The sequence below is a fragment of the Mesorhizobium sp. GW821-FHT07A06 genome (genome assembly GCF_059419085.1).
In genome coordinates, this window is the sequence record NZ_JBWKRC010000001.1 from 310,037 (window position 1) to 420,801 (window position 110,765).

Sequence of the window (110,765 nt, forward strand, 5' to 3'; positions counted from 1 at the left end):
TAGGCGCTGGTGATGTAGCCAAGCTCGGTCGTCCACATGCCGGACACTTCGTCGAGGGTGATCACGTCCGGATTGGTGCGGCCGATCAGGGAGAGCACTTTCTTCGGTGTCGGGTTATTGAAGCGCAGATTCATCTGCAGCAGGCTGTAGACGGCCTGATCGGCGGGCTTGGCAACCGCGGGCAGCGGCCAAAGCCTCGGCAGGGCGCTTGCCGTCGTGGCCAGGCAGGCGATGGCAAAGAGCAACCCCGCTGCCGCTTGCAGCCGAAATGAGCTGGCGAGCAGCGGCAATGCCAGAAGCGCCATAAGCACGCTGAGATGCGTGCGGAAATGCGAGAAGGAATCGAAAGCGGGGTGCAGCGTGCCGAAGAACCCGGCCAACAGCGCGGCCGACAGTGCCGTCATCGCCAGGAATGCCAACCCAGCCGTCATTTTCAAGCGCGCGCCTGTTGTCATTGAGGTCGTGTCTGCTGAATGCCGCCTGACGATCCGTTCGATCTGCTTAGCGGCCAAATTGCGGCCTGAGCAAGACGACCAATTGCCTCGCCGAGGCGTTGCGGCCACCTACTGGAACGCTGTCTCCGAAAAGCTGCGGAGCTTGCGCGAATGCAGCCGCTCCATCGGCATCTCTGCCAGCTTCTCCATCGCCCTGATGCCGATGGTCAGGTGTTGCGCCACCTGCCGCTTGTAGAACTCGGTCGCCATGCCTGGCAGTTTCAATTCGCCATGCAGTGGCTTGTCGGACACGCACAAAAGCGTGCCGTAGGGCACGCGGAAGCGGAAGCCATTGGCGGCGATCGTCGCCGATTCCATGTCGAGCGCGATGGCACGCGACTGCGACAGGCGCTGCACAGGTCCGCGCTGGTCGCGCAGTTCCCAGTTGCGGTTGTCGATGGTGGCGACCGTGCCGGTGCGCATGATGCGCTTCAGGTCGTAGCCGGACAGGCCGGTGACTTCGGCAACCGCCTCCTGCAGAGCCACCTGGATCTCGGCCAGCGGCGGGATCGGCACCCAGACCGGAAGATCGTCGTCCAGCACGTGGTCCTCGCGCACATAGGCATGCGCCAGCACATAGTCGCCGAGCGCCTGGGTATTGCGCAGCCCGGCGCAATGGCCGAGCATCACCCAGGCATGCGGCCGCAGCACGGCAATATGGTCGGTGATCGTCTTGGCGTTCGAAGGGCCAACACCGATGTTGACCATGGTGATGCCGCCATGGTTCGCCTTTTTCAGGTGATAGGCCGGCATCTGCGGCAGACGCTGTGGTCCAACGCCTTCGCTCGGCGCGCTTTGTCCGGCCTTGGTCACGACATTGCCCGGTTCGACGAATTCCACATAACCGCCGCCGCCCTTCTCCATCAGGTCGCGGGCGCGGGCGCCGAACTCGTCGATGTAGAACTGGTAGTTGGTGAACAGCACGAAATTCTGGAAATGTTGCGGGCTGGTCGCCGTGTAGTGCGTCATGCGGTGCAGCGAGTAGTCGATACGCTGTGCCGTGAATGGGGCTAGAGGTCTTGGTTCGCCGAAGGCCACTTCGAACGTGCCGTTGGCGATCTGATCGTCGGTGCCGTCGAGATCCGGCACGTCGAACAGGTCGCGGATCGGCCGCTTGATGCGCTCCGCGGCGGCGCCGTCGACGTAAGTCCCCTCCAGGAAGGCGAAATGCAGTGGAATGGGAGTGGTCGATTCCGAAACCGTGACCGCCACGCCGTGGTTGCGCATGATCAGGCGAAGCTGTTCGATCAGGTAGTTCTCGAACAAGTGCGGCTGCGTGATCGTGGTGGCGAAATGGCCGGGCGTCGGCATGTGGCCATAGGCTTGGCGCGAGTCGACCTGGGTGAACGAACTCGTGGTGACGCCGATCTCGGGATAGAAGGCGCGGTAGCGCTTGCTGCTGTCACCGCCGGCTGCCAGGGCGGCGAAGGAATCGCGCAGGAACTTGGTGTTGCGGTCATAAAGCAGTTGCAGTGCCGCGACCGCTTTGGCCGCATTGTCGAAGCTTTGCCGGCCAAAAGGCTCCGGCATGACGACCGATTCGATGGCTTGAGGGTAGATTCGCTTTTCCATGGCTCAATATAGAGACTCGGACGAGCGGTTGGGAGGGGTGTCGCTGTCGAAGGCGCACAAAGCGCCATTTTTCTTTATCCCCGCTGCAGACTGACCAGCAGCACGAAGCCGACGCCGGACTTCTTCAGGGCCGGAGCCTCGATCGTCGAGCCGGCGTCGGCGCGCATCATCGGCACGGCCAGGACCGGAGCGGCCAGGACCATCAGGATAAGCGCCGCCCGCGGCAGAAGCCGAAGGGTCTTGAGAGCGTTGGCGGCGATGCGGTTCATGATGTCTGAGCTTTTCTTTTCGAGGTCTGGTTTCTTTGGTTCAGTTGCGAAGGTGGGTGGGGCAGGCGAGGCGGCATGTCCTGGAACTGGCTTCGTCCCAGGCGCGGGGGGAACGGCCCGCTTCGGCGACGAGGATGGCGAAGAACATTCCAAACAGGCTCATCAGCAGGCAGACGATGGTGAAGCGGCGAGCAAGCATCGGGTGGTGTCTCCTTCAACACGCGGGAGAATGCGCCAACGCCTCTGAACCGGCTCTGATGCCGACGTTCATCTGCGGTTCAAAATGATTGACGGGATCCGATCCGGTCGCCGCCGGCCTGATATGGCCATCGGCGGCAGGGCAATAGCATCAGTGCTTGGCTGCCGATGAAACGAAAACGGGGCCCGCCAGGCCCCGTCATCATGTCGCAAGGATATGGTCGATCAGAGCTTGTGCCAGACTTAACTTTTATTGTACGGAATGCGTTGAGTGCATAGCTGGAACGCGGCTTCGAGCCTGTGATTTTGATACGGACAAGGGACTTTCCGGGAGCGCTGGAGGCCTTGTGTTGCAAGGCGTTGCGCCTGCCTTGGTGTGCCCGAGAGCGCAAGCATTTGTACCAATCATGGTACCGGCTCGGGGGGAAATCGCCTGTGCCACTATACGAAAAAGCCAAACAGATTTTTCACAAAATAGGTCCAGTGGCTTTGGTCGATGCACCGCCGATCAACGCTGAACCTTGCTTGTCTCGGCAATGATTTTAGGGTTGGCACCAATCGCTATCGTGTAGCTGAAGTTTGCCACGCCTTTTGCCTGCTTGTGTCTCGGAAGGCTGCGCACAATCCAGTCGTAGGTGCCCGACACCATGCAGCGATCATTGGCGCAACTGACCATCAGGCTGTTGTCCCGCACGTTGTAGCCCCGCTCGGGCCATCGCTGGAAGTAGGTTCGCTTGTCCTGGATGATCGCGTTCAGGTCCGTCAGTTTGCCGTAGTAGTCCACGGTTGGCGCGTAGGAGGTCTGAACTTCAGCCAGCGCCATTTCGGCGTTGTCGCCGTGGTGTTCTATCAGTCCCTTGATGAAGGCGACCGCAGCGCTCTCAAGCTGTTGCTTGGCGTTGGCGTCGAGTGCGGGCTGGGGGTCGGGCCTAGTCGGTACCTGGGAGGTGTCCACTGATGACTGCGTTACTGCGACATTGGTCACCCGCAACTCTACCATTTCGCTGGCCGAGAGGTACCTCATGTCAGACTTGTCATAGCTTAAGGCCAATTCCATGAGCTTGGGGTCCACTCCCATCTCGCTCATGTAGGACATGATCTGTGCCGTTCCGGCCTGAACGCGTGCCACTGCCTCATCGGTGGACATTCCGCTATCGGGTGTGAAAGATGACCGATGAACGCCAATGGAGCCCGGGTCGGCAACGCGACGAACCCCACCGATAAAGGCCAGTGAACAGGCCGAAACGCACTGCAATTGGCGAACCTGGAGTGTATCCAATCCGGCTGCGCGGATCATGCGCCCCAACTGAATTGCGCTGCCAACGTTGCCGCCAGGGGAGTTGAATACAATTACCTTGGCTCCGCTGCTTACTAAGGCGGCGGTGAAGGCGCTCAGAGGCTCACTGTCGCCGAATTCACCGGAGACAATTAGAAATGGCAGCTGCCCAGGGGACGAAATAGGCGTGTACTCTAGGGCCTCGACGTTACACGTCGCGGCAGCGACAATTGATCCAATTGCTAAAACTAGAGAAACTACACGCACAACCTGATAGAGCCCCAACCTGCCTAACAGCAAGTAAGAACCTGTTGACGGGCTATTTCAAGGGTCAACTGTAAAAGATCGATTCGTGGTCAAGAAAGCTCGGCCATGTCATTCGCGCTATCTCAAAACGTGAATAGAAGCAACTGCGTCAGATCAGGGAGTAGCTGACGGGGACAATAGGCGTGGCAGGGATTGTATGACGTTGGCCACGTTTTCCGGTTGATGCTGAGCCTTTGTGTATCCGGTCTCCTGCGGCGAGAAGATGCAGGCAGCCGCGTGGGTCAACACAATGTCACGACTCTCGGGCCCCTTGGCCGCATCACCTAACGCAGTGAAGGTGAGCAGGGCGTTGTAACGGTGGCGATTAACAATGGCATTGTGCTTATGAGCCAGAAAATTTCGGGCGCAGAGAAAGAGCATGTAGGCTATCACGCCAAAAATAAGGACTTTGCTGAGGCCGAGTTGAAAGGCGTCATAGGGACCCGTGGGGGCCAACCATGTCCATTTGTGAATGGTTGCTGAGATCACCGCGTACGCGCCAAGACCGACAGCTACCTTTACGGTGAGGGCTTGCCATTTCTTAGCTTCGTCCTCGTGAAGGGTTCCTTCGGTTTGGAAGTAGATTGCCTGTTGCGAAACGCCTTGTTCCAGCGCCACTCGACGCACCTCATCAAGAATGCGCTTCGCTTCCTCCTGTTGGGTCACTAACTGGCTGGTGGCTTCGTCGGCCCGGTCTTTTGCCGCCTGAACGGCAGCACGCGCCTCCCGCTCTAGCGCCCCAAAATCGCGCAGTCGGGACGACGTATAAGCAATGATCGGCGAAAGGCCCGTGAAGAAAGGTTCAAACTGCGTTTTCAGATTGCTGATTAAGTTTGTGCGCTGTGCGTAGCTATCAGATTTCTTTGGGTCGAAATTCAGTATCTGTTCAAAAAGGCTGTAGGCCGTGTCGGCTTGTGACTTTATTTCGCCAATCTTCCCTGGAGGAAGCTCTTTTAGATACTGAATTGGGATCTGCCTGAAAAGGCTTATGATACGCTCTGCAGGATCCACGGCGTCCAGAAAGTTAAGTTCCGAGCCTAGCGCATCGACGCGGGAAAGAGCTGCACTATCGAAGTTCTGTATTCTGCTGAGCGACTGCTCGGCTTCCTGTAGTTCTGATTCTGCCATTTTATCCTCCCCGATTGGCAGAAAGCGTATCACTGGATGCATCGGCGTCCAAGCTGGGTATGGTCTTCCAATGGCGGTTCGATCTAGATGCAAGAATCTGACTTTGCTGCGGCAGACAGGCATTCGCCTCAACGCTAGCTTATTCCGTAAATCCATCGCACATTTCCTCCATGTGCAATCTTTACAACATAACCACATCGCAAGAGGCCATCCGACAGTGGACCGGCACCTTGCGGGACATCTCGGGCAACCTTGAGCCGTCCATTGACATTTACCCCAATCAACTCGGCCCGGTGGTCCGCAATGCGGCAGACGGGCAACGTGAGGTCGCCAACCTCCTGTGGGGAATGCCGTCACCGCCAGAGCGAGTGAAAGGCAAAGCCGACTACGGGACCACCAACATTCGCAAGACCAACTACTTTCACTGGCAGCCGTACCTCGGTGTTGAGCATCGTTGTGTGGTGCCGGTGACCAGCTTCGCGGAGCCGAGCCCGACGCCGAACGACAAGGACCCCGAGACCGGCATTCAGAGGAACTACTGGTTCGCCTTGAACGAGGAGCGCCCGCTGTTCTTCTTCGCTGGTCTATGGACCCCCTGGCATGGGGTGCGAAAGGTAAAAGACGGTCCCGGCGATCATGAGGTCTATGGGTTCCTGACGACCGAACCTAACGCCCTGATCAAGCCGATCCACGAGAAGGCGATGCCGGTGATCCTAAGAACGCAAGAGGAGACGGAGGTGTGGCTGACCGCGCCATGGTCCGAGGCGAAAAGGTTACAGCATCCAGCGCCTGACGACGCCCTCGCGATCGTGGAGAAACCCGCCACACAGATTAAATTCCCGCCACAGGGTCCGGTACAGGGCTCACTATTCTAGTAATACGGCCACTACCAAAGCGGCTGGACGTCACTGCATCCGGTCTACTCTGTCGATTGGACGTCTCCTGAAGGGGGCCGATCATTGCGCGGCTCCACCAGCACCAAGCGCCACATGACGTGGTTCACCTCTTCGCACCCGGGACCGTCGCAAATGAAATAGCCTGCTTTGTTGCGAGCCAAATCAAATACGGGGCGCTCTGCGAGATTTGCCGGATAGGCACATCGTTTGCAGTTGATTGTAATCGACCGGCGTTTGAAGTTTATTGCATCGCCTTCGAAAACGGCGTCCCAACGTTCTGTGCATTCGGGATTGATGCAGTTTACCGTTTGCCCATCTCTAAGGAGGCCCGAACGGCGCTTGTTCGAAGTCCCACAATGGCACTCGAAATGAACAATCTCGCCAACACCGCTAGAAATGAGTGTGCCCGAGGCTAACCGTTCAAGCTCGGTGACCGCCTCTGAAACCTTGCGCTTCAAGGCGTCTGTCTCCCCATAAGCCACAACCCTGTCCGACGCAGATCGCGGAATCCTGACGTGCAAGAACGACGAAAGGGCGTTCCACAGCTTTCCAAGTTTGTTGGCATCAAATCCTATCTGGGTTCCAACGGGAATGTATTCGTATTTCTCGTAGTCTTCGCGCGTTTGCTCGCCAATAGTCTCATCGGTTGGAGTTGTTGAAATGGAAAGAGTGAACGTAGTGGCTACGTTTGCGTCCACGTCCTGAATAAGACGCTTTACGACGTCTCTCGGCTGCCATTTTGTCACGTCATCATGAGAAATGTAATCATGGGAAATCTTCAATCGATCATAGCAAACCATCTCTATCGCCAGACGACACTCAAGGGCGGCGTAAGTTAGACTCTCGGCCGTATCTACCCTAACAAGGCGCTGAATAGTTTCGATGTGAGGTCGGAGCCAGATCATTCTTCAACGATACCTATCAGAAGCCGATCCCTTTTTAGGGGGGACACGAGATTTAGCACGGCATTGCCGTAGTCGACAGCTTAGGACGGTGGCGAAAGCCTTAGGTCGGCGAGAACAACTCGGGGAAATCTCTATCGTGCTGTCCCCCGATGTAGCAGCAATACCGACCTTTAAACCCGATCTCGCTGAGGAGGATGCGGGTGATAAGCTCGCGAACAAGAATGATGCTATCCCAAATGTCGATGCCGTCCGGCAACACGCCGGTATGCACGATCGTGTTTCTCAACTTCACGAGCGCGGCTGTCGTCGTAAGAGGGAAGTCGCGCCGTGAAATCTGGTAGTGATCGAATAGAGCGTCGATCTTCTCGGGCAGGGTCTTCTTGTTGTTGCCCTCAATCCGCTTCTTGAAGATGTCCTGCTGAACGGGGGTAAGGTCCGGGTGCTGATCGACGACTTCCATGAGCTTTTGCCGGAGTATCTTGAAGTTTGCCTTGGGGATAACCGTTCCCTTTTTCTCCGGCAGTTCGCTTTCTATGATCGTTTCCAGCGCAGTCATCGCGGTGAGAAAGCGCACCTCATCGACCGTTGTGCCGCTTTGCATCCATCGAAGCGCGATCCAAACTACCTCTGACACTGGTCCTCGTTCAAAAAAACGGGTCACCAAGGCGGCTATGATCGGGTCGTGATTCAGGAAGTGCTGGACAGAGAACTCCTGCCGGTATCCCGAACCGGCGTAGAAAGTGGCAGTGAAGGTGTCTCCCTCGACATGGTCCAGCCTTGGCGTCTGGAGGCGAGCGCCATGAGCGAACGCGAGACCTTGGTGCATGTGGCGAAGAAACTGATCTGCCTGGGTGACCCAATGGGCGTTAGGCGCCTCGATCGGTGCCCTGATTGTCACGCAACCGGACATCTCATCTGTTGGGAAACCCTTTGAGGCACCCCAAACAGCCAAGGTTCCTAATGGGGTCTCGATAGGTGAGTTCCGAAAGGAGGAAAAACCGCGAAACCATAATCTAAGGATCGGTTTCGGCGTCTTTGCTTTCATAACTTGCGTGATCTTGGCGGACAGATAACTCACCTCGACAAAGTGGCCCTCGTCGCTGACTTGATACCCCGCCATCGACAACGTATCTGAGCTGATGCGGTCTCCGCCTTTGCTGCGTGCGTCGAGCGCGAAGCGTTCGCTTGGTTGACCCGTCTTGCCCATGGTCTTCGCTAGGATCATGAAGCTGCGTCCGTCCAAAGCATCGAACTTGAAGCGCAGCCGGCAGTCGGCTTTCGCAGAGAGCGTGAAGCGGACATCCACAGCCTGGTCCCCGACCGTCAACTTTCCGCGATAGCGCTTCTTCTTCAGCACTATGGATTGGTCGGCGTTTCGTTGACGCTGCCGGGCTGGTTGCGAGTCTTTGGCCATGCTTGTCCCTCGACCTGTACTACACGACCCTTCCCCGCGATCCAAACTTGCCTCGATGTGCTTAGTCGGTCTCCGTCCTCCAGATCACCCGCCGCACCGTCCTGATTTCTGCAAGCCGCGTAATCCTAATGCCCTGCCGTTCCCGTGCGGAAGGGTTTAGTGTCTCCGCATGCATGTACTCGTTCTTGCCGCATCGGTTGCAACTCATTTTGTTGCCGACCAACTCGGCCTCGGTATCCCCGAAAATTTCCTTGAGGTCACTCGGCAGATACCAACGCTTGACGTTGCAAAGCCCGCAGCGGACCAGCACAAGCTGCCCAATCTCGTGGGCATTGCTGAGCTTCCATGCGCCTCCGCGCTTTCGTCTTCCACCAGTATCGGGCATGGCCCAAAATAGGAACAAATTCCTCCATCCGTCAATCCGCCCTTGACATTTGTGTTCTCCTTTTGTTCACTGGAGGAATGAAGCGTTTGGAGTGATCGCCATTGACCACATTGTGACACTGGACAGCCGGCAAGAGGCTGCTCTTCAAGCCGTCGCTGACAAGTTCGTTGCCGTACACAAGGGCAACGTCATGAAGGCACTTAAGGAAATGATCGTCCTCAACGGCCGCCTTCAGGACCAGTTGGACGAGCGTTCAGCACCGCGCCGACGGCAGGGATGACAGCCGTGAGTGACGAAATCAGGCTTCCAAGGCCCGAACACGTCACGGTCTCTGGTATTCAGCATCATTGGTGCGAACGTCCTGGCTGCGCCAAGAATGCTGGCTGGGGCTTCGCGAAGCCTAAGCAGGCGTCGCATTGGTTCTGCTTCGAGCATCGCGATGACGGCGAAAGATACCTGTGAGGCAGAGCAATGCCACCCGAGCAACAGCAGGTTGATCCCTCCACCACGGAGTTGGAGGCTGCGGCTGATCAGGCCATAGCGACCTGTGGCGGGGATGCCAGAGAGGCAGTGAAGGCGCTACTCGTCGTCAACGCGTCTTTGGAGCGCGAGGTGGCTTTGTGGGCTCCTGCGGTGAGCTTTGGGTTCAGCCGAGGGTGGCACAGACGAAGGCGCAGCGGGACCGATTAACGATTGGCCCAATGAAAGGCATCAACATGTCAGAGAGTATCGTTCCGCAGCAAAAAGCGCCCAAGCTGATCGTCGTCACGGCCTTTGACCGCGATGAGACCGGCGACCTCCAGCCAGTCTACGGGCCAGCCGAGCAGCAGACCGAGGACAGGGCCATAAGGACCGCGAAGGGATTGGCGGGGAAACATGCCGGTGTCATTGCGTGGTCGCGAGAAGCCAACCCGGCGCTTGGCGAATACGGCGAACCGACGACGCTCTTTGTTGGCGGCGAGGTGCCGGACATGGAGTGACAGAGCGATCTGGCCCTTCCCAGGCAAATTCGCTTAGGATTGATAGTTTTGGGGGAGGGGGCTGATGGACACTGTCTTTTGGAACAACGCAATCACAATGGGTGTGGCACTTCTGGGCGCTGGGCTCGGGATTATGAACACCTGGCAGGCGATCAGTGCGGGTCGCGTCCGACTACGTGTCAAGCCCGCGTACGCGATGGGAGTTCCAGGTGGTGAAATAATGTTCTCGATTGAGGTGGTGAACTTGAGCAATTTCGCCGTGACGGTCGACGAAGTTGGTTTCACACTGGACGGCAACACCATAAAGGACAGGACCCGAGCAGCGGTCTCTATGCCCATCCTTATAGACCGCAAACCGTGGCCTCGCCGCTTGGAAGCTCGCGAATCTGTCTCCGCCTACTTCGATCCACGAGAAATGGCTGGCGGCCGAAATCTCGGCCAAGCCTACGCCAGAACTGCGTGCGGTGAAGTTCGATACGGCTCTAGCCCTGCTGCCAAACAGTTGCGTGACATCGCTACATGATCCCCTGCATTTGCCTCCACTAGCGGAAATTTTCCGACACCGGAACGTCTCCGTAGGAGCCTATTTTTTTTATTTTCGATCTGTGAAAAATGGGCATCGGCAATCAAGCCTAGCTTTGGAAAGCCGAGACCATGACTAGCTACAAGATCGTATTTTTTGGAAAGCACGGACAAGCTGTCGAACAGCGTGTTGTGAACTGCGAAAGCCACTGGGAGGCATGTAAGTGGGGGTGGAAGCACATGCCATCGAGGGCGCATGACTTCCACGCCGAGGAAGCATCCTTTGAAGAGAAAGTTCAAACGTCTGAAGCAGAGGAAGACGAGATCATCCTGAAGGCATTTCACGTCCTCAGGAAGCGGGCAGGGCTGACGCGGCCACTACCCCGCAGAGATTGATCGACGCCCATGCATTCGGCGTAACGAAAACGCATGGGCACCCAGACGGACCCGCGCTCCCTCCCACCTCCTCAAACCGAATTTGAGATACGAAAGAAGGGCAGGAAGGAGCGCGGGAAACTTGATTGTCTGTTATTCGGCGGTGGCAATCTCCAACGCACTCTTGTGTTCCGTCAGATCGGCATCGAGCAGGGCATCGGCGGTGTCCGTCACGTCGATCTCAAGGCCGCTGAGTGACGGAAAGAACGAGTCCAGTTCTGTCTGAGTTACCTTTGGTGCCCCGGCGATCAAACTGCGCTGCGGCTTTGTCTCAGCGGTATAGGGCAGGCCTGTCTCTGGATCATGGGTGCCCTTCTGGACACCCAGCTGCACTACTGCCCATTCCATACGGCCTGCGCGGTCGGCAGCTGCGGCAAGCTCGGCATGGCCGGGCCTGTCCACGCCATGAGAGCGTGTCCGAACGTCAACCTTACGGATGGCCTCGCGGACCAACTGCAGGGCCTCGCGTTCGTGCTTAAGTTGGCGCTCAAGTTCCTGGCGCTGGGCGACCAGCGAGGCGTTCTCCTCGGTCAGCCGGGAGACCTCGGCATTGAGCCTGCTGGTCTCGGTGGAGTTGTCGAGGGTTTCGAGTTGGGCGAGGAGTTCCTCGCGGGTGATTGGTTTCTTTGCCATTGTGTTGGTTCCTTTCAAAAATCAGAATTGGAGTAGGGCGAGCAAGGTCGCGGATAGGGTTGCGAAAGCATAGGCGGTGCTGATGTAGCCGAGCATTGAGGGGCCTACTCAGTCGGCATCGGGTAGCGACTGCCACCAAAGGTCATAGGCATTCGCCAATCGGGCGGGGTCCAGCCGACCGGTCACCACATCCGAGACGATGCGGCGCGCCATGCTGTCGTCGGTACGGGTAGCCGCGTAGAGCATGGAACTCCAGCGTTCGCCCCCGATCTGCTCGGCTGCAATTGGAGTTGCCTCCATCACGGTTGTCTCGACAAGCGTCGATGCTGTTGCCGCGTCCAATCCGGTGGCCTCAGAGACACGGGCCAACGTGTCGTTGAAGTCACCCGTTTCAACCATGGCATCGACGCCAGCTTCAAAGGCCTCAGGCGTGAAACACTCGGCAATCTGGTCGAGGGTTTCGGACAGTGATGGTTCGAGGTCAGCGGTCTCGATCTCAAGCTCTTGCTGGAGGGCCTCAAGGTCTTCGTCGGAAAGTTGATCGATGTTGATGAGTTCACGGGGATCGTCGCCAGCCGGGATTGCGCGATGGTCAAGCGCGGCCTCGTTGGTCTGGTAGGAACCGGGAGCGCCGTGCGGTCCACCCAAGCCAAGCTGTTCGGCAATGTCAGCATCGACATAGGTGTTCAGGCCAGCAACAAACACCTTGCCCTCGGGGGCGGGACCGGCAGCGGAGCCACTGGCGTAGTTGGGGTTACTCGTGGGGTACCAACCGGACCTGTCGTCCATAGGATTGGGCATACGCATGGTTTCGGCAGCGGTGTGGTCGTAGTAGTTGGACATAGTGGGGTTTTCCTAAAGGAGTTTCGCGGCCTTGAGGGCCATTCGGGTGTAGTCGAGGAGGGTCATTGACTGACCGTCATTGGTGGAGACGGAGACGGACCAGAAGGCCTTGCCGTGTGTCTGCTGGGCGTGACGTACGAAGTCGCGGCCGAGGTGGCGATGGGTTGCCCCTGAGGCCTTCCTGACCAGCGTGGTTGTGCCGATGGTCTTGCGGAAGTCCCCCAAGAGGGCACCCGCGCGAGTCTCAAGGAACCGACTCCGGTTCTCCCATAGGCCCCCGGCCTGACCGGAATGGAAATAGACATGCATCCATCCCATGAGAGCCAACGCGTGAATGACCGCTTCGGTATAGGTGCGGCGATCTTTGTGTTGCCAGTTGGCTAACAGCCCCTTGGCCTTTGCGATCTGAGGCAACTTTGAATGCAGGTCAGACACGCTGAGGCAGAACGACGGCGGGAGAACCATGCGGTTCTCAAGGCCCTTGAGGTCCACCCCCACACGCGCGGCGAACCTGGGGTCGGTGTGCACGTAAAGGTCAATCGCCTTTTTGAAGATGGCCAGTTCGTTGCGGGATGGAAGGCGGGCCAAGGGATCACCCCGCTTGCTGGCGGCATCCCTGTGAGGACCACAGTAGCGGGAGACCCCGGAGCGTTTGCGGGTGCAGCCGGGGCAGTCGCAAGGTTTGGTCTCGTTGGTGATTTGGCGGCAGCGAAGTTGCCGAGCGTTGAAGACAGATTGGGCACCCACGCGCCAATCGCGGGGGCGTCCCGAAGTGACGGGAGATGCCATGGGTTCCTTGGGGTTACTGGAATGCGCCGTAGTTCTTGAGACCGGACGTGGCGACGTCCAAGAACGTGGTCATGGGGTTCATTTGCTGCTTGTTCAGTGCGTCCTGCGCCCCTAGCTGGTCAGCCTTGCCCTGCATGATGTAGTTGGCTTGAGCGCCCTCGCGCTGGTCCTTGGCGTTGGCAATTGACAAGGCGGATTGGCGGGACTGTTCGGCCAGCCTGAGACCCACCGTTCTGCCGTTCATGCCAGCGCCCGAGGCGATAGCGGTTGACTTGGCGCGGTCACCCTCAAGGGTAGCTTGATAGCCTTCCTTGTTGGCAGCATTGGCCTTGATAACGAACTCGTGTTCGTTGGTGGCCTGGGCTAGGTTGTAGCGCTGTTGGATGTTTTTGGAGTTGGCAGCGGCGGCGGATGCCTGACCGGCAGCGTTAGCGATCCCGGCAGCAATGCCGAGAGTGAGACCCAGATCGCAGATAGCGACCTCCTATGTGGTTGGTACGGGAAGCTGGCATCGAGATTGAACTTCGAGCCGAGCTTGTGGGGAACGCGAGTTCAACCCGAGTTCACATTAGCTGAACTCAGGGGTACTTGAGAGATAACTCTACTGGTAAAACCTCAAGGGAGAGGCCTTAAGGCAACTCAAGTTCCTTGAGGGTATCCAGAGGTATCTTAAGTTCCCCCCTATAGTCCCCCCAAAATGGGCGACATCGGAGGGAGGATTTCTGTCTTCGGCCTGGGGTTACGCGGCGATCCTTTCGGCCCCTACGCTGGCGAAGCCGTCAAAGGGACGGAACTTGATCCGTACCGCTGAGCGGTCCTGAGTGTCGACGACATCGTAGTCGGCCCAGTATGCCAGGGTTAGGTCTCGCTTGAAGACCGGGGCTCCTGCCCGTTGAACGCGGATGCGGGTCTCGGGCGGGTAGCCGAGGGTGTCTTTCAGGATGCGGCAGAGGGGACCGAGCGGGTCCTTGTAGGTCCGACGACCGAAAGCCTTGTCGGACGTGTCGATGAGTGTGCCTGAGGCCGGGTGACGGGCGCCATAGGAACCATCGAGTTCGATGGTGGTGGTGTGAAGGGACATGGAATGGCTTTCTTCCTGTGTGCGGTGGTGGCCACAACAGGGATTGGGTTGGTGCGGGTGGTGTAGGACAGCGGGCGAGGGTCGATGGCCTCTGAAACAGGGCCACCGCACACAGGGACGAGACGGGCACACAAAGGCGTCCGTGAATGAACCTGTCCCGCATGGGAACCAGTGGCGGGTAGTGGGTCAGTTTGAAATTTTAACCGTGTCCCAACCGGTCATTCAGCCAAGTCACGTAATGTGCTATGATTCGGCTAATGGGGAAGAAGGCGAAGCATAAGGCCAAGCAGGCGATCAATGCGCCGTTAGAGGACGGGCTTGAAGCGGAGGCCTCATACTATGCCCGCAAGGTCGGCATAACCAGAGACGAAGCCGCCAAGATTATCCGGGAAGCTCACGGGCCTAATCTCTCGATAGTCTGCAAGGAAAAGGCCAGATAGCCGCCTAGGCGAGCTGACCCACTACCCAGTGGCGAGCAGCCTTGCTTCCTGTGTGCGGTGGTGCCTTAGACGGGTCCCCGTGGGGTTGACTGGTGCAGGACAGCGCACAACTGGGTCAGCGCCCTTTGAGTCGAGGCACCGCACACAGGTTGCGAGCTAATTAGACGGGCTTGCCGTCCCGGAAGGCCCTGAGTTCATCGACCGAGTGGCGGCGGGTGAACCAATCGGGCATTAGGTCTTGGGTGTCCTTGGGGCGTCGGGTGCCAGCGGCTACGATGTCGGTGATCTGGTCGTAGTCCAGATAGACGGTGTCAGAGGGGAGCCACCCGAGGAGCCGGAAGGACCAGAGGGTCCCAAGGATTTCCTTGATAGCATCGACATGGATGCGGTGGTTGCATCGGACCCTTTCCATGTCCTTCTGGCTGCACCCTTCTGGCACCATTCCGCCCACATGAGCGAGGCGACGGGTGGCGCGGGTGATGCGAACGGGCAGGGGCGACGCGCGGCCCCAGTGACGACCGTGGGTTGGGAATGTGGCTGCAAGGGACGGCGTGGTGGGAGCGGCGCGCATGGCGTTAATGATCGCGGCGGTTTCCGCAGCGGGGGTATAGGTCATGGCTTCCTAGATGTTGTGGGTGGATGGCGTTAGTGCGCCAGATGTAGAAGGGCTACCCGGTGATCGCAGAAGGAACCACCAAGGTAAAAACAGGGAAGACAAGGGATAAAACAGGCGGCGAGCCCAGCGCGGAGTTTTGCTCGTATCTCTACGAGGCCTTAATTGGCGGGGGCGGGAGCTTGCCTGTTCTAGTATGGCAACTATTTAAGCCATGGCTTATGGAACTGTTCTTATCTCCGTATGGGCCCCTAATTAGCCCGGTTCCCCGGTGCTGTCGAAAACAAGGGAGTGGCTGTAGCCGCTTCGCATTGTGACAACCGCCCGCCTGAGGGTCTTGCTGTCGCTCTCAAGGTCGATGCGCTGTACGAGGCTGGAGATAAGCCCTTGGGCTCCCTTCCGGTCCTCCTGAGCCAGCCGTCTTATCTCTTCCTGATCCATTTCAAAGTCCACGACAGCCGCCGCGCTCTCACGGTATCTCGCGTCATTCTCACGGATCGCTACTATTTCTCTCCGCTTCGCTTCTATCTGGCGAGCGAGTTCATCGGCCTTCCCCAACAGAACCTTACGGACATCGGCTGTCTCGGCTTCAGCAATACCGGCAAGGACGTTGGACTGCTTGGCCTCAAGGGCACCTATGGTTTCTTCAAGTTCCCGAGAGTGATCGGGACCCGTCTGGTCCTGCGGTATAGGAACAGCCAGGAACCCAATGCGGCCAATCAACTCCCGCTCGAATTGGTCATAGCGCCAGTTGGGCGCGGTGCATCCCGTGCTTTTGAACGACTTCCCCGTGCAGATAAAATAACCCCATACCGCACCGCCCTTCTTGGAGGACGTGAGGACCATCGGGGAGCCGCAATGTCCGCAGTGGACCATGCGAGAAAACAGATTGGATGTGCGACCCACCTGTCTGCTGTGGCGGCGGGCCTTGGTGCGCTGTCGGGTGGCCAGCCATTCCGTCTCACTGATAAGCGCGGGGAAATAGCCGGGCACCTCCTCGCCCTTGAGAACAAGGCAACCATACGCGGCTGGAGAACGGAGGACTTCGCCAACAACGGCTTGAGCCCATGTTTTCCCTGAGGGAGAAGGAATGCCGCGCGTGTTCAGCATCTGTGTGATGGATTGCTGGCCGTGCCCTTCGTTGGCAAGCTCAAAGAGAAGCCGAGCGTCTTCGGCCCGTGCATTCAACTCGTTGGTCTCCCGGTCAATCCAGAAGGGAACCTTTGCGACCTTGATCCTTGCCCCGCCACTTGCGACAGCTGCCCGGGCCTTCTCGGCCTTCCGCTTCCATGCTTCGCCCACACGATAGGACAGCTTGGCGCTGTACTCATGGGCCGCTTGCATGGCCATGAGGGACATCATGAGGTTTGAGAAATTGTCGTCGTAGCCCTCGGACGTGTGGACCCGCTGGTCCGTCAAGGTCACAAGGGTTAGCCCGGTGTCCAAGAGATCAAGGAAGTAGCGAATAGCTCGCGTGGGCTTCACACGGGTGATGCGGTCAATGTTCTCAACAATGAGCACAACTTCATTGGGAATCTTGCCAGACCGCACGTCCCCAACGAACTTGCCCAAGCTGGCCTCTAGGTTCGCGCCCTTGAATGCGCTCACACCATCGTCGAGTAATTCACTGTCGAGGGTAATGCCGTAGATTGCACAGAAGTCCTTGGCATTCTTGGTCTGCCGGTCAAGGCTGTCGCCGTTAGCCTGCTTGCCGGAACTCCAGCGAGCATAGGAGATCGCACGGCGTCCCTTTAGGTCTCGTGGCTGTAGCATGGTTAGGCGGTCTCCCTTGTTGCCGTGGAAGACCGCCCCATACCAGTATGCAGAATTAAAGTCTATGCCAGGTCTGGCTCTTGCAGATCAGGCCGCCGAGCACGCAACCGCTCATCTTGAGCGAGGTGCCCGACAACGTCGCCTTGCCCGAATAGGTCTTGTCGTTTGCCGGGTCGGTGATGCTGCCGGCATACTTGTTGTCCCCGGCCGCCTTGAGCGAGCCGATGGTCTTGCCGGCATATTTGCCTGACTTGAGCGTGATCGAAAACGAGCCACTGCCTGAAATGGCCGCGGTGTCGCCGGCTTGCGTCTTCCAGTTGCCCTCGATCGGATCGGCCCACGCCGTTCCCACCATGATCACTGTGGCTGCAAGGGCCAGGCTCACTTTTCGAAACATCTCTTCCTCCCTTTGGATGGCCGGCCGGATGCTCCGCCTCGCCGGTGTGCCGCTTACGCAAACGTAAGCTAATCCAGCTCCCGCCAAAACAAAAGCGGTGCCGCAGCGGAAGACTTTGGGATTCTGAAGGCGCCTGAATTCGCCTCGTCGCGGAGGAAATGAAAACGACCTGCGCATCGTGTTTGTTTCCCGTGGTTAGCGGAGTGTTGATTCAAGCCTGGAAAATTTTCGTCAAATTTAGCGAAAATCGGCTGAAACACTGGCTTCGTATCCTTAACGAATTTCCGCGTTTACCTCTTGTTTTAGCTTTGTTTTCCTCAAATTAAGCACGCCATTTAACGACGGATTCAAGCCTGACCGGCATTCTCGAAAGCATCGAAAGAGCGGCCCGGACAAGACAAACGGAGGCAGCTCTCGGGAGCCAGACAGGGGACTAAAATGGCACGTTTTGAAATGCTTGAAGCAGGTTTCGGCGCCATGGGGGCAACTGCCCAGGCCGACATCCTTTTCGAACTGGGCATGATGTATGCGACCGGCCGCGACTGCGAGACCGACGTCGTTGCCGCCCACAAATGGTTCAACATCGCTGCCATCAAGGGTTCGGCCCGCGCCGCGGAACTGCGCTCGGAACTGTCGGCGGCGATGTCGAAGGTCGAGATTGCCAAGGCGCTGCGCGAAGCCCGCGAATGGATGACCATGCACTAGGTTTCCGACAGACGGAAAGCTCGGGTCCAGATCGCTCAAAGACGGTCGGGCCACAACAGGGACAAGGCTGCGCAGACGGCCAGGCCACAGGCCAACAACAAGAATGCGGCAGGCGAATAGGTCAAGCCGTACGACTGACCATGATCCCGGAAAGCGGAATCCGGTTTTCGGACAAGATCATGGTCAACAGGAAAGACAGGGACGGCCAAGTTGGGGTTCGCGGCGTGGGGGCGCTGGGGAAACAGCCCGACAGGCAAAAAAGCCATGACCGGCCGGAACAAGGCTGGCGTGGCTTTTTTGCGTGGATGAGGCCTCCCAGGCCCAATCGAGCGGCGTCAATGCGCCTAGACAGGCCCGATGAAGGATGAAATTGTCCCGCCTCTCTGGAAGAAGCGCGGCCGGGGCGGCCGCGCGTGAGTGGAGGAGTTCTATTGCAATGAAAAAAATGAGTATTTTGAGCGCGGCCATTTTCGGCCTGATGATGAGTGCGCCGGTCGCATTCGCCGACGACATCACCGTTTCGGTGGTCGGCCCGATGACGGGACAGCTCGCAACCATTGGCGATCAGTTCAAGCAGGGCGCAAAGGCCGCCGCCGATGCCATCAATGCGGCGGGCGGCGTCAACGGTTCGATGATCAAGCTCGACATCGAGGATGACCAGTGCGATCCCAAACAGGCAGTGTCGGTCGCCAACCGCATCGTCGCCAACGGCGTCAAGTTCATCGATGGGCATGCCTGCTCGGGCTCGAGCATTCCGGCTTCGGCCGTCTATGCCGAAGCCGGCGCGCTGATGATGAGCCCGGCTTCCTCGAACCCGGTGCTGACCGACGCGGCCGCCAAGGCCGGCTGGCCGACGATCATGCGCCTCTATACGCGTGACGATGCACAGGGCGCCTTCATCGGCCCGTGGATCGCCAAGAAGTATGCCGGCAAGAACGTCGTCATCCTGCACGACAAGAGCGCCTATGGCCAGGGCGTGGCTGACGCTGTCAGGGCAACCATGAACACCGGTGGCCTGAAGGAAGTCTACTACGACGCCATCAATCCCGGCGAGAAGGACTATTCCGCGCTTGTCACCAAGCTCAAGGATCTCAAGGCCGACGTCGTCTATTTCGGCGGCTACCATCCTGAAGCCGGCCTGATCCTGCGCCAGTCGGCCGAACAGAACCTTAAGTTCCAGCTGATCATGCCGGATTCGATCGCCTCGCCGGAATTCTGGCAGGTTGCTGGCCCGGCTGGCGAAGGCACCATGTTCGTCTTCCCGTCGGATCCGCAGGCAAAGCCGGAGGCCAAGGCGGCCGTCGAGAAGATCAAGGCCGGCGGCTTCGTGCCGGAAGGCTTCACGCTGTTCTCCTACGCCGTGGTCCAGGCTTTCGCCGAAGGCATCAAGCGTGCCGGCAGCGACGATCCGGCCAAGGTTGCCGAAGCGTTGAAGAACGGCACGCCGATCAGCACCGTTGTCGGCGACGTGACCTTCGACGAGAAGGGCGACCTCAAGAACGCCAGCTACGACATCAACCAGTGGCATGACGGCAAGTACGCGCCGATCGCGCAGTAATCCAAGGCGATAATCCAGAGAAATGGCCGGGTTCGCCCCGGCCATTTTGTTTTTGTGGTCGGCGATGCGCGCCGTCTATCAGCCTGCGGCAGCGGTCGAGGCGGTCTGCTCCTCGACGAACCGCACCAGCACCGTCCCGTCGGTGACCTGCGCACCTTCCGTGGCGATTTCGGCGACCACTCCGTCATGCGGGGCCGCGATGGTGTGCTCCATCTTCATCGCCTCGAGAATCAGGAGAGCTTGTCCCTTGATCACCGTATCGCCCTTTGCCGCGCGCACCAGCTTGACCAGACCCGGCATCGGCGCGCGCAAGCTGCCCGAGGCGGCGGCCGCGTCATCGCTTCTGGCCAAGGGATCCGGCACCGCGAAAGTGTAGCCGATGGCGCCTTCGAAAACAGTGATGTGGCCTGGCCAGCGGGCGAGGCGTGGGGCGACGCGAAAATCATGCGAATTGGCGCTGTCATAGGGCGCGCCGAGCGCCACCTGGAAACGCCCGTCCGGCCGCACGGAAAGCTTTGCCAGAATATCGTCCTCACCGAACTTCAGCCGCGTGCGCCGCGCCACGCCGTGGAAATGCGCATAGCCGGAAAGCGACGACCATGGATCGTTCGATGGCCGCAATAGTCCTGCGCCGGACGCGGCAAGGGCTGCTGCCGAGATGATTTCGCCGGTCGGCGGCGCAACCTCGGTCAGTGCCGATTGATGTCTGCCGATCAGGCCGGTGTCGACATCGCCAGCGCAAAAATCCGGATCGGCGGCGAGAGCGGCAAGAAAGGCGGTGTTGACGGTGGAGCCGGCGATTTCGGTCTGCGACAGCGCTGTGCCGAGTGCTTCCAGCGCGGCTTGCCTGTCCTTTGCATGGACGACCAGCTTCGCGATCATCGGGTCGTAGTAGGGTGAGATGGCATCGCCGGCCCGCACACCGGTCTCGATGCGCATCGTGGCCGCGTCGGGCGCTGTTTCGGGAAATTTCAGATGATGCAGCGTACCCGTAGCCGGCAGGAACCCCTTTGCCGCGTCTTCCGCATAGATGCGCGCCTCGAAGGCATGGCCGGCAAGCGCGATCTCGCTCTGCGACCTAGGCAGCTTTTCGCCGCTGGCGACCCGCAACTGCCACTCGACCAGATCGGTGCCGGTGACCATTTCGGTGACGGGATGCTCGACCTGCAGGCGGGTGTTCATTTCCATGAACCAGAAGCGGTCGGCCTTGAGGCCCTGCGAGGCATCGACGATGAATTCGATGGTGCCGGCGCCGGAATAGTTGATCGCCTTCGCGGCCTTCACTGCCGCCTCTGTCATCGCCTTGCGCAAAGCCGGCGTCATGCCGGGGGCGGGTGCTTCCTCTATCACCTTCTGGTGGCGGCGTTGTGCCGAACAGTCGCGTTCATAGAGGTGCACGGCATTGCCGAAATTGTCGCCGAAGACCTGCACTTCGATATGCCGGGGTTTGTCGACATATTTCTCGACCAGTACGCGGTCGTCGCCAAAAGCAGCCTTTGCTTCACGCCGGGCGCTTGACAGCGCCTCGGAAAAATCATCGGGATGCTCGACCCGCCGCATGCCCTTGCCGCCGCCGCCGGCACGCGCCTTGATCAGCACGGGATAACCGATCTCGCGCGCCTTGGACGCAAGCAGCACGATCTCCTGCGCCTCGCCGTGATACCCCGGAACGACGGGAACGCCGGCTTTCTCCATCAGCCGCTTGGCGGCGTCCTTCAGTCCCATGGCGCGGATCGAGGCCGCCGACGGGCCGATGAAGGTGAGCCCCGCCGCCACCACCTGGTCGACGAAATCGGGATTTTCCGAGAGGAAGCCGTAACCGGGATGGATGGCCTGCGCCCCGGTCGAAAGAGCCGCCGCGACAATCCTGTCGCCGCGCAGATAGCTCTCGCCGACAGGCGAGGGGCCGATATGAACAGCCTCGTCGGCCATCTCGACATGCAGGGATTTCGCGTCGGCGTCCGAATAGACGGCGACGGAGTGCACGCCGAGCTTGCGGGCGGTGCGGATCACACGGCATGCGATCTCGCCCCGATTGGCGATCAGGATCTTGCTAAACATGGAGCCTCCCGGGTTAGTGGCGGGCGGCGCCATTCTGGCAGGCGCCGGCCTATTTCGAAGCGGCGAGACTGCAGGCGCCGGCGACGGTCACCTTGTATTTGCTCTTGCTGGCCTGACAGGATTTCAGTGCCAGTTCCTCGGCCGCCTTCTGTGACGGTGCATTTAGCTTCACGCCACAAATGAAGTACTCGCTCGCCGGAACGATTGGCGTCGCCGCGAAGGCCGAATGGCCCGCGGCTGCGAGATACGCTCCATAGATCTTGCCGCAGCCTCCGGTGGTCCCGACGGGAATGTTTATCGGGTAACGCACGTCGCCCCTGCTGCCTGCCAGCGATCCGGCCGGGTTGGCGGCAGTCGTTGTGAATATTAGTAGACTTGCAAGTATAGAGGCAACCGTACCCCGGTGATATTTCAGCATCATCTTCGCCCTGTCCCCATTGCATTACGCAGAACAAGCAGTAGCGAACATCTTGCCTCGCCGCCAGTACGTTGTCGGGGATTCGAGTTTGCCTATGCTGATGAATCGATTGGTCCATACAGATCAGGCCTCCCGAAGTGCAGCAACGGCGCGCTGGTATAGTTGCGCCGTTTGTTCATCGAAGCAGCAGAAGATGACAGTCGCGGGCATGTTTTTTTCGTCGATGAACGTGCCGATCGTCCCGACAGCGATGTCGGTCGCCTCATCTCTCGGGTAGCGGTAGACACCGGTCGAAATCGCCGGGAATGCCACGGTGCGGCAATCATTGGCGGCCGCGAGTTCCAGCGACTTGCGGTAGCAGGAGGCCAGCAACTCGGCTTCGCCTCTGCCGCCGCCTTGCCAGACTGGCCCGACCGTGTGGATGACATATCGAGCCGGCAGTTTGTAACCCTTGGTGATCTTGGCGTCGCCGACCTTGCACCCGTTCAGCATCCGGCATTCGGACTCAAGCTCGCGGCCCGCCGCGCGATGGATGGCGCCATCGACACCGCCGCCGCCGAGCAGCGACGAATTGGCGGCATTGACGATGACGTCGACATCCAGCTTCGTGATGTCGCCGACGTGGATGCGGATCCTGTCCGGCGCCTTGCTCATTTCACATCCTGAACACGCCGAAGCGCGTGTCCTCGATTTCGGCGTTGAGCGCCGCCGAAAGGCTGAGCGCCAGCACCTCGCGCGTCTTTGCCGGATCGATGATGCCATCGTCCCAAAGACGAGCGGACGAGTAGAGCGGATGGCCCTCGTGCTCGTATTTCATCAGGATCGGCTTCTTGAATTTTGCTTCCTCCTCGGCGCTCCATTCGCCCCCTTTGCGCTCGATGCCCTCGCGCTTGACCATGGCAAGAACGGTCGCCGCCTGCTCGCCGCCCATCACCGAGATGCGGGCATTCGGCCACATCCACAGGAAGCGCGGCGAGTAGGCGCGGCCGCACATGCCGTAATTGCCGGCGCCGAACGAGCCGCCGATGATGACGGTCACCTTCGGAACCCTGGCGGTGGCAACCGCCATCACCAGCTTGGCGCCGTCCTTGGCGATGCCGCCTGCTTCGTATTTCCGGCCGACCATGAAGCCGGTGATGTTCTGAAGGAAGACAAGCGGGATCTTGCGCTGGCAGCACAGTTCGATGAAGTGCGCGCCCTTCAGCGCGCTTTCGGAGAACAAGACACCATTGTTGGCGATGATGCCGACCGGCATGCCGTGGAGATGAGCAAAACCGGTGATCAGCGTCGTGCCGTAGTTCTGCTTGAACTCGTCGAATTCGGAGCCGTCGACGATACGCGCGATCACCTCACGCACATCATAGGGCTGACGCAGATCGGTCGGGACGACGCCATAGAGTTCATCCGCCGAATGAAGTGGCGGAATCGACTTCTGTAAGTTCAGGCTTACAGTCTTGTTCCGATTCAGGTTTTTGACGATGCGACGGCAGATGGCGAGGGCATGTTCGTCATCCATAGCGTAGTGATCGGCGACGCCGGAAAGCCTGGTATGCACGTCCGCGCCGCCGAGATCCTCGGCACTGACATCCTCGCCGGTGGCCGCCTTCACCAGCGGCGGACCGCCGAGGAAAATGGTCGCCTGGTTGCGCACCATGATCGTCTCATCCGACATCGCCGGCACATAGGCGCCGCCGGCCGTACAGGAACCCATGACGCAGGCGATCTGCGGGATGCCGGCCGCGGACATATTGGCCTGATTGTAGAAGATGCGGCCGAAATGTTCGCGGTCCGGAAACACTTCGTCCTGGTTGGGCAGATTGGCGCCGCCGCTGTCGACCAGGTAGATGCAGGGCAGATTGTTCTGCAGCGCGATCTCCTGCGCGCGCAGATGCTTCTTCACCGTCAGCGGATAATAGGTGCCGCCCTTCACCGTGGCATCGTTGACGACGACCATCACCTCGGTGCCTTCGACGCGGCCGATGCCGGCGATCATGCCGGCCGAGGAGATTTCCTCGCCATACATCGACCACGCCGCGAACTGGCCGATCTCGAGGAAAGGCGAGCCGGTGTCGAGCAATTGCGCGAGGCGTTCGCGCGGCAACAGCTTGCCGCGCGAGATGTGGCGCTCGCGCGCCTCCTCCGAACCGCCGCGCTCGACGATGGCGGCTTTTTGGGCGATGTCGGAGACCAGTCCGCGCATGCGTTCGGCATTGGCACGAAAGGTGTCGGAGGAAGGGGAGATCTGGGTCTGGAGGACGGCCATGTTAGACCCCCTCCGCCATGATCTCGCGGCCGATCAGCCAGCGCCGGATTTCGCTGGTGCCGGCGCCGATCTCGTAGAGCTTGGCGTCGCGCAGCAGCCGGCCGGTCGGATAGTCGTTGATATAGCCATTGCCGCCAAGCAGCTGCAGCGCGTCGAGCGCCATCTGCGTCGCCTTTTCGGCCGCGAACAAAACGCAGCCGGCGGCGTCCTTGCGGGTGGTCTGGCCGCGGTCGCAGGCGGCGGCGACGGCATAGACATAGGCGCGCGCGGCATTCATCACCGTGTACATGTCGGCAAGCTTGCCTTGCACAAGCTGGAACTCGCCGATCGCCTGGCCGAACTGCTTGCGTTCGTGCACGTAGGGGATCGCCACGTCGAGGCAGGCGGCCATCAGGCCGATCGGGCCACCGGCAAGCACGGTGCGCTCATAATCGAGCCCCGACATCAGCACCTCGACGCCGCGCCCTTCCTCATGCAGCACATTGTCGAATGGCACCTCGACATCCTCGAACACCAGTTCGCCGGTGTTGGAGCCGCGCATGCCGAGCTTGTCGAGTTTTTGCGCCACGGAAAACCCTGTCATCGCCTTCTCTACGATGAAAGCGGTGATGCCGCGCGATTTCCGCTCCGGATCGGTCTTGGCATAGACGACCAGCGTTTCGGCATCCGGGCCGTTGGTGATCCACATCTTGGTGCCGTTAAGCACATAGCGGTCATTGCGCTTTTCGGCGCGCAACTTGAGCGAGACAACGTCGGAGCCGGCGCCGGATTCCGACATCGCCAGCGCGCCGACACGCTCGCCCGAGCACAGCGGCGGCAGGAATTTCTCCTTCTGCGCCGGCGTTGCCCAGCGGTTGATCTGGTTGACGCAGAGATTGGAATGAGCGCCGTAGGAGAGGCCGACCGACGCGGAGGCACGTGAGATCTCCTCGACGGCAATGACATGGGCAAGGTAACCCATGCCGCTGCCACCGAAATCGGGATCGGCGGTGATGCCGAGTAGGCCGAGCGTGCCGAGTTCGCGCCACAGATGCGCCGGAAATTCGTTGTCGCGGTCGATGTCGCCGGCGATCGGCGCTATCCGGTCCTGGGCGAAGCGCCGCACCATGTCGCGCAGCGCCTCGATATCCTCGTCATGCCCGAAGCCGAGCGTGTTCGTGTACATGTTTTTCCTCCGTGGCGCATGACCCCGAAAATCGACTTCGATTTTCGGAAGGGATCATGCGCGAAAATCAAAGTGGGACAGCGTCCTTTGCGCGTCCGATGGACGCGCGGCGCTGTCTGCGATCTTCGCGCCGACGAGACGCATTGTCATTGAAAGATATGTCGCCGTTACTTCAGGGACCGAAAGCCGCTCGCCGGGCCGGAACCAGACAATGACGCCGGTCATCATCTGGATCAGAGCCATGGCTGTCAGGCCGGTGTCCTCGATGCTGAACACGCCGGCTTCGGCGCCATCACGCAGGATGGCGCGCAGTTCCTTTTCGTAGGCCGTGCGCATGCGCAGGATCTGTGTCAGCCTGTCGGGCGACAGACTGCGCAATTCCATGTTCGACACATGCGTGGCGTGCCGGCGCTCGATATGAAAAGCGATGTGGTTGCGGACATAGGCCGCGAGCTGCTCCGCCGGCTCGGCGCCGGCTGGCCGGGCGTTTTCCCAGGCTTCGCGAAGCCCTTCCATGTGCTCGCGCATCAGCGTGAACAGGAGATCTTCCTTGGTCGGGAAATAGCGGTAGAGCGCGGCCGCCTGCACACCTACTTCGGCGGCCAGTTGGCGCATGGACATCGCCTCGTAGCCATAGCGTGCAATCAGGTTGACCGCCGCCTCGCGGACCGCCGCCTCCGTTCGCTCGCCATCGGATCCTGTGGTGCGTGCCATGATCGCCTCTTTAGGCAGCTATAATAAAACGAACGTTCAATTAATTCAAGAGAGCTATCGAGGCCCGCCTATGCGACAACCCTGAAGTCTCCAGGCGCAATCCAACTCTTGAGTTCCTCTATGTCGATCTGGTGGACCGCGGCACCCGGCGGGCCTTGCCAAAGCAACTCGATCATGGTCGAAACCGCCGCATCCGTGCCGGTCAGCCATGCCGTTACCGATCCATCTCTTTCGTTGCGCACCCAGCCCATCAGGCCAAGCCCTGTCGCTTCGCCTCGCGTCCAGATCCTGTAGCCGACGCCTTGCACCTTGCCGTGGACACGCGCCCGCACCGCCCTTTTCCGGTCTTTCATGGCTCGCTCCCTTGCATGGAATCTGGCGCAGGATCGACCGAAGGCAACTGGCTTGAGGGAGGAGTCTCTTGAATTGTCGGGCGTGTTCGTCCGGAAGATAGATGACTTCCTCCAATAAATAATTGACTTGGTCAACTTTTTTGCGATGATCCGGCGATGAGGAAATCTTCTGGGGCGCCAGACATGCCAACCGATCGGAATGCCTTGGTCAGCGACCTCAGGCGCTTCAACCGTTTCTATACCGGCCTGATCGGGTTGCTCGACGAAACCTTGACCCACAGTGCCCATACGCTGGCCGAGGCGCGAGTACTGTTCGAGCTGGGGCATCGGACCAGGGTTATTGCCACCTACCCTGGCGGCAAGGCAGGCTTCCTGGCGCGGGCGTTTCAACTCGATTTCGCACCAGCGGCATCCGAAATAGCTCGGGATCTAGAGCTGGATCCTGCCTATGTTACGAGAATTCTTCGAAAACTCTCCGCCGCCGGCTTGATCGAAACGCGCGCCGATCCCGACACCCTGCCTCGGCGCGTCCTCTCGCTCACCGCACACGGCCGCGACGCGCTTGCAGCACTTCAGTCGGCCGCGGATCGCGACCTTATCCGCTTGACCGAGGGGCTGGGCGACGAGGAGGCCGCCGAGTTGTCGGACGTGCTGGCACGCGTCAGGAGGCTGCTCGGTGGCGCGACGGATTCCGGGCGCGGCGAAATCGCCTAGCGCAATTCCAGGAAAAGTGTGAGCGGTTCTCGGGACAAGCGCGTAGCGCTTGCCCTTGGGAATTGCGTCAAAACAAAGAGTCAGAGCGGTTCGCCGTTTCCGCGAAACGGTGAAATGCTCTAGTTCCCTCGCGCCGCGGCCAGCGCGCCGGGCAATTCCTCGGCGAAAATATCCAGTTCGTGATCGAGGCCGACGCTGACGCGAATGCAGCGGTCGAGCCCTGGCGCCATCGGCTTGCGGATGAATACATCGCGCGACAACAGCCCCTGCAGCACTTTCAGCGCGAAGGCGCCATCATGGCCGCAGTCGATGGTGACGAAATTGGTCGCCGAGGCCAAAGGCTTCAATCCGTTCTGCTCGGCGATATCAGCGATGCGGCGGCGGCCGGCGGCCACGCGCGCAACCACGGTCTCTAGATAGGCCTGGTCGGCGAGCGCCTCGACGCCGGCGATCTGCGCCATGCGGCTGACGCCGTAGTGATTGCGGATTTTTTCGAAGTCGCGGATTACCTGCGCCTCCGCCACCGCATAGCCGCAGCGTATACCGGCAAGCCCGTAAGCCTTCGAAAACGTTCGCATGCGGACAACGTTTGGCCGCGAGATATCGATCGGTGGCAGGGCCGAGGCTGGCCCCAGTTCGCCATAGGCCTCGTCGAGCACCAGCATGGTGGTTTCAGGCAACGCCTCGATGAAACGGATGATCTCGTGCGCCTCCCACCAACTGCCCATCGGATTGTCTGGGTTGGACAGGTAGACCAGTGGCGCCTTTTCCCTGATGGCCGCCGCGAGCAAACCCTCCAGGCTTTCCTTGTCGTTTTCATAGGCAACCGTGATCAGCCGCCCGCCGACGCCGGCAACATGAAAGTTGAAGGTCGGATAAGCACCGAGCGAGGTGACCACCGCGTCGCCTGGCGCCACATACATGCGTGCCACAAGGCTGAGCAGGCCGTCTATGCCTTCGCCGACGACGACGTTCCCGACCGCCACGTGGTGATGCGCGGCAGCCGCGACCTTCAGGTCGAAATTGTCGGGATCGCAATACATCCATTGGTCGCGCGCGACACTCTCCATGCGGGCGATGACGCGCGGCGAAGGACCAAAACTGCTCTCGTTGGCGCCGATGCGGGCTCGGAAGGCGCGCCCGCGCTCACGCTCCTGTGCTTCCGGGCCGACGAACGGCACGGTGGACGGAAGCGCGGCGATGAGCGGCGTTAGGGGAGGGCGCAGACGCATGACGGAAGCTCGCATGGACAGGGAGACTTCTTGCTAGCGTGACCGGATGGCTGGCGCAAGCACCCCGCGGCCTCGGCCGCAACGCTGGATTCCTTCGCCTCTTTTTGCTAGCGAGGCACCATGAACAATCGTCTGCCGCCCGCATGGTCCAAACACATCAAACCTGGCCCCACGCCGAAACCAAATCTGCCGACGGCAAATTCGCTTTCACGTCGGCAGGCTGACGAAGCGCTGCTGCAACAGGCTTACGCCTTCCAGCAGGCCAAGCGCCTCAACGAAGCTCAGGACCTGTGCCTGCGAGTTCTGTCGCGTACACCAAATCACCCCCTCGCTCTGTATATTCTGGGGACCATTTGCCTGGGCTATGAGGATGAGGCGGCTTTGCGATATTTCGCGCGAGCGGTCGATGCGGAACCCAAGAACCCCTATTACCATCTTGGTCTGGCCTCGGCCTATGTGAAGGTAAGCGAGTATTCGCCAGCAATAAAGCATATGCAGCATGCCTTGGAGTTGCAGCCAAACCTTATCGAGGCGCTTTGTGCATTGGCGGATGCTTATGTTGAGTTTGACAAGCCCGAGATGGCTTTGCCGCTGTATGAGAAGGCTCTGAAAATCAACCCGGATCATCCCAAGGTTAGGATCGGACTGGCTAGTGCGCTTACCAGTGTGGGACGGATGGAGGAAGCCGCTGGTTACCTCCATCAGTCAATCGAACGTCGCATCGCTGTGCCGACAGCCTACAACGAACTTGTCCAGACGCAAAAGTTCACGGAAGAGCCCAAAGAGCTCAAATCCATCCTCGGTGAACTCGGAAATCCCAAGCTCGACCCGGACGGAGCGGAAAAGCTCCATCTGGCGGCCGGTAAGGTGCTGAACGACCTCAAGCGCTACAAAGATGCGTTCGAGCATTTCAACAAGTCGAAACAGGTCTCCGGCCGTAACTTCGATATCGATCTTTATCGTCGCTGGGTTGATGCGCTGATCGAGACTTTCACGCCTGAGATGCTGGCTGCCAGGACTGGTTTTGGAAATCCATCCGAAGTTCCTGTGTTCGTGGTCGGCATGCCTCGCTCGGGAACGACGCTTACGGAGCAGATTTGCGCAAGTCATCCCGATGTCCATGGCGCTGGCGAACTTATGAAGCTCAGGCGGGTCGCCAATGCGATCGGACTTAGAAAGTCGTCGGCCAGGGATTTGAACCAGGCGATCGCGTCGATCACAAAAAACCTGTCCGGAACATTGGCTGAAGAGCACTTGGCTTATCTGAGCGAGCGGGCACCTGCCGCCCGTCGGATCGTGGATAAGATGCCGCATAATTTTGAACTGATCGGTTTGATCGGCCTTCTCTTCCCCAACGCGCGCATCATTCATTGCCGTCGTGATGCGATCGACAATTGCGTCTCTTGCTTTGTCTTGAGATTCGGCGAGGGACACGCCTACAACACCGACCTGAGAATGCTTGGCCTGTACTACCGCGAGTATGATCGGCTGATGCAGCATTGGAACAAGGTTTTTCCGGGCCTGATCTTCGAAAACAGTTACGAGACACTGGTCGAGGATCAGGAAGCGCAGTCCCGCCGTCTGATAGATTATCTTGGGCTGCCTTGGGATGACGCCTGCTTGCGCTTTTTCGACAGGGACAGTTCGGTCAATACGCCCAGCCGCTGGCAGGTTCGTCAGCCGATCTACAAATCTTCCGTCAAGCGTTGGAAAAATTATGAGACGGAGATTCAGCCGCTGATTGAAGCGCTGGGCGACCTTGCGGACATCTAACAACAGCTTGCGGCTCGGAATTGGATGCTGCGGCAAAGAGTGCCGCGTCTGTTGTGATCAACACCCCTGCTCGAGCAAAAAAAGGCCTTGCGGCCAACGCATGGGCTGTCTGCTGTAAGCCGTCGATATGGTCAGACGTTCTGGATTCGATTGGCTTTTTTTGCTAGTTAGGAATGATGAATAATCGTCTTCCGCCTGCGTGGTCCAAACATCTCAAAGCCGCCGCCGCTCCGAAACCTGGATTGCCACGGCCACCTCTGGCAAATCCGCCGAAAACAAATTCGTTTGCACGCGCACAGGCTGACGATTTGTTGCTGAAGCAAGCCTATGACCATCAACAGGCCAAGCGGCTTGATGAGGCTCAGGACCTGTGCCTGCAGGTTTTGGCGCGCACGCCAAACCATCCGCTGGCGCTCTATATCTTGGGCACGGTTTATCTCGGCTATGACGACGAGGCGGCTCTGCGTTATTTCGCACGCGCTGTCGGCGAGGAGCCTAGAAACCCCTTTTATCATCTTAGCCTCGGTGAGGCCTATGGCAAGCTGAGCGAATTTTCAGCCGCGATCAAACACATCCGGTACGCCTTGGAAGTGCAGCCCGATCTTGTAGAGGCCCTGTGTGCCCTCGGTCGCGTTTATACCCAGTTCGACAAACCCGACCTGGCCTTGCCGCTTTATGAGAAGGCGATGAAAATCAACCGCGACCACCCCAAGGCGCGGATCGGAATGGCAGCCTCGCTCACCGGCCTTGGGCGCATGGAGGAGGCCGGCGTCTATCTCAGACAGGCGATCGAACACCGCATTGACGTTGCGGCGGCTTATTACGACCTCGTGCAGAGCCGAAAGTTTATCGAAGAGCCTGCGGAACTTCAATCGATCCTTCGCGAACTAGACGGTCCGCGACTTAAATCGGAGGCCGTGCAGAATCTGCATTACGCGGCCGGCAAGGTGCTGAACGACCTCAAGCGCTACGCCGAGGCGTTCGACCATTTCAACAAGGCGAAACAGGCCGCCGGCTACAAGTTCGACATCGATCAGTATCGTCGTTTCGTGGATCTGACCATTGAAACCTTCACGCCGGATCTGTTTGCCGCAAGGTCCAGTTACGGGAACCCTTCCGAAGCACCTGTGTTCGTGGTCGGGATGCCGCGCTCCGGGACGACACTGACCGAACAAATATGCGCCAGTCATCCCGATGTTCATGGCGCCGGAGAGCTTAGCAAACTGAGGCGGGTAGCGAACGCGATCGGTCTGAACCCCTCGGCTTCTGATTTCAACAAGCCGATCATGACGGTCACCGAAGGCTTGTCCAGAACGTTGGCCGAAGAGCATCTTTCCTATCTGCGGGAGCGCGCTCCGACCGCGCAGCGAATCATCGATAAAATGCCGCACAATTTCGAGTTGATCGGCCTCCTCACCCTGCTCTTTCCCAATGCCCGCATCATTCACTGCCGCCGCGATGCGATCGACAATTGCGTTTCATGCTTTGTCCTGCCTTTCAGCTCGGCACATAGTTACAATTCAGACCTGCGGGCACTCGGCCTCTATTACCGGGAATATGACCGCTTGATGCGTCACTGGAACGAGGTTTTCCCCGGTCGGATCTTTGAAAATCGCTACGAGACGCTTGTAGAGGATCAAGAGGCGCAGTCGCGCCGGCTCATCGATTATCTCGGCCTTCCCTGGGATGACGCATGCCTGCGCTACTTCGATAGGGAAGGGGCGGTCACCACGCCCAGCCGCTGGCAGGTTCGCCAGCCGATCTACAAATCTTCCGTGAAGCGCTGGAAGAATTACGAGGGCGAGATCGCCCCCTTGATCGAAGCCTTGGGTGATTTGGCTGACATCTGATCTTCAGTAAGGCCGCTTTGAGGGCATGGCAATGCGCCAGGAGGCAACGCGTTGAAGGCGCGTCGTTGGTTCTGCTGTGCATGATTTTTTTGGGTGCCGTAATCGTATCAAGCCGATTTCAGCAAAGAGGTATCAGCATCGCCTGACCTAAATCGGTATCTATGTCCTGAAAGATCGTGCTCCAGTCGAGCGCCGCGGCTGGCTTGAGTCCGAATCTGCGCGGTGCGGTGTGGTAAGTTCGCGATTCCTGACATTTCCGGTCGGAACTGCTTCAAGACAATCAGATAGGGCCGCCAGCTGTTCGCGGAAGGGCGATAAGTCGCCACGGCTTGGCGGCAAGCTCGCGCAAGATTTGCATGTCAAACGAAAAACCCGGCGATTGCCCGCCGGGTTCTCCTTTCCTAGAAATATCTGGTCTTAGAAGTCGCGCTGGAAGCGGATGAGGCCGCCGACGCTGTTCTTCTTGGTAGCTCCAGTCCAGTTGGAGTTGTCCAAATCACCGAACCTGCCGTCGTGGAGGTAATCAACTTCGCCGGTGACCGTGAAGCCCGGAACGAGCGTGTAGGCAATGTTCGCCGCGACACCGTAGTTCTTGAACTGATCGCCCGATACCTGCGCGTTGAAGGACGCCTTGTCGGTGAACTTGTAAGTACCGCCAGCCCAGAAAGCCCAGTGACCGCCCCAAGGCTTGTAGAAGGAGCGAGCGAGTCCAACATCGCCAAGTTTGCCGTCGCTGCCGTAACCGACCATTCCGAACAAGGACAGTTCATTGGTCACGTTCACATCGAGGCGAACCTTGCCGGACACATTTTCGTAGTTGCTGTCATAAGCAACGACGCCGACGATGTCGCCCCAGCCCTGCGTGTACTTCACGCCGCCGACAACATGCGGAACATAGCTGTCGATCGTGCCCACGCCATAACCATTGTAGTTGGTAGCGGAAGCAACGGAACCACCCGAACCTTCTTCCAGCGAGACGACTGCCGAGAAACCGTTGCCGGCATCGAAGTAGTACTGGATCTCATTGGTCTGGAACCCGCCGTAAGGAACCAGCGTATCCTGGATGACGTTGCCGGCATAACCGACGAACGTGTCGAAGGCCGATTCGTCGAGACCGACGCGCAGACCGCCGAGCTGGGCCCATGCGAAGTGCAGATCGAAGGCCTTGTTGCCGGCAGCGTTGACTCCAAATCCGTCATAGCCAGCATCAGCGTTATGGTTGCCGAAATTCATGCGCATTTCGGTGTAGGTCTTCAAGGTGCCGAGTTCGGTTTCCTGGCCGGTCCAGGTCTTAAGCGTGAAGCGCTCATTCTTCAGCCAGGTGCCCTGGTCCTTGCCGCTCGTGACATCGCTTGTGCGAGCACCATCAAACGAACCGATATCGCCGCCGGAGGCATCATAACGGATGTAGCCGCCGATGCGCAGGCAGGTCTCGGTGCCCGGGATGTAGAAGTAGCCAGCGCCGTAGACGTCGCAGATCTTGACGTATTCAGCGGGTTCCGGCTCGGCGACGACGACGGCGTCGGCGGCGCGCGCACCGGAAACTGCGATCAGGGCCGCAGCGGAGCCGAGGAGAAGGCTCTTAATGTTCATTTTCTGACCTCCAGTCAGAATCGAAGGCGGAGGTCAGAGAAAAACAGATTCAATGGCTGTTTTTCGTTTTATATCAGACAGATAGCATTCTTTGGTCGTCAGCGGCGCTCGGTTCGCCAGAATCGCTTCTAGCAAAAGCCTTGCCCGATCCGGTCTTGAAATACCGCTCCAACTGCCGTGCACTGGCCTCGGTTTCGACCGCAATATACGTCTTCAAGGCGACAGGCAGATGAGCCTTGGTCGATGCCACATAGCCTGATTGATGTGATTCGAACCGGCGTCGAAGGTCGTTTGTCGACCCGACATAGACGTCACCGTCATGGAGCTGCGGGAAATAAACGTACCACATAGTCCCCCTACGCTACTCCGTAGCTTCGGGCGACACCCTACGCCCTTCGCGCGCTGGGGTGGCCTGCCACCCGAAGCCCAAAGGGCGTAGGGTGGCGGAGAGGATGGGATTCGAACCCACGAGAAGCTTTTGACCTCTACTCCCTTAGCAGGGGAGCGCCTTCGACCACTCGGCCACCTCTCCGTTGCGCCGGTGGATAAAGAAAAGCGCCGGCACAATCAACAAGCCCGCGCCATTATATGGAAAAATAACAGCGGGCCGGAACGGCGGGTTTACCTGGTACGGCCGTTTTGCGGCAACTCCCTGGCTGGTGACTCGCGGCCCTGCCATGATTCCGTCGGCCGATTGCCGGATTCAGCGCGAAATGAGCTGATACGGCAGGCCTGATGGTTAACAAGAGGTTTCTGAGTGAGGCCAAATCGTGTCATTTGTGCAACAACGCCGGGGGATAGCAGCCGAACAGTCCTTTCGCTTGTACGATCGTTGTTGAACGCCGCCGGCTCATGGGTAATGTCGGTTTCGAGGAAGCGGCGCGGTGCGCATCTTTTTCGGTAGTGGGGATGGGGCAGGGAACGCTGTCCTTCAGCAAAGAATACCCAGACCCGTTTTTTAACTTTTGACTGGAGGTCAGAAAATGAACATCAAGAGCCTTCTTCTCGGCTCCGCTGCGGCCCTGATCGCAGTTTCCGGTGCGCGCGCCGCCGACGCCGTCGTCGTCGCCGAGCCGGAACCCGCTGAATACGTCAAGATCTGCGACGTCTACGGCGCTGGCTACTTCTACATCCCGGGCACCGAGACCTGCCTGCGCATCGGCGGCTATGTCCGTTACGACATCGGCGCCGGCGATATCGGCACGTTCGACGGTGCTCGTGCTACCGACGTGCAGAACGGCAAGGACCAGGGCACCTGGAAGAAGAACGCGCGCTTCACGCTGAAGACCTGGACCGGCCAGGAAACCGAACTCGGCACGTTGAAGACCTACACCGAGACCCGCTTCAACTTCGGCAACACCCGCAACAGCGGTCGCGCAAGCTACAATCCGTACACCGAATCGTACAATGCCGGTGCTACCAACTCGGGCATCTCGCTGAACTTCGCCTGGATCCAGCTTGGTGGTCTCCGCGTCGGTAAGGACGAATCGGCTTTCGATACGTTCATCGGCTATGCCGGCAACGTCATCCAGGACACCATCGTTCCCTACGGCGGCTTCGATACCAATGTCGTGCAGTATTACTTCGACGCCGGCAACGGCTTCTCGGCCGTGGTCTCACTCGAAGAAGGTTATGGCAACGTCGGTACGATCGACAGCTATGTCCCGCATGTCGTCGGTGGCGTGAAGTGGACGCAGGGCTGGGGTGCCATCACGGGCGTCGTCGCTTATGACAGCAACTACGAAGAAGTTGCCGGCAAGGTACGCTTGGATGTGAACGTTTCCAACGAACTGTCGCTTTGGGTAATGGGCGGCTATGGCAGCGACAACAACCTCAACGACAATGCCAACAACGCCGTCCCTGCTTTCGGTCGCGGCATGTACAAGATCTGGGGTGGCAACTGGGCAGTGTGGGGCGGTGGCACCTACAAGTTCAACGAGAAGACCTCGTTCAACGCTCAGGTTTCGTATGACGACTGGAAGAATCTCGGCGTTGCCGCGAACATCTCCTATGACATCGTCCCCGGCTTCAACGTTACGGCAGAAGTTGACTACCAGCGCGTCGGTCAGGGCTCTATCGACAACGGATCGGTTTGGGCTCACGCCGAAAAGAAGAGCAACCTCGGCGGCATCATCCGCTTCCAGCGCTCCTTCTAAGGGCTGGTTCCTTACAGGTGAAATCCAGCCCGGGCGCACAAACGCCCGGGCTGTTTTTGTTTCGTGACTGGGTCAACGCAAACGAAGGAAGAGGGGGAATCGGTAGCTGAACAAATCCGCAGAGTGATTTCGTGGGATTCGCCGATGGGCGGATGAGATCACAACCGCGTGATTAAAACTCTTGAAAGGACGCTTCCAAGCGGATAGGGCTGATCTATCCACTCGGGGGTGCGACGGATTATGACCAACGAAGCGATCCAGGAGGCTAGCCCCTCAGATCCGTTTTCGATGTTTTCTTCTCAGAATTCGAAGATCAAGTACACCTATAACAAGATAAGAGAAGTAAAGTCGTACCGAGTCGGAGAGCTTTTTTCAGCCTATCGGGACATACTGTGGGATGACGGGCGGCATAAATACAATGTCAGCTCATTCATCGGCGAAATAGATGAAATTCTCCTTGGGGAGCGTTTCAGCGCCTTTGACCAGAGTACCCTTGATAACCTTATCGGCACCTTGCGCCAGCGCGGCAACAGCAACGCAACCATCAATCGAAAGATGGCTGCTCTCAGCAAACTGCTGCGCAAGGCCTACAAGATGGGAGATATCCACAGCCTGCCCGAGTTCCGCCGTCAGAAAGAGCGGGCGGGACGGATTCGGTTCCTTGAGAGGGACGAAGAGGCAAGGCTGTTCGCCGCGATCAGAAGCCGCAGTGAGGATGCCTACAGGCTTTCCGTCTTCCTGGTCGACACCGGATGCCGTCTCGGCGAAGCGCTCGGGCTGATCTGGAACGACATTCAGGAACATCGCGTCAGTTTCTGGATCACCAAATCCGGCCGCAGCCGCACCATTCCGATGACCGAGCGTGTCAAGGAAGTCATCAAGCTGCCTCCGGCCGAAGGGCGCCGGCCCAAGGGCCCGTTCACCAAGCTCAGCCAGGCACAGTTCCGTGCCATCTGGAATGACGCGAAGGCCGAAGTCGGTCTTGGCGCCGACGACCAGGTCGTGCCGCACATCTTGCGTCACACCTGCGCCTCGCGCCTTGTCCAGGGCGGCATCGACATCAGGCGCGTGCAGATGTGGCTTGGCCACCAGACTCTTTCGATGACCATGCGCTACGCGCATCTGGCCACCAACGATCTCGACGGCTGTGTCGTCGTGCTGGAAACGCCGCGAAGCGAGGATGCGTCGCGCGGTAGTGAAAGCTCGGCCTTCTCTTCCCCGCTGACAGCGCCTTCGGCGCCTAAGCCGGGCAAAACGAGCGAGGCGGGTGCGGCGAAGCCGGCAAAAGCCTTGCGGAAAAGCTCAAAGGCCAAATAATTCCAACAGGCGCGGCTATACTGTTGCTGTGACCCCAGGGCCAGATCTGGTCTTGGGGTTACTTTATTCAGTCTTGGCGTTCAGCCCGATCAAGAAAGGCCGCTATATCGCCAGGCAGACTGCTGGTTTCGAGGAATGGTGCGTGCCCCTGACCCTCGACGGTGATCGTCTCCATGCCGGGATGGCGTTTTCGCATGTCCTCGAGCGTTGCGGTGGAGAGCAGTTTGGAATTGCCGCCGCGGATGGCAAGCAGTGGCACGGCGACCAGCGCATCGAATTGCGGCCACAGATCCGGCAACGGCTTGCTGAAATCGATTCCGGCCAGAGTGTCGATCAACGCCGGATCGAAATCGGGCACCAGTCCGCCATCCGTGTTGCGGTAGAGCGCACCCACCATCCGAGCCCAGTCCGCATGGGTAAGGGCCGGAAAGTCGCCGCCATGCGTGCGCCGCTGCGCGTCCACGGCTTCATCAAATGTCTTCGGCTTCGGCGAGCGCTCAAGATAGGATCGGATGTTGGCAAAGCCTCCGGCTTCGATCACAGGTCCGATGTCATTGAGCACAATGGCTTTCAGCACCGCCGGCTTCAATGCCCCGAGCACATGGATGATCAGGCCGCCGCGCGAAGTGCCGATGAAAGCTGCGTGGTCAATGCCAAGTGCCGCGAGCCCGGCCAGGACATCGCCGGCTTCGACACCGACATTATAGTGGGCGATGTCGGGATCGTAGGCCGACATCGCTCGCCCTCGATAATCGAAAGCCACGACCTGGCGTGCAGTGCCGGCGCGCTGCGACAGATAGAGCGCAAGATCATGAAAGTCGCGAGCATTGCGGGTCAGGCCGGGCAGGCAGACTACCGGCCAGTCGCTGGTACTGGCCTTGCCGTAGACGCGGGCGTGAAGCTTCAACCCGTCCGGCGCCGCATAAAAGAAGTCGGTGAAGCCTTTGTCGCTCGACATTTAAAATGCTGCCCTGGCTGGATAGACCAAAGACAGCTACAGGCGAGGGCAGCGCTGGTCAAATGAAAGACGCTCATTGCCTTCTTTCTCACGGGAAGAGGGGAAGCCTCAACTGCGTCCGTTCACCAGATCTCCGACGATGTCGTATTTGCCGGAAATACGCATCTTGTAGACTTCGTAATTCTCCATCACGCGCTGTACGTAACTTCTTGTTTCCGTGTAGGGAATCCGCTCGATCCAGTCCACCACCGCATCGATGTCCTTGCCACGCGGGTCGCCGTATTTCGCCACCCACTGGCTGGCCCGGTTGGGGCCGGCATTGTAGCCGGCGAAGGTGAGCACATAGGAGCCGTTGAAGCGGTCGAGCTGTTCGCCAAGGAAGGCTGAACCGAGCGTCGCATTGTAGCCGGCGTCGGTGGTCAGCCGGGCCTGCGAAAACTGCAACCCGGCCTTCTTCGCCAATTGCTTGGCCGTCCCCGGCATCAGCTGCAGCAGCCCACGCGCGCCGGCACTTGATACGGCGCCGATGTTGAATTCGCTTTCCTGGCGGGCGATCGCATAGGCCAGCGCCTTGCCCGAACCGGAAATATTGGCCGAATCAGGGATAACGCCGAGCGGATGCGACAGCGCGCCGACATCGATGCCGCGCGCGCCGGCGATCTTGCCGACTTTCAGCGCCATGAAATGGTTGCCCTGCTTCTCGGCGAGGACCGCGAGCAGCGCCAATTCGCCCGGGCTGGTCAATTGCCCGGCAAGGTCGCGATAAAGCGTTTCGGCATAGCGGTCGTAGCCTGCCTCCTGCAGGCGTTTGATGGCGCTGACGGCCTCGCGGTCGGCAAAGTTCTGCCGGTCGGCAGCGCTCGGCTGGGGATAGACGATATTGAGTGCCTGGCGGCCGACGCGTTCGGCGGCAAGCTGGCCGTAAAAGGTCGTGCCATAGGCAGCCGCACGCCCAAAATAGTCCTTGGCATTGCCCGGCCCGCCGACTTCCGCCGCACGACCGAGCCAGTAATAGGCGCGCGACAATGTCATCGGCCCCTGCGCCAGTTCGGCGATGCGCGAAAAATGCGTGGCGGCAAGCTTGGGGTCGTTGAGGCCGCGCAGCGCATACCAGCCGGCGTGGAACTCGGCCTCGGCCGCATTGGCCGCGCTTTCGGCGGCATGCGTGGCGACGATCCGATAAGCCGTCTTCATGTCGCCCTGGTCGACCAGTTCGCGCGACAGCACCCGGCGTTCGACCCACCAGGCGTCCGGATCGACCAAAGCCTCGCGGTCCGTCGGCGCCTTCATCACAACGGCGGCGGCACCGGCAAAATCTTCCTGCTTGCGAAGATATTCGGCCTGCGCGAAGAAATAGCCGGCCGACCGCTGCGATGCCGGCACTGCCTTCAGCAGTTTCAGCGCGTTCTTGTCACCTCTGTCGGCCGCGGCCCAGGCATCGGCGAACTGCTGGGCGCCGGCCAGGCCGGCAACCCGCAGGGCGGAGTTCACCCGATCGGCATAGAACATACGATCCATGCGAAAACGGTGGTCGGCGGCGGGGATCAGACCGCCGAACTCCTTGATCAACGCCGTCTCGTCCTTGGCTTCCAGAATCGCGGTGCGCCAGAACGGCGACAGCACCGAGCGTGCCGCCTTGGCGTTGCCCCCCGCCACATAGGCGCGAGCGAGAACCATGACGCCTTCGAACGTTTGCGGCTGGCTGCCATTGAATGCCGCAATGACGATCCCGGGGGCGGGGTTCTCCCGATAGAGCGCGCGCTCGCTGTTCTTGCGCAAGGCGACGGTGCCCGGCCAGTTGGGCAGCATCCTCGCGGCCGCGGCGATATCGCCGCTCGGAACCTTGTCGCCGCCGTAAAGGGCGATCGCCCAAGCCAGAATATGCAGGTCGAGCGATTGAGCCGGAAGCGCGTCGCGCACAGCGCGGGCGCCTGGAATATCGCCGGCCGCCAGTGCGTCCAATCCGCTCTTCAACATGGCGACGCCGGGTGAGGGCGCCTGCTGCGCCCCGTCCTGCGGGCTGGGCATCGGGATTGCCGAGGTGACCTGCACATCCACGCTGCCGCTGATCGCCACACCGGGCATCAGCGCGGCGATGGCGCCAAGCAGCGCGAAGAGGTGGGGCCGACTGGCCGGCATGATCTCGTGTCTTTCCTAATCCAGCATTTTACCAGAAGGCGAAGAAGCCTCGAAGCCTAAACTTAGGTCGTGAAGGGCCCGTAAACAAAGAGTTATCGAGGCCGTTCGAATTGCGCTTGCTGGCACCATGGCAATGCTTGCCGCGCAACCATGTCGAGACTATGGTGCGCGGCTTCGCTTTCGGCTAGAAGGCGCACGACAAACCGACTGATAAAACCCAAGAAGTCCCAAGGAGTTGGACGACATGCTGAGAGGCTCGCTTACTGCGCTCGTGACACCGTTCGAAAAGAGCGGGCGTTTCGACGAGAAAGCCTTTCGCGCATTTGTCGAATGGCAACTCGCGGAAGGCACGACAGGCCTGGTTCCCGTCGGCACGACCGGCGAGTCGCCGACCCTGTCGCATGATGAGCATCGCCATGTCGTCAAGGTCTGCATCGAGGTGGCCAGGGGCCGCGCTCCGGTCGTCGCCGGCGCCGGTTCCAACAACACCGCGGAAGCAGTCGGGCTCGTGCAATATGCCGAGAAAGCCGGTGCCGACGCCGCCTTGGTCGTCACGCCCTATTACAACAGGCCGACACAGCGCGGCCTCTACGAGCACTTCGCCGCCGTCGCCAGGGCGACGAAGCTGCCGATCATCATCTACAACATACCGCCGCGCTCGGTGATCGACATGATGCCGGAGACGATGGGCCGGCTGGCGCACGACTTCAAGAACATCGTCGGCGTCAAGGATGCGACCGGCAAGGTTGAGCGTGTGTCCGAGCAGCGCATGACCTGCGGCAAGGATTTCATCCAGCTGTCCGGCGAGGATGCTTCGGCGCTCGGCTTCAACGCCCATGGCGGTGTCGGCTGCATCTCGGTGACGTCGAATGTCGCGCCGCGGCTGTGCGCCGAATTCCAGGAAGCGACGCTGTCCGGCGACAGTGCAAAAGCGCTTGAGTTGCAGGATCGCCTCTTGCCGCTGCACAAGGCGATCTTTCTCGAACCCGGCGTGTCCGGCGCCAAATACGCGCTGTCGAAGCTCGGCAAGGTCGAGAACGTGCTGCGTTCGCCGCTGGTCACGATCGAGGAGTCGACCGCGGCAAAGATCGATGCGGCCATGAAGCACGCCGGCTTGATTAATTGAGGATGAGGCGCCACCTCTCCACATCATGAATCAAGTCAGAAAAGCCGATCCCAACAACAAGACCGTTGCGGAGAACCGCAAGGCGCGGTTTTCCTATGAGGTGCTCGACACGATCGAGGCCGGCTTGGTGCTGACCGGCACCGAGGTCAAGTCGCTGCGCCAGGGCCAGGCCAACATCCAGGACAGCTACGCTTCGGTCGAAGGCGGCGAGATCTGGCTGATCAATTCCTATCTGCCGGAATATCTGCAGGCCAATCGCTTCAATCACGAGCCCCGGAGGCGCCGCAAACTCCTGCTCAACAAGCGCGAGATGGCCAAGCTGTCGCAGAGCGTCGACCGCGAGGGGATGACCCTGGTGCCGCTAAAGATCTATTTCAACGACCAGGGCCGCGCCAAGCTGCTGCTCGCCGTTGGCCGTGGCAAGAAACTGCACGACAAGCGTGAAACCGAAAAGCAGCGCGACTGGTCGCGCGAGAAGGGCCGGCTCTTGAAGGAGCGTGGGTGAGAGACACCGGGCGGTAGCCCTGGAAAAGCCAGCCGTTTGGCTTTCAAGTTTCGAACACACGGAGCTAGAAAATACCCGGAAGAGGGTCGTCTTGAAGAACCGGATAATCCTCTGGGGGTCGGTCAGCCTGGTCTTTGCAGCGCTCGTCGCCGCCGGTGGCTTCGTCTACTTCCACACATACTCCCCGGACCGTGTAAAATATCCGGTCAGAGGCATCGACGTTTCCCACCATCAGGGCGAAATCGACTGGCGGCGCGTTGCAGCCGACGATGTCGCCTTCGCCATCATCAAGGCGACCGAGGGTGGCGATCACGTCGATCGTGCCTTTGCCACCAATCTGCGTGAGGCTCGCGCGGCGGGGCTCGCCGTCGGCGCCTATCATTTCTTCACCTTCTGCCGGCCCGGCGCCGACCAGGCGAAGAATTTCATCTCGGTCGTGCCGCGGGATCAGCCCTTGCTGCCTCCGGTCGTCGATATCGAGTTCGGCGGCAACTGTCCGCAGCGTCCATCGCCCGAACAATTGAATGCCGAGCTCCAGGCTTTCCTCGGACCTGTCGAGACGGCGTTCGGCAAGACGGCGATCGTCTATCTGACCGATGAGGCCGAGGCCGCCTATGCCGGGCAGATCGCCGCGCGCCCGCTGTGGCTTCGCTCACTGCTGATGGAACCGGACCGCCACGACTGGATCTATTGGCAGTATCACAACAGGGGACGCGTGGATGGCATCCAGGGTGACGTCGACCTGAACGTTTTGCAGGGCGGGTCGGAGAAATTGGCGGCGCTGCTTGCATCGGCGCATTGAGGCCTTCCGGCCGAAGCGATCGGGATTGCGGGTCCGAATCGGTTTCTTCACAAGCCGGGCTATGCCGTTGCAAATAATGACGATCCGGCGCGCCGCTGGCATCGCCAAACTACCTTGGTTGCACGTCTTGCCATTGCTGAGCAGCGGCCGCTTCAAGCCGCGGCGGCCTGGGAAACCTCCGGCGCCAGCGTCACATTCGCATCGCCCCAAACTTTCAGGGCCGTTATGACCGGCTCCAGGCTTCTGCCGCGCGGGGTCAGGCTGTACTCCACCTTCGGCGGCACTTCCGGATAGATCTTGCGGGCAATCAGCCCATCGGCTTCCAGTTCGCGCAGCTGGTTGGTCAGCATGCGCTGCGTGCAGTTGGGAATGCGCCGGCGTATCTCGTTGAAGCGCAGCGTGCCCTCGAACAGATGGTAGAGCACGACGCCCTTCCACTTTCCGTCGATGTAGCGGAGCGTTCCCTCCACGGCGCAGCCGGGGCTGCAATCGAATCGCTCATGGCGAATGCGCGGCATGACGGTATCCTTTTCGACACTATGTGCTTTATATGTGCATTCTTGCGCTTGGCGCGCATAGTCCGCATCTCTGCCCCAGACAAAGCTCAACAGCAATCGCGGAGACAAAAATGCGCGCCGTCGGCTATCAGATCCCAGCTCCCATCACCGATGAGGCCTCCCTCGTCGATATCGACTTGCCCAAGCCGGAGCCGAAAGGCCGTCAACTGCTGGTCGAGGTGAAGGCGATCTCCGTCAATCCGGTCGACACCAAGATACGCCGAAGTGCCAGGCCCGAAGCAGGAACCTGGCGGGTGCTTGGTTGGGATGCCGCCGGTCGGGTCGCTGCAACGGGTCCGGACACCAGCCTGTTCAAGCTCGGTGACGACGTCTTCTATTCCGGTGCGCTCGCGCCGCAAGGCACCAATGCCGAATTCCACCTTGTCGATGAGCGCCTTGTCGGTCGCAAGCCTGGCTCGCTCGACTATGCGCAGGCTGCCGCGCTGCCGCTGACGGCCATCACTGCCTTCGAGGCGCTGTTCGACCGTCTTGACGTGAAGAAGCCTGTCATGGGCGCCGCGAATGCCATCGTCATCATCGGCGGCGCTGGCGGCGTCGGCTCGATTGCGGTGCAGCTTGCGCGCCAAATGACCGATCTGACGGTGATCGCCACCGCATCGAGGCCCGAGACACGCGAATGGGTGCTCGGGCTTGGTGCCCATCATGTCGTCGATCATTCCAGGCCGCTGGCCGCCGAAGTCGCCGCGCTGGGCATCGGCGCACCAGCCTTTGTGTTCTCGACAACCAACACCGACCGGCACCTGGCCGAGATTGCCGAATTGATCGCTCCGCAGGGCCGGTTCGGCTTGATCGACGATCCCCAGACGCTCGATATCAATCCGTTCAAGCGCAAGAGCGTTTCTGTCCATTGGGAGCTGATGTTCACGCGCTCGCTGTTCGAGACGCCGGACATGGCCGCGCAAGGCGAGCATCTCAACGAACTGTCACGCTTTGTTGACGCCGGCACCATCCGCACCACGCTGGGCGAAACATTCGGCCGTATCAACGCCGCCAATCTGAAGCGCGCCCATGCGCTGATCGAGACCGGCACCGCCAAGGGCAAGATCGTGCTGGAGGGGTTTTAGAGCAATTCCGGGAAAGGCGCGTAGCGCTTTCCCCTTTGGAATCGCGTCAAGAACAGCACGCCGTCATTTCCGCAGGAACGTCGCGATCTGGCTGAATACATTGACGAACATGGCTTCCGTCAAAACGCCGGTATTGGTGTTGTAGCGCGAGCAATGATAGCTCGAAAACAGCGTGATACCGCCGGCCTCCATCTGCCCGCCATGTCTAAACGGATAGGCGGCGACGCGCTCGCCCAGCGCGCGCACGGTCGACTGGTGCGCGATCGATCCCAGCGCCAGAACGGCGCGCAGGTTCGGAAAGCGGGCGATGGTCGGCACCAGGAATGTTCTGCACGTCGAAATCTCGGCACCGACCGGCTTGTTCTCCGGCGGCACGCAGCGCACCGCATTGGTGATGGCGGTGCCGACAAGCTCGAGCCCGTCATCGGGCCGTGCCTTGAATTCACCGCGTGCAAAACCGTGCGCGATCAGCGTCGAGTAGAGCAGGTCGCCGGCATAGTCGCCGGTGAAGGGGCGTCCGGTGCGGTTGGCGCCGCGCAGGCCGGGCGCCAGCCCGACGATCAGTAGCTGGACAGTGTCCTCGCCGCCCAGTGGCAGGAAGGTTGGCACCGGTGCGTTGAACCATGACGGCTCGCGCTGCCGCCATTCGGCAATGAAGTCATGCAGCCGCGGGCAGAGCGGGCAGTCGCGATCGGGTTCGGCACGGGAGAGGGCGATCAAGGCGACCGACCTCAGTAGTCGTCCTCTTCGACTTCAGCCGGTTCGGGCCGGCGCACCGGCCGTTCGGAGGGATCGCGGCCGACTTCGTTCTTCAGCGTCGTCAGGTCGATGAAGTGGTCCGCCTGGCGGCGCAGATCGTCCGAGATCATCGGCGGCTGGGAGGCCATGGTCGAGACGATCGATACCTTGCGGCCGCGCCGCTGCAGCGCCTCGACGAGCGTGCGGAAGTCGCCATCGCCCGAAAAGATGACATAGTGATCGACGACGTCGGCGAGTTCCAGCGCATCGACGGTGAGCTCGATGTCCATATTGCCTTTGATCTTGCGGCGGCCGGTCGAGTCGGTGAATTCCTTGGCTGGCTTCGTCACCACCTTGAAGCCGTTATAGTCGAGCCAGTCTATCAGCGGGCGGATCGAGGAGTATTCCTGATCCTCGACCAGCGCCGTGTAATAATAGGCGCGCAGGAGATAGCCGCGCTTCTGGAAGCTGGACAGCAGCTTGCGATAGTCGATGTCGAAGCCGAGCGCCCGCGACGTGGCGTAGAGATTGGCACCGTCGATGAACAGGGCGATTTTTTCACGAGGGTCGAACATGGAAAATAGTCCTTTTTCGAAAATGCGGTCGTCTAAACGAAATGCGGTAGCGACTATTGGTCAGGCTCATAATAAACCGGCTGACCCTGGCCATCCGAGATAACGCCAGTTTGGGGGCAATCCAAGGCGTGATGGGGCAGTGCAAGCAATTGTGATCGCTGCGCTGAACTGAGGGCGCGGTCCGGTTTTGCCAAATCCGGTGTCTGAACAGGGGATTGGGTGCCCAATGCTCCCGCCAATGCCATGATGCTTGTATTTTGGCGACGTTCGGGTTATGGACCGCGCCTGTTTTCCATTAAATCCAGGCATGAAAGGGGCAGTCCATGGCCCGCGTAACCGTTGAAGATTGCATCGACAAGGTCGACAACCGCTTCGAGCTGGTGCTTTTGGCCGGCCACCGTGCTCGCCAGATCAGCCAGGGCGCGCAGATCACCGTTCCTCGCGACAACGACAAGAACCCCGTCATCGCCTTGCGCGAGATCGCCGACGAGACGCTGTCGCCCGACGATCTCAAGGAAGACCTGATCCACTCGCTGCAGAAGCATGTCGAGGTCGACGAGCCCGAAGCCGATGGCGAGGTGATCGCCGATCAGACCGGTGGTGCCGTCGCGGCCGCCGAAACCGACGATGCCGAGGACAACATCACCTTCGATCGCATGACCGAGGAAGATCTGTTGGCCGGCATCGAAGGCCTTGTGCCGCCTGAGAAGAGTGACGATTACTGAGAGAGTTTTCTGGACCTGCGCGGAACACGCTTCCGGCACTTCCGTCTCGGCAGTTTCGTGGCTATCTATGACATGCGCCGTACAGCAGTGCGGCGCATGATTCATGTCATCGCCGAGAGATTCCGCCCATGATGCGTCAGTATGAGCTTGTCGAGCGCGTCCAGCGCTACAAGCCTGACGTCAACGAGGCATTGCTCAACAAGGCCTACGTCTATGCCATGCAGAAGCATGGCCACCAGAAGCGCGCTTCCGGCGACCCTTATTTCTCGCATCCGCTCGAAGTCGCCGCCATTCTCACTGAAATGCACATGGACGAGGCGACGATCGCCGTTGCCCTGCTGCACGACACCATCGAGGATACCACGGCGACGCGGGCCGAGATCGACGATCTGTTCGGTCCCGAAATGGGCAAGCTGGTCGAGGGCCTGACCAAGCTCAAGAAGCTTGATCTCGTGTCGAAGAAGGCGGAACAGGCGGAAAACCTGCGCAAGCTTCTGCTGGCGATTTCGGAAGATGTCCGCGTGCTGCTGGTCAAGCTTGCCGACCGGCTGCACAACATGCGCACCCTCGACCATATGCCCGAGGCCAAACGCCTGCGCATCGCCGAGGAGACGATGGACATTTACGCGCCGCTGGCCGGGCGCATGGGCATGCAAGGCATGCGCGAAGAGCTGGAGGAGATCGCCTTCCGCTTCATCAATCCGGAAGCCTACCGCGCCGTCACCGCGCGGCTTGCCGAGATCTTCGAGCGCAACAAGGGCGTGCTGACCGACATTGAAAAGGCGCTGTCGGCGCTGTTTGAAAAGCATGCCATCAACGCCAGCGTGAAGAGCCGACAGAAGAAGCCTTGGTCGGTGTTCCGCAAGATGGAGGCCAAGGCGCTGTCCTTCGAGCAACTGTCCGATATTTTCGGCTTCCGCGTCGTCGTGGATACGGTCGAGGACTGTTACCGGGCGCTTGGCGCCATCCACACCACATGGTCGATGGTGCCGGGGCGCTTCAAGGATTACATCTCGACGCCGAAGCAGAACGACTACCGTTCGATCCACACCACCATCGTCGGGCCGTCGCGCCAGCGCGTCGAATTGCAGATCCGCACCCGCGAGATGAACAAGATTGCCGAATACGGCGTCGCGGCCCATTCGATCTACAAGGACACCGGCGGCAAGACGAACGGCGCCGGCCACGCGATCTCGAAGGAGACCAATGCCTATGCCTGGCTGCGGCGCACCATCGAGCAACTCGCCGAGGGCGACAATCCCGAGGACTTTCTCGAAAACACGAAGCTGGAGCTGTTCCAGGATCAGGTGTTCTGCTTCACGCCGAAGGGTATGCTGATCGCCTTGCCGCGTGGCGCTACACCTATCGACTTCGCCTACGCCGTGCATACCGATGTCGGTGACACCTGCGTCGGTGCCAAGGTCAATGGCCGCATCATGCCGCTGATGACGGAGCTGAAGAACGGCGACGAGGTCGAGATCATCCGCTCCAAGGCGCAGGTGCCGCCGGCCGCGTGGGAATCGGTCGTCGTCACCGGCAAGGCGCGCGCCGCCATTCGTCGTGCCACCAAGAACGCCATCCGCAAACAGTATTCGGGCCTCGGCGCGCGCATTCTGGAGCGCGCCTTCGAGCGGGCCGGCAAGAATTTCACCAAGGAAAGCCTGAAGCCGGTTCTGCACCGGCTGGCGCGCAAGGACATCGAGGACGTGCTGGCCTCCGTCGGCCGTGGCGAATTGGCCTCCACCGACGTCATGAAGGCGGTCTTCCCCGACTACAAGGACGAGCGCGTCACGCCCGCGGCCCCCAAGCAGCGCGAGGAAGGTTGGTCGAAGATCCGCAACGCCGCCGGCATGCTGTTCCAGATTCCCGGCCGCGCGGCGCGCAAGGACAAGGACCAGCCACGCGACGGCGCCGTGCCGATCCGAGGCGTGCGCGGCGACCTGCCGGTGCGCTTTGCGCCGGAGGGTGCCGTGCCCGGCGACCGCATCGTCGGCATCGTCCAGCCGGGCACCGGCATCACCATCTATCCGATCCAGTCGCCGGCCCTGCAGGCCTTCGACGACCAGCCCGAGCGTTGGATCGACGTGCGCTGGGACATAGACGAGCGCACCAAGGAACGGTTCCCCGCGCGTGTCTCGGTCACCGCCATCAATGCACCGGGATCGCTCGCCGACATAGCCCAGGTCGTCGCGTCCAACGACGCCAACATTCATACGCTGTCGATGGTGCGCACCGCGCCCGACTTCACCGAAATGCTGATCGATCTCGAAGTCTGGGATCTGAAGCATCTCAACCGGCTGCTGTCGCAGCTCAAGGACAATTCCAGCGTCAGCGATGCACGGCGCGTGAACGGTTAAAACAATAGCTGCTGGGGGACCTGATGGACACCGATGAAGTGCTGGGCATTTTCCGCGAGGCTGGCGCTGTTCTGGAGGGGCATTTCATCCTGACGTCGGGCCTGCGCAGCCCGGTCTTCCTGCAGAAGGCGCGAGTGTTCATGCATGCCGACAAGACCGAACGGTTGTGCAACGCGCTGGCCGAGAAGATCCGCGCCGCGGTGCCGGGCAAGATAGACTATGTCGTCGGCCCGGCGATCGGCGGCCTGATCCCGGCCTACGAGACCTCGCGTCATCTCGGCGTGCCGGCGATCTGGGTCGAGCGGGAAGGGGGCGAGTTCCGCCTACGCCGTTTCGAGATCGCTCGGGGCGCGCGCGTCGTTATCGTCGAGGACATCGTCACCACCGGCCTGTCGATCCGCGAAACCATCGAGTGCCTGCGCGACCTTGGCGCCGAGGTGGTGGCCGCGGCCTGCATCATCGACCGTTCGGCCGGGAAGACCCATGTCGGCGTGCCGCTGATCGCACTCGCCGAATACGAGGTTCCGGCCTATCCGCCGGATCGGCTGCCGCCGGAGCTTGCCGCGATACCCCCGGTCAAGCCCGGCAGCCGCAATATCTGAAGAGGAGGTCGAAATGATCGTTGGCATCGATCATTTCGTGTTGACGGTGGCCTCGCTCGAGGCGACCTGCGCCTTTTACCAGCGCGTGCTGGGCTTTGGGCGCATCGATGCGCCGGGGCGGCCGACGGCGCTGGCTTTTGGCGGCCAGAAGATCAATGTCCATGAGATCAGCCGCACTTTCGAGCCCAAGGCGAAGTCGCCGACGCCGGGCTCAGGCGATTTCTGTCTGATCACCGAACAGCCGCTCGACGAAATCCTTGCCCGTCTCGAAGCCAATGGCGTTGTGCTCGAATTGGGACCGGTCGAACGCATCGGGGCACGGGGGCCGATGATGTCCGTCTATTTTCGCGACCCGGATGGCAATCTTGTCGAGGTCAGCCGATACCTGCGGTAGTATCTCAGGCATTCGACTGCGGCAAAAGCCGAAGGCACTTCTCAAATTCGCCGTGATTGTCCGGTTGGAAGCGTGAACCTTACCAAGAATTATGGCGGTGCGGCCGCCGTGCAGGCGGCCTTCGGTTGTTGTCGGGGTTACGTATCGCTATATCAAGGTTGCGATTGCCTTTCAGTGGCCGCAAAGCGCAAGATGTGGCGGTTGAAGCCCGGCTGGAGACAGCTGGCATGTAAGCTGTAAAGTATCGGGAATAGGAAGAGAGTGCTTTTTCGTCGCCGCAAGCCTGATGGTCTCCTGGAGCGGGTGCGCACCTATCTGTGGCCGCGCCGTTCGTTCTCGCGCTCGCTGCAATATTTTTCCAAGCGCATCCTGCGCCTGAAGGCCACGCCGCATGCGGTGGCCGCCGGGGTGGCGGCTGGTGTCTTCGCCTCGTTCTTTCCCGTGGGCTTCCATTTCATCATTGCCGCCGTTCTGTGTTGGGTTATCGCCGGCAATCTGGTGGCGGCGGCGCTCGGCGCTGTCTTCTTTGGCAATCCGCTGACTTTTCCCATTCTTTGGGGCGCTTCCTGGGAAACCGGCAAGCTCATCCTGCACGATCGTCTTCCGGCGCATGGCCCACCGGCTCATCTGGGCGAGATGATGCACAAGCTTTCCTTCGCGAAACTGTGGCATCCCGTTCTGGAGCCCATGCTGATCGGCGCGGTACCGCTCGGGCTGGTGTTCGGCCTCCTGTTCTACGGTATCACGCGCTGGGGCATGAATGTCTTCCGCGAGCAAAGGCGCAAGCGGCTGGCAGAGCGCGCAAGCCGCCGTGAGCAGTCGGCCCATCCCGGGGCAGGCATCGGTTCAGCCGCCCGATGATCATCGGCATCGGCAGCGATCTGATCGATATCAGGCGCATCGAGAAATCGCTGGAGCGTCATGGTCAACGCTTCGTCCAGAGAATCTACACCGAGGTCGAACAGGCGCGTTCGGAGAGCCGCGGCGCCCGCGCAGCCTCCTACGCTAAGCGCTTCGCCGCCAAGGAGGCTTGCGCCAAGGCGCTGGGTACCGGTCTGGCGCAAGGCGTCTTCTGGCGCGACATGGGCGTCGTCAACCTGCCCAGCGGCGCGCCGACGATGGCGCTGACGGGCGGAGCGCTGGCGCGGCTGCAAAAGATACTGCCCCGAGGCCATAGGGCAGCGATCCACCTCACCATCACGGATGATTTCCCGCTCGCTCAAGCCTTTGTGATCATCGAGGCGTTGCCCGTCGAAGAAGCGCCACATTGATTGCATCTGACGTCCGGCATTGACGTTGCCCAGCGCGCGCCGAGACTCTATACATCCAACGCACAATCGAGGACGACATGAGCGTGGCTGAAAAATCCCAGAAGAAATCCGGCGGGCTTGGCGAAACCGTCAGCGTCATCGTCCAGGCGCTCTTGCTCGCGCTCGTCATCCGCACGCTCTTGTTTCAGCCCTTTTCGATCCCGTCGGGATCAATGCGGCCGACGCTTCTGGAAGGCGACTATCTGTTCGTCACCAAATGGTCCTACGGCTATTCGCGCTATTCGTTGCCTTTCGGCCCCGATCTCTTCTCGGGCCGTATTTGGGGCTCCGAGCCCAAGCGCGGCGATGTGGTGGTGTTCAAGTTCCCGCCGGATCCGTCCGTCGATTACATCAAGCGCGTTGTCGGCTTGCCTGGTGACAAGATCCAGATGAAGGATGGCCAGCTGTTCATCAACGGCGTCGGCGTGCCGCGCGTGAAGACCGGCCAGATCGACAATCCCGATATCACCGAAATGCCTCAGCCGATCGACGTCTACAGGGAAACCCTGCCCAACGGCGTCAGCTACGACACGCTCGACCTCAATCCGAATTCGATCGGCGACAACACGCGTGAATTCGACGTGCCGCCCGGTCACTATTTCATGATGGGCGACAACAGGGACAATTCCGCCGATAGCCGTTTCACCGTCGGCTACGTTCCCGCCGAGAACCTGGTTGGCCGTGCCAACCTCGTCTTCTTCTCGATCGCCGGCAAGGCAAGCCCTCTCGAAATCTGGAAATGGCCGTCGCTGATGCGCGTTTCGCGCCTGTTCCATTTCGTCAATTAGGGATGGCAGCGGCGAAGCGGATGACCGCCGATGCGCTCGCCGAAGCGCTTGTGGAACGCACGGGCCATGCCTTTGCCGACCGCCAGCGTCTGCAGCGCGCGCTCACCCATGCCAGTGCCCGGGGCGCCAATGCCGGCACGGACTATGAGCGTTTCGAATTTCTCGGCGATCGGGTTCTTGGTCTGGTCGTTGCCGACATGCTGCTGGCTGCTTTTCCCGATGCGGCGGAAGGCGAGTTGTCATTGCGGCTCAATGCGCTGGTCAACGCCGAGGCACTTTCCGAGATCGCCGAGCATATCGGGTTGCCGGACCTCATCCGCGCTGGATCCGATGTGCGCGGGCTCGAGGGCCGCAAGCGCGTCAATCTGCGCGCCGACGCACTGGAATCGCTGATCGCCGTGCTCTATCTCGACGGTGGCCTGGAGGCGGCGCGCGCTTTCATCCACAAATACTGGCAGCCGCGTTCGCAGGCTTCGGGCGCCGCGCGCCGCGACGCCAAGACCGAATTGCAGGAATGGGCGCATCAGGCGGCGAATGCCGTCCCGGCTTACAACATCGACAGCCGCGAGGGGCCGGACCACGATCCGTTGTTCACTGTCAGCGTCAGGGTCGGTGCATTTCAGCCGGCGACAGGCAGCGGCCGTTCCAAGCGTGAAGCGGAGCAGGCGGCCGCGGCTGCCCTTCTGCTGCGCGAAGGTGTATGGAACGCAGCATGACTGATATTGAAACTGCTGAAGCCCCCGCCACGCATTCCGGATTTGTCGCTCTGATCGGCGCGCCCAATGCGGGCAAGTCGACGCTGGTCAACCAATTGGTCGGCGCCAAGGTGTCGATCGTTACGCACAAGGTGCAGACGACACGCGCCATCGTTCGTGGCATCGCCACGCATGACAACGCCCAGATCGTCTTCGTGGACACGCCGGGTATCTTCAAGCCGAAGCGGCGCCTCGATACGGCGATGGTGACCACCGCGTGGGGCGGCGCCAAGGATGCCGACATCGTTCTGCTGCTGATCGACGCCGAGCGCGGCATCAGGGGCGATGCCGACGCCATCCTCGAACGCCTGAAGGACGTGCGCCAGCCGATGGCGCTGATCCTCAACAAGGTCGACCGGGTCAAGCATGAGACGCTCCTGGCCCTGTCCGCGGCCGCGAACGACAAAGTGCCTTTCAAGCGCACCTTCATGGTCTCCGCACTGACCGGCTCCGGTTGCAAGGATCTGCTCGACTATCTGGCGCAGGCGCTGCCGGCCGGCCCCTGGTATTATCCGGAAGACCAAATCTCGGATCTGCCGATGCGCCAGCTGGCGGCCGAGATCACCCGCGAAAAACTCTATCTCAGGCTGCATCAGGAACTGCCCTATTCCTCGCATATCGAGACCGAGAAATGGGAAGAAAAACCGGACGGCTCGGTGCGCATCGACCAGACCATTTATGTGGAGCGCGACAGCCAGAAGAAGATCGTGCTTGGTCACAAGGGCGAAACCATCCGTGCCATCGGCCAGGCGGCACGCATGGAGATTGCAAGCATCCTCGAACAGAAGGTGCACCTCTTCCTGTTCGTCAAGGTGCGCGAGAACTGGGGTGACGATCCCGAGCGCTACCGCGAGATGGGTCTCGAATTCCCGCACTAGCGGCCCATGGATAGCAGGCTCATCATCGATACGGCTCTGGTCCGCCGGCTGGTCGTCACGCAATTCCCCTTGTGGAAGGGTCTTGCAGTCAGGCCCGTTGAACTTGGCGGATGGGACAACAGGACCTTTCATCTTGGCGACGAGATGACCGTGCGGCTGCCCTAGCCGCCACCTGGCACGGGGCACCGGTCTGGTTCCATGGCGATGTCAGCTGGGGCGACCTGCTTGTCGAAAAGGATCGTTTGAGCGCGGTGATCGACTTCGGCACGTCGGGTGTCGGCGATCCGTCCTGCGACCTGGCGATCGTCTGGACCTTGTTTGAGGGCGAGAGCAGGGAGGTTTTCCGCACCGGTCTTGCCGTCGATGAGCCGACCTGGGCACGCGGGCGTGGCTGGGCGCTGTGGAAGGCGCTGATCACGGTCGCTGGCCGCATAGACAATCTGGTTGAGATCGAAAAATCCTGGCGTGTCATCGACGCGGTGCTGGCCGATCTCAGCCACCGGACGTGACGTGATTCCTCGAATCGTCCTTGTTTCCGCTCGCCTGTGTTTGCCGCGTTGGGTTTGAGAAAGCGATCCCACACCGGCGCACGATGAGCAGGCTGCTGTCCTAATCGAGAGCACTGCAGCCCCACGCCGGCGTGTTTCGACCGGCTCGGCGAGATTTTGGCCGATCTGGCAGAGCATTGGAATTTCCTCGCAATACCGCTGAGCGGAGGATGCTGCCCCGGATATGCCGCACGCAAAATTGCGGTTACTTTTCCCGAAAAATATCGAAAATATCATCATTTGACTGCAAATTCGAAATATATTGTGCTGAAATCATAGTTAGCCGAGAAACTATCTGAATATATATTAAATATATGACGTTGTGCCATTTGTGCCAATTGCGATGTAATCTAGTGTTATTTGTGCAACACGGCATTAATCTGTTCAAAGAATCGACGTTATTTCCAAAACCGTCATTGAAGGCGGAGGATTGATGGGTATGTTCGCCGCGAAAAGGGGACGCGGTGCGCGCCTTTTCGTTGTGGGGGTGAGGCGGGAAAACATATCCGCCAGCCACAAATCCGAAGCCATTTAAACTATGACTGGAGAGGTCAGAAAATGAACATCAAGAGCCTCCTTCTCGGCTCAGCCGCGGCCCTGATCGCGGTTTCCGGCGCTCGCGCCGCGGACGCGGTTGTCGTCGCCGAACCGGAACCGGCCGAATACGTCAAGATCTGCGACGTCTACGGCGCCGGCTACTTCTACATCCCGGGCACCGAGACCTGCCTGCGCATCGGCGGCTATATCCGCTATGACGCCGGTTTTGGTGATGTCGGCTCGTTGGACGGCGCTCGCGCCACTGATGTCCGCGACGGTAGCCAGCAGGGAACCTGGTTGAAAAACACTCGCTTCAATTTGAAGACGTGGACCGGCCAGGAAACCGAGCTTGGCACGTTGAAGACCTACACTGAAACCCGCTTTAATTTCGGCAACACTTCAAAAAGCGGCATTGCAAGCTACAATCAATATACTGAAAGCTACAATGCAGGCGCTGCCAACAAGAGTGTTACCCTGAATTTCGCCTGGATACAGCTTGGTGGTCTACGCGTCGGTAAGGATGAAACCCCTTATGATTCGTTCATCGGCTACGCTGGTAACGTCGTGCAGGATACGATCATAAAATATGGTATTAAAGACACCAACCTGATCAGCTACTACTTTGACATCGGCAACGGCTTCTCGGCCGTAGCTTCGCTGGAAGAAGGTTCCGGCACAACAGAGACCATCGACAGCTACGTTCCGCATGTTGTCGGCGGTGTGAAGTACAAGGGCGATTGGGGTGCGATCACCGCGGTTGGCGCCTACAACAGCAACTGGGAAGAATGGGCAGGCAAGGCCCGTCTTGACCTGAAGGCGACGGCGGATCTGACCTTGTTCGCAATGGTTGGTTACGGCACCGACGACAACGTTGCCAAGAGCTTCTACAAGCCTTGGAATGGAAACTTCGCGGTCTGGGGCGGTGGCACCTACACGGTGAACAAGAAGGTCGCACTCAACGCACAGGTCTCCTACACCGATGCCAGCGACTTCGCGGTGGCGGCCAACGTGGCTTACACGATCGTCCCGGGCTACACGATCACCGCCGAAGTCGATTATTACGACAATTTCGACAAGAACAACTCAGACGCGATCGGTGGCATTTTCCGCTTCCAGCGTTCATTCTAACAGATCGACCGATCGTCATCGAACCGCCCGTGGCACACCGCTACGGGCGGTTTTTTGCGCCGAGTCCCGCTCACGATCTGCCCAGGCGCCAGGCCCATACCTTGATTTCGCCACCCGATCGGTGAAAAGCTCTGGGCATGGAATGGCGCGATGAGGGAATCATTCTCGGCACCCGCAAGCATGGCGAAACCAGCGCCATTCTCGAGGTGATGACACGCGCGCATGGCCGTTATCTCGGCCTCGTTCGCGGTGGCCGTTCGCGAAAGCAGCAGCCTGTTCTCCAACCCGGCAATCGCGTCGATCTCTTATGGCGGGCGCGCCTTGACGAACATCTCGGTACGTTCCAGGTCGAGGCGATCGAAATGAACGCCGCCCGGCTGATGGACAGCGCCGTCGCCGTCTACGGGCTGCAGACCATGGCCACGCATCTGCGCCTGTTGCCCGAGCGTGACGCCCATGGCGGCCTTTACGAAGCGCTCGCCGTCATGATCGCCCATCTCGACGATGCCGATGCCGCCGGAGAGTTGGTAGCGCGCTTCGAGCTTCTGATCCTTGATGAACTCGGCTTCGGCCTCGATCTCAGCCAATGCGCCGCCACCGGCTCGCGGCAGGACCTTGCCTATGTCTCGCCGAAGTCGGGCCGCGCGGTGTCGCGCGACGCCGGCGCGCCCTGGCGCGACAAGATGCTGGTGCTGCCGGCGTTTCTGCAGCGCGGCTCCGGCTTGCGTGCGGATCCGGCGGCGGTCGAGGATGCCTTCCGGCTGACCGGGTTTTTCTTCACGCGCCACGTCTACGAGCCGCGTGCCATCGAACAGCCCGATGCCCGCGCCGGCTTTCTCGCCGCCTTGCGCAAGCACCATGCGACGCGCAAGACCATTGCCGGAGACAATGCAGCATGACCGAAGTCGAACTGTATCCGGGCCGGGTCTCGCCGCTCGGCCTCGGCACAATTCCTCACGTCGACATCCTGAAATACACTGGCCTGGAACTGCTGCAGCGCATCATCGACGGCGGATATCCGGCGCCGCCAATTTCCTTTCAGTTGAATTTCGCCCTTTCCGAAGTGTCGGAGGGGCGGGCGGTTTTTCGCGGCATGCCGAGCGAGCGTCACCTCAACCCGCTGGGCAGCGTGCATGGCGGCTGGGCGGCGACGCTGCTCGATTCGGCATTGGGCTGCGCCGTGCAGACATTGCTTGAAAAAGGCGAGGCCTATTCGACGGCGGAGTTCAAGGTGAATCTCACGCGGCCGATCACGCCCAGGACCGGCGAGGTGGTCTGCGAAGGCAAGGTGGTCCACAAGGGCCGCACGCTAGCCGTATCGGAAGCGACGCTGAAGGATGCCGGCGGCAAGCTGCTGGCAATCGGCACGGAGACATGTTCGATATTTCCAGCCGCCAATCTGGCGGCACGTTGAGTTTCCAGCCGTCTGGCCGCCGTATTTGAATGTCAGTGAGATGAAAAGTCAGTGAAAACTGGCCTGGTTTGGGGGAACCGCCATGTTTGAGAGCCTGATCGGCCTTGTCGCCATCATCGCCTTGTTCGTCATCATTTCACGCCAGCAGAACCGCATCGGTCTGATCGAGCGCGAGCTTGGCGCGCTGCGTAGCCTTGTCCTTTCAGGCGTTATGCCGCCGGTGGCCAAGCCGCCCGAGCAGGCCGCGACCGATGGCGGGGCGGACACCGGGCCGGTGGCTGCAGCGGCGGCTGATATCGCCTCGTCAGCGGCAAGCGAGCCGGCGGTGGCGGAGACGCCGACTCCAGAGACACCGACCACGGAGACCGAATCCCCACCGGGCGAGATCCTGTCCGGCCCCTGGTCCGCGGGCGAGGCTCCGAAGGCAGCTGAACCTGTCGAGCCGGCCGTGGCGGCAAAGGCTCCCGGCAAGCCGGATATCGAGACGGCGCTCGGCACACGCTGGGCCGTCTGGGTCGGCGGCATCGCGCTGGCACTGGGTGGCCTGTTCCTGATCCGCTACACGATCGAGGCCGGCATTTTCGGCCCTGGCGTGCGTCTCACCATGGCAGCGGTGCTCGGCTTGGTGCTGGTCGCCGGCGGCGAGTTCATTCGCCGCACCGGCTTCAAGGTGCCGGTGCAAGGTGTTGCGGGCGCTTATATTCCGGCGATCCTGACGGCGGCCGGTGCCTTCATCCTGTTCGGCACCGTCTATGCCGCCCACGGCATTTACGGCTTCATCGGCCCGGCGCTCGCCTTTACGCTGCTCGGTGCCATCGGCGTTGCCACCATCGCGGCGGCTCTCGTCCATGGCCAGGCTCTGGCCGGCATCGGCCTTGTCGGCGCCATGGTGACGCCGGTGCTGATCGCCTCCCAGGCACCCAATCCCTGGGCGCTGTTCGGCTATCTCGCCATAGTGCTCGCCGCCACCGGCGTCATTGCTCGCCTGCGCGACTGGAAAGCGCTGATGGCGGCCGTCTTTTTCGGCACCGGCATCTGGACCATCCTCTACATGACCGATGCGCCGGGCGTGAACCTGTCCGCAATCCTGTTCATCGACGCCGTCACGCTGGCCATCCTCGCTTTTGTCTGGCTTGGCGGCCATCGCGACGAAACCGGCAGGGCCTTTGACTGGCCGTCCATCGTGCCTGGTCTGTTCGTTGCCTTCTCGGCGCTGGGCCTGTCGGTCGACCCGGCCTTCGCCGCTGCGGGCTATGCCTTCCCAGGCGCCGCGATCCTCGCGGCGATGGTGGCCGTTGCGCTCTATCGTGCGCCGGCCCTGCCGCTGCTTTACGCCTCGGGGCTGGCGACTGCACTGATCTATCTCGGCATCATCCCGCCAACCTCGATCGCGTCCGATTTTTCGGCCGGCGCTTTCGGCGTCGATGGCTTGCCCTTGGCCACGGCCAATGGTCTGACCTTGCGCATTGGCATTGCACTGGGCCTGGTCTTCATCGGCGCGGGCTTGTGGGCCGCCCGCAAGTTCGCGGCATCGTCCTGGTTGCGGTCCGCCTCTTGGGCTGCATCGGGTGTCATCGTGCCGCTGGTCATCCTGCTGGCGCTCTGGTTCACCTTCGGGAACCTCGACCGTGACTTTGTCCATGCCGCCGTTGCGGCCCTGCTGGTCGTGGTCTTCGCCGCCGGCGGCGAATGGATCGCGCGCGCCGAGGACCCGCCGCTCAAGGGCGGCATGGCGGTGTCGTTTGCCTTGGGCGGCGCGGCGATCGCCGGCCTCTTGATGCTGCATATGGCTTTCGATTCCGGCTGGACCACCATTCTGCTCGGTGCCGCGGCCATCGTCCCTGCGCTGGCAACGCGCTGGCGTTCTTATCCTGTGCTCGGCTGGATTTCGGTTGGCGCCGTGATAGCGGTGCTTGGCCGTGTCGCCTTCGATCCGACGATCGTCGGCGCCGAATTCCTGTCGACGACGCCGGTGTTCAACTGGCTGCTGCCGGGATATGGCGTACCGGCGCTCGCCTTTGGCTTCGCCGCCTGGCAGCTTGCCGGCACCACCAATGGCCGGCCGCGCCTCGCCATGGAGGCGGCCGCGGCGCTGTTTGCGCTGCTAACAGTCGCCATGCTGGTGCGTCACGCCATGCATGGCGGCGTCATCGACACGGGCGCGATGACGCTCGCCGAACAGGCGATCTACACGCTGATCGCCATCGGCGCTGGCGCCATCCTGGTAGCCATCGACATGCGCTCGCCAAGTTCGGTGCTGCGCCATGGTTCGATGGCCGCCGGCGTGGTTTCGGTCGCCCTCATCGTCATCCGGCATTTCGTGGTGCTGAACCCATTATTCACTGACGAATCGACAGGCCGGATCCCGGTCTTCAACCTGTTGTTCCTCGCTTATCTGCTGCCAGCGGTCGCCGCCGGCGGCCTGGCGCTCTATAGCAGGGGCAAACGGCCGAGATGGTATTCGGCAATGCTGGCACTGGTGGCGGCAGTGCTTGCCTTCGCCTATGCCACGTTCTCGGTGAGGCGTCTGTTCAAGGGCGAGTTCATCGGCTTGTGGAGCGGCCTCGGCCAGCTGGAAACCTACACCTATTCGGCGCTCTGGCTGGTGATCGGCGTGGCATTGCTCACAGCCGGCGTCTGGCTGAAGTCACAGGTGCTTCGCATTGCCTCCGCCGTGCTGATCGCGGTTGCGGTGCTGAAGGTCTTCCTCTTCGACATGTCGGAGTTGGAAGGCGTGCTCAGGGCGCTGTCCTTCATAGGCCTTGGCGCCGTGCTGATCGGCATCGGCCTGTTTTACCAGCGGCTGCTGACCAGGGCTGCGAAGGAGACGATACCGGTCGCGGAGCAATGACGGCACGGCGCTCAACCAGCCGGGAATAATCCGGCACTCGCCAGCGTTATCTCATTGCTTGGGTGACCAGGGCGGCGGACCGCTTCGCGCTGGCCGCTTGCGCCACGCCGGAAAGGCGCGTTCAATCGGGATTAACAAAGGGCGACCTCAGAACCAGCGGTCATGGACGAAAAGAAGGCAGCAATCCTTGGCGAAATACCGCGCCTGCGCCGCTACGCACGCTCGCTTTTGCGCGACCGCGATTCTGCCGACGATCTCGTTCAGGACTGTCTCGAGCGCGCACTCATGCGGCTCGACAACTGGCAGACGGGAGAAAGCCCCAGGAGGTGGCTGTTTACGATCATGCATCATTTGTTCATCGACCAGATGCGCAAGGTGAACCGTCGCGGCGAAGCGGCGATGCTTCCACTGGAGGCGGGCGAGGCGGTTGCCCAGCCGGCCGAACAGTTGGAGGGCATTGCCTCGCGCGAGATCATCGACGCGCTGCAGGCGATCAGCCCCGATCGCCGCGCGGCCCTTGTCATGGTTGCCATCGAAGGGTTTTCCTATGCCGAGGCCGCCAATATTCTGGGCGTGCCCGCCGGCACGCTGATGTCGCGCATTGCACGCGGGCGTGAGGAATTGCGCGGATTGCTGGATGACACGGCACGCCGGCGCGCGATAAGGATCGTCGAGAAATGATCCGCCGCGATTTTTCCGAACGTGACATCCATATGGCGCTCGATGGCGAACTGCCGGCCGACGAGCGTACCGATTACGATGCCTGGCTTGATGCCAATCCCGAGATGAAGGCCAGAAGCGCCCGCTTCACAGCCGACCGGGAGGCTTTGCGCTCGGCCTTTGCCGGTGTGCTGGATGAGCCTGTTCCCGCGCGCTTGCGCAAGATGGTGCTCGGCGAAGCGCCTGTTAGAACGGCGATACCACGCTCGCGCTGGTGGCTTGCCGCGGCTGCGGCCGTGCTTCTGGCCATGGGCGGATTTGGCGGCTACTTTGCCGGCATTGACGGCATCGGACAGGAGAATCCCGCCGAGGATCGGCTGGCCGAACAAGCGATCGCCGCCCATGTCATCTACGCTGCCGAGAAGCGGCATGCGGTGGAAGTGCCGGCCAGCGACAAGGATCATTTGCAGACCTGGCTGTCCAACCGGGTCGGGCTGAAGCTGGTGGCGCCGGACTTGAGCGCGAACGGCTTTCAACTGATCGGCGGCCGGTTGCTGCCTGCTGGCGAAAGCAAGGCCGCGATGCTGCTCTACGAGGACGACAAGGGCGAGCGCATATCCCTCTTCGTCACGGCCGAGGCGACGGAGAATGCCAAGGGCACCTACGCTTCGGCGCAGGATGGCCCGCAGGCTGTCTACTGGCTGGACAAGGGCTATGGCTGCGCCGTCGTCGGTTCGCTGCCGCGCGAGCAATTGGCGGTCGTGGCCAAGAGTGCCTATGGCCAGCTTCTGGCAGGCCTGGCAAGCTGAGTTGGCCGCGATCATCCGCCGCCGGCGACCTGTAAAAAAAGCGATTCTGTTCAAAGCCCGCGAGCTTTCTTGCCGCCACGGAACCTGTCACAATTCGGCCCTAATCAAGGAGCGATAGCGCTTGATGAATACCGGCGCTTCGGCTGGTGTTTGCGACGCTTTTGACTGGGGCCGTTTCCGCAACGCAATCGAGGTTTTCTCAAGTCGCATGCCTGCCGAAATCCGCACGGCCCGCGCCTCTGACGTCGATGATCTCGCCGCCATCGAGAAAGCCGTTTTTTCGAGCGATCGCATTTCCCGCCGGTCTTTCCGCCTGTTCATCGAGCGCGAGACCGCGGAGACGCTGGTCGCCGAAGTCGATGGCCGCGTCGCCGGCTATGCGATCGTGCTGTTTCGCAAGGGCAGTGGGGTGGCCCGGCTCTATTCCGTCGCCGTCGGACCGTTTTTTGGCGCGCTCGGCATCGGGCGCCAGCTGCTGTCGGCCGCGGAGGAGGCCGCCTTCGAGCACGACCGTATGATGCTGCGTCTTGAAGTGCGCGAGGACAACGGCCGGGCCATCCGCATCTATGAGCAGGCCGGTTACCGCAAGATCGGCCGCGAGCCCGGTTACTACGAGGACGGCGCGACGGCGCTTCGCTATGAAAAGACATTGCGCGGCGACCTTCCTGTCGCCACCAGGGTGCCATTCTATCAGCAGACCTGCGAGTTCACCTGCGGCCCATGCTGCCTGATGATGGCAATGGCCAATTTCGACCGCGACTTCGTGCCCGATCCGGTGATGGAAATCCGCCTCTGGCGCGAGGCGACCACTGTCTTCATGATGTCCGGACCGGGCGGTTGCGAGCCGTTCGGCCTGGCTGTGTCGGGGTACGAGAGCGGGCTCGCGGCGGAGATTTTCGTTTCCTTCTACGGCGCGCTGTTCCTGCAGTCGGTGCGCAGCGAGGAGAAGCGCCGGGTGATGGAACTGGCCCAGGTCGACTTTCGCCGCCGCGCGGAACTTTACGGCATCCCGGTGAATTACCGCTCGTTCGCCATCGATGATATCCGCACCGCGATATCAGAGGGAAAGCTGGTGCTGGTGCTGATCAGCGGCTTCCTGATGTTCGGCAAGAAGGTGCCCCACTGGGTGCTGGCCATCGGCGATGACGGCGATCACATTCTGATCCACGATCCCTGGGTCGAGGACGAAAGGCAGGAAACCATCCTTGATGCCGCCAACATTCCGGTGCCCTACGACATCTTCATGAACATGGCGCAGTTCGGCCGCGACGGACTGCGTGCCGCCATCACTCTGGGGAAGCGCGATACACAATGACCTGGGTCATTCTTACCGGCCGGCAGAGCGATCTCGACCAGGTGGCGACACCGCACAAGATCATCACCAACCGCGATTACCTCGCGCATCCCTCGCTGTTTCGGGGCCAGCGGCCGAAGGTCATCAATCTATCGAACAATTATGGCTACCAGAGCCGCGGCTACTATGCCTCGCTGCTGGCGAGCTCGCGCGGCCACAAGGTTATCCCGACCGTTGAGACGATGATCGACCTGTCGGAGCGCAAGCTCTACGAACATGCGCTGCCCGAACTGGAACTGGCGCTCAACAAATGTCGCAAGGATCTCGGCGGCGCCTTTCCCGCCAAGGTCTGCATCTTCTTCGGCATCGGCCCGTCAAAGGTCTGGGACCGCTTTGCCAAGCTCCTGTTCGACTGGTTCCGGGCACCGGCCCTGGAGGTCCACATCAAGGACAGCGCCGAATGGGCCTCGATCCGCAAGATCGGCTTTCATCCGCTGGCGCGCATGACAGAGGACGAGGAAAAGAGCTTCATCCAGTGTCTGGAGACCTACACCAACCGCGAATGGCGCGACACCAAGGGGCGCACGCCGGCGCGCTACACCTTCGCCACGTTGGTCGATCCGCACGAGGAATTGCCGCCATCGGAAATTTCGTCGCTGCGCTACTGGGCCAAGATCGCCGAAAAGATGGGAGTCGAAATCGAGCCCATCACCAGGAAGGATCTCGCCAAGCTGGCGAACTACGACGCGCTGTTCATCCGCGAGACCACGTCGATCTCCAACCACACCTATCGCTTCGCCCGCCGCGCCCAGCAGGAAGGCATGCCGGTCATCGACGATCCGCTGTCGATGATCCGTTGCACCAACAAGGTCTATCTCAACGAGTTGATGTCCTACAACAAGGTGCCGGTGCCGCCGACGGTGATGATCGCCGGCACCTCGGATCTTGAACTCGCGGCGCAGACGCTGGGCTTCCCGCTGGTGCTGAAGATTCCGGATTCGTCCTTCTCGCGCGGCGTCAAGAAATGCGCCAACTTCGAGGAGCTGAAGACGCTCGCCACGGAATGGCTGGAGGATTCCGATCTTCTCATAGCGCAGAAATTCATTCCCACCGAATATGACTGGCGCGTCGGCGTGCTCGGCGGCCAGCCGCTGTTTGCCGTGCACTATCTGATGGCCAAGAAGCACTGGCAGATCGTCAACCACAAGGCCAGCGGCAAGCCCGACCAAGGCGGCATCAAGACCTTCACGCTGAAGGAGACGCCCACCCATGTCGTCGAGACGGCGGTGAAGGCGGCACGCTGCATCGGTGACGGCCTCTACGGCGTCGACCTCAAGGAGACCAAGGACGGCGTCTTCGTCATCGAGGTCAACGATAATCCCAATCTCGACCATGGCTGGGAGGATTCCGGCGAAAAGGACGAGGTCTGGATCCGGCTGACGCAGTGGTTTCTGGAAAGGCTCGACCGGCCGGGGCGGCAATAGTTCGACCCGAGCAACTCGCCGTTTCACGGAAACGGCGAGTTGCTCTATCTATTTGTTTTGAAGCAATTCCGGACGGAAAACCGCTTCACACTTTTCCTGAAATTGCTCTAGGGGGAAACATGCAGTTCATCGTGATCGAGGATTTCACCGGCTGCGATCGCAAGGACATTTACCGCCGCTTTCGCGACCGGGGCCGTCTGAAGCCGGAGGAGCTTGTCGTGCACCACAGCTGGATCGCGGCGGATATGAGCCGCTGCTTCCTGCTCGTCGAGGCCGATGACGTCACGCTCCTGCAGCGCTGGGTCGTCGAATGGGCTGATCTGGTCGAATTCGAGATCGTTCCCGTGGCCACCAGCAAGGACATGGTGGTGGCCTTGAGCGGACACCTGTGACCATCGTGTATCGGTTCAACGCAGCGCCGGTGAGCCCACCATGCGCTGGCATTCCTTGATCAGCCAGTCGCGGAACGCCGCCACGACATCGCGTCTGGCGCTGCGCTCCGGTATAGTCAGGCAATATGGCTGGCGTAGCGCGATTGCCCTGGCTGCCGGCCTTATCAGCCTGCCGTCTTCCACCGCTTCGGCACAATAGACCCCTTGTGCCAGTGCCACGCCCAGTCCCGAAATGGCGAGGTCGAGCGCGGCACGAGACGAGTTGGCCGACAGGCCGCGCTGCGCTGCCCGGCCAGGTTGGACACCGGCCGCCTCGAACCAGTTGCGCCAGGACGGAAACGATGCGCCGGTCGGACCCCAGTCGGTGTGGATCAGCGGCAGCGCTGCAAGAGGATTGTCGCCGGCGTTGATCGCGCTGGAAAGCGATGGTGCGCAGACGGGATAGACGGCGTCCCGGGCGATGTCCTCGGTCGGGTGATCGCGATAGTGCGGACCGTAAGAAAGCCTGATGTCGATCAACTCGCGGTCGAACGGCACCGGGTCGTCGTCACCGCGCAGCGATATATCGGCGGCGCCATGGCTTGCGACAAAACCGTACAGACGCTGCGAAAGCCAGCCCATGGCCATGGATGGCGGCACCGAGACCACCAGGCGTGGGCGAAATGCGTCGCCGCCCAGTTCGCGCGAGACGCTACCGATTTCCTGGAAGGCCATGGTCAGGCGCGGCAGCATCTCCACGCCGGCCTCTGTGAGGACCACTTTGCGGTTGACCCGATGAAACAGCCTGCGGCCCATCTGCTCCTCGACGGTGCGGATAAGCTGGCTGACGGCGGCGGCCGAAACCGAAAGCTCCTCCGCCGCCGCGGCAAAGCTGCCCGTGCGCGCCGCGGCCTCGAAAGCCTGAAGCCCTTTGAGGGATGGAGATGTGACCATGATCGCCATATAGATAAGGTAGGCTTATCCAAATCGCAGGAATCGTCGCTTTTGGAAAGCTTTTTCAACGGCTAGGGTGAGCCTCGTCAAATTGCCAGTCTGGATCAAGCCGATGGACCATCGCGACATAATCGCGTCACTAACCCCGGAAGAACGCAGCCGCCTGACCGCCAAGTCCGACGCCGCGGGTCTCGCTCAGCTCTTCGCTCACTGGGGTGCGATTGCGATCATTGGATCGCTGATCGCCGCGAAAGTGCCATTCTGGCCGTTGCTGATGCTGCCGCAAGGCATCCTCATCGTGTTCCTGTTCACACTGCTGCACGAGACGGTTCATCGCACCGCGTTCGAGACGCAGTGGCTGAACGATGCCGTGGCGCGGGTGTGCAGCCTGGCGCTTGCATTGCCGGCCGACTGGTTCCGCTATTTCCATTTCGCCCATCACCGCTTCACCCAGGATCCCGAGAACGACCCGGAACTGGCCTTTCCCAAGCCGGAAACGCTGCGGCAGTATCTCGTGCATGTCTCCGGCATTCCGCTGTGGTGGGGCCATCTCAAGACGCTCTACGCCAATGCGGCCGGCGGCAGCCAGGAAAGCTATGTGCCGCCGAAAGGTCGACCCAAGGTTAGCGCCGAGGCGCGCGCCATGATTGTCTTCTACGCCGTGCTTATTCTGCTTGCCGTCTATTTCCAGCTCTCCGTGCTCCTTTATGTCTGGATCATTCCGGCTCTGCTCGGTCAGCCGTTTCTGCGCCTCTATCTCCTGGCCGAGCACGGCCGCTGTCCGTTCGTCGCCAACATGCTGGAGAACACAAGAACCACGCTGACCAATTGGGTGGTGCGCAAGCTCGCCTGGAACATGCCGTTCCACGCCGAGCATCACGCCTATCCCGGTGTGCCATTTCATCAATTGCCGCAATTTCACGCGCTGATCGAGCGGTATCTCAAGGTGGTAGAGCCCGGCTATGTCAGCTTCCACGAGAAATATTTGGAAACGCTAAGCTGACCTTGCGCGGACGCCGTCAGCCGATCCGGTTGTGCAGTGCACGCGATTTCAACAGGCGCTGAATATCCGATGCCTTTGAGGGTACGCCGATAAGGTACCCCTGAGCCTCGACACAGCCATTTTCGCGCAGCATGTCGAGCTGCATCTCGGTCTCGACGCCTTCGGCCGTGACAACAATGCCAAGCTCGGTGCCGAGCCCGATGACGGTGCGGACGATCGCCGCGGTGTCGTGATTGGCCATGTCGCCAATGAACGATCGATCGATCTTGATCTTGTCGACCGGGAAACGCCTGAGGTAGCCGAGCGAGGAATAGCCGGTGCCGAAATCGTCCAGCGCGATGCGGATGCCGAGTTCGCGCAACTGACGCAGCGTCTTGAGCACGGCTTTGCTCTCGTCCATCAGCACGGTTTCGGTGATTTCCAGCTCCAGCTGTGCGGCCGGCACGCCAGAAAAGGCCAGCGCCGAGATGACGCTGCGGGCAAAGCCGCTGCTCCTAAGCTGCACGGCCGAGACATTGACCGCGATGCGCAAGCCGGGAGGCCAGCTCGCCGCCGCCGTGCAGGCCGTTCTCAGCGCCCACTCGCCAAGCGGCACGATCAGTCCGGTTTCTTCGGCGGCCGGAATGAATTGGTCCGGAGCGACGGTGCCGCGCGCCGGGGAATGCCAGCGCATCAAGGCCTCCGCGCCGACGATCTCGCCGGAAGCGATGTTCATGATGGGTTGGAAGTCGAGATCGAATTCCTGGCGCGGCAGCGCAGCCTCGAGGTCTACCTCGATCGCCCGGCGGGCCTGCACCACGGCGTCCATTTCGGGCTCGAAGAAGCGATACAGGTTTCTTCCTTCGCTCTTTGCTCGATAGAGCGCCGTATCCGCGTTTTTCAGCAGCGTATCGGCGTCCCTGCCGTCGTCGGGGAAAACGGCAATGCCGAGGCTGATACCGATGTGCATCTCCCGGCTCTTGTCGCGAAACGGTTTTGCGATCGCCTCGACGATGCGCTTCGCCAGCTTTTCCGCCTCGGCGATGCCTCTGGAATCGAACTGCATGATGACGAACTCGTCGCCGCCGAAACGGGCGACGATATCTGTTTGATTGCGCAGGCAGCGCTGCAGCCTCTCGGCGACGCTTTTCAGGAGCCAGTCGCCGGCAGGATGTCCCCAGGTGTCGTTGACCGCTTTGAAGCGGTCGAGATCGAGCGAGAAGACCGCCAACGGCGTAGCCGCCTCATCGTCCAGCGCCAGGTCGAGCCGCTCGCGAAGCATCGAGCGGTTGGGCAGCCCGGTTAGCGTGTCGTGATGCGCAAGATGGGTCATGCGCTCTTCGGTGCGGCGGCGTTCGGTGACGTCGTCGAAGGTCACCACCCAGCCGCCGCCGCTCATTGGCTGGTGCGTGACCAGAACCGTCCTGCCGTCGGTTAGATATCGATAGGCCGAATGCATCTTTGCCGCCACCAGGCAGGCTTCGGTTTTGGCGACTTCGCTATCGACATCGATCTTCGTATAGATGCCGAGTTCCAGCAATCGTTCCAGCGCATCGCGGTGCGTTGTTCCAAGCGGGAGGTCGGCCGCGGTAACGTTGTAGAGCTCCAGAAAGCGCCGGTTGCGCACGATCATCTTGCCGTTGCCGTCGTACATCAGCAGGCCTTGCGACATGTTGGCGAGCGCGGCATCGAAGCGGCGGTGTTGCTCCTTGAGGTCCTGCTCGGCGCGCCGCTGCTCGGTGATGTCCTCGTAGATCGAAACCCAGCCGCCCAAGGCCAGCGGGCGGTGCGAGATACTGACGATGCGGCCATCCGACAGCGTCTCCTCGTAGGTCGAGGGTTTCGCCTGGTCGATATAGGGTTTGCGGATGGCATAAAGCTCGTCTGCGGTTTGCGAGGCGATGCCGATGTCGACGCTGTGCCGCAGGATGTCGATGAAGCGGATGCCCGGACGTATCAGCTTGGCGTCGAGGCGAAAGATATTGAGGTAGTTGCCGTTGCAGATGATCATGCGTTCGTCGGCGTCGAACATGCACAGGCCGTGCGACATGTTCTCGACGGCGGCTGAAAAGCGTTCGTTCTGTTCGCGCAGCTCGTCTTCCATGCGGCGCGAGCGCTCCATGCCTTCGGCCGTCCGCTCCGGCACGACCGAACCATTCTTGACATCCACGACGGGCATGAGGCGCGCCTGCGGTGCGTGATCGAACACCGCAATGTTATCCGTTCCGGTTAATTTAGCGTTTTCTACCCTACCGCCGACGTCGCAACCGGGTGCCGCGACTTCTCGATCCCCGAAAACCGCTTCAGGAAGGCATTTTGCGCGGAGGTTACCGAGCGCGGTGTGAAGTCGAAGCGCTCGGCGGAAAAACCGCGCGGACGGCCGAAGAATTCGGTCGCTTCGGCGGTAGAGAAGCCGGCGAGCAGCGTTGCCTCGAAATAGGCGGCGATCTGGTCGGCACGCTTGATCTCCCTGCGCAGTGCCGCGGCCGGTTCGGGCGGCAGGGAAAAGCGCAGATGGATCGCGCGCTGCAGGCGCAACTCGCAGTCCTTGTAGCTGCCGCCCATCACCGACTTGAACGGCGAGATCATGTCGCCGATGACATATTCGGGCGCATCGTGCAGCAGCGCGGCCAACTGGTCATCGGCCGAAGCTTGTGGCGCCAGTTCGTTGAACAGCGCCTCGACCAGCAGCGAATGCTGGGCAACCGAAAACGCATGCTCGCCGCTGGTCTGGCCGTTCCAGCGGGCGACCCGGGCAAGCCCATGGGCAATGTCCGAAATCTCGATGTCGAGTGGGGAGGGGTCGAGCAGGTCAAGCCTACGGCCGGACAGCATGCGCTGCCAGGCACGCGGCGGCGCACCGGCGCGGTCCGCCGCCATCAGGCTTCCTCCGCGCTGACGGTTTCCTGAGGAAAACGGAATTTGGCCCATGCGGGAATGGTCACCGTCACCGGGACATCGCCAGCCAGGATCGGCAGGCCGGCATCCAAGGCTGCCTTGACCCTGTCTATGCGGGCGATGGCAAGTCCCGTGCCGCCGGTACTCGAGCCGAGTGTACCGACGGGCCGTCCCTCGACGGTGAGGTCGGTGCCCGCGGCGGGCAGGGGAGGACTTGCCTGGACAATCAGCACGCGGCGCCTCGCCGTGCCGCGATGCTGCATGCGCGAGACGACTTCCTGGCCGACATAGCAGCCCTTCCTGAAGCCGACGCCACCCGTCTCGTCGAGCAGGACGTCATGCGGAAAGGCGTCGCCCAACGCGTAGTCGGCGCCGCTCTCGACAATGCCGTGGGCGATGCGGAAGGCTTGCCAGGCGTCGTCGTCGCCGGCGTCTTCGGTGCCGGCATAGGAGCGCGTGACGCCTTCACCGGGAAAGCGCGTGTCGGCAACCGCGGTTGAATCATTTTCCGAAGGGATTGACTCTTTTCCCCACGCAACAGTGACAAGCGCTTGTTCCGATTTGGCAATCTCGACCTTGGCGCGAAGCCTGTAGAGCATCAGCCGGCGAACGAAATCATCTGAAATGTCGGCACGGCATTCGAGGCGGAAGGCGTTTTCACCGGCGCGCGAGATGAGGAAATCGAACAGGATCTTGCCTTGCGGAGTCAAAAGCGCGCCGGGCTTTGCTTCGCTTTCGCCGAGCGTATCGAGATCGGTGGTCAGGATGTTTTGCAGAAAGTGCTCGGCATCCGGGCCGGAAACGGAGATGAGCGCGCGGTCTTTCAGCAGGGCAAAGGGCATGGGGAGGATAAAAGCCTGATCTTGCAAAACGGTTGGCCATTACGTAAGCCGCTGACACTCCCCCCGCAAGAGAGCATGCCCATGACCTACGACCTCATCCTGACAGGCGGCACGGTGGTCAACCATGACGGCGAGGGGCAGCGCGATATCGGCGTGAAGGACGGGCGCATCGCGGTTATCGGCGATCTCCGCCGGGCCTCGGCCGGTGAGACGATCGACTGCCGCGGCTTGCACATCCTGCCCGGTGTCGTCGACAGCCAGGTGCATTTTCGCGAGCCCGGACTGGAGCACAAGGAAGATCTGGAAACAGGCTCGCGGGCGGCGGTGCTCGGCGGAGTCACCGCGGTGTTCGAGATGCCTAACACCAACCCGCTGACCACCAGCGAGGCAACGCTTGCCGACAAGGTCCGGCGCGGCAGCGGCCGCATGCATTGCGACTTCGCGTTTTGGGTCGGCGGTACCCGCGATAACGCCAGGGATGTCGGTGAACTCGAGCGGTTGCCGGGTGCGGCGGGCATAAAGGTCTTCATGGGATCGTCCACCGGCGATCTGCTGGTCGAGGACGACGAAGGTGTCGCTTCGATCCTGAGGAACACCCGCCGTCGTGCCGCGTTCCATTCCGAGGACGAATTCAGGTTGCGCGAACGTCTGGGCGAACGCATCGAGGGCGATCCGTCATCGCATCCGGTCTGGCGCGACGAGATAGCCGCCTTGCGCTGCACCGAACGGCTGGTGCGCATCGCGCGCGACGCTCGCGCCCGTATCCACGTCCTGCACATCTCGACCGCCGAGGAGATTCTGTTCCTTGAACACCACAAGGACGTCGCGACCTGCGAGGCGACGCCGCACCATCTGACGTTGAGTGCCGACGATTATGCCCGGCTCGGTACGCTGATCCAGATGAACCCGCCGGTGCGCGCCTCCCGTCACCGGGACGGCGTCTGGCATGGCATCGCACAAGGCATTGTCGATGTGCTCGGCTCCGACCACGCGCCGCACACGCTGGCCGAAAAGGCAAAACCCTATCCGGCCTCGCCCTCGGGCATGACCGGTGTGCAGACGCTGGTGCCGATCATGCTCGACCACGTCAATGCGGGACGGCTGACCTTGCAGCGCTTCGTCGATCTCTCCAGCCACGGGCCGCAACGTATCTTCGGCATGGCCAGGAAAGGCCGCATCGCCGCCGGCTATGATGCCGACTTCACCATTGTCGACATGAAGCGGCGCGAGACCATCACCAATGCGCAAGCCGGTTCAAGAGCGGGCTGGACGCCTTATGACGGCAAGGAGGTCACCGGCTGGCCGGTCGGCACCGTCATTCGCGGCCGCCAAATCATGTGGGACGGCGAAATCGTGACGCCTGGGCAGGGGCGGGGGGTGGAGTTTTCCGAGGCGTTGCCGGGATAGGCTTCCTCAACCTCCCTTGTCGTGGGGGGTAGGATCGCTCAGTCGCCAGCGACGAAGAACGTCCACTGCCCGGCGGGCGTGATGCCGACGCGATAGAAGATATAGGCGCCGAACTGCTTCATGTCGTCGAAATCGCCGGCGGTTACGATCTTGAACAGTTCGACCCGCTGCTTGGCGTCGAGCTTGTCCAGCGGCAGCGCGAAGAAATACGGCCAGACATAGAGTTCCTGCGGTGTGCCGGCGTCGACATGAACATAGCCGGCACTGAGCACTTCCTCCAGGATGGCCAGGATCTCCTGGCCGTCCGGATCTCCCGACAGGCCTTTGAGGAAGGCGATGGCGTCGCCGTCGATGTCGGCCAGCGACAGTTGGGTCATGCTGTCGCCCTTGCCGATCAGGGGCCTGAGCTTTTCGATATCACCGCTCTTGCAGGCTTCGATGATGAGGTCGTGCATGCGCCGCACGGGCTCAGGCAGCTTGCCGAGGTCGTAGACGACTTCCGGCAAGGGTGCTTCGGGATCGACACGCGGCCTGTTGCTGCCGCCATCCGCAGGACTGTCGGGCTCCGCCGCGTCCGGAGCTGCCGGCTGCTGGCCGGTCGAAGGCGGCGTTCCCACCGGGTCAGGCATGGGAATCGCGCCGCCCGACGACGAAGCGTCGTCATCCGCTGACGGTGTGACGGGTGAGGGAAGCTTTTCGTCCTGGATTTCGCTCAGCGCATAGGCCGGGCTGCTGGCCAGGCACGCCACAAAGGCAATCGCGGCACAGCAAGCGGCGAGGCGGATGTAGAGGACCGGGCCCTTCGACCGGCCGGACATCGGAAAATTCACTGCCCGTTTCTCCTTGGCTCCCGGGCATGATGCCCAAACGGCACTCGATCGTCAAAGAACCGGATGTCGGTTCAGTGCCGCAGCCGCTCGGGTTCGAAGGCGCCAGCAATAACCTTTTCACGCATGCGGTCGAGCAGGGCAAGGGCCGATGTCTCGCCGTTGGCGCGCAGCATTTCACCGAACGCGGTCTCTAGCGCCGCCTCGGCAATGATCTCGGGCTCGATGCCGGCCGAAAGGCCTTCCGCCCAGGCTTCGCTGTGGCTCTCCACCGCCGTCAGGCGTTTCTCTTCCCTGACCAGCGCGTCGATGTCGTTGACACCATGTTCCATAAGCGATGTCCACCCTTTCAAGCGGCGACCCCTCAATGGGGATCATGCTTGATCTGTTCCGTTTACACGCAGCCTAAGTAAGTATCTGTAAATACGACATTTTTTTGATCGTGTTTTACAGGGGGCGGCTGTGTTTGGCGAAGCTGCGTTTCAACCCGGATCAAACTTAGCCGATTAGGCCGGCCTGCGGGTTGAAAACCTTCAGTTTGAGTTAATTTCGCATTCGTGCGGTAACGTTTGATTAACGCTGTTGCAGAAGTGCAACATCAGGATTGCACCAAGACACCGACCGGTACAAGCCGGACTTCTCCAACTTGACCGATGATGGCCCCGATATCTGTTGATGGATTGCCTCAAGCGCGCGGCGCCGAAATCCAGTCATGCAACGCGCATTATGTGATTGTTCTCACGCATGTCGTGTCCACAAAGCCGGCGCGGCTTTGGGCGGCATACGCTAGTTTCCATAGCGCGAGGCGATATCGCGCGACAGCGTCTCGCCTTCCTTCATGTAGCGGTTGATGGCTTCGGTGGCTGAAGCGGTGCACTGGGTATAGGTGCCGCCGAAGGAACGATAGCCGCGATTGAAGCTGGCGATGAACCGGGCACGGCGCTCCGGGTCCGGATTTTCCGAATCGAGCAGTTTTTCCATCTCGCCACGCCACTGGTCGCCCTTCTCCCCGCACAGATTGCGCAGGAAATGCAACGCCCCCAGAACCTCTGCAAGCCGCATCAGCCCCGGCTCGAACGGCGACTCGGCGCTGAGCGCCGGACGCACGGCCACTGCCGTGCTGACGGCTATGCATAAAGCAACAAGAAAAGGAGCGCGGCTCATAGGTCTATGTGGCCAAACAATTTGTCGCCTGCAAGGCGTTTCCGGCGCGGCCGTTGAGGAATTCAGCGGCTGTCACGGGAACCAGCAGGTCGGCCAAGCAGATCTTCCGCGACCGCGAACACCGAACCGGCAAGCGGCAGCGCCGCCATCTCGCGGAGCGTGTAGAAGGCGGCTGTCTCGGCATCGTCGCTGGCCACGGCCTCGCCCCCGGCATAGGCGGCGCCGAAGACCGTGAGTCGGTAATCGACAGGGTGGGAATCGACCCTGCCGTCGATATGGATTTCCCGAAGCGGGCGGAAACCGGTGGCACGCAGACCGGTCTCTTCCAGCAGTTCGCGCTTCGCGGCATCCTCCAGCGTCTCGCCGGCCTCGACCTTGCCGCCTGGAAAGGCATAGAGTCCCTGTGAGGGCTGCCGGGCACGCTTGACCAGCAGCACGGTATCGCCACGCACCACGGCTACCGAGACGGCCGGCAGTATCTTTCGTATGTCGTTCATGGCTCTCAATCGTTCGGCCGCCGCGGCCCGCTGTGGACGGTTGGCGTCTGGCAGCTTTAGCGGTTGCAGTGCGGCAGTTCCATCGCCACTTTCTTGCGCAACCATTTCAGAGCAGGAGCAATCGATCATGTGCGGACGTTTTGCCTTGACGGCCACGCCGGATCAAACCGCTGCCTTTCTGGGCTTGGCCGAACTGGAAGATTTCCCGGCGCGCTACAACATCGCGCCGACCCAGCCGGTGCTGATGGCGACCGCTGGTGCGCCGCGCTCACCGGGCTCCAATTTGCCGGACCGGCAACCGATGCTGGTGCGATGGGGGCTCATCCCGGCCTGGGTGAAGGACACCAGGGAGTTTCCGCTGCTGTTCAACGCGCGCTCGGAAGGCGCGATCGAAAAGGCCTCGTTCAAGGCTGCCATGCGCCATCGCCGCGCACTGGTGCCGGCGTCGGGCTTCTACGAATGGCGGCAGGCCGGGGGCAAGAAGGGGCAGCCCTATTGGATCCGGCCCAGGCATGGCGGGCTGATCGCCTTTGCCGGGCTGATCGAGACCTATGCGGAGCCAGGCGGCTCGGAGATGGATACCGGCGCAATCCTGACGGTAACCGCCAATGCCGACATCGCCCATATCAACGATCGGATGCCGGTGGTCATCGATCCCGGGGACTTCGCTCGCTGGCTGGATTGCCGCACGCAGGAACCGCGCGATGTCGCCGACCTGTTGCGGCCGGCGCAACTTGATTTCTTCGAAGCGATTCCAGTCTCCGACCTCGTCAATAAGGTCGCCAACACCGGACCGGAGATTCAAGCAAGAGGGGAGATCGGCCCGGAGCCCGAGAAGGCCAGACGCCAGAAGCCTGGCACCGACGACAGTCAGATGACGCTGTTCTAGCGAAGCCTGTCGAAGGCCTTATTCCAGGGTGCTTGTTCGCACCCTCATCGCCGGCGATCGCGCCGGCGGAACATCATCTCAGGCGGCGCGCGGCGATACGATCTTCTGCGCCGGCTTCTTCTTCTTCGCGGTATGAAGAAGTGCCGCGACGATCGCGGCCGGGCCGATTGCGCGATAGTGGCTGGCCAGCGCCGGTTGCTTGGCGCGGTTGGCTTCCTGCTTGCTTCGAGGCATGTTCTCTTCCCTGGTAACGTTTTCGTGTCTGCGTTTGATGGCTGATTCCGACCAAATCGTGACGCTTGGTGAACTAGCCGGCGAATGTTTCATGACTGTGCCGACATGTTTAATAAAATGTTTCACTGGCTGATTCCGCGTGATCGAGCGACGGTTTTGCCTGTCCTGGCGACGTTTTTCCCGGGATCAGCGACTTGACGGCAACACTGGCCAAGGCGATAAAGCCGCCCATGAAAACGTCTTTCGCCATTTGTGGCATTTGCATTATTGGCTAGCCTCGCGCTGGTCCGGACGTTTTCGCCTCATCTCTCCCCAGATTGGACAAACGCCCCGGCCAGCAGGCTGGAGCCTGATTTGCGCCTCGGCGCAAGGCTGGCTCCATGCAAACAAGAAGTTCTGAACCGGGAAGGCATGGAATGTCTGACGCATCGAAGGGCCTGCACCTCTACAACACGCTGACGCGCACAAAGACGGATTTCGTTCCGATCGATGCGCTGAACGTGCGCATGTATGTCTGTGGCCCCACCGTCTACGACTTCGCCCATATCGGAAATGCCAGGCCGGTCATCGTCTTCGACGTGCTGTTCCGCCTGCTGCGCCATCTCTATGGACAAGCCCACGTCACCTATGTGCGCAACATCACCGACGTCGACGACAAGATCAACGCGCGTGCGTTGCGCGATTTCGGCAGCGAGATATCCACCGGAAAGCTGTCGCTCAACGAAGCGATCCGGCGGGTGACGGAAAAGACCGCCGACCAGTTCCACAGGGATGTCGCCACGCTCGGCTGCCTCGAGCCTACGGTCGAGCCGCGCGCCACCGAATTCGTCGAGCCGCGGGCCGACGGCAAGGCCGACATGATCACCTTGATTCAAAACCTGATCCAACGCGGCCATGCCTATGTCGCGGCTGGCGAAGTTCTCTTCGACACGGCGTCGATGCCGGACTATGGGCAATTGTCGAAGCGCAATCTCGACGAGCAGCAGGCCGGCGCTCGCGTCGCCGTCGATGCGCATAAGAAGAACCCGCAAGATTTCGTGCTGTGGAAGCTGTCATCGCCGGAAGAGCCGGGTTGGGAGAGCCCATGGGGCAGGGGCCGGCCGGGCTGGCACATCGAATGCTCCGCCATGTCCGCGGCCTATCTCGGCGAGGTTTTCGACATCCATGGCGGCGGCCTCGACCTGATCTTCCCGCATCATGAGAACGAGATCGCCCAGTCGCGCTGCGCCCACGGCACATCGGTCATGGCCAATGTCTGGATGCACAATGGCTTCCTGCAGGTCGAGGGGCAGAAGATGTCCAAGAGCCTCGGCAATTTCTACTCGATCCATGAACTGCTGGAGACCGAGACCTTCGGCGGGCGCAGCTGGCCGGGCGAGGTTCTGCGGCTGGCGATGCTGATGACGCACTACCGCGAGCCGATCGACTTCTCCGTGCGCAAGCTGGAGGAGGCGGAGAACACGCTGCGCAAGTGGAAACGCGCGGCGGACCTGGCGCCGGCCGTCGGGCAACTGCCGGCAAAGGTCGTGGAGGCCCTCTCCGATGACTTGGCCACCTATGCCGCCTTCCAGGTTTTGACGCAGTTGGCCGGTGAGGCAGCCGACGGCAATGAAGCCGCCGCCGCACTGAAGGCGTCGCTGCTGTTTCTTGGCTTCGATGTCGGCTCCGAACACGTGGATGGGGACAAGATCGCCAAGGCAATCGCCAATCGCCTCGCCCTCATCGCGGCGAAGAACTGGGCCGAGGCCGACCGCATCCGCGATGACCTTTTGGCGCAAGGCGTGCAGTTGAAGGACGGCAAGGATCCGGCGACCGGCGCACGCATCACGACCTGGGAGGTGAAAAGATGATCGACCATCTCGGTATCAACGTTGCCGATTTCGACACTTCGAAGGCTTTCTACGACAAGGCGATGGCACCGCTTGGCGCTTCGCTGATCCACATGGTGCCGCTGGAATACACCGGCGGTGCCAAGATCGGCGGCTATGGCCGCGATCGCCCTGTGTTCTGGCTGCAGGCCGCCAAGGACAAGCCCAAGGCCCATCAGCACGTCGCCTTCACCGCGCGCAGCCGTGCCGAGGTCGACGCCTTCCACGCCGCGGCCCTTGCCGCCGGCGGGAAGGACAATGGCGGGCCGGGGCTGCGCCCACATTATCACCCGAACTACTACGGTGCCTTCGTCTTCGATCCCGACGGCAACAACGTCGAGGCTGTCTGCCATGATCCGGAGTGAGACGCGATGAGCCTCGACAATCGGCCGGTCTACACAGGCGGCTGCCAATGCGGCGCGGTGCGCTTCCGCGTCGAAGGCGCGCTTGGCGACGCCTCGATCTGCCACTGCCGCATGTGCCAGAAGGCGAGCGGCAATTTCTACCTGCCGCTGGTCTCGGTGCGCGGCGCCAAGGTCGACTGGACACGCGGCGAGCCCAAGCGTTTCCGTTCCTCCAATGCCGCCTGGCGCGGCTTCTGCGCCGAATGCGGCACGCCGCTGACCTTCGAGGCGCCCGACGGTCTTGCGCTGGCGATAGCCGCCTTCGACGATCCGGCCGATATCGCACCGACCATCCAATGGGGCACCGAAGCGAAACTGCCTTACGTCGATACCATTCCGCAATTGCCGGGTGAGGACACGATGGCGGACATGGGGTCGGCTCCCTATCTCGCCGAGCTTGTCTCCTACCAGCACCCCGATCACGACACCGAACAATGGCCGCCGGAGGAAAGACCATGACCGAGATCGTCCGAACCGGCGGCTGCCAGTGCGGCGCCGTGCGCTTCCGCATCAGGGGAGCGCTCGGGCGTCCGTCAATCTGCCATTGCCGCATGTGCCAGAAGCAGTTTGGCTCGTTCTTCGGCGCGCTGGTTACCGTGCCCCGGGATGGCGTCGAATGGACCCATGAGGAACCGAGCTATTTCCAGTCGTCGATCAACATCGATCGCGGGTTCTGCGCCCGCTGCGGCACGCCGTTGACCTACCGCCAGCCCGGCGGGCTCGAGATCGCCATCGGCGCCTTCGACGACCGCTCGGATCTGGCGCCGCAAATCCAGGTCAACCATGCGGCCCGGTTGCCCTGGGTGGAAAAGATCTTCCAGGCGCCGGTCCACGACGATCCCGACTACTACGCCAGGCAGGAGCAGATCATCTCCTTCCAGCATCCCGACCACGAAACCGCCAACTGGCCGCAACAGGGCTTGAAATTATGAGCTTGCGCACACTCTATCCGGAAATCGAACCGTTCGACTCAGGCATGCTCGATGTCGGCGACGGCCACACGGTCTATTGGGAGCGTTCCGGCACCAAGGGTGCCAAGCCGGCCGTGTTCCTGCACGGCGGACCGGGCGGCACCATCTCGCCAAAACACCGGCGGCTGTTCGATCCAAAACTCTACGACGTCATCCTGTTCGATCAGCGTGGCTGCGGAAAATCGACGCCGAACGCCTCGCTGGAGGCCAATACGACCTGGCACCTCGTCGCCGACATCGAACGCCTGCGCGAAATGGCCGGCTTCGACACATGGCTGGTGTTCGGTGGTTCCTGGGGCTCGACGCTGGCGCTCGCCTACGCCGAGACACACCCTGACCGCGTCAGCGAGCTGGTGGTGCGTGGCATCTACACGCTGACCCGCGCGGAGCTCGAATGGTATTATCAGTTCGGTGTCTCCGAGATGTTTCCCGACAAGTGGGAACGTTTCCTGGCGCCGATCCCGCAGGCCGAGCGCGGCGATATGATGGCGGCCTACCGCAAGCGCCTGGTCGGCGCGGACCGTGAGGCGCAGATAGAGGCTGCTCGCGCCTGGAGCCTATGGGAAGGCGAGACGATCACGCTGCTGCCGGAGCCTGAAACCAGTGGTCCGTTTGGGCAGGACGACTATGCCGTCGCATTTGCCCGTATCGAGAACCACTATTTCGTCCATGCCGGCTGGCTGCAGGAAGGGCAGCTTCTGCGCGATGCGCACAAGCTCAAGGACATTCCCGGCACCATTGTCCATGGCCGCTATGACATGCCGTGTCCGGCGCGCTATGCCTGGGCGCTGCACAAGGCCTGGCCAAAGGCCGATTTCCACCTGATCGAAGGCGCCGGCCACGCCTATTCCGAGCCCGGCATCCTCGACCGGTTGATCCGCGCGACGGACAAATTTGCAGGCAAATGACCATGACCCGCGACCGCCTCTATCTCTTCGACACCACATTGCGCGATGGCCAGCAGACGCCGGGCATCGATTTTTCGGTCGAGGACAAGATCGCGATTGCAAAACTGCTCGACGACTTCGGCATGGATTATGTCGAGGGCGGCTATCCCGGCGCGAATCCAACCGACACCACCTTCTTCCTGAAGAAGCGCACGGCCAAAGCGAAATTCGTCGCCTTTGGCATGACCAAGCGGGCAGGGGTCTCCGCCTCGAACGATCCCGGGCTGGCGGCGCTCGTGCGGTCGAAATCGGACGCCATCTGCTTCGTCGCCAAGAGTTGGGATTATCATGTCCGTGTGGCGCTTGGCTGCACAAACGAGGAGAACCTGGAGTCGATCGAGACGTCGGTCGAGGCATCAGTCGCCGCCGGCAAGGAAGCGATGGTCGACTGCGAGCATTTCTTCGATGGCTTCAAGGCCAATCCGGACTATGCGCTGGCCTGCGCGAAAACGGCGTACGATGCCGGCGCGCGCTGGGTGGTGCTGTGCGATACCAACGGCGGCACGCAGCCCTCGGAAGTGCGCACCATCGTCGCCAAGGTCATCGCATCGGGCATTGCCGGCGATCATCTGGGTATCCACGCCCATGACGACACGGGCCAGGCGGTTGCGAATTCCCTGGCCGCCGTCGAGGCCGGTGTGCGCCAGATCCAGGGCACGCTGAACGGCATTGGCGAGCGCTGCGGCAATGCCAACCTGATCTCGATCGTGCCGACACTGGCGCTGAAGCCGGCATTCGCCGATCGTTTCGAGACGGGTATTTCGGCCGAAGCGCTGACCGGCATCTCGCGCCTGTCGCGCGCATTCGACGAACTCTTGAACCGTGCCCCGGAAGCGCAAGCGCCCTATGTCGGCGCCTCGGCCTTCGCCACCAAGGCCGGCATTCATGCCTCGGCGCTGGCCAAGGAACCGGCGACCTATGAGCATGTGCCGCCGGAATCCGTCGGCAACCGCCGGCGCGTCATGGTCTCCGATCAGGGCGGCAAGGCCAATTTCCTCGCCGAACTGAAGCGGCGCGGCATCGAGGTGCCCAGGGACGATCATCGGCTCGATGCGCTGATATCGGTTGTCAAGGAGCGCGAGGCCGAAGGCTATGCCTATGAGGGCGCCGACGCCTCCTTCGAGCTGCTCGCCCGCAAGATGCTGCACGGCCTGCCGGAATTCTTCAATGTCACCTCGTTCCGCTGCATGGTCGAGCGGCGTTTCGATGCCAACGGCCAGTTGAAGACCGTGTCTGAAGCGATCGTGAAAGTGCTGGTCGACGGTGAGGAGAAGATGTCGGTGGCCGAGGGGCACGGACCGGTCAACGCGCTCGACATTGCGCTGCGCAAGGATCTCGGCAAATACCAGAGCGAGATCGTCGACCTCGAACTGGCCGACTTCAAGGTGCGTATCCTCAATGGCGGCACCGAGGCGATCACCCGCGTGCTGATCGAATCGCATGACGGCACCGGCGCGCGCTGGTGGACGGTCGGAGTTTCCGAAAACATCATCGACGCTTCATTCCAGGCGCTGATGGATTCGATCATCTACAAGCTGATGAAGAATCGTGAGATGGCTGGCGTGGTTGCCGCCGAATAGGGTTGACCCATCAGCGAAAGTCCATTGATCCATCAGAACTTTGTGATGGTCTTGCCAAGGTTACTGGGCCATAGCGTTGGCCCATGGCCACTGAAGCAATTGCCCTCGACGCGGATTCAAAAGCCCGCCGCGGCTTCCTGCTGGCGTTGGGCGCGTATCTCCTGTGGGGGTTGCTGCCTTTCTACATGAAGGCGGTGGCGCATCTGCCGCTTGCCGAGGTGATCGCCCACCGCATCGTCTGGTCCGTGCCGATCGCCGCGGCGGTCCTGGTCTGGGCCGGCCGCACGGCGGACTTCAAGGCGGCAATTCGCTCCCCCCGCACCATCGCCATGGCGGCGCTGACGGCGGCGCTGATTTCGGTCAACTGGGGCATCTATGTCTGGGCGATCGCCGTCGATCGCACCGTCGAGACCGCGCTTGGCTATTACATCAACCCGCTGGTCAACGTTGTCGTCGGTGCATTGCTGCTTGGCGAACGACTCGACAAATTGCAGATCGCGGCGGTGGCGCTTGCGGCGATCGCCGTGGCGGTGCTGACAATCGAGGGCGGCAAGCTACCTTGGGTATCGCTGGCGCTGGCCTTCTCCTTCGCCGCCTACGGCTTCTTCCGCAAGACACTGCCGATCGGGCCAAGCCAGGGCTTTCTGCTCGAAGTGCTTTTGCTGTCGGTGCCCGCTCTGTTCTATATCGTCTACCTGATCGCGACCGGACAGGATCATGTCGTGTCCAGCAACGGCACCGATACGGCATTGCTGATCGGCTGCGGCCCGGTCACATCGGTGCCGCTGCTTCTGTTTGCGTTCGGCGCCAAGCTTTTGCGCCTCTCCACCATCGGCATTATGCAATATATCGCGCCGACCATGGTGTTCCTGATCGCGGTCCTGATTTTCGATGAGCCGTTCGGCACCACCCAGGCCGTTGCCTTTGCCCTGATCTGGACGGCCTTGGCGATCTACTCCTGGTCGATGCTGATGACGGCCCGCCGGGCTGCCGCCCGATAGCTTGGGCGCAGGATGTTGCCGATGGTTGCCGCTACAGCCCCCGGCCAAGCCGTCTGACGAACAGATAGGTGGCCGCGGCGATGGCCATTGACACCGCCGTCACCACCCAGAAGCCCAATGGCGTGTCGACAAGCGGCAGTCCGCCGACATTCATGCCGAACAGGCCGGAGATAATGGTCATCGGCAGCAGCACGGCCGTCATGACAGAGAGAACATAGAGCAACTGGTTCGACTGCATGGTCAGCTTGGCCATCAGCTCGTCCTGCAGAAGCCGCGTACGCGCCTGCAATTGCTCGCCGTCATGGTAGAGCGTCTGCGCCCGGTGCGAGAGCCGAGCCGCCATGTCGTTGATCGAATCCGGCAATTCGTCGCGATGCGAATGGTCGAGATGCCGGAACAGGCTGGTCAGCGTTGCCATCTGCCGGTGGATGACCACCAACTGCCGGCGCGCCTCGACCAGCGCTTGCCGTTCGTTGTGCCATGCGTCGCGCACGACGCGGTCCTCGATGCCATCGAGCGTGTCGCCGAGCTTGCCGAGTTCGATCGCCATGCCATCAAGCGACTGGCCCATGACCGCCTCGATCAGGTCCGACGGCGAGCGGAATTTCCGCGATCCGCTTTCCACCACCTTGCGCACGGCGTCGACCGACTCCAGCGGCTGCTTGCGGGCGCCGATCAGCATCGTGTCGTTGAAGGCGAAGCGGAAATGGACGAGCCCGCGCGCTTCCGAAAAATCGTGCTTGAGGTCCGGCAGATCGCCGTAGAGCCAGCCATCCTCATAGTCGATGTGGCAGCCATGGCTGGGGGCGAGGAAAGCATCGCGTGCAGGGGCCGGCAGAGCCTTCTCGGCGCCGATTTCCTGGCGAGCGTGGAGATCGGTGATCTGGTAACTGCGCCATGTCCATCGCGCCTGCGCGGGATCCTTCGTTCGGGAGCCTTCCGCCGTGAAATGATAGCTGAAGAACAGCCCGTGCTCATCGGGGAGATAAGGCGACAGGTCGGTGCCTTCCGGAGCGAGCGAGTCCATGGGCAGTGCCAGATACAGGTTTCGAGCGCAGCGCCGCGTTAGCGGCACCTCACCGCGATTTCTAGCATGCGCGAACCTGGTTCCGTGTGACGCTTTCTTGACAGCAGATCACAGTGTGTCGAGCAGGGAGAGGCCTCAATGCATCACTTGCAGTCATTTTTGACGCTTGGATGGACTGCGCATCCATCGCAACGGGGTCGTCAATCGTCGCCAACTCGACGATGCCAAAAGTACGGCGCGCTTGGAAACGAAACGGTTTCGATCGTGCGCCAATGCGTTCCGTTCGAGGCCGAGCTCTTGATAGGCGCGGCTGATTGCGTCGCGTTCGCCGCGTAGATGGTCTGCCTCCGCGGCCACGGCGGCGCCCACGACATCGCATGCGTCATCGAATTTCGCTCGCATCAGGTCCAGCTCGTCGCGCAATTCCTGGCTGTCGCCTTCGTCTGCCATGGTACATAGAATGTCGTAGGCGGCGCGGACCAGCGGTGTCACATCCCGATGGCTCCGCAATTCCACGATTGTTGCCCGTTCGTGATGCAGGTCCGCTGTCAGGAAACGCCCTATCTCCATCTCCGCCTGGTCGGAAGGTATTGGCCAGGTGATGGCGGTCATCTCCGCCGCAACGTCGACATGATGTCGCCAGTCGATCAGGAAGCGTTCGTGGCGAATGAAACAACGTGGCATGTGTCGCGAATGAAATTCCGCATCGAGCACGTGCCTGAGCCAGAGCAAAAGGGATTTTGCCAGGGGCAACCCATCCCGCCGCTCCAGCGAGCAAGCGACCTCGAGAGGGTTGCGGAGCGGAAGCAGGGCCACCGGGTCGATCTCCATCTCGGCAAGGATCGATGACATGAACGGAACGAACCGGCAGATCCTGGGATCCTTGATGAAAAACAGCGGTTCATCGCCAAATTCGCTTGCAAGGATCGCCTTGATCTTGTGGCGGTGACGCTCCGCCGCAGGCGATTGCAGCCATTGCGGATCAAGCGGCCGCCAGTCATGCCACGAGGACGCCGCCGCCGCTAGCAGCTCATTATTAGCGGAATTGAGCGGGGCGCTTTCCCAGTACCCCCTGGGATTGTTGCCGTCCGCGCGCAATGGCTTTTTGGGAGGGGCTGATCCCAACGCGGCGATGGTGCCGGCAAGCATCGAGGTTCCGCTGCGGTGCATTCCAAGCACGAGGATCGCTTTTCTCCGGGAGTGGCGCGCGCGGCCCGGTATCGACGCGGCCGGACGCGGGGCTTCCCGCAAGGGTAACCGGGCTTCAAGCCATTCGCGTATTCCCGCAGGCAACGCCAGCGTTCCGTCCAGGATAGGGTTCGCTGCAGCGGAACCCTCGTTGAACAATCCATGATAGTGAATATGAACCAGCCGGGCCGGGTCTGGCGCCGTGGCGGGATTGAAGTTGTGAAGCGGAAAATTATGGGTCGCCGGTAAAAGCCGCACGGAATGGTTTCCGGCAACGGCTGCCAGTGAGAAGGCGGCCTGGCTTGTGCCCCAGAAGGCCGTGGCATCTCCCTGCAAAATGCCGGTCCCGGTGTTGTAGACTGGCTCGGCGCCGGCCCATGGTTTCATATTGGCGTCCACCAACCTTCTGAAAATGTCCTCGGTGCGCTGAAAGAGGCCACTCGCCCTTTTTGCGGCGATGAGCCCGCCATTGTAGCTGGCGCGAACAGCCAGGCCGTTCACGCTCGTGCGCACGATGGGCAGGTGTTCGTAGTCGACACCGGCAAGGGCGCATAGCTGTCTCCAGTAGGGGTCGAACGGGTCACCAGGGCCTGTGGTGCACATCCCCTTGCTGTCCACCGGGCGGGCGGCGGCGGAGCACGTGCCCAACGAGAAGTCGGGCTCCGCGATGAATATCGCATCGCTGTCAAGCTGGATGATGACCGGCGGTCCGGCCCGTCTTTCGGCGTAAGCGAGGGAATGTATCCGGTATGAGGGGCCGTATTGCGGACAGCAGCTGTCGATCTCGATGGGCAGATAGTCCACGCCCAGTTGCTGGAGCCGATCTACCGTCGACGGCGAGGGACGGCGGCTGCTTCTGGGTGAAACCACCGTTATCGGGGATTGCGAATAAGAGCCGGCGAAACACCTTATGCTTTCGCATAGCAGCAGGGCCTGGGCCTCGAGAATGCCAGCTTCGGCAATCAGCACGAACTCGACGTCGTTTTCGGCTTGGGGTCTGTCGACGGGTTCTTCGCGCGGTAAAGGAGATGGCCGAGTGGAAACTGCCGGGCGCTCGTTCCCGCCGACGCCGATCTTCTGGATGATGATTTGTTCTCCCCGGTACAACTCGCGGTATTGGCCGGCATGCACCGACAGGAAACTGTCGATCCCGAGTTTTGGACGCTCGACCTTGCTGGCAAAGAACGTCCATTCGTAATCGTCGAAAATGACGATCCCGCCATCCTCTACCATCGGCCAGCATAGCACCGCATCCGACTGGACGTCGGCACTGTGATGGCTGCCATCAACATAGACGAGGTCGAAACGCCGCTCGTCGGTGATCAGGCGGGCCAATGCCTGGGACGAGGGGCTTTTGATCGTCTCGATCCGTTCGCCGAACGCGGCGAGATTCTTGTCGAAGCGTTGCTCGACATGCGCAAGCTGGTCGCTCCACTTCCGCCGCTGGGTGTGTTCAGGACTGCCACCGAATGTATCGATGCATGTGAGCCGGCACTTGCCGAAATAGTTGAGAAAGAAGAGCGCGGAACGGCCCTCCCAGGAGCCGATCTCCAAGACATCGAGGGGCTCGTCGCGGCGCGACCGGAGCAGTGTGGCCCATAGGGGAAAGAAGCCCGAAGTCCAGTCGGTCGAAAGGCTCTTGCCGGCAAACCACGCAGAATAGTCAGGGTCCATAATTTTCACTCTTTACGGCGGAGATGGCACTTTCGGTTTCCAGAAGCGGTCCAGTCATCCGCCTGTTTTGGGCAGCCACGCCTTGAGCCTGATCGCCAGCCGTTTTGTCGCCGCACCCGTTGCGGCGCGCCAGTCGAGCGGCCAGCACAGATGGCAGACGCGCAGCTTCCCCGTGAGGCCCGGCGGCGGGTTGGCGAGCATGCGCGCGATGATGCCATGGGTCAGCTGCCTTGCAGCAACCGCATCCTCCGTGCGCCTGAAGGGCCGCGACGCTGCAAGGAAGGCCTTGAGTACGCCAAGCAACTTGCTGTAGGTGGCGGCGCGTCGGTCGACGGCGATCACTTGCCCGCGGATGAACCGGGTGAGATCCTGGGCGAAAGCGTCGTCATAGAGGTCATAGGTCAAGCCAAGGCGAGCCCATGATGCCTGGCGGATCGGATGCGTGCGATTGCGGGCATTCGCTGCATTTGTCGCGGTCAGCCCGAGTGCGTTCAGCCGGTAGCGCGTCAGCGGTTCGGCAAGATTTCGCGCCCGGCACAAAGGCAGCATGTCGAACCACAGATAATGGTCCTGCGAAACCAGTTCATCGATCCTGTAGCGTCCGGCGGCCTCGAAGCAACCCCGGCGGTAGGCGATCGTCGAATGGTAGAAGGGATTGTGGAACAGGATCGTCCAGCGAATCTCCAGATCCGTCTCGGGCATGCGTTGCGCACCCACGACGCGGTCAGCTTCGTCGATCAGCGTCACCGCGTGTCCAACGAGGCCAAGCTCGCTGTCCTCGTCCAGCGCCGCGACCAGTCGTCCGACATGCGTCGGCTCGGCGACATCATCCGCGTCGAGGCGGAGGATGATTTCGCCTCGGGCGGCCTCGATGCCGCGGTTGGCGGCGGCGGCGGTACCGAGATTGGTTGGATTGATGATCAGCCGGATGCGCGGATCGCGACGTGCCAGCTCCTGGAAGACCGCGTCCTGGCCGGTCCCGTCATCGACGATAATGAGTTCGAGATCGTCGAATTCCTGGGTCAGGATGCTGTTGACCGCGGCATCGAGAAAGCGCTGGTCCGTATAGACGGTCATGACGACGGAAGCGCGTGGAGCGCGCTCCGCATCGCCGCCTCTTCTGTGCGCCACCGTCAACTCCCCTTTGCCCATCTTCCCGATAACCAATCAGGAGACTCGCCGCAAATGGAAATCGCCGGAGCGTCCCGGAACGCTAAATTGCCGCTCGACCGGTGGCTGTCGGAGAGCGCCGTCCGATGCGATTCACCGCTTCGGCCCAAATCCCGGATAGGGATTGAGCGGCACGATCGCGGCGATCTCCATCATGCCGGCCTTAATCAGCGGCAAGGTAGCGAGATGGCCGCGCACTTCGGCATCGTCGGATGCCTCGAACATCATGCCGCTGCCGGGAATGTCGCCCCGGTTCCAGACCTGGCGCACCGCGCCTTCGGCGTAGAGCGTGCGCCTTTGCTCGGCCTCGCTCGGCAGAAGCGGCGCAAAGTCGGCGTCGCTGAACTTTGGGGTGTTACGGGTGAGAAGGGTAAAGAACTGCATTTCGGTCTCCTTTGGTGGGATGGCCGACCATCGCCTCTGGCTGGTCAGACTGTCCAAGACTGATTAGGCTAAAGTTGAGACCTGATGAGACTAGGTATTTTGGAGAAAAAGTGTTCGACCTGCGCCAGATCCGGTATTTCGTCACCGTTGCCGAGACCGGCAATGTCGGCCGCGCCGCCGAACTGCTGCATATCTCGCAATCGCCACTCAGCCGGCAGATCATGCAGCTCGAGGAGCAACTGGGCTTTGCTCTGTTCGAAAGGGCAAAGCAGCGGATCCATCTCAATGCTGAAGGTCGCGCCTTTCTCGCCGAGGCCAAGGCGCTTCTCGCCGGCGCGAAGAGGCTGGAGATGTTCGGCCGTGACCTCGCGACCGGCGCGACCGGCCGCCTTGCCATCGGCTATGTCGAGGGCGCGGTGCATGCCGGGCTGGTCGCCGGCATGCTCAGGCAATTTCGACGAGAGCGGCCGCAATTACATCTCAGTTTGATGAGCCTGCGCTCTGCCGCGCAGTTGGAGGGGCTGCGCCAGCGCACGCTCGATCTCGGCCTGGTTTATTCCCCGCCGTCGGCCGACTATCCCGAAATTGCCGCGATGCTGGTCCGCCGCGAGCCGTTGGTGCTGGCGATACCCGAGGGCGATGCGCTCACGGCTGTGGCCGACATCCGCCCGCATCATCTCGATGGACACACCTGGATCACCGTGGTGCGCCAGCCCGCCGATACCAACCGCGGCCAGTTCCTGGCCGCCTGCATCGAAGCTGGCTTCGTGCCCGACATCGCTTACGAGACGGCCGATCCCTTGACCTCGCTCGGCCTAGTCAGCGCCGGACTGGGCCTGGCGACGGTGCAGGAGAGCCTGCGAAGCGTCGCGCCGCCGGGGATCGTTTTCCGCGACCTTCCCTGGTTCAAGCGCAGCGTGGCCATCCATCTCGCCTGGCGGCGGCAGGATGAGCGTGCGGTGATTGGAGATTTGCGGCGGGCAGTAGGGCGGTAGGGCGGTAGGGCGGTAGGGCGGTAGGGCGGTAGGGCGGTAGGTGCCGTCTTCCCTACTGCCTTACTCCCTTACATCTTGTCTATCACCGACTGCACGCCCTCGGTCGGGGCGTCGACGGAGGAGCCTGCCACCATGATGGCTGCGACGATGGCCTCGGGATCGTCGACGACCAGCGGCTTGACCCGTTGTGCGGTGTGAATAAAGCCTTCCGCCGCCATGTGATCAAGCAACGCCGTCATCGGGTTCCAGAAACCGTTGACATTGCCGAAGACGATCGGCTTGCGGTGATGGCCGAGTTGCGCCCAGGTCATGATCTCGACGATCTCCTCGACTGTGCCGATGCCGCCAGGCAGCGCCACAAAGGCGTCGGATTTCTCGAACATCTTGTGTTTGCGCTCGTGCATGTTGTCGGTGATCAGCAATTCGTCGAGCCGGTCAAGTGCGGTTTCGGTTGCTTCCCTGTTGATCAGGAAGCGGGGAATAATGCCCGTGACCTTGCCGCCGGCCTTGAGCGCGCCGTCGGCGACGGCGCCCATAATGCCTTTGGTGCCGCCGCCATAGATCAGCCGCAGGCCCGCTCTGGCAATTGAACGCCCAAGCAGGTGTCCGGCCTTCGCATAGACTTCATCGCGGCCCGGAGACGAGCCGCAATAGACGCAGACGGATCGAATCGTATTCATACGGATGATTGGTGATTGGGTCTGAAAGCGCGGTCAAGCCCCAAGGGTTGACAAGCCCGGGCTTTTTCTTGCCGGCCCGTTTTTCTTGTCGACATTGGGAAAACACGCTAGACCGGCATTAGGTGGCTAAGGGGTAGGGAAATATGGCAATTAATCCATTGAAGGCGTTCCTGTTCGCGGCGGGTGGGACCGTCGCGGCCGCGGGAACCGCCTATGTATCGGGCGCACTCGACCCGTATCTTCATCCAGCCGCCCCGGCGCAGGTCGCGGCCCTCACGCCTCCCGAGGCGCCGAAACCGGCTGATCCCGGCACGGAAGGACGACTGCCCGCGCCGGCGGTGCCGGCCGCTCCCGCCGCGGCGCCACAGACAGCGGCTCCAGCCGCGCCTGCAACGGAGGCCACGCCCCCAGCCGCGCCCGCTGCCAATGCGGCGGCGCCCGTTGCGCCGGCAGCGGCCGGCCCGATCACGCCGACTTTCGATGTCGTGCGCGTCGAGAGCGATGGTTCGATCGTCGTTGCCGGCAATGCGGCACCAAATTCAAAGGTCGAGATCCTGAACGGCACGAGCGTGATTGGCTCGACCTTGGCGGGTCCGGATGGCGCCTTTGTCATCGTGCTCGACGATCCGCTGAAGCCCGGCGACTATACGATTGCACTGCATTCGACGGTCGGCACGGTTGTGACTGCCTCGGCGCAGACCGCCGTGGTCTCTGTTCCGGCCAACGCGGCCGGTCAGGTGCTGGCCATGGTCGAGGAGCCGGGCAAGCCGGCCGAACTGCTGACAGTTCCGGCACCCGAGACCAAACCAGCCGCGCCTGCTGGAGATCAGGCAGCCGCTCCCGCTGCTCCGCCACCAGCCGCACCCGCACCAGCCGTCGCGGAGGCAACACCGCCCGCCGCGGCGGTGGGCGAACCCAAGATCGTCGTCGAGGCGGTGGAGATAGACGGCAACAAGATCTTTGTCGCCGGCCTCGCCGATCCGGGCCGCAAGGTGCGCGCCTATGCCAACGACATCCTGCTCGGTGACGCGCAGACATCGCCGGATGGTCATTTCCTCGTCGAGGCAACGCGCGACATTCCAGTCGGCAGCTACACCATTCATGTCGACGGCCTCGATGCCGATGGCGTGAAGGTTGTGGCTCGCGCCGCCGTACCGTTCGAGCGCGAGCCGGGCGAAACGGTCGCCGCCGTGGCGCCCGCCGGAACCAAGCCAGCCGAGAGCAAGCCGGCCGCGCCGGCCGCCGCGGAAACTCCTGCCGCTCCGGCTCCAGTTGCGCCCGCCACCGAGGCTCCGGCCGTCGTGGCGGAAGCCACGCCGCCAAGCGACGTGCCGGAGGTCGTATCGCCCAAGCTCGAACATGCCGACGGCGCCGTCGTCATCCGCCGCCACGATACGCTGTGGCGGATTTCACGACGCGTCTATGGCCACGGCGTGCGCTATTCCACCATCTACCTCGCCAACCAGGACCAGATCAGGAATCCTGACCGCATCTGGCCCGGACAGGTGTTCAAGGTCCCGGGAAAGTCCAAGGAAGGCGAAGCCGCCGACCTCAAGGCGATGGGCGAGCAAGCGACCACGGCTCCGCCAAAGACGCAGTAGAAGCCCACATCGATCAACTGGCATTGCCCACGCGGTTGGAGTGAAGCGCAAAACCGGTTGCTCCCGGATCGCCCAGATCAGGGCGGAGATTCATGCTCGGGATGAGATAATCTCCGCCATTTTGCCGACGGTAAGGGATGGGCGGTATCGTCGCCAGTGTCCGCATCCTGTCACGCAGGCGTTCGGCCACGGGTTCGAAGCCCGCCTCTTCGAGACGATCGACCTTGTAGACCACGAATGGCGGAAGAACGTCGTATCCAGGGTAGTAAAGGATCCCGTGATTGATCGGGAACAGCAGGTCATCGATGGGGCCGTTGATCCCGCGCGGCGTATAGTGCTCCTCCCAGCCTCCGGCGGTCACGATCAACATCGCGCGTTTTCCGACAAGGGTACCCTCGCCGTAACGATCGCCCCAGCGCCGATCGCTATGCTCACCGACGCCGTAGGCGAATCCGTAGGCGAACACACGGTCGACCCAGCCCTTGAGGATCGCCGGCATGGCGAACCACCAAAGCGGGAACTGCAGGATCAAGGTGTCGGCCCACAGGAGCTTCTCGATCTCGGCCTTTACATCCGCGGTAAGCGTGTTGGCCTCGAAACCCTTCTTGGAAGCCGCGACCGGGATGAGCCGCGCATCGGGTTCCAGTGATGGGAAGTCGGCGCGGTCGACTTCGGACTTCCAGCCATCGGCGTACAGGTCCGACACGCGCACCTCATGCCCTTGAGCCTCGAGTTCCTTGACGGCGACGTCGCGAAGGGCGCCGCTCAGCGAGCGGGATTCAGGATGAGCGAAGACAAGCAGCGCTTTCATGGGTCAGATCCAATATTGAGGAAACTGACGGGAAGGTAGCCAATGGCCGTTCAATCCACTATATGCATGTAATGCATAAAATTATGCCGAATAATGGATAGGTCGGACATTACATTCGAGCGCATGCGCACCTTCATTCGCGTGGCCGAGCGTGGCAGCCTGTCGGCGGTCGCGCGCGAATTTGGTGTCGGCCAGTCAACCATCACGCGGCATGTGCGGGAGCTCGAGGAAGCTGTCGGCGTGCCTTTGCTCAGTAGGACGACCCGGCGTGTCACGATGACCGCCGAAGGCAGCCGCTATTATGCCAACAGCGTTCAGATCCTGCGTCTTGTCGAACAGGCCAGCGATGAGGCCCGAGGCACGCGTGGCGCGCCCGCCGGCACGATCCGGATAAGCTGTACGGCGGCTTTCGGTGTCCTGCACGTCAGCCGGCTGATCTTCGCTTTTCAGGACCGTCATCCCGACATCGGAGTTGATCTCAGCCTCACGGACGAGCGAGTGGATCTCGTCCGCGAGGGCGTCGACATCGCGCTTCGGCTGGGGCCGCTCACGGACAGTTCTTTGAAGCTGCGGGCCCTCGGCCAGTCGCGGCGTCTGCTCGTGGCATCTCCGGATTACCTGGCGGCGCGGGGACGACCGGCCGTTCCTTCGGATCTGTCTCGGCATGAGGGCATCCGGATGTCGAACGTGACCGGCAGCGAAACGCTTGCGTTGCAGGGCGCGGGCGGCGAACGCCACACCGTGCCTTTTGCGGGGCGACTGCGGATCGATCACGGGCTTGCCGCGCGGCAGGCCATGGTCGCTGGTCGAGGCATCGCGCCGGCGCATTGATGGCTTGTGGACGATCTTCTGGCGGCGGGCCTCCTCGAGACGATCCTGACGGATTATTCGCTGCCGTCCGTCCCATTGAACATGTTGATTGTCCCGGAGCGCGCGGGCGTCGCAAGGATCCGCTTGCTGGTCGAGTTCCTGGCTGAACAGATTGCCGCCATTCCAGGGATCGAGAAATCCATCTCGGGGCATTAGCGCGATACGATCTGCCCGGAAGAGCAGCTTGCGGCGGTGACGTCCATCGTCTATCGCCGATGAACGATGACAGAATCCACCCTTGAACCAGACCGCGCCGGCAGCGTGCCACCCGACCGCATCCGCGACAGTCGCGCTGTCGCGGCGCGATTCGCGGCGCTGTCGCATCCCGCGCGTATCGAGATACTGAAGCACCTCTCGGCCAGCAATTCGTGCTGCTGCCGCGAGGTCGTCGATCGTTTCGATCTGGCGCAGTCGACGGTCTCGCAGCATCTGAAGATACTGGTCGAGGCCGGCCTTGTCCGCTTCGAGCCCGACCGCCAGCGTTCCCGCTATGCCGTCGATCGCGCGGCGCTCGCCGAAACATCGGCATCGCTGAGCGCACTCGTCAATTCCTGCTGCTCCGGCCGCTGACCCTCCCACCCAAAAGGCAAGAAAAGTGGCCGAAAAAACCGTCTCCGCCGAAACTTCCACCCTGACGACATTGCGCAATCTCTGGCCCTATATGTGGCCGGCCGACCGCGCCGATCTCAGGGCGCGCGTCACCTGGGCGACGCTGCTGCTGGTCGTTGCCAAGGTGACACTGGTCGCCGGTCCCTATTTCTTCAAATGGGCGACCGATGCGCTGGCTGGTGGGTCCAGAACGCCGCCGCCATTGCCGTCCTTCCTGCTTGCCCCGGTGATGCTGGTCATTGCCTATAATGTCCTGCGGCTCGTCCAACTCGGCTTCAACCAGCTGCGTGATGCGCTGTTTGCACGGGTCGGCCAGCACGCGGTGCGCCAGCTTGCTTTCCGCACCTTCGTCCACATGCACCAGCTGTCCCTGCGCTTCCACCTGGAGCGCCGCACTGGCGGCCTGTCGCGCATCATCGAACGCGGCACCAAGGGCATCGAAACGATCGTGCGCTTCATCATGCTCAACACCGCGCCGACCATCCTTGAATTCGCGCTGACCGCCGGCATATTCGGTTTCACCTATGGCTGGAAATACGTGGCTGTGGTGGCAGTCACCGTCTGGCTCTACGTCTGGTTCACGGTCAAGGCCAGCGACTGGCGCATCTCGATCCGCCGCGACATGAACGACAGTGACACCGACGCCAACACCAAGGCGATCGACTCGCTGCTCAATTTCGAGACGGTCAAATACTTCACCAATGAGCGCATGGAAGCCGAGCGCTTCGACCGCTCGATGGCCCGCTACGAGGTCGCCGCCACCAAGACCTGGACCTCGCTCGGCTGGCTGAATTTCGGCCAGGGTGTCATCTTCGGCATTGGCACGGTGGTCGTCATGTGCATGTCGGCACTGGAGGTGCAGGCCCACACGCAGACCGTCGGCGATTTCGTCTTCATCAACGCCATGCTGGTGCAGCTTTCCGTGCCGCTCAATTTCATCGGCTTCATCTACCGCGAAATCCGGCAAGGTCTGACCGATATCGAGCACATGTTCGATCTGCTCGACGTCCCGCAGGAGATCGTCGACAAGCCCGACGCCAAGCCGCTCGCCGTCGACGCCGGCAAGGTCGAGTTCCGCGACGTGCATTTTTCCTACGACCCCAACCGCAAGATCCTGAAAGGCGTCTCCTTCGAGGTGCCGGCCGGCAAGACTGTCGCCATTGTCGGGCCGTCGGGCGCTGGAAAGTCGACCATTTCGCGCCTGCTGTTCCGCTTCTATGACGTGCAGGGCGGCCAGGTGCTGATCGACGGTCAGGACGTCAGGGACGTTACCCAGGATAGCCTGCGCGCGGTGCTCGGCATGGTGCCGCAGGATACGGTGCTGTTCAACGACACCATCGCCTACAACATCCGCTACGGCCGCGTCGGCGCGAGCGAGGAGGAGGTGCGCAAGGCGGCTGAACTCGCCCAGATCGGACCGTTCATCGAAAAGCTGCCCGAAGGCTACAAGTCGATGGTCGGCGAGCGCGGGCTGAAACTATCAGGCGGCGAGAAACAGCGCGTCGCGATCGCCCGCACCATCCTGAAGGCGCCGCCGATCCTGATGCTCGACGAAGCGACCTCGGCACTGGACAGCCACACTGAACAGGAAATCCAGGCCGCGCTCGACCTCGTCAGCAAGGGCCGCACCACCATTGTCATTGCCCACCGTCTGTCGACGGTGATTTCCGCCGACGAGATCATCGTGCTCAAGGACGGCCAGATCGCCGAGCGCGGCACCCATGTCGAACTGATGCGCAAGCACGGCCTCTACGCCTCGATGTGGGACCGCCAACGCGAGGCGACGGAGGCCGAGGAGCGCCTGCGCCTCGCCCGCGAGGGCGACGAGCTTGGAGTCATCGTTCGCCGGCGCACGTCGGAGGTAAATTGATTTTGTGCTTGACCTCAACTTAAGTTGAGATCGTACGCCGATCCTGGAGCCCGCAAACACCATCATCCAGGAACGGAACAATCGAAATGAACGACATAAATCAGACTGTTAACGGCGGCAGCGTGTTCAGGGTGGACAAGTTCGTCGTGCCGGCCGCGGCCCGTGAGGAGATCCTCGTCAAGGTCAGGACGACGCACGAATTGTTGCGCCAGCAGCAGGGCTTCGTGCAGGATTTTCTGCTCGAGCAATTTTCGGGGCCGGGCGAATTCAACTTGGTGACGATCGTCGAATGGGAAAGCCAGGCGGCTGTCGACAAGGTCGTGCCGATCGTCAAGGCCGCGCATGAGCGCGTCGCGTTCAATCCGCAGGAAACGATCGCCAGACTTGGGGTGCGCGCCGACATCGCCAACTATCAGCGGATTCCAGAGGCTTAACGCATGTCCCCCGAAAGTGTGTAGCGGTTTTCGGGCAACGACATACGCAAACAAAGAAGGTTAAGGCGCGTCGACGCGACGTGCTTTAACCTGGCCAGCCGACACCGGGTGCCGGCGCCTCGACGCCGAGCACCTGGCCGGTGCGGGCGTCGCTGACCATGTGCTCGAAGCCGCGCCATTGTGCGGCGACGATGAACAGCGTTTGCCTATCCGCACCGCCCAGCATGCAGGCAAAACAGCCGCGATCGGTGGTGACGGTCTGCAACACCTCGCCGCCCTCGCGCACCCGCACGCAGTGTTTGTTGGGAACATCCGCGTACCAGACAGCGCCTTCGGCATCGAGGCAGATGCCGTCCGGATAGCCGTCGAGATCGGCCCAGACGCGCCGGTTGGACAGGATGCCGTCGGCGGCGATGTCGAAAGCGGTCAGCCGGTTGCCATGGGATTCGGCAAGGATCAGTGTCCTGTTGTCCGGTGTCACCGCCATGCCGTTGGCAAAGGCGATATTGTCTGCGACTTGCCGGGTCGCGCCGTCCGGCGTGATCAGCGCGATGGTGCCCGGGCCGAAATGCTCACGGGGCGCCGGCGCTGGCCCGCCGCCGTTGACATAGGCATTGCCGCGCCCATCGACGACAATCTCGTTCCACGGATTTTTCGACAAGCCGCGCAGATCGGCATGGGTGACGAGCCTGCCATCGGCCTCCTGCCGCAACAGCAAACCTTCGCGGCCTGAGACAACGAGCAGGCGTCCATCCGGTAACCAGTCGATGGAGTAGGGCAGGACGGCGGGCACCGTGAGCATGATCTCGCGGTTACTATCGGCATCAACCGCCATGATCTCGCCGGTGCCCCAGTTGCAGACCCACAGCCGCCCCTCATGCCAACGCGGCGACTCGCCGAAGGCGAGGCCTTCCGTGATGAGACGAGCTTTGGTGCCGGATGATGTCTGCATGATCGGGAGCCTCCGTTGCACGCGTCATCGACCCTCGCGGGTGCGATGAGGCGCTTCTCACCAAGGACGGGCGAGAGGGCGTTTGGCCGACAGTGGGGCACTGCTTTTCGCGCAGGACAAATGCTCCATAGGCACGGCCATTGCGCTGCGTGAGGGCGGCTCCAACCGCCGTCCGTGCCAGCGGCGAAGACTCCGCCCGGGGCGGGAGCCTATCTCATGAAAAGCCGCGCCTCGGATTGTCGCGTTGCGGGCAGGGGGTGTTTCGGCTATTGAGGCCAAACCTGAAACAGGGACCGCCCCCATCCCATGAGCCTTGTCGACACGGTCAAGAACGCGTTCGTACCGATCCATCGCGAAGGCTATCCCTTCATCGCCGCGTTTGGCGCGGCGACGCTCTTCCTGGGCTATTTCTCCTCGATCCTGTTCTGGATCGGCTTGATCCTGACCGCCTGGTGCGTCTATTTCTTCCGCGATCCCGAGCGCGTCACCCCGGTGGACGACCGTCTGGTGGTGAGCCCAGCCGATGGCATCATTTCGGCGGTTGGTCCGGCCCTGCCGCCGCGTGAACTCGGCCTCGGCAATGTCGAGATGACCCGCATCTCGGTATTCATGAACGTCTTTTCCTGCCATGTGAACCGTTCGCCCGTGCGCGGCCGCATCGCCAAGATCGAGCATCGGCCCGGAAAATTCCTCAACGCCGAGCTCGACAAGGCCAGCACCGAGAACGAGCGCAACGGCCTGGTCATCGAGAGCCCCAACGGCACGGTGGCCGCCGTCCAGATCGCCGGCCTGGTGGCGCGCCGCATCGTCTGCTGGGCCGAGGCCGGCGGCTCGATCGGCACCGGCGAGCGGTTCGGCCTGATCCGCTTCGGTTCGCGCGTCGACGTCTTCCTGCCCTTGACCGCGACGCCTCGTGTTGCCGTTGGCCAGACGGCGGTCGGCGGTGAAACAGTGCTTGCCGAATTCGGCGGTGTCGTCGGCACTCCCCTTGTACGGATTTCCTGAGCCTTGGGCGCGCCGTTCAAAAAGTTCGAGGCACATGCCAGCGGCGGTCCGCGCATCCGCGAGATCCCGATGCGAATGGTGCTGCCCAACCTCGTCACCGTGCTTGCCATCTGCGCCGGCCTGTCCGGCATCCGCTTCGGCTTTGAGGGCCGCTTCGAACCGGCGGTGGTGATGGTGCTTCTGGCGGCCTTTCTCGACGGCATCGATGGCCGCCTGGCTCGCATGCTCAAGGCGACCTCCAAATTCGGCGCACAGATGGATTCGCTGGCCGACATCGTCAATTTCGGTGTTGCCCCGGCCTTGGTGCTCTACGCCTTCCTGCTCGACCGCGCCGGCTCGCCGGGCTGGATCGCTGCTCTCCTGTTCGCCATTGCCTGTGGGCTGAGGCTCGCCCGCTTCAACGTGCTCGACGATGACAAGGCAGAACGCCCCTTGTGGCAGTCCGAATATTTTGTCGGTGTGCCGGCACCGGCGGGCGCGGTGCTGGTGATGCTGCCGCTCTATCTCTATTTTCTTCGGCTCGGGGTGGAGCCCAGCCGTCCGGCCGCCTTCGTCGCCACCGGCTTCACCATCCTGGTCGCCTTCCTGTTGGTCAGCCGGCTGCCGGTCTATTCCGGCAAGAGCATCAAGATCCCGGGCGACAGGGTGCTGCCGGTCATCCTGGCCGTCGTGCTCTACGTCCTCCTGCTGATGACCTATCCCTGGTACACGCTGACGGCGTCGGTCGCGGGCTATCTGACCTTCCTGCCCTTCTCCGTGCGCGCCTACTCCAAGCGCGCCAAGCTCGAGGGCGAGAAGGTACCGCCTTCGGACATAGGATAGGCGCTAAAGGCGCAAGCCGCAAAGCAACAGGTCGGCCCACGCCGAAGCAAAGCGTTCATCGCTGATGTCGATCGAACGCTCGCCCCAAATCACCTCGAAGACGCGGAACATGGCGACGCTGCCGACGATGACAGCGGCGACAGCCTCGCTGTCATGCGGGCGCAGTTCGCCCTGGTCCTGGCGCTCCCGCAGCCATGCGGCGACGGCAAGGTAGGTGCTTTGCATGATTTCGCCACGCGCGGACGCCTTCAGTTCAGGAAAATGCTCCAGGTCGCGCCAAAGAATCCGGAGCATATTGCGGTTGGCGCCGAGCTTTTCAAGCATGCTCTCCACAAGCCGCCGCGAACTTTCGTCGATGGAAAGCGTCGTCTCGCCAAGTTCGGCACGGCCTTCCCGTGCGGTGCCGACAAACTGCTCGATCGCGGTGGCGAGCAGGTCCTCCTTTGAAGGGAAGTGCTTGTAGAGCGCGCCGGAACCGCGCGACAGGCCTGCCGCCTCCTGAATATCGGGAACGCTGGTCCGATCGTAGCCGCGCTCGGCAAACAGGCGGATGGCTTCACGCAGAATGCGTTCCCGTCCGGTCGATGGCGGTTTCATGGCGGATGCCGGCTCCGTGGCTGCGGTGGAGGACTCTCAAGGGAGAGTAACACTGAGCGTAAAATCGCAAATGGCTCTAGCCTGCGGTATTGCAATGCGGATCGACTCCCGCGTGCCTGTGTTGTTCGCAAAGCCACGACCTCCAGGTCCTTTCCCCGAACCGCTCGCTGGTTTCGACCAAACCCATTTTGAAGCTCGTCCTGCGGCTGACCGGCGTTGGCAGGATGAGGCGCCGGAGCCCGAGGGCATCGCGGTATTGCCGAGCGAAACTTGAGAAGGGCATCATATCGGGCCCGCCGATCTCGGGGCGAACCCCGCGCTTCCCGTCAGTCACCGCCTCCACCAGATAGCGGGCCACGTCACGCGTATCGACGGGATTTGAGAGCGAATTCGGCAACGGCCAGATAGGCAGCCATTTCAGCCCACCGAGCATCTGTTCCAAAAGATAATAGAATGGCGTCGCGCGAATGATTGACCAGGGAAGCGAGGAATCCCGCACCAGCCGTTCGCCAGCCAATTTCGCCTTGGCATAGGGCAGGCCGCTGAATTCCAGGCCAACGATCGACATGAAGATGAAGTGGCCGACATTGGCGCGCAGCGATGCTGCAAGCAGGAGCCGGGTGCCCTCGACATCGACGCTTGTCGGGCTGAACCACAAGTCGACCGGCCTCATGCCGCGCTTGGCGATGGGCGAAAGGGTGGCGGCATGGATCACGGTGTCGACACCATCAAGAGCGCTGTCGATGCCTTCGCCGGTTGCCAGATCGCCCGGCGCCCACTCAAGGGAAGGATCGTTCGTCGGCTTCCTGGCGAGCAATCTGACTGTATGCCCGCCATTGGACAACGCCGGCACGAGATCGCGACCGAGGTGACCGGTCCCTCCGGTGACAAGGATTTTCGCCATACAGCTCTCCTTCCCGGGTTGGGAGCATCAATTAAAAATGGTGAGTGAATAATCACTCACCATTTTTGTCAATTCCGTGGCGCGATCGTTTTCAGAGGTCTCTGGGGGAGGGAAGATGTGAATCCTGCGGGCGATCGCCGACTTGTTCCGCGGCCACAGGATCTAGCGGGCAACGCTACGCCGCAGCACTCAATCCCAGCCTGTCGATCGCCAGCTTCCTGGTCGACACATAGTCGGTCTTGCCGGAACCGAGCACCGGAATTTCCTCCACCTTGACGATGTCGTTCGGCACCATCAGTTCGGCTGCCCCGGCCTTTTTGCCAAACTGGCGCAGTTCTTCGGGATTGGCATCGTCGGCGGTGGTAACCAGCACGATGCGCTCACCACGCTTCTTGTCCGGCACAGCGACCGCCGCGTGGCGCTCTTCCGGCCACAGTGACTGCACCAGCATCTCGACCGCGCCCAGCGACACCATCTCGCCGGCTATCTTGGCGAAACGCTTGGCGCGGCCGCGAATGCTGATGAAGCCTTCGCGGTCGACGGCGACGATATCGCCGGTGTCGTGCCAGCCGGTCAGAGTCTGCAGCTCGCCGGGACGGTCCGCTGTCATGTAGCCCATCATGAGGTTTGGTCCGTCGAGCCACAACTGGCCGGCGTCGGTTATACCCTCGACCGGCTCCAGCCTCATGCGCATGGCCGGTAACAGCCGCCCGACCGTACCGTCGCGGCCATGGATCGCGGTGTTGACGGCAACGACCGGTGCGGCCTCTGTCAGCCCGAAGCCCTCGATGATTTCGGCCTGGAAGCGCTCGCGGTAGACGCGGCGGGTTTCCGGCTTCACCGCCTCGGCACCGGCGACGACGAAGCGCAGGCTGGAGAAGTCGCCGTCCTTGGCGGTGCGCGCATAGTTGGCGAGGAATGTATCCGTGCCGAACATGATCGTCGGTTTCACCTTGCGCGCGATCTCGGGGATGATCTTGTAGTGGAGAGGCGAGGGGTAGAGGAACAGTCTTACCCCGGTCACCAGCGGCAATATGGTGCCGCCCGTCAGGCCGAAGGAGTGGAACACCGGCAGTACGTTGAGCAGGATGTCGGCCGGCGAAATGGTGATGCGCGCTTCGGCCTGCATGGCGTTGGCGAGAAGGTTCTTTTGCGACAGAACAACCGCTTTCGGCGTCCCTTCCGAGCCCGAGGTGAACAGGATCACCCCGGGCTTGGCCGCATCCTGCCGTTGCAGCGGCAGGCGCCAGAGCAGAGCGGCGGAGAGCTTGTCCAGCGCGGTGACGCTTTCCCTCAGGTCTTCCAGCCACAGCAGCCTGGCGCCGCCCTTCTCGGCCGCGGCGACGATATCGGCGAGATCGGCCTTGTCGACGAAGGTGCGCGACGAAATGACGGTGCGGATGACGGCCGTGCGCACGGCGGCGGTGACGCTTGCCGGCCCGGCCGTGTAGTTGATCATCGCCGCGACTCGTCCGCCCGAGAGAAGGCCGACCAACGACAGCACGACGCCATTGGCGTTGGGCAGCATTATCCCCACTGCCTCGCCCGGTGCCGTCGCCGCCTCGAAGCGCCTGCCCAATACGCGCGCGCCGATGAACATCTTGCGATAGCTTAGCGCGCCCGAAATGACATCCTCGATGATCGGATGCGAGGCGCCGACTCTTGCCGCCGCATCGCGCATGGCCAGGAACAGGCCGCGATCGAGGTCGGTGCCAAAAAGCCTGGCCTCGGCGACGCGGTCGAACAGCGCATTGGTGTTCGAGGCCTGGTCCGGGTTGCGCGCCACAAGTTCGGCGATCGTCATCGGCTCCAGAACGCTGATCGACAGTTGCGGAAACCAGTGCCGTGGCGCCTTGTCCGCAGGCGTCAGCGACACAGGCAGGCTGCGTGCGCCGGCGACGAAGATCGGGACGATGCGGGCGTCGGCCTGCATGGCGATGCGGGTGACGGCGCGAAACAGGCGAAACGTCTTGACGTCAGGCTCGACCGCATCCGGCAGATAGACGGCGAGCCGGCCCTTGCCCTTCAGCACGCGCACCAGGCGGCGGCTGACGAAGACGTGCTCAGCATTGAAGGCAATGGTGCGGCCCAGTTCGCGCCAAGGCTCGAGCCAGGGCGAGCGTGCCGAGACCTCGTCGAGTATATGCAGCGTGTCGTCGGGCAGCAGCGACAGCATCAGCGGCGGCTCGAAACGCGACTGGTGCGAGATCACGTAGATGACCGGCACCTGCGCCTTGCGAGCGATCTTGATGCGGTTGTCGCTGATCCGGTAGGCGAGCTTGAACGGCACATAGAGCAGCGCCTGGGTGAAGCGCAGGCCGAGGCGGAATTTTTCCACCACGCCGATCAGCAGCCAGGCAGCAACAAGACCCGCAAGCAGCGCTAGTGTCAGGATCATGCCGCGTCTCTCCCAACAAGTTTTGTTATCGCGGCTCTTCCGCGGCCGCTTCGGGGCAGAGGGTAGCGGAAGTGGGCGTGAGGTCAATGTGGAAGAGGGGCTGTCCTTCTCCCTCCAAAGGGAGAAGGACAAGACCGTCATGCCGCCTTCAACCGCCCGCTGATGAATCGGAACTCCTGGGTCTTGCCGCCATAGCCATAGGCAGCGGCAGGTACTTCATGCACGAAGGCATAGCTTTCCTCATGCACACCACCCAGCAGACGGTCGAACGCATCGAAGAGAGCCTTGAGATAGGCTTCCAGCTCGAGCTTGGTGTTGGTGCCGTCGACAACCTTGATATCCAGCCAGAACGTGTTGGAGCCATGCTCGGCCAGCGACTTGCCACCGGCGAACCAATGCTGCGGATCGATATAGGATACGGCAACAGCTGTGATGGTCGGATCCTTGCGCAACTGCTTGGCGGTGATCTCGGTTATTTCCCCGGCAACCCTGGCCGATAAAGCGGCGTCTGGTCTGCCGGTGAGGCTGATGTTGATGATGGGCATTTTCTTCTCCTGGTTTGAGCGGCGTCTGATCGCCGTTGGAGAGACCATGTCACCATCCTTGAATCAAAAAAATCGAATTGTTTTCAATAAAAGATTCGATATTATCGAATTATGGAAGCGCTGGACCCGGATCTGCTCAAAACCTTCCTCGCTTTCGTCGACAGCGGCTTGCTTGCGCGGGCGGCGTCGAGTGTCGGCCGCTCGCCCTCGGCGGTGACGGCGCAGATGCAGCGGCTTGAGGAGGTCGTCGGCGAGCCGCTTCTGGCGCCGCAGGGGCGGGGTCGTGGGCTGACGCCGGCCGGCGAGGATCTCGTCGGTCATGCCAGGCGCATTCTTGCCGTTCATCGCGAGGCGTGGTTGGCGATGAAGGGCGCGCGGGCCGCCGGGCGTGTCGCCATCGGCACGACACAGGATTTCGCCGATAGCGGATTGCCGGACCTTTTGCGTGCCTTCGCCACCAGCCATCCGCGCGTCAGGATCGAGTTGCGCGTTGGCCGCTCCGCTGAACTGGGGCAGGCCCTGCAGTCCGGCAGCCTGGATCTTGCGATCGTCATGCGCCAGACGCCGGCACCGGATGAGGTCGGCGTACTGCGCGAGCCGATGATATGGCTGTGTTCACACAAGGGGCTGGCCTCGCGGCAAGAAGAACTGCCGCTGGCGCTGCTCGATCCCCATTGCGGTTTTCGCGAGGCCGCACTGGCGGCGCTCGATGCCGCCGGCCGCAATTATCGGATCGCTGCTGGAAGTGCCAGCCTGGCTGGGCTGCGCACCGCCGTTAACGCCGGCGTCGCACTGACGCTGCGCACCGCGCGCTTTGCTCATTCCGGAATCGTCGAGGCGCCGCGCGAGCTTGGCCTGCCGCAGGTTCCGATGGCGGAATTCGCGATCCGGTTGCGCGCCGGGGCCGATACTCCCGCGGGCGATCTGGCGACACTGCTCGGCGACAATCTGGCTCTGGCCGGATCGCTTGATTGATTCGAGAGGGCTCGAATCTCATCGACAAAGTGTAGAAAAGAAAAAGCCGACCTTACGGTCGGGCCTATTAGCAAAGAAAAAGCCGACCTTACGGTCGGCTTGGAGTAGGACGGGCCGAGGGGTTTGGGGGGACTTGGGGGGTGGCCCGTCGCATCAATAATGTCCGAGTCCGATGATGGTTCCGTGACTGTGTCACTTTTTCAAGAAATATTTGACGCCGAGCGTTGGGAGCGGGCCGACAGCCAGTCCCGGCCGGCATGGGCGAAGACCGCGCACAGCACGATGGCGCCGCCGATCATGCTGGCTTCTGGCGCGATCTCGCCAAGAAACAGGAAGGCAAACAGGATCGCGAACGGCACCTCGGCCGAGCCGAGCAGCCCGGATTCGGCCGCGGGGATAAGCCGCGCCCCCTCCGTCCAGAGGATCGACGACAGCGCGAAGGACGCACCGAAAGTGACGAGCAGCGCGACATCCCTGGATGAAACCGCCAGCGGGTCGGTGACAAACCAGCCGAGTACGAACAGCAGAAATGCCGATACCGCACCGGCCCAGACCACCGGCGTGTCGCGGAAGGCACGCACCATGATCATGTAAAGACCGCTGCCTATTGTCATCAGCAGCGCCAGCCCATCGCCGAAGAGGTGGCCGGTGCCGAAACCGGACCAGACCATGATCGCCACTCCGCAAAGCGAGACGGCGGCGGCGACCATCGTCTGCATCCGGAAAGGTTCGCGCGTCAGAACCCAGGCCAGAAGCGCGGTCACGAAAGGTGCGGTGGCATAGATGACCGCGACATTGGCGACGTATGTGAATTTGAACGCCGAAATGAAGGCAATGCTCGCCAGCGCCCCTTCCACCGCCAGCAGCCAGCCGCGCCAGCCAAGCCGCAGGCTCTCGCGCCCGCCGGATCGGCGTCGTCGCCACAACACATAGAGCGTGATCAGGATCGAGCCGACAAAACCGCGCCAGCAGATGATGGTCAGCGGGTCGGCATGGATCGATTTTGTCAACACGCCCGTCAGAGCAAAGACAGCCGCCGAACACGACACCAGGATAATACCCAATGTCCGCTCTGCGACCGTATCAGCAGGAGCTGTCGCATCAGTCATGCCGATAGCCTACGCCCTCCGGTCCTGACATCGTACTGTCACCAATGACGAACATCACAGCCGCTTGCGGAAATGTTCGCCGCCGACGATCAGCAGCCCGGCGGCGACGATCAGAGCGGCGCCGAGAAACACTTCGCGGCGCGGCAGGTCGCCCCAGATCGCAAAGCCGAGCGCGAACGCCCACAGCAGCGAGCTGTATTCGAGAGGCGCGAGGATCGATGCCGGCGTGCGCTTCATGCCTTCGAAGAGAAGATATTGCGCCAGGCCACCGAGCGCGCCGACACTGGCGAGAAGCAGCAACTCGGTCATATCGGGCGTATGCCACCACAACAGCGCCGGTACCGCAGAAAACACCAGGAAATAGAAATTATTGAGGAGGAGCTGGATCATCGAGCGCTCGGCAAGCGCGGTCTTGCGCAGGAGCACGATGGCGATGGCCCACAAAAGTGCCGCCGCCAGCACCAGCAGCACCGGAACCGACAGGCCGAGATGGGTGGGATCGCAAGCGACGAAGACACCGACAAAACCAATCAAGACCGCCAGCCAGCGCAGAACAGGCACTTTTTCGCCGAGCAGGAACACCGAAAGCACGGTGACGATGATCGGCGCCGCGTAATAGACGGTGGTCAGTTCTGCAAGCTGCAGGCTGCGGGCAGCGTTGTAGTAGCAAAGCCAGGCGGCCAGCGTGAAGGCGCTGCGCACCAGCATCGGCCGCACGATCGGCGAGCGTAGCGTGTCGGCAAACAGCTGCCGCCCGCCGATCGCGGCACAGGCGCTCAGAATGGTGATGCTGCGGAAGAACATGATCTGCCAGACCGTCATCCCGGTCACCAGCAGCTTGATCGAGGCGTCCTGCGTCGAAAACAAGAGATAGGCGGCACCGGTCAGCAGGATTCCGGCGAGAACCCTTTCGCGTGTTTCGAGAATGGCGACATCGGCCATAGGCGCGGACCAGTGTTACAGGAAGCAACAGAAATTTCGTGGATCAACATGATGGCCGGGGAGTCGGCCCATCTTGCCAAGCTATACGGTCGAAAGTTGGCACAGCGCTGCGCCAGCCCTGGGCTTGCGTTGGGGCAGGATCTGGCGGTCTTGCTTCCGGGCCGCGATCGGCACTTATATCTTACAAAGCCATGCTACTCGCTGGCCGCAAAGCGAAAGAGGCAACGCAAATGGATGCAATCGAACTGAAGGCCAAACAGGCGCCCTTGAAACAGGCCTATCGCGACGACGCCTCGCAGGCGTTGATCACATTGAGAGCGAAGGGGTCGATCGACGACCAGTCGGTGGCCTGCAAGGTGGAGACGGGCAGGGCGCTGGCAATCGCCGGCCTGCATCCGGCGACAGGCGGCTCAGGGCTCGAGCTCTGTTCCGGCGACATGCTGCTTGAGGCCTTGGTGGCCTGTGCCGGCGTGACGCTGAAGGCGGTGGCGACAGCGCTTGAGTTCAAGCTCGGCGCCGCCACGGTGGAGGCCGAGGGCGATCTTGATTTTCGCGGCACGCTGGGTGTCGCCAAGGACGCGCCGGTCGGTTTTCGTGCCATCCGGCTCAATTTCGGTCTCGACACGGATGAACCCCAGGAGCGCATCGACTCGCTGCTGAAGCTGACGGAGCGCTACTGCGTGGTGTTCCAGACCATCAACCAGAAACCGGAGCTGACGGTGAGCGCCCGGCGCTGAAATCACAAGGCCCGCGACAGCGGCCGCGGGCCTTGTGATTTCCGATATTTACTGCGCAGCCGGCGCTTCGGCATCACCCTCGTCGGTGAAGGGCGAGGCGCTCGGCACGCACTGCACGGACCAGCCGGTTGGTGTCGGCTGCTTCTGATACTCGGTGATGGCGGCGGTGCACTGCTCACGCTTGTCGAAGGTGCTGGGCAGCACCACCATGCCGCCCTGCGGGCCGGCGATTACCAGATACCAGACCAACGCTGCGGTTGTAGCCATGGGGATTTCCTTGTTCTGCCCAGCGGGGCGCTTGTTGTGGGAGTCGTTCCGATCCTAACAACTCCTCGGAAATGACGAAAGCATGACCGCGGGGCAGCCTTTCTCCTTCAGATCACAGCCGCGTGATCGATCGGCGGGCCGCCAAACCAGTTACGTTGTTGCGGGCGGCGCTCAGTCGGTCGCAAAACAATAGAACAGGCCGTCGCCGCCGGTGCCTTTCAACGCCTCCTGGCTGCAGCCACCACGCGAGGCGTGCGAGGAATTCCACGACTTCGCCGCCGCCGAATCGTCAAGGCCGGTGCGGTCGTGATGACCCATCATGGCGGCCCCTTCGGCGCCGCTCATCGTCCAGTCGCCACAGGTCTGGTCGGCAATCCTGGTGCCGTCGGGTTTCGATCCGGTCAGCATGTCATGCCTGTTCGGCGTGTCGCCGCGGCCGTTGACCACTTCGCCCTTTTCGTTCAGCGCTGTCTGCTTGGTGATGCCGTTGGCGTCGCCATGCAAGGAGGCGACATCATCGGCGATTTTCTCGCCCTTGGCGTTGAACCAAGGCCCCTTGCCGATACGGTCGCGTGCATCCTCGGCGCTGGTCGACAGATAGGCATGCCAGGTCTTTCCGGTGACGCCGGCGGCTTCAGCCAGCGAAGCGCAATGCGCGTCGGCGCCCTTCAAGCCGCCAAGATCGGCACCCTTGCCGGAGCCGACACTGGTGACAAAGAAACTCATCTTGGCATCTTGGGAGACGGCCACGCCTGCTGTCGTGCCGAGAGCGGCCACAAAGGCGGTGGTGGCAATGAGAAGAAGTCTGCGCATGTCGGTCCTCCGGTTTCGAATGTCCTACGTCAGGAGAACGTAGCCGGAGGCCCTTTTAATCCCTTTGGGATCCTTCAAGCCGAAGGGGTGCGGTCATTCAGGCTGCCGGTAGGAGACGAAGCGGTTGTGCTTGGCCTGGAAGATCAGCCCGGTTTCTTTGAGTTCGGGGCTGGCCAACGGCACGATGCGCTTGGCGATCTCCGAGGGGTGCGGCAGCGTCTCCGGATCCTCGCCGGGCACGGCCTGGGCTCGCATGGCGGTACGGGTGGCGCCGGGGTCGGCGGCATTGACCCGCAACGGCAGGCTTTGCGTCTCATGCGCCCAGGAGCGCATCATGGTCTCGACCGCCGCCTTCGATGCCGCGTAGGGCGCCCAGAAGGCGCGCGCCGAATGCGCCGCGTTGGACGACAGGATGATGGCTCGGCCGGCATCCGAAAGCCTGAGCAGCGGGTCGACCGAACGGATCAGCCGCCAGGTCGAGGTGACGTTGATCGTCATCACCTTCTCGAAGGTCTTGGCCTCGACATGGCCGATCGGCGAGATGACGCCGAGCACGCCGGCATTGGCGACGAGAATGTCGAGCTTGCCCCAGCGCTCATGGATGGCGCCGCCCAGCCGGTCGATACCGGCCATGTCGGCGAGATCGAGAGGCACCAGCGTCGCCTGGCCACCGGCCGCCTTGATCTGGTCGTCGAGTTCCTCGAGACCACCGACGGTGCGCGCAACCGCGATCACATGCGCGCCGGCGGCGGCCAATTCCCTGGCGATGAAATAGCCGATGCCGCGCGAGGCGCCGGTGACGACCGCGACGCGGCCGGTAAGGTCGAGGGTCATGCGAGAATTCCGTAAGGTCTGGCCTACGCCCCGCTGTTCGCAAGCAGCGACAGCGTGCGTACATTGTCGTGGCCTTCGAAGTCGAGCAAGCGGGTCGGATACTGGCCGGTGAAGCAGGCGTCGCAGAACTGCGGCTGTTCGTCGTTTCGGCTGGCCTCGCCGACGGCACGGTAGAGCCCGTTTATCGAGAGGAAGCCGAGTGAATCGACGCGGATGAATTCGGCCATCTCTTCCACCGACATGCGCGACGCCAGAAGCTTCGACTTCTCCGGCGTGTCGACGCCATAGAAGCAGGAGGCGCTGGTCGGCGGCGAGGCGATGCGCATATGCACTTCCCTGGCGCCGGCGTCGCGCACCATCTGCACGATCTTCTGGCTGGTGGTGCCGCGCACGATCGAATCGTCGACCAGCACCACGCGCTTGCCCTCGATCATGCGGCGGTTGGCATTGTGCTTGAGCTTGACGCCCATGTGGCGGATCGAATCGCCCGGCTGGATGAAGGTACGGCCGACATAGTGGTTGCGGATGATACCGAGCTCGAACGGAATGCCTGCCGCCTGGCTGAAGCCGATCGCCGCCGGCGTACCCGAATCCGGCACCGGCACGACGATGTCGGCCTCGACCGGGTTCTCCTGCGCCAGCTCGGCGCCGATGCGCTTGCGCACTTCGTAGACGTTGCGGCCCTCGACCGAGGAATCCGGGCGGGCGAAATAGACATATTCGAAGATGCAGAAGCGGGTCTTCTGCGGCTCGAACGGGAACAGGCTCTCGATGCCCTTGGAGGTGACGACGACCATCTCGCCGGGCTTCAGGTCGCGCACGAAGCGTGCGCCGATAATGTCCAGCGCGCAGGTTTCGGAGGCGAGGATCCAGGCACCGTCGAGATCGCCGAGCACCAGCGGGCGGATACCGAGCGGATCGCGGCAGCCGATCATCTTCTTGGCCGTCATCGCCACCAGCGAGAAGGCGCCTTCGACCTGACGAACGGCGTCGATGAAACGCGAGTTGAGGTCGCGCTCCTTGCTGGTCGCAACCAGGTGCAAAAGCGTCTCGGTGTCGGATGTGGACGAGAAGATCGCGCCCTGCTTCTGCAGCGCGCGCTGCACCGTCATGGCGTTGGTGAGATTGCCGTTATGCGCGACGGCAAAGCCGCCATCGGCGAGCTCGGCGAAGAAGGGCTGGATGTTGCGCATGCCGGCGCCGCCGGTCGTGGCGTAGCGCGTGTGGCCGATCGCACGGTTGCCTTGCAGGCTGTCGATGACGCGCTGCTTGGTGAAAGTGTCGCCGATCAGGCCGACATGGCGTTCAACATGGAATTGGCTGCCATCATAGGAAACGATGCCGGCCGCCTCCTGGCCGCGATGCTGCAGCGCATGCAGTCCGAGCGTGACGATCGCCGCTGCGTCCTGTCGGCCGAAAATGCCGAACACCCCGCATTCGTCATGGAAATGGTCGTCGGCCTCGGCGGAAAGCACGTCGTCTGCGTCTGCCATCTTAAGCTCCGCTAAAATCGCCATATAGTGCGGGTTCGCGCCGAAAGCAACGCGCGCCGTGCAGTCGTTCACACCATCGTCAGTCCAGGTGCGTCAGTTTGCCGGCGCTGCTGGCTTGGCCGTGTTGTCCGCCGGGCCGGCATCATTGTCGTCGGGAGCCGGCGCATTGGCGTCGTCGCCGCCGGCAGGGGCGTCGGCCGCCGGTGCGTCCGGAGCGGCCGGCGTCTCGGCGGCGGGCTGATTCGGATTGAGCTTCTTGAGGATGGCGTTTTCCGGATCCTCGGGCAGCAGGCTTTCAAGCTTGGCGCCGATCTGCTCCAGCAGCGGCCGCGACTTGGCCTCCGTCACCCAGGCCGGTGCCTTGGCGCCAGCCAGCCAGTTGAAGAACAGCAGCGCGACGGCGACGACCAGGATGCCGCGCGCGGCGCCGTAGAGGAAGCCAAGCGTGCGGTCGAGCGCGCCGATCCGCGAATCGATGATCCAGTCGGCAAGCTTCATGGTGATGACCGAGACGACGATCAGCGCGATGATGAAGACGACGCCGGCGGAGGCCGCCATGGCGATCTTCTCATTGTCGATGTAGGGCTTGAGGTAAGGCAGGACCGGCTTGTAGAAGAAGAAAGCCGCCGCCGCCGCCGCCGCCCACGAGACGACGGACAGGACCTCGCGCGAGAAGCCGCGAACCATGGCGAGCATCGCCGAGACCAGGGTGAAGCCGACCAGGATTCCGTCAAGCAGCGTAATCGGCATGTCTTTCGCCCCACTCCGATCTCTTTTTCACGGCTCGACGAGCCGCGTTATTCTTCATCGTCGACGCGGCTGCGCCGTGAGCCGGCTATGCGCGCCACGAGGTCGGCAAGCTCGGTCGGCTGGAAAGCGCCGGCCCCGATCCCTCCGGCAAGTTCCTCGCTGCCCAAGGGCAGAACCGCGCTACCAAAACCCAGCTTTTCAGCTTCCTTGAGGCGCTGTTGCGCATGCGCAAC

Annotated in this window: 112 protein-coding genes, 1 tRNA gene and 3 pseudogenes (1 of these 116 cut by a window edge); 55 read left to right on the top strand and 61 right to left on the bottom strand. The window is 61.6% G+C overall.

The features are described 5' to 3' along the window. The 6 genes and pseudogenes from AC07SZ_RS01445 to AC07SZ_RS01470 all read right to left on the bottom strand — a co-directional run. Positions 1-431: pseudogene (locus AC07SZ_RS01445) on the bottom strand (endonuclease/exonuclease/phosphatase family protein); the annotation flags it as partial. Positions 432-563: 132 nt separating this feature from the next. Further along, positions 564-2,024 carry an AMP nucleosidase gene (locus AC07SZ_RS01450; protein ID WP_244493894.1) on the bottom strand — a complete coding sequence of 487 codons (1,461 nt, stop codon included), beginning with the start codon at positions 2,022-2,024 and terminating at the stop codon, positions 564-566. Positions 2,025-2,140: 116 nt separating this feature from the next. Next, a complete protein-coding gene (locus tag AC07SZ_RS01455; RefSeq protein ID WP_056563514.1) occupies positions 2,141-2,335 on the bottom strand; it encodes a hypothetical protein in 195 nt (64 codons plus the stop codon). A 40-nt stretch (positions 2,336-2,375) separates the two neighbouring features. Next, the gene (locus AC07SZ_RS01460) at positions 2,376-2,534 is read right to left on the bottom strand and encodes a hypothetical protein (protein ID WP_171883323.1); all 159 of its coding nucleotides are present in this window, start codon (positions 2,532-2,534) and stop codon (positions 2,376-2,378) included. Positions 2,535-3,041: 507 nt separating this feature from the next. Then, entirely contained in the window at positions 3,042-3,680 is a 639-nt protein-coding gene (locus AC07SZ_RS01465; protein ID WP_494913053.1) for a hypothetical protein, read from the bottom strand. Between the two features lie 549 nt (positions 3,681-4,229). Beyond that, positions 4,230-5,243: a hypothetical protein gene (locus AC07SZ_RS01470; protein WP_494913054.1), complete on the bottom strand. Its 1,014-nt coding sequence runs from the start codon at positions 5,241-5,243 to the stop codon at positions 4,230-4,232. A gap of 170 nt (positions 5,244-5,413) precedes the next feature. On the opposite strand from AC07SZ_RS01470, the gene AC07SZ_RS01475 reads away from it, so the two are divergent. Next, a complete protein-coding gene (locus AC07SZ_RS01475) occupies positions 5,414-6,118 on the top strand; it encodes an SOS response-associated peptidase (RefSeq protein WP_494913055.1) in 705 nt (234 codons plus the stop codon). Between the two features lie 44 nt (positions 6,119-6,162). Here AC07SZ_RS01475 and AC07SZ_RS01480 read toward each other — a convergent pair whose 3' ends face one another. Together AC07SZ_RS01480 and AC07SZ_RS01485 are read right to left on the bottom strand one after the other, a co-directional pair. Continuing rightward, positions 6,163-6,939, bottom strand: a complete 777-nt coding sequence (locus AC07SZ_RS01480; protein ID WP_494913056.1) for a hypothetical protein — start codon at positions 6,937-6,939, stop codon at positions 6,163-6,165. 205 nt (positions 6,940-7,144) lie between these two features. Further along, positions 7,145-8,458, bottom strand: coding sequence for a HEPN domain-containing protein (locus AC07SZ_RS01485; RefSeq protein ID WP_494913057.1), 1,314 nt, complete (start codon positions 8,456-8,458; stop codon positions 7,145-7,147). Between the two features lie 476 nt (positions 8,459-8,934). Between AC07SZ_RS01485 and AC07SZ_RS01490 the strand changes: the two genes are divergently transcribed. From AC07SZ_RS01490 to AC07SZ_RS01505, 4 genes are all read left to right on the top strand, one after another. Next, a complete protein-coding gene (locus tag AC07SZ_RS01490) occupies positions 8,935-9,123 on the top strand; it encodes a hypothetical protein (protein WP_494913058.1) in 189 nt (62 codons plus the stop codon). Between the two features lie 436 nt (positions 9,124-9,559). After that, a complete protein-coding gene (locus AC07SZ_RS01495) occupies positions 9,560-9,823 on the top strand; it encodes a hypothetical protein (RefSeq protein WP_494913626.1) in 264 nt (87 codons plus the stop codon). 64 nt (positions 9,824-9,887) lie between these two features. Continuing rightward, positions 9,888-10,346: a hypothetical protein gene (locus tag AC07SZ_RS01500; RefSeq protein WP_494913059.1), complete on the top strand. Its 459-nt coding sequence runs from the start codon at positions 9,888-9,890 to the stop codon at positions 10,344-10,346. 131 nt (positions 10,347-10,477) lie between these two features. Next, complete coding sequence (locus AC07SZ_RS01505) at positions 10,478-10,741, top strand: hypothetical protein (protein ID WP_494913060.1); 264 nt, start codon at positions 10,478-10,480, stop codon at positions 10,739-10,741. A gap of 132 nt (positions 10,742-10,873) precedes the next feature. On the opposite strand, the gene AC07SZ_RS01510 is transcribed toward AC07SZ_RS01505, so the two are convergent. The 8 genes from AC07SZ_RS01510 to AC07SZ_RS01545 all read right to left on the bottom strand — a co-directional run bounded on the left by AC07SZ_RS01510 (position 10,874) and on the right by AC07SZ_RS01545 (position 17,349). Then, the gene (locus tag AC07SZ_RS01510) at positions 10,874-11,413 is read right to left on the bottom strand and encodes a cell division protein ZapB (protein ID WP_494913061.1); all 540 of its coding nucleotides are present in this window, start codon (positions 11,411-11,413) and stop codon (positions 10,874-10,876) included. Between the two features lie 108 nt (positions 11,414-11,521). Next, positions 11,522-12,256, bottom strand: coding sequence for a hypothetical protein (locus AC07SZ_RS01515; RefSeq protein ID WP_494913062.1), 735 nt, complete (start codon positions 12,254-12,256; stop codon positions 11,522-11,524). A gap of 12 nt (positions 12,257-12,268) precedes the next feature. Then, on the bottom strand, positions 12,269-12,844 hold the full coding sequence (locus AC07SZ_RS01520) for a hypothetical protein (protein WP_494913063.1): 576 nt from the start codon (positions 12,842-12,844) through the stop codon (positions 12,269-12,271). Positions 12,845-13,058: 214 nt separating this feature from the next. Next, entirely contained in the window at positions 13,059-13,289 is a 231-nt protein-coding gene (locus tag AC07SZ_RS01525; RefSeq protein WP_494913064.1) for a hypothetical protein, read from the bottom strand. 495 nt (positions 13,290-13,784) lie between these two features. Next, positions 13,785-14,126, bottom strand: a complete 342-nt coding sequence (locus tag AC07SZ_RS01530) for a hypothetical protein (RefSeq protein WP_494913065.1) — start codon at positions 14,124-14,126, stop codon at positions 13,785-13,787. 600 nt (positions 14,127-14,726) lie between these two features. Beyond that, on the bottom strand, positions 14,727-15,182 hold the full coding sequence (locus AC07SZ_RS01535) for a hypothetical protein (protein ID WP_494913066.1): 456 nt from the start codon (positions 15,180-15,182) through the stop codon (positions 14,727-14,729). A gap of 252 nt (positions 15,183-15,434) precedes the next feature. Further along, positions 15,435-16,952 carry a recombinase family protein gene (locus AC07SZ_RS01540; RefSeq protein WP_494913067.1) on the bottom strand — a complete coding sequence of 506 codons (1,518 nt, stop codon included), beginning with the start codon at positions 16,950-16,952 and terminating at the stop codon, positions 15,435-15,437. A 55-nt stretch (positions 16,953-17,007) separates the two neighbouring features. Further along, positions 17,008-17,349: a DUF2147 domain-containing protein gene (locus AC07SZ_RS01545; protein ID WP_494913068.1), complete on the bottom strand. Its 342-nt coding sequence runs from the start codon at positions 17,347-17,349 to the stop codon at positions 17,008-17,010. Positions 17,350-17,787: 438 nt separating this feature from the next. On the opposite strand from AC07SZ_RS01545, the gene AC07SZ_RS01550 reads away from it, so the two are divergent. Both AC07SZ_RS01550 and AC07SZ_RS01555 read left to right on the top strand, forming a co-directional pair. Beyond that, on the top strand, positions 17,788-18,054 hold the full coding sequence (locus tag AC07SZ_RS01550; protein ID WP_010915070.1) for an SEL1-like repeat protein: 267 nt from the start codon (positions 17,788-17,790) through the stop codon (positions 18,052-18,054). Positions 18,055-18,490: 436 nt separating this feature from the next. Continuing rightward, a complete protein-coding gene (locus tag AC07SZ_RS01555) occupies positions 18,491-19,612 on the top strand; it encodes a branched-chain amino acid ABC transporter substrate-binding protein (RefSeq protein WP_056563508.1) in 1,122 nt (373 codons plus the stop codon). 78 nt (positions 19,613-19,690) lie between these two features. Here AC07SZ_RS01555 and AC07SZ_RS01560 read toward each other — a convergent pair whose 3' ends face one another. From AC07SZ_RS01560 to AC07SZ_RS01590, 7 genes are all read right to left on the bottom strand, one after another. Then, positions 19,691-21,673: an acetyl/propionyl/methylcrotonyl-CoA carboxylase subunit alpha gene (locus tag AC07SZ_RS01560; RefSeq protein ID WP_494913069.1), complete on the bottom strand. Its 1,983-nt coding sequence runs from the start codon at positions 21,671-21,673 to the stop codon at positions 19,691-19,693. 49 nt (positions 21,674-21,722) lie between these two features. Beyond that, positions 21,723-22,094, bottom strand: a complete 372-nt coding sequence (locus AC07SZ_RS01565) for a hypothetical protein (RefSeq protein ID WP_494913070.1) — start codon at positions 22,092-22,094, stop codon at positions 21,723-21,725. A gap of 120 nt (positions 22,095-22,214) precedes the next feature. After that, entirely contained in the window at positions 22,215-22,745 is a 531-nt protein-coding gene (locus tag AC07SZ_RS01570) for an O-acetyl-ADP-ribose deacetylase (RefSeq protein WP_494913071.1), read from the bottom strand. Position 22,746: 1 nt separating this feature from the next. Next, on the bottom strand, positions 22,747-24,354 hold the full coding sequence (locus AC07SZ_RS01575; RefSeq protein ID WP_056563495.1) for a carboxyl transferase domain-containing protein: 1,608 nt from the start codon (positions 24,352-24,354) through the stop codon (positions 22,747-22,749). Position 24,355: 1 nt separating this feature from the next. Next, the gene (locus AC07SZ_RS01580) at positions 24,356-25,519 is read right to left on the bottom strand and encodes an isovaleryl-CoA dehydrogenase (RefSeq protein ID WP_494913072.1); all 1,164 of its coding nucleotides are present in this window, start codon (positions 25,517-25,519) and stop codon (positions 24,356-24,358) included. A 54-nt stretch (positions 25,520-25,573) separates the two neighbouring features. Further along, on the bottom strand, positions 25,574-26,233 hold the full coding sequence (locus tag AC07SZ_RS01585) for a TetR/AcrR family transcriptional regulator (RefSeq protein ID WP_494913073.1): 660 nt from the start codon (positions 26,231-26,233) through the stop codon (positions 25,574-25,576). A 68-nt stretch (positions 26,234-26,301) separates the two neighbouring features. After that, a complete protein-coding gene (locus AC07SZ_RS01590) occupies positions 26,302-26,586 on the bottom strand; it encodes an acylphosphatase (protein WP_056563486.1) in 285 nt (94 codons plus the stop codon). A gap of 183 nt (positions 26,587-26,769) precedes the next feature. Here AC07SZ_RS01590 and AC07SZ_RS01595 point away from each other — a divergent pair, with 183 nt between their 5' ends. Further along, complete coding sequence (locus AC07SZ_RS01595) at positions 26,770-27,300, top strand: MarR family winged helix-turn-helix transcriptional regulator (RefSeq protein ID WP_056563482.1); 531 nt, start codon at positions 26,770-26,772, stop codon at positions 27,298-27,300. A 119-nt stretch (positions 27,301-27,419) separates the two neighbouring features. Here the strand turns inward: AC07SZ_RS01595 and AC07SZ_RS01600 are convergent, their stop codons facing one another. Further along, positions 27,420-28,532 (bottom strand): pyridoxal phosphate-dependent aminotransferase, encoded by a 1,113-nt coding sequence (locus AC07SZ_RS01600; RefSeq protein WP_494913074.1) that lies wholly within the window; start codon positions 28,530-28,532, stop codon positions 27,420-27,422. Between the two features lie 120 nt (positions 28,533-28,652). Here AC07SZ_RS01600 and AC07SZ_RS01605 point away from each other — a divergent pair, with 120 nt between their 5' ends. Further along, positions 28,653-30,305: a tetratricopeptide repeat-containing sulfotransferase family protein gene (locus AC07SZ_RS01605; RefSeq protein ID WP_494913075.1), complete on the top strand. Its 1,653-nt coding sequence runs from the start codon at positions 28,653-28,655 to the stop codon at positions 30,303-30,305. A 176-nt stretch (positions 30,306-30,481) separates the two neighbouring features. Next, positions 30,482-32,155, top strand: a complete 1,674-nt coding sequence (locus tag AC07SZ_RS01610) for a tetratricopeptide repeat-containing sulfotransferase family protein (RefSeq protein WP_494913076.1) — start codon at positions 30,482-30,484, stop codon at positions 32,153-32,155. 417 nt (positions 32,156-32,572) lie between these two features. Here the strand turns inward: AC07SZ_RS01610 and AC07SZ_RS01615 are convergent, their stop codons facing one another. The 3 genes from AC07SZ_RS01615 to AC07SZ_RS01625 form a co-directional block, all read right to left on the bottom strand. Continuing rightward, entirely contained in the window at positions 32,573-33,748 is a 1,176-nt protein-coding gene (locus AC07SZ_RS01615) for a porin (RefSeq protein WP_065004963.1), read from the bottom strand. A 73-nt stretch (positions 33,749-33,821) separates the two neighbouring features. Then, on the bottom strand, positions 33,822-34,097 hold the full coding sequence (locus AC07SZ_RS01620) for a GIY-YIG nuclease family protein (protein WP_494913077.1): 276 nt from the start codon (positions 34,095-34,097) through the stop codon (positions 33,822-33,824). A gap of 92 nt (positions 34,098-34,189) precedes the next feature. Next, a tRNA-Ser gene (locus tag AC07SZ_RS01625) sits at positions 34,190-34,280 on the bottom strand. A gap of 451 nt (positions 34,281-34,731) precedes the next feature. On the opposite strand from AC07SZ_RS01625, the gene AC07SZ_RS01630 reads away from it, so the two are divergent. Together AC07SZ_RS01630 and AC07SZ_RS01635 are read left to right on the top strand one after the other, a co-directional pair. Further along, positions 34,732-35,904, top strand: coding sequence for a porin (locus AC07SZ_RS01630; protein WP_494913078.1), 1,173 nt, complete (start codon positions 34,732-34,734; stop codon positions 35,902-35,904). A 240-nt stretch (positions 35,905-36,144) separates the two neighbouring features. Beyond that, positions 36,145-37,221, top strand: a complete 1,077-nt coding sequence (locus tag AC07SZ_RS01635; RefSeq protein WP_200957745.1) for a tyrosine-type recombinase/integrase — start codon at positions 36,145-36,147, stop codon at positions 37,219-37,221. 67 nt (positions 37,222-37,288) lie between these two features. Here the strand turns inward: AC07SZ_RS01635 and AC07SZ_RS01640 are convergent, their stop codons facing one another. Beyond that, on the bottom strand, positions 37,289-38,179 hold the full coding sequence (locus AC07SZ_RS01640) for an alpha/beta fold hydrolase (RefSeq protein WP_494913079.1): 891 nt from the start codon (positions 38,177-38,179) through the stop codon (positions 37,289-37,291). A gap of 108 nt (positions 38,180-38,287) precedes the next feature. Further along, positions 38,288-40,318: a lytic transglycosylase domain-containing protein gene (locus tag AC07SZ_RS01645; RefSeq protein ID WP_494913080.1), complete on the bottom strand. Its 2,031-nt coding sequence runs from the start codon at positions 40,316-40,318 to the stop codon at positions 38,288-38,290. Between the two features lie 244 nt (positions 40,319-40,562). Between AC07SZ_RS01645 and dapA the strand changes: the two genes are divergently transcribed. The 3 genes from dapA to AC07SZ_RS01660 all read left to right on the top strand — a co-directional run bounded on the left by dapA (position 40,563) and on the right by AC07SZ_RS01660 (position 42,751). After that, positions 40,563-41,444: a 4-hydroxy-tetrahydrodipicolinate synthase gene (gene dapA / locus AC07SZ_RS01650; RefSeq protein ID WP_494913081.1), complete on the top strand. Its 882-nt coding sequence runs from the start codon at positions 40,563-40,565 to the stop codon at positions 41,442-41,444. A gap of 25 nt (positions 41,445-41,469) precedes the next feature. Beyond that, positions 41,470-41,949, top strand: a complete 480-nt coding sequence (gene smpB, locus AC07SZ_RS01655; protein ID WP_006202221.1) for an SsrA-binding protein SmpB — start codon at positions 41,470-41,472, stop codon at positions 41,947-41,949. Positions 41,950-42,040: 91 nt separating this feature from the next. Continuing rightward, positions 42,041-42,751: a glycoside hydrolase family 25 protein gene (locus tag AC07SZ_RS01660; RefSeq protein ID WP_056563461.1), complete on the top strand. Its 711-nt coding sequence runs from the start codon at positions 42,041-42,043 to the stop codon at positions 42,749-42,751. Positions 42,752-42,903: 152 nt separating this feature from the next. Here AC07SZ_RS01660 and AC07SZ_RS01665 read toward each other — a convergent pair whose 3' ends face one another. Continuing rightward, entirely contained in the window at positions 42,904-43,269 is a 366-nt protein-coding gene (locus tag AC07SZ_RS01665) for a winged helix-turn-helix transcriptional regulator (RefSeq protein WP_171883321.1), read from the bottom strand. Between the two features lie 110 nt (positions 43,270-43,379). Here AC07SZ_RS01665 and AC07SZ_RS01670 point away from each other — a divergent pair, with 110 nt between their 5' ends. Next, on the top strand, positions 43,380-44,393 hold the full coding sequence (locus AC07SZ_RS01670; protein WP_065004967.1) for a zinc-binding alcohol dehydrogenase family protein: 1,014 nt from the start codon (positions 43,380-43,382) through the stop codon (positions 44,391-44,393). Between the two features lie 63 nt (positions 44,394-44,456). Here the strand turns inward: AC07SZ_RS01670 and AC07SZ_RS01675 are convergent, their stop codons facing one another. Both AC07SZ_RS01675 and AC07SZ_RS01680 read right to left on the bottom strand, forming a co-directional pair. Then, a complete protein-coding gene (locus AC07SZ_RS01675) occupies positions 44,457-45,113 on the bottom strand; it encodes a uracil-DNA glycosylase (RefSeq protein ID WP_056563455.1) in 657 nt (218 codons plus the stop codon). 11 nt (positions 45,114-45,124) lie between these two features. Continuing rightward, complete coding sequence (locus AC07SZ_RS01680) at positions 45,125-45,706, bottom strand: LabA-like NYN domain-containing protein (RefSeq protein WP_056563452.1); 582 nt, start codon at positions 45,704-45,706, stop codon at positions 45,125-45,127. Positions 45,707-46,029: 323 nt separating this feature from the next. Here AC07SZ_RS01680 and rpoZ point away from each other — a divergent pair, with 323 nt between their 5' ends. From rpoZ to AC07SZ_RS01775, 19 genes and pseudogenes are all read left to right on the top strand, one after another. Beyond that, the gene (gene rpoZ / locus AC07SZ_RS01685; protein WP_056563448.1) at positions 46,030-46,431 is read left to right on the top strand and encodes a DNA-directed RNA polymerase subunit omega; all 402 of its coding nucleotides are present in this window, start codon (positions 46,030-46,032) and stop codon (positions 46,429-46,431) included. Between the two features lie 128 nt (positions 46,432-46,559). Beyond that, positions 46,560-48,788, top strand: a complete 2,229-nt coding sequence (locus tag AC07SZ_RS01690) for a RelA/SpoT family protein (RefSeq protein ID WP_056563445.1) — start codon at positions 46,560-46,562, stop codon at positions 48,786-48,788. A 23-nt stretch (positions 48,789-48,811) separates the two neighbouring features. Next, positions 48,812-49,390: an orotate phosphoribosyltransferase gene (gene pyrE / locus AC07SZ_RS01695; protein ID WP_494913082.1), complete on the top strand. Its 579-nt coding sequence runs from the start codon at positions 48,812-48,814 to the stop codon at positions 49,388-49,390. Positions 49,391-49,403: 13 nt separating this feature from the next. Next, the gene (locus tag AC07SZ_RS01700; RefSeq protein WP_056563438.1) at positions 49,404-49,784 is read left to right on the top strand and encodes a VOC family protein; all 381 of its coding nucleotides are present in this window, start codon (positions 49,404-49,406) and stop codon (positions 49,782-49,784) included. 261 nt (positions 49,785-50,045) lie between these two features. Further along, positions 50,046-50,645, top strand: a complete 600-nt coding sequence (locus tag AC07SZ_RS01705) for a DUF2062 domain-containing protein (RefSeq protein WP_056563435.1) — start codon at positions 50,046-50,048, stop codon at positions 50,643-50,645. Next, positions 50,642-51,055, top strand: a complete 414-nt coding sequence (gene acpS / locus AC07SZ_RS01710; protein WP_056563432.1) for a holo-ACP synthase — start codon at positions 50,642-50,644, stop codon at positions 51,053-51,055. Before AC07SZ_RS01705 ends, acpS begins: the two co-directional genes overlap by 4 nt. Positions 51,056-51,132: 77 nt before the next feature. Continuing rightward, complete coding sequence (gene lepB / locus AC07SZ_RS01715; RefSeq protein ID WP_056563428.1) at positions 51,133-51,882, top strand: signal peptidase I; 750 nt, start codon at positions 51,133-51,135, stop codon at positions 51,880-51,882. Between the two features lie 2 nt (positions 51,883-51,884). Continuing rightward, positions 51,885-52,598: a ribonuclease III gene (gene rnc, locus AC07SZ_RS01720; protein ID WP_056563425.1), complete on the top strand. Its 714-nt coding sequence runs from the start codon at positions 51,885-51,887 to the stop codon at positions 52,596-52,598. Further along, positions 52,583-53,515, top strand: a complete 933-nt coding sequence (era, locus tag AC07SZ_RS01725; protein WP_494913083.1) for a GTPase Era — start codon at positions 52,583-52,585, stop codon at positions 53,513-53,515. Before rnc ends, era begins: the two co-directional genes overlap by 16 nt. A gap of 6 nt (positions 53,516-53,521) precedes the next feature. After that, positions 53,522-54,024 (top strand): annotated as a pseudogene (locus AC07SZ_RS01730) (phosphotransferase). 597 nt (positions 54,025-54,621) lie between these two features. Next, positions 54,622-55,728, top strand: coding sequence for a porin (locus tag AC07SZ_RS01735; protein ID WP_140768530.1), 1,107 nt, complete (start codon positions 54,622-54,624; stop codon positions 55,726-55,728). A 137-nt stretch (positions 55,729-55,865) separates the two neighbouring features. Further along, positions 55,866-56,627: a DNA repair protein RecO gene (gene recO / locus AC07SZ_RS01740; protein ID WP_056563417.1), complete on the top strand. Its 762-nt coding sequence runs from the start codon at positions 55,866-55,868 to the stop codon at positions 56,625-56,627. Continuing rightward, positions 56,624-57,142, top strand: a complete 519-nt coding sequence (locus tag AC07SZ_RS01745) for a PaaI family thioesterase (protein ID WP_494913084.1) — start codon at positions 56,624-56,626, stop codon at positions 57,140-57,142. Before recO ends, AC07SZ_RS01745 begins: the two co-directional genes overlap by 4 nt. Positions 57,143-57,224: 82 nt before the next feature. Next, complete coding sequence (locus AC07SZ_RS01750) at positions 57,225-59,993, top strand: DUF2339 domain-containing protein (protein WP_494913085.1); 2,769 nt, start codon at positions 57,225-57,227, stop codon at positions 59,991-59,993. A 162-nt stretch (positions 59,994-60,155) separates the two neighbouring features. Continuing rightward, positions 60,156-60,674: an RNA polymerase sigma factor gene (locus AC07SZ_RS01755; RefSeq protein WP_056563409.1), complete on the top strand. Its 519-nt coding sequence runs from the start codon at positions 60,156-60,158 to the stop codon at positions 60,672-60,674. After that, complete coding sequence (locus tag AC07SZ_RS01760) at positions 60,671-61,462, top strand: anti-sigma factor family protein (RefSeq protein ID WP_056563406.1); 792 nt, start codon at positions 60,671-60,673, stop codon at positions 61,460-61,462. Before AC07SZ_RS01755 ends, AC07SZ_RS01760 begins: the two co-directional genes overlap by 4 nt. Before the next feature lie 208 nt (positions 61,463-61,670). Continuing rightward, positions 61,671-62,777, top strand: coding sequence for a peptidase C39 family protein (locus AC07SZ_RS01765; RefSeq protein ID WP_056565568.1), 1,107 nt, complete (start codon positions 61,671-61,673; stop codon positions 62,775-62,777). Further along, positions 62,774-64,240, top strand: a complete 1,467-nt coding sequence (locus tag AC07SZ_RS01770; protein ID WP_056563403.1) for a RimK family ATP-grasp domain-containing protein — start codon at positions 62,774-62,776, stop codon at positions 64,238-64,240. Before AC07SZ_RS01765 ends, AC07SZ_RS01770 begins: the two co-directional genes overlap by 4 nt. A 119-nt stretch (positions 64,241-64,359) precedes the next feature. Further along, complete coding sequence (locus AC07SZ_RS01775; RefSeq protein WP_056563399.1) at positions 64,360-64,632, top strand: DUF3303 domain-containing protein; 273 nt, start codon at positions 64,360-64,362, stop codon at positions 64,630-64,632. Positions 64,633-64,647: 15 nt separating this feature from the next. On the opposite strand, the gene AC07SZ_RS01780 is transcribed toward AC07SZ_RS01775, so the two are convergent. After that, positions 64,648-65,565, bottom strand: a complete 918-nt coding sequence (locus AC07SZ_RS01780; protein WP_172374127.1) for a LysR substrate-binding domain-containing protein — start codon at positions 65,563-65,565, stop codon at positions 64,648-64,650. Positions 65,566-65,677: 112 nt separating this feature from the next. Here AC07SZ_RS01780 and AC07SZ_RS01785 point away from each other — a divergent pair, with 112 nt between their 5' ends. Further along, positions 65,678-66,568, top strand: a complete 891-nt coding sequence (locus AC07SZ_RS01785; protein WP_172374126.1) for a fatty acid desaturase family protein — start codon at positions 65,678-65,680, stop codon at positions 66,566-66,568. Between the two features lie 16 nt (positions 66,569-66,584). Here AC07SZ_RS01785 and AC07SZ_RS01790 read toward each other — a convergent pair whose 3' ends face one another. The 3 genes from AC07SZ_RS01790 to ygfZ form a co-directional block, all read right to left on the bottom strand. After that, the gene (locus AC07SZ_RS01790) at positions 66,585-68,726 is read right to left on the bottom strand and encodes a putative bifunctional diguanylate cyclase/phosphodiesterase (RefSeq protein WP_172374125.1); all 2,142 of its coding nucleotides are present in this window, start codon (positions 68,724-68,726) and stop codon (positions 66,585-66,587) included. 65 nt (positions 68,727-68,791) lie between these two features. After that, positions 68,792-69,427 carry an HD domain-containing protein gene (locus AC07SZ_RS01795; RefSeq protein ID WP_172351199.1) on the bottom strand — a complete coding sequence of 212 codons (636 nt, stop codon included), beginning with the start codon at positions 69,425-69,427 and terminating at the stop codon, positions 68,792-68,794. Continuing rightward, positions 69,427-70,287: a CAF17-like 4Fe-4S cluster assembly/insertion protein YgfZ gene (ygfZ, locus tag AC07SZ_RS01800; protein WP_172374124.1), complete on the bottom strand. Its 861-nt coding sequence runs from the start codon at positions 70,285-70,287 to the stop codon at positions 69,427-69,429. The genes AC07SZ_RS01795 and ygfZ overlap by 1 nt, the downstream gene beginning before the upstream one ends. 75 nt (positions 70,288-70,362) lie before the next feature. Between ygfZ and AC07SZ_RS01805 the strand changes: the two genes are divergently transcribed. Further along, positions 70,363-71,694, top strand: a complete 1,332-nt coding sequence (locus AC07SZ_RS01805) for a dihydroorotase (protein WP_172374123.1) — start codon at positions 70,363-70,365, stop codon at positions 71,692-71,694. Between the two features lie 38 nt (positions 71,695-71,732). Here AC07SZ_RS01805 and AC07SZ_RS01810 read toward each other — a convergent pair whose 3' ends face one another. The 4 genes from AC07SZ_RS01810 to AC07SZ_RS01825 form a co-directional block, all read right to left on the bottom strand. Then, a complete protein-coding gene (locus AC07SZ_RS01810) occupies positions 71,733-72,524 on the bottom strand; it encodes a hypothetical protein (protein WP_056563387.1) in 792 nt (263 codons plus the stop codon). A 71-nt stretch (positions 72,525-72,595) separates the two neighbouring features. Beyond that, positions 72,596-72,853, bottom strand: a complete 258-nt coding sequence (locus AC07SZ_RS01815) for a hypothetical protein (RefSeq protein WP_008874920.1) — start codon at positions 72,851-72,853, stop codon at positions 72,596-72,598. Between the two features lie 454 nt (positions 72,854-73,307). Beyond that, positions 73,308-73,685, bottom strand: coding sequence for a TIGR02301 family protein (locus tag AC07SZ_RS01820; protein ID WP_172374122.1), 378 nt, complete (start codon positions 73,683-73,685; stop codon positions 73,308-73,310). A gap of 62 nt (positions 73,686-73,747) precedes the next feature. Continuing rightward, positions 73,748-74,182, bottom strand: a complete 435-nt coding sequence (locus AC07SZ_RS01825; RefSeq protein ID WP_172374121.1) for an NUDIX hydrolase — start codon at positions 74,180-74,182, stop codon at positions 73,748-73,750. A gap of 127 nt (positions 74,183-74,309) precedes the next feature. On the opposite strand from AC07SZ_RS01825, the gene AC07SZ_RS01830 reads away from it, so the two are divergent. Then, a complete protein-coding gene (locus AC07SZ_RS01830; RefSeq protein WP_494913086.1) occupies positions 74,310-75,071 on the top strand; it encodes an SOS response-associated peptidase in 762 nt (253 codons plus the stop codon). Between the two features lie 78 nt (positions 75,072-75,149). Here AC07SZ_RS01830 and AC07SZ_RS01835 read toward each other — a convergent pair whose 3' ends face one another. Then, positions 75,150-75,305: a hypothetical protein gene (locus AC07SZ_RS01835; RefSeq protein WP_140768494.1), complete on the bottom strand. Its 156-nt coding sequence runs from the start codon at positions 75,303-75,305 to the stop codon at positions 75,150-75,152. Between the two features lie 109 nt (positions 75,306-75,414). Beyond that, positions 75,415-75,555: a hypothetical protein gene (locus AC07SZ_RS01840; RefSeq protein ID WP_172370965.1), complete on the bottom strand. Its 141-nt coding sequence runs from the start codon at positions 75,553-75,555 to the stop codon at positions 75,415-75,417. A gap of 166 nt (positions 75,556-75,721) precedes the next feature. Here AC07SZ_RS01840 and cysS point away from each other — a divergent pair, with 166 nt between their 5' ends. The 7 genes from cysS to rarD all read left to right on the top strand — a co-directional run bounded on the left by cysS (position 75,722) and on the right by rarD (position 82,076). Further along, positions 75,722-77,155, top strand: a complete 1,434-nt coding sequence (cysS, locus tag AC07SZ_RS01845) for a cysteine--tRNA ligase (RefSeq protein ID WP_056563369.1) — start codon at positions 75,722-75,724, stop codon at positions 77,153-77,155. Then, complete coding sequence (locus AC07SZ_RS01850; RefSeq protein ID WP_056563367.1) at positions 77,152-77,538, top strand: VOC family protein; 387 nt, start codon at positions 77,152-77,154, stop codon at positions 77,536-77,538. The genes cysS and AC07SZ_RS01850 overlap by 4 nt, the downstream gene beginning before the upstream one ends. Before the next feature lie 6 nt (positions 77,539-77,544). Next, complete coding sequence (locus tag AC07SZ_RS01855; protein WP_056563364.1) at positions 77,545-78,036, top strand: GFA family protein; 492 nt, start codon at positions 77,545-77,547, stop codon at positions 78,034-78,036. After that, positions 78,033-78,509, top strand: coding sequence for a GFA family protein (locus AC07SZ_RS01860; protein WP_081294778.1), 477 nt, complete (start codon positions 78,033-78,035; stop codon positions 78,507-78,509). The genes AC07SZ_RS01855 and AC07SZ_RS01860 overlap by 4 nt, the downstream gene beginning before the upstream one ends. Then, positions 78,506-79,456: a prolyl aminopeptidase gene (gene pip, locus AC07SZ_RS01865; protein WP_056563358.1), complete on the top strand. Its 951-nt coding sequence runs from the start codon at positions 78,506-78,508 to the stop codon at positions 79,454-79,456. Before AC07SZ_RS01860 ends, pip begins: the two co-directional genes overlap by 4 nt. Next, entirely contained in the window at positions 79,453-81,075 is a 1,623-nt protein-coding gene (gene cimA / locus AC07SZ_RS01870; protein WP_171883320.1) for a citramalate synthase, read from the top strand. The genes pip and cimA overlap by 4 nt, the downstream gene beginning before the upstream one ends. A gap of 83 nt (positions 81,076-81,158) precedes the next feature. Beyond that, on the top strand, positions 81,159-82,076 hold the full coding sequence (gene rarD / locus AC07SZ_RS01875) for an EamA family transporter RarD (protein ID WP_172374119.1): 918 nt from the start codon (positions 81,159-81,161) through the stop codon (positions 82,074-82,076). Between the two features lie 31 nt (positions 82,077-82,107). On the opposite strand, the gene AC07SZ_RS01880 is transcribed toward rarD, so the two are convergent. From AC07SZ_RS01880 to AC07SZ_RS01895, 4 genes are all read right to left on the bottom strand, one after another. After that, positions 82,108-83,103, bottom strand: a complete 996-nt coding sequence (locus AC07SZ_RS01880; protein WP_494913087.1) for a transporter — start codon at positions 83,101-83,103, stop codon at positions 82,108-82,110. Positions 83,104-83,256: 153 nt separating this feature from the next. Then, positions 83,257-85,965: a class I SAM-dependent methyltransferase gene (locus tag AC07SZ_RS01885; protein ID WP_494913088.1), complete on the bottom strand. Its 2,709-nt coding sequence runs from the start codon at positions 85,963-85,965 to the stop codon at positions 83,257-83,259. Positions 85,966-86,019: 54 nt separating this feature from the next. Continuing rightward, positions 86,020-87,096: a glycosyltransferase gene (locus tag AC07SZ_RS01890; RefSeq protein ID WP_494913089.1), complete on the bottom strand. Its 1,077-nt coding sequence runs from the start codon at positions 87,094-87,096 to the stop codon at positions 86,020-86,022. A gap of 132 nt (positions 87,097-87,228) precedes the next feature. After that, positions 87,229-87,519, bottom strand: a complete 291-nt coding sequence (locus AC07SZ_RS01895; RefSeq protein ID WP_494913090.1) for a muconolactone Delta-isomerase family protein — start codon at positions 87,517-87,519, stop codon at positions 87,229-87,231. Between the two features lie 110 nt (positions 87,520-87,629). Here AC07SZ_RS01895 and AC07SZ_RS01900 point away from each other — a divergent pair, with 110 nt between their 5' ends. Continuing rightward, positions 87,630-88,514, top strand: a complete 885-nt coding sequence (locus AC07SZ_RS01900) for a LysR substrate-binding domain-containing protein (RefSeq protein WP_056563336.1) — start codon at positions 87,630-87,632, stop codon at positions 88,512-88,514. A gap of 68 nt (positions 88,515-88,582) precedes the next feature. Here the strand turns inward: AC07SZ_RS01900 and AC07SZ_RS01905 are convergent, their stop codons facing one another. Then, complete coding sequence (locus AC07SZ_RS01905) at positions 88,583-89,194, bottom strand: LOG family protein (RefSeq protein ID WP_494913091.1); 612 nt, start codon at positions 89,192-89,194, stop codon at positions 88,583-88,585. A gap of 143 nt (positions 89,195-89,337) precedes the next feature. On the opposite strand from AC07SZ_RS01905, the gene AC07SZ_RS01910 reads away from it, so the two are divergent. Next, positions 89,338-90,795 (top strand): LysM peptidoglycan-binding domain-containing protein, encoded by a 1,458-nt coding sequence (locus tag AC07SZ_RS01910; protein ID WP_494913092.1) that lies wholly within the window; start codon positions 89,338-89,340, stop codon positions 90,793-90,795. Positions 90,796-90,808: 13 nt separating this feature from the next. Here AC07SZ_RS01910 and AC07SZ_RS01915 read toward each other — a convergent pair whose 3' ends face one another. Beyond that, on the bottom strand, positions 90,809-91,606 hold the full coding sequence (locus AC07SZ_RS01915) for an NAD(P)H-dependent oxidoreductase (RefSeq protein WP_494913093.1): 798 nt from the start codon (positions 91,604-91,606) through the stop codon (positions 90,809-90,811). A gap of 93 nt (positions 91,607-91,699) precedes the next feature. Between AC07SZ_RS01915 and AC07SZ_RS01920 the strand changes: the two are divergent. From AC07SZ_RS01920 to AC07SZ_RS01935, 4 genes and pseudogenes are all read left to right on the top strand, one after another. Continuing rightward, a pseudogene (locus AC07SZ_RS01920) lies at positions 91,700-92,632 on the top strand (LysR family transcriptional regulator). Between the two features lie 66 nt (positions 92,633-92,698). Continuing rightward, the gene (locus AC07SZ_RS01925; protein WP_172374112.1) at positions 92,699-93,046 is read left to right on the top strand and encodes an ArsR/SmtB family transcription factor; all 348 of its coding nucleotides are present in this window, start codon (positions 92,699-92,701) and stop codon (positions 93,044-93,046) included. Between the two features lie 25 nt (positions 93,047-93,071). Continuing rightward, positions 93,072-94,955: an ABCB family ABC transporter ATP-binding protein/permease gene (locus tag AC07SZ_RS01930; RefSeq protein WP_494913094.1), complete on the top strand. Its 1,884-nt coding sequence runs from the start codon at positions 93,072-93,074 to the stop codon at positions 94,953-94,955. Positions 94,956-95,041: 86 nt separating this feature from the next. Further along, positions 95,042-95,389 (top strand): antibiotic biosynthesis monooxygenase family protein, encoded by a 348-nt coding sequence (locus AC07SZ_RS01935; protein ID WP_056563316.1) that lies wholly within the window; start codon positions 95,042-95,044, stop codon positions 95,387-95,389. An 85-nt stretch (positions 95,390-95,474) separates the two neighbouring features. On the opposite strand, the gene AC07SZ_RS01940 is transcribed toward AC07SZ_RS01935, so the two are convergent. Then, positions 95,475-96,341 (bottom strand): SMP-30/gluconolactonase/LRE family protein, encoded by an 867-nt coding sequence (locus AC07SZ_RS01940; protein WP_494913095.1) that lies wholly within the window; start codon positions 96,339-96,341, stop codon positions 95,475-95,477. 306 nt (positions 96,342-96,647) lie between these two features. On the opposite strand from AC07SZ_RS01940, the gene AC07SZ_RS01945 reads away from it, so the two are divergent. Then, on the top strand, positions 96,648-97,346 hold the full coding sequence (locus tag AC07SZ_RS01945; protein WP_056563311.1) for a phosphatidylserine decarboxylase: 699 nt from the start codon (positions 96,648-96,650) through the stop codon (positions 97,344-97,346). 3 nt (positions 97,347-97,349) lie between these two features. Next, on the top strand, positions 97,350-98,168 hold the full coding sequence (locus AC07SZ_RS01950) for a CDP-alcohol phosphatidyltransferase family protein (protein ID WP_172374110.1): 819 nt from the start codon (positions 97,350-97,352) through the stop codon (positions 98,166-98,168). A gap of 3 nt (positions 98,169-98,171) precedes the next feature. On the opposite strand, the gene AC07SZ_RS01955 is transcribed toward AC07SZ_RS01950, so the two are convergent. The 4 genes from AC07SZ_RS01955 to AC07SZ_RS01970 all read right to left on the bottom strand — a co-directional run bounded on the left by AC07SZ_RS01955 (position 98,172) and on the right by AC07SZ_RS01970 (position 102,612). Next, positions 98,172-98,765, bottom strand: a complete 594-nt coding sequence (locus tag AC07SZ_RS01955) for a TetR/AcrR family transcriptional regulator (RefSeq protein WP_494913096.1) — start codon at positions 98,763-98,765, stop codon at positions 98,172-98,174. Between the two features lie 76 nt (positions 98,766-98,841). Further along, positions 98,842-99,669 carry an SDR family oxidoreductase gene (locus AC07SZ_RS01960; protein WP_494913097.1) on the bottom strand — a complete coding sequence of 276 codons (828 nt, stop codon included), beginning with the start codon at positions 99,667-99,669 and terminating at the stop codon, positions 98,842-98,844. Positions 99,670-99,844: 175 nt separating this feature from the next. Next, the gene (locus tag AC07SZ_RS01965; RefSeq protein WP_494913098.1) at positions 99,845-102,067 is read right to left on the bottom strand and encodes an AMP-binding protein; all 2,223 of its coding nucleotides are present in this window, start codon (positions 102,065-102,067) and stop codon (positions 99,845-99,847) included. Positions 102,068-102,204: 137 nt separating this feature from the next. Next, complete coding sequence (locus tag AC07SZ_RS01970; protein ID WP_172374107.1) at positions 102,205-102,612, bottom strand: tautomerase family protein; 408 nt, start codon at positions 102,610-102,612, stop codon at positions 102,205-102,207. 111 nt (positions 102,613-102,723) lie between these two features. Between AC07SZ_RS01970 and AC07SZ_RS01975 the strand changes: the two genes are divergently transcribed. Beyond that, positions 102,724-103,587, top strand: a complete 864-nt coding sequence (locus tag AC07SZ_RS01975) for a LysR substrate-binding domain-containing protein (RefSeq protein WP_056563295.1) — start codon at positions 102,724-102,726, stop codon at positions 103,585-103,587. 200 nt (positions 103,588-103,787) lie between these two features. Here the strand turns inward: AC07SZ_RS01975 and AC07SZ_RS01980 are convergent, their stop codons facing one another. Together AC07SZ_RS01980 and AC07SZ_RS01985 are read right to left on the bottom strand one after the other, a co-directional pair. Then, on the bottom strand, positions 103,788-104,696 hold the full coding sequence (locus AC07SZ_RS01980; RefSeq protein WP_056563291.1) for a DMT family transporter: 909 nt from the start codon (positions 104,694-104,696) through the stop codon (positions 103,788-103,790). 54 nt (positions 104,697-104,750) lie between these two features. Further along, positions 104,751-105,638, bottom strand: coding sequence for a DMT family transporter (locus AC07SZ_RS01985; protein ID WP_056563288.1), 888 nt, complete (start codon positions 105,636-105,638; stop codon positions 104,751-104,753). Positions 105,639-105,868: 230 nt separating this feature from the next. Here AC07SZ_RS01985 and AC07SZ_RS01990 point away from each other — a divergent pair, with 230 nt between their 5' ends. After that, positions 105,869-106,375, top strand: coding sequence for an OsmC family protein (locus AC07SZ_RS01990; protein WP_056565552.1), 507 nt, complete (start codon positions 105,869-105,871; stop codon positions 106,373-106,375). A gap of 48 nt (positions 106,376-106,423) precedes the next feature. On the opposite strand, the gene AC07SZ_RS01995 is transcribed toward AC07SZ_RS01990, so the two are convergent. The 6 genes from AC07SZ_RS01995 to radA form a co-directional block, all read right to left on the bottom strand. Continuing rightward, positions 106,424-106,642: a hypothetical protein gene (locus AC07SZ_RS01995; protein ID WP_056563285.1), complete on the bottom strand. Its 219-nt coding sequence runs from the start codon at positions 106,640-106,642 to the stop codon at positions 106,424-106,426. A gap of 171 nt (positions 106,643-106,813) precedes the next feature. Further along, a complete protein-coding gene (locus AC07SZ_RS02000; protein WP_494913099.1) occupies positions 106,814-107,455 on the bottom strand; it encodes a hypothetical protein in 642 nt (213 codons plus the stop codon). 93 nt (positions 107,456-107,548) lie between these two features. Then, positions 107,549-108,289 carry an SDR family NAD(P)-dependent oxidoreductase gene (locus tag AC07SZ_RS02005; protein ID WP_056563279.1) on the bottom strand — a complete coding sequence of 247 codons (741 nt, stop codon included), beginning with the start codon at positions 108,287-108,289 and terminating at the stop codon, positions 107,549-107,551. 23 nt (positions 108,290-108,312) lie between these two features. Then, positions 108,313-109,782 carry an amidophosphoribosyltransferase gene (gene purF / locus AC07SZ_RS02010; RefSeq protein ID WP_019857255.1) on the bottom strand — a complete coding sequence of 490 codons (1,470 nt, stop codon included), beginning with the start codon at positions 109,780-109,782 and terminating at the stop codon, positions 108,313-108,315. A 93-nt stretch (positions 109,783-109,875) separates the two neighbouring features. Continuing rightward, on the bottom strand, positions 109,876-110,532 hold the full coding sequence (locus AC07SZ_RS02015; protein WP_056563275.1) for a CvpA family protein: 657 nt from the start codon (positions 110,530-110,532) through the stop codon (positions 109,876-109,878). A 47-nt stretch (positions 110,533-110,579) separates the two neighbouring features. Continuing rightward, positions 110,580-110,765, bottom strand: the 3' portion of a protein-coding gene (gene radA / locus AC07SZ_RS02020) for a DNA repair protein RadA (RefSeq protein ID WP_494913100.1). The gene runs 1,218 nt beyond the window's last position; only the last 186 of its 1,404 coding nucleotides appear in the window; its start codon lies off the right edge, out of view; its stop codon occupies positions 110,580-110,582.

What these genes read in the sequence shown, in the direction of transcription:
- AC07SZ_RS01450 (WP_244493894.1), bottom strand. Translation starts at nt 2,024, where the DNA reads ATGCCGGAGCCTTTTGGCCGGCAAAGCTTCGACAATGCGGCCAAAGCG.
- AC07SZ_RS01455 (WP_056563514.1), bottom strand. Translation starts at nt 2,335, where the DNA reads ATGAACCGCATCGCCGCCAACGCTCTCAAGACCCTTCGGCTTCTGCCG.
- AC07SZ_RS01460 (WP_171883323.1), bottom strand. Translation starts at nt 2,534, where the DNA reads ATGCTTGCTCGCCGCTTCACCATCGTCTGCCTGCTGATGAGCCTGTTT.
- AC07SZ_RS01465 (WP_494913053.1), bottom strand. Translation starts at nt 3,680, where the DNA reads ATGTCCACCGATGAGGCAGTGGCACGCGTTCAGGCCGGAACGGCACAG.
- AC07SZ_RS01470 (WP_494913054.1), bottom strand. Translation starts at nt 5,243, where the DNA reads ATGGCAGAATCAGAACTACAGGAAGCCGAGCAGTCGCTCAGCAGAATA.
- AC07SZ_RS01475 (WP_494913055.1), top strand. Translation starts at nt 5,414, where the DNA reads ATGTGCAATCTTTACAACATAACCACATCGCAAGAGGCCATCCGACAG.
- AC07SZ_RS01480 (WP_494913056.1), bottom strand. Translation starts at nt 6,939, where the DNA reads ATGGTTTGCTATGATCGATTGAAGATTTCCCATGATTACATTTCTCAT.
- AC07SZ_RS01485 (WP_494913057.1), bottom strand. Translation starts at nt 8,458, where the DNA reads ATGGCCAAAGACTCGCAACCAGCCCGGCAGCGTCAACGAAACGCCGAC.
- AC07SZ_RS01495 (WP_494913626.1), top strand. Translation starts at nt 9,560, where the DNA reads ATGTCAGAGAGTATCGTTCCGCAGCAAAAAGCGCCCAAGCTGATCGTC.
- AC07SZ_RS01500 (WP_494913059.1), top strand. Translation starts at nt 9,888, where the DNA reads ATGGACACTGTCTTTTGGAACAACGCAATCACAATGGGTGTGGCACTT.
- AC07SZ_RS01505 (WP_494913060.1), top strand. Translation starts at nt 10,478, where the DNA reads ATGACTAGCTACAAGATCGTATTTTTTGGAAAGCACGGACAAGCTGTC.
- AC07SZ_RS01510 (WP_494913061.1), bottom strand. Translation starts at nt 11,413, where the DNA reads ATGGCAAAGAAACCAATCACCCGCGAGGAACTCCTCGCCCAACTCGAA.
- AC07SZ_RS01515 (WP_494913062.1), bottom strand. Translation starts at nt 12,256, where the DNA reads ATGTCCAACTACTACGACCACACCGCTGCCGAAACCATGCGTATGCCC.
- AC07SZ_RS01525 (WP_494913064.1), bottom strand. Translation starts at nt 13,289, where the DNA reads ATGAACGGCAGAACGGTGGGTCTCAGGCTGGCCGAACAGTCCCGCCAA.
- AC07SZ_RS01530 (WP_494913065.1), bottom strand. Translation starts at nt 14,126, where the DNA reads ATGTCCCTTCACACCACCACCATCGAACTCGATGGTTCCTATGGCGCC.
- AC07SZ_RS01535 (WP_494913066.1), bottom strand. Translation starts at nt 15,182, where the DNA reads ATGACCTATACCCCCGCTGCGGAAACCGCCGCGATCATTAACGCCATG.
- AC07SZ_RS01540 (WP_494913067.1), bottom strand. Translation starts at nt 16,952, where the DNA reads ATGCTACAGCCACGAGACCTAAAGGGACGCCGTGCGATCTCCTATGCT.
- AC07SZ_RS01545 (WP_494913068.1), bottom strand. Translation starts at nt 17,349, where the DNA reads ATGTTTCGAAAAGTGAGCCTGGCCCTTGCAGCCACAGTGATCATGGTG.
- AC07SZ_RS01550 (WP_010915070.1), top strand. Translation starts at nt 17,788, where the DNA reads ATGGCACGTTTTGAAATGCTTGAAGCAGGTTTCGGCGCCATGGGGGCA.
- AC07SZ_RS01555 (WP_056563508.1), top strand. Translation starts at nt 18,491, where the DNA reads ATGAAAAAAATGAGTATTTTGAGCGCGGCCATTTTCGGCCTGATGATG.
- AC07SZ_RS01560 (WP_494913069.1), bottom strand. Translation starts at nt 21,673, where the DNA reads ATGTTTAGCAAGATCCTGATCGCCAATCGGGGCGAGATCGCATGCCGT.
- AC07SZ_RS01565 (WP_494913070.1), bottom strand. Translation starts at nt 22,094, where the DNA reads ATGATGCTGAAATATCACCGGGGTACGGTTGCCTCTATACTTGCAAGT.
- AC07SZ_RS01570 (WP_494913071.1), bottom strand. Translation starts at nt 22,745, where the DNA reads ATGAGCAAGGCGCCGGACAGGATCCGCATCCACGTCGGCGACATCACG.
- AC07SZ_RS01575 (WP_056563495.1), bottom strand. Translation starts at nt 24,354, where the DNA reads ATGGCCGTCCTCCAGACCCAGATCTCCCCTTCCTCCGACACCTTTCGT.
- AC07SZ_RS01580 (WP_494913072.1), bottom strand. Translation starts at nt 25,519, where the DNA reads ATGTACACGAACACGCTCGGCTTCGGGCATGACGAGGATATCGAGGCG.
- AC07SZ_RS01585 (WP_494913073.1), bottom strand. Translation starts at nt 26,233, where the DNA reads ATGGCACGCACCACAGGATCCGATGGCGAGCGAACGGAGGCGGCGGTC.
- AC07SZ_RS01590 (WP_056563486.1), bottom strand. Translation starts at nt 26,586, where the DNA reads ATGAAAGACCGGAAAAGGGCGGTGCGGGCGCGTGTCCACGGCAAGGTG.
- AC07SZ_RS01595 (WP_056563482.1), top strand. Translation starts at nt 26,770, where the DNA reads ATGCCAACCGATCGGAATGCCTTGGTCAGCGACCTCAGGCGCTTCAAC.
- AC07SZ_RS01600 (WP_494913074.1), bottom strand. Translation starts at nt 28,532, where the DNA reads ATGCGTCTGCGCCCTCCCCTAACGCCGCTCATCGCCGCGCTTCCGTCC.
- AC07SZ_RS01605 (WP_494913075.1), top strand. Translation starts at nt 28,653, where the DNA reads ATGAACAATCGTCTGCCGCCCGCATGGTCCAAACACATCAAACCTGGC.
- AC07SZ_RS01610 (WP_494913076.1), top strand. Translation starts at nt 30,482, where the DNA reads ATGAATAATCGTCTTCCGCCTGCGTGGTCCAAACATCTCAAAGCCGCC.
- AC07SZ_RS01615 (WP_065004963.1), bottom strand. Translation starts at nt 33,748, where the DNA reads ATGAACATTAAGAGCCTTCTCCTCGGCTCCGCTGCGGCCCTGATCGCA.
- AC07SZ_RS01620 (WP_494913077.1), bottom strand. Translation starts at nt 34,097, where the DNA reads ATGTGGTACGTTTATTTCCCGCAGCTCCATGACGGTGACGTCTATGTC.
- AC07SZ_RS01630 (WP_494913078.1), top strand. Translation starts at nt 34,732, where the DNA reads ATGAACATCAAGAGCCTTCTTCTCGGCTCCGCTGCGGCCCTGATCGCA.
- AC07SZ_RS01635 (WP_200957745.1), top strand. Translation starts at nt 36,145, where the DNA reads ATGACCAACGAAGCGATCCAGGAGGCTAGCCCCTCAGATCCGTTTTCG.
- AC07SZ_RS01640 (WP_494913079.1), bottom strand. Translation starts at nt 38,179, where the DNA reads ATGTCGAGCGACAAAGGCTTCACCGACTTCTTTTATGCGGCGCCGGAC.
- AC07SZ_RS01645 (WP_494913080.1), bottom strand. Translation starts at nt 40,318, where the DNA reads ATGCCGGCCAGTCGGCCCCACCTCTTCGCGCTGCTTGGCGCCATCGCC.
- dapA (WP_494913081.1), top strand. Translation starts at nt 40,563, where the DNA reads ATGCTGAGAGGCTCGCTTACTGCGCTCGTGACACCGTTCGAAAAGAGC.
- smpB (WP_006202221.1), top strand. Translation starts at nt 41,470, where the DNA reads ATGAATCAAGTCAGAAAAGCCGATCCCAACAACAAGACCGTTGCGGAG.
- AC07SZ_RS01665 (WP_171883321.1), bottom strand. Translation starts at nt 43,269, where the DNA reads ATGCCGCGCATTCGCCATGAGCGATTCGATTGCAGCCCCGGCTGCGCC.
- AC07SZ_RS01670 (WP_065004967.1), top strand. Translation starts at nt 43,380, where the DNA reads ATGCGCGCCGTCGGCTATCAGATCCCAGCTCCCATCACCGATGAGGCC.
- AC07SZ_RS01680 (WP_056563452.1), bottom strand. Translation starts at nt 45,706, where the DNA reads ATGTTCGACCCTCGTGAAAAAATCGCCCTGTTCATCGACGGTGCCAAT.
- rpoZ (WP_056563448.1), top strand. Translation starts at nt 46,030, where the DNA reads ATGGCCCGCGTAACCGTTGAAGATTGCATCGACAAGGTCGACAACCGC.
- AC07SZ_RS01690 (WP_056563445.1), top strand. Translation starts at nt 46,560, where the DNA reads ATGATGCGTCAGTATGAGCTTGTCGAGCGCGTCCAGCGCTACAAGCCT.
- pyrE (WP_494913082.1), top strand. Translation starts at nt 48,812, where the DNA reads ATGGACACCGATGAAGTGCTGGGCATTTTCCGCGAGGCTGGCGCTGTT.
- AC07SZ_RS01700 (WP_056563438.1), top strand. Translation starts at nt 49,404, where the DNA reads ATGATCGTTGGCATCGATCATTTCGTGTTGACGGTGGCCTCGCTCGAG.
- acpS (WP_056563432.1), top strand. Translation starts at nt 50,642, where the DNA reads ATGATCATCGGCATCGGCAGCGATCTGATCGATATCAGGCGCATCGAG.
- lepB (WP_056563428.1), top strand. Translation starts at nt 51,133, where the DNA reads ATGAGCGTGGCTGAAAAATCCCAGAAGAAATCCGGCGGGCTTGGCGAA.
- rnc (WP_056563425.1), top strand. Translation starts at nt 51,885, where the DNA reads ATGGCAGCGGCGAAGCGGATGACCGCCGATGCGCTCGCCGAAGCGCTT.
- era (WP_494913083.1), top strand. Translation starts at nt 52,583, where the DNA reads ATGGAACGCAGCATGACTGATATTGAAACTGCTGAAGCCCCCGCCACG.
- AC07SZ_RS01735 (WP_140768530.1), top strand. Translation starts at nt 54,622, where the DNA reads ATGAACATCAAGAGCCTCCTTCTCGGCTCAGCCGCGGCCCTGATCGCG.
- recO (WP_056563417.1), top strand. Translation starts at nt 55,866, where the DNA reads ATGGAATGGCGCGATGAGGGAATCATTCTCGGCACCCGCAAGCATGGC.
- AC07SZ_RS01745 (WP_494913084.1), top strand. Translation starts at nt 56,624, where the DNA reads ATGACCGAAGTCGAACTGTATCCGGGCCGGGTCTCGCCGCTCGGCCTC.
- AC07SZ_RS01750 (WP_494913085.1), top strand. Translation starts at nt 57,225, where the DNA reads ATGTTTGAGAGCCTGATCGGCCTTGTCGCCATCATCGCCTTGTTCGTC.
- AC07SZ_RS01755 (WP_056563409.1), top strand. Translation starts at nt 60,156, where the DNA reads ATGGACGAAAAGAAGGCAGCAATCCTTGGCGAAATACCGCGCCTGCGC.
- AC07SZ_RS01760 (WP_056563406.1), top strand. Translation starts at nt 60,671, where the DNA reads ATGATCCGCCGCGATTTTTCCGAACGTGACATCCATATGGCGCTCGAT.
- AC07SZ_RS01765 (WP_056565568.1), top strand. Translation starts at nt 61,671, where the DNA reads ATGCCTGCCGAAATCCGCACGGCCCGCGCCTCTGACGTCGATGATCTC.
- AC07SZ_RS01770 (WP_056563403.1), top strand. Translation starts at nt 62,774, where the DNA reads ATGACCTGGGTCATTCTTACCGGCCGGCAGAGCGATCTCGACCAGGTG.
- AC07SZ_RS01775 (WP_056563399.1), top strand. Translation starts at nt 64,360, where the DNA reads ATGCAGTTCATCGTGATCGAGGATTTCACCGGCTGCGATCGCAAGGAC.
- AC07SZ_RS01780 (WP_172374127.1), bottom strand. Translation starts at nt 65,565, where the DNA reads ATGGTCACATCTCCATCCCTCAAAGGGCTTCAGGCTTTCGAGGCCGCG.
- AC07SZ_RS01785 (WP_172374126.1), top strand. Translation starts at nt 65,678, where the DNA reads ATGGACCATCGCGACATAATCGCGTCACTAACCCCGGAAGAACGCAGC.
- AC07SZ_RS01790 (WP_172374125.1), bottom strand. Translation starts at nt 68,726, where the DNA reads ATGCCCGTCGTGGATGTCAAGAATGGTTCGGTCGTGCCGGAGCGGACG.
- AC07SZ_RS01795 (WP_172351199.1), bottom strand. Translation starts at nt 69,427, where the DNA reads ATGGCGGCGGACCGCGCCGGTGCGCCGCCGCGTGCCTGGCAGCGCATG.
- ygfZ (WP_172374124.1), bottom strand. Translation starts at nt 70,287, where the DNA reads ATGCCCTTTGCCCTGCTGAAAGACCGCGCGCTCATCTCCGTTTCCGGC.
- AC07SZ_RS01805 (WP_172374123.1), top strand. Translation starts at nt 70,363, where the DNA reads ATGCCCATGACCTACGACCTCATCCTGACAGGCGGCACGGTGGTCAAC.
- AC07SZ_RS01815 (WP_008874920.1), bottom strand. Translation starts at nt 72,853, where the DNA reads ATGGAACATGGTGTCAACGACATCGACGCGCTGGTCAGGGAAGAGAAA.
- AC07SZ_RS01820 (WP_172374122.1), bottom strand. Translation starts at nt 73,685, where the DNA reads ATGAGCCGCGCTCCTTTTCTTGTTGCTTTATGCATAGCCGTCAGCACG.
- AC07SZ_RS01825 (WP_172374121.1), bottom strand. Translation starts at nt 74,182, where the DNA reads ATGAACGACATACGAAAGATACTGCCGGCCGTCTCGGTAGCCGTGGTG.
- AC07SZ_RS01830 (WP_494913086.1), top strand. Translation starts at nt 74,310, where the DNA reads ATGTGCGGACGTTTTGCCTTGACGGCCACGCCGGATCAAACCGCTGCC.
- AC07SZ_RS01835 (WP_140768494.1), bottom strand. Translation starts at nt 75,305, where the DNA reads ATGCCTCGAAGCAAGCAGGAAGCCAACCGCGCCAAGCAACCGGCGCTG.
- AC07SZ_RS01840 (WP_172370965.1), bottom strand. Translation starts at nt 75,555, where the DNA reads ATGGCGAAAGACGTTTTCATGGGCGGCTTTATCGCCTTGGCCAGTGTT.
- cysS (WP_056563369.1), top strand. Translation starts at nt 75,722, where the DNA reads ATGTCTGACGCATCGAAGGGCCTGCACCTCTACAACACGCTGACGCGC.
- AC07SZ_RS01850 (WP_056563367.1), top strand. Translation starts at nt 77,152, where the DNA reads ATGATCGACCATCTCGGTATCAACGTTGCCGATTTCGACACTTCGAAG.
- AC07SZ_RS01855 (WP_056563364.1), top strand. Translation starts at nt 77,545, where the DNA reads ATGAGCCTCGACAATCGGCCGGTCTACACAGGCGGCTGCCAATGCGGC.
- AC07SZ_RS01860 (WP_081294778.1), top strand. Translation starts at nt 78,033, where the DNA reads ATGACCGAGATCGTCCGAACCGGCGGCTGCCAGTGCGGCGCCGTGCGC.
- pip (WP_056563358.1), top strand. Translation starts at nt 78,506, where the DNA reads ATGAGCTTGCGCACACTCTATCCGGAAATCGAACCGTTCGACTCAGGC.
- cimA (WP_171883320.1), top strand. Translation starts at nt 79,453, where the DNA reads ATGACCATGACCCGCGACCGCCTCTATCTCTTCGACACCACATTGCGC.
- rarD (WP_172374119.1), top strand. Translation starts at nt 81,159, where the DNA reads ATGGCCACTGAAGCAATTGCCCTCGACGCGGATTCAAAAGCCCGCCGC.
- AC07SZ_RS01880 (WP_494913087.1), bottom strand. Translation starts at nt 83,103, where the DNA reads ATGGACTCGCTCGCTCCGGAAGGCACCGACCTGTCGCCTTATCTCCCC.
- AC07SZ_RS01885 (WP_494913088.1), bottom strand. Translation starts at nt 85,965, where the DNA reads ATGGACCCTGACTATTCTGCGTGGTTTGCCGGCAAGAGCCTTTCGACC.
- AC07SZ_RS01895 (WP_494913090.1), bottom strand. Translation starts at nt 87,519, where the DNA reads ATGCAGTTCTTTACCCTTCTCACCCGTAACACCCCAAAGTTCAGCGAC.
- AC07SZ_RS01905 (WP_494913091.1), bottom strand. Translation starts at nt 89,194, where the DNA reads ATGAATACGATTCGATCCGTCTGCGTCTATTGCGGCTCGTCTCCGGGC.
- AC07SZ_RS01910 (WP_494913092.1), top strand. Translation starts at nt 89,338, where the DNA reads ATGGCAATTAATCCATTGAAGGCGTTCCTGTTCGCGGCGGGTGGGACC.
- AC07SZ_RS01915 (WP_494913093.1), bottom strand. Translation starts at nt 91,606, where the DNA reads ATGAAAGCGCTGCTTGTCTTCGCTCATCCTGAATCCCGCTCGCTGAGC.
- AC07SZ_RS01925 (WP_172374112.1), top strand. Translation starts at nt 92,699, where the DNA reads ATGACAGAATCCACCCTTGAACCAGACCGCGCCGGCAGCGTGCCACCC.
- AC07SZ_RS01935 (WP_056563316.1), top strand. Translation starts at nt 95,042, where the DNA reads ATGAACGACATAAATCAGACTGTTAACGGCGGCAGCGTGTTCAGGGTG.
- AC07SZ_RS01940 (WP_494913095.1), bottom strand. Translation starts at nt 96,341, where the DNA reads ATGCAGACATCATCCGGCACCAAAGCTCGTCTCATCACGGAAGGCCTC.
- AC07SZ_RS01945 (WP_056563311.1), top strand. Translation starts at nt 96,648, where the DNA reads ATGAGCCTTGTCGACACGGTCAAGAACGCGTTCGTACCGATCCATCGC.
- AC07SZ_RS01955 (WP_494913096.1), bottom strand. Translation starts at nt 98,765, where the DNA reads ATGAAACCGCCATCGACCGGACGGGAACGCATTCTGCGTGAAGCCATC.
- AC07SZ_RS01960 (WP_494913097.1), bottom strand. Translation starts at nt 99,669, where the DNA reads ATGGCGAAAATCCTTGTCACCGGAGGGACCGGTCACCTCGGTCGCGAT.
- AC07SZ_RS01965 (WP_494913098.1), bottom strand. Translation starts at nt 102,067, where the DNA reads ATGATCCTGACACTAGCGCTGCTTGCGGGTCTTGTTGCTGCCTGGCTG.
- AC07SZ_RS01970 (WP_172374107.1), bottom strand. Translation starts at nt 102,612, where the DNA reads ATGCCCATCATCAACATCAGCCTCACCGGCAGACCAGACGCCGCTTTA.
- AC07SZ_RS01975 (WP_056563295.1), top strand. Translation starts at nt 102,724, where the DNA reads ATGGAAGCGCTGGACCCGGATCTGCTCAAAACCTTCCTCGCTTTCGTC.
- AC07SZ_RS01980 (WP_056563291.1), bottom strand. Translation starts at nt 104,696, where the DNA reads ATGACTGATGCGACAGCTCCTGCTGATACGGTCGCAGAGCGGACATTG.
- AC07SZ_RS01985 (WP_056563288.1), bottom strand. Translation starts at nt 105,638, where the DNA reads ATGGCCGATGTCGCCATTCTCGAAACACGCGAAAGGGTTCTCGCCGGA.
- AC07SZ_RS01990 (WP_056565552.1), top strand. Translation starts at nt 105,869, where the DNA reads ATGGATGCAATCGAACTGAAGGCCAAACAGGCGCCCTTGAAACAGGCC.
- AC07SZ_RS01995 (WP_056563285.1), bottom strand. Translation starts at nt 106,642, where the DNA reads ATGGCTACAACCGCAGCGTTGGTCTGGTATCTGGTAATCGCCGGCCCG.
- AC07SZ_RS02000 (WP_494913099.1), bottom strand. Translation starts at nt 107,455, where the DNA reads ATGCGCAGACTTCTTCTCATTGCCACCACCGCCTTTGTGGCCGCTCTC.
- AC07SZ_RS02005 (WP_056563279.1), bottom strand. Translation starts at nt 108,289, where the DNA reads ATGACCCTCGACCTTACCGGCCGCGTCGCGGTCGTCACCGGCGCCTCG.
- purF (WP_019857255.1), bottom strand. Translation starts at nt 109,782, where the DNA reads ATGGCAGACGCAGACGACGTGCTTTCCGCCGAGGCCGACGACCATTTC.
- AC07SZ_RS02015 (WP_056563275.1), bottom strand. Translation starts at nt 110,532, where the DNA reads ATGCCGATTACGCTGCTTGACGGAATCCTGGTCGGCTTCACCCTGGTC.